This window comes from Dyella caseinilytica (genome assembly GCF_016865235.1).
In the GTDB taxonomy this organism is placed as follows: domain Bacteria; phylum Pseudomonadota; class Gammaproteobacteria; order Xanthomonadales; family Rhodanobacteraceae; genus Dyella_B; species Dyella_B caseinilytica.
On record NZ_CP064030.1, the window covers coordinates 4,066,358 to 4,181,700 of the forward strand.

Annotated in this window: 96 protein-coding genes, 1 pseudogene and 1 riboswitch (2 of these 98 running past the window's edge); of the genes and pseudogenes, 55 read left to right on the forward strand and 42 right to left on the reverse strand. The window is 59.2% G+C overall.

Going from position 1 to position 115,343, the window contains the following annotated elements:
• The 10 genes from ISN74_RS17915 to gspE all read right to left on the reverse strand — a co-directional run.
• A protein-coding gene (locus ISN74_RS17915; RefSeq protein ID WP_188800512.1) for a general secretion pathway protein GspN crosses the window boundary here: on the reverse strand, positions 1-558 show its 5' portion. Its footprint begins 159 nt before the window's first position; only the first 558 of its 717 coding nucleotides appear in the window; its start codon is at positions 556-558; its stop codon lies beyond the left edge, outside the window.
• On the reverse strand, positions 555-1,220 hold the full coding sequence (gene gspM, locus ISN74_RS17920) for a type II secretion system protein GspM (RefSeq protein WP_188800513.1): 666 nt from the start codon (positions 1,218-1,220) through the stop codon (positions 555-557). Before gspM ends, ISN74_RS17915 begins: the two co-directional genes overlap by 4 nt.
• Positions 1,217-2,377 carry a PilN domain-containing protein gene (locus ISN74_RS17925; RefSeq protein ID WP_188800514.1) on the reverse strand — a complete coding sequence of 387 codons (1,161 nt, stop codon included), beginning with the start codon at positions 2,375-2,377 and terminating at the stop codon, positions 1,217-1,219. Before ISN74_RS17925 ends, gspM begins: the two co-directional genes overlap by 4 nt.
• A complete protein-coding gene (locus ISN74_RS17930) occupies positions 2,374-3,405 on the reverse strand; it encodes a type II secretion system minor pseudopilin (protein WP_308420778.1) in 1,032 nt (343 codons plus the stop codon). The genes ISN74_RS17925 and ISN74_RS17930 overlap by 4 nt, the downstream gene beginning before the upstream one ends.
• Positions 3,402-4,070: a prepilin-type N-terminal cleavage/methylation domain-containing protein gene (locus ISN74_RS17935; protein WP_188800515.1), complete on the reverse strand. Its 669-nt coding sequence runs from the start codon at positions 4,068-4,070 to the stop codon at positions 3,402-3,404. The genes ISN74_RS17930 and ISN74_RS17935 overlap by 4 nt, the downstream gene beginning before the upstream one ends.
• Positions 4,067-4,489 carry a type IV pilus modification PilV family protein gene (locus tag ISN74_RS17940; protein ID WP_188800516.1) on the reverse strand — a complete coding sequence of 141 codons (423 nt, stop codon included), beginning with the start codon at positions 4,487-4,489 and terminating at the stop codon, positions 4,067-4,069. Before ISN74_RS17940 ends, ISN74_RS17935 begins: the two co-directional genes overlap by 4 nt.
• Positions 4,486-5,031, reverse strand: coding sequence for a GspH/FimT family pseudopilin (locus tag ISN74_RS17945; protein ID WP_308420779.1), 546 nt, complete (start codon positions 5,029-5,031; stop codon positions 4,486-4,488). Before ISN74_RS17945 ends, ISN74_RS17940 begins: the two co-directional genes overlap by 4 nt.
• 6 nt (positions 5,032-5,037) lie before the next feature.
• Positions 5,038-5,478 carry a type II secretion system major pseudopilin GspG gene (gspG, locus tag ISN74_RS17950; protein WP_188800517.1) on the reverse strand — a complete coding sequence of 147 codons (441 nt, stop codon included), beginning with the start codon at positions 5,476-5,478 and terminating at the stop codon, positions 5,038-5,040.
• Positions 5,479-5,541: 63 nt separating this feature from the next.
• The gene (gene gspF / locus ISN74_RS17955; RefSeq protein WP_188800518.1) at positions 5,542-6,759 is read right to left on the reverse strand and encodes a type II secretion system inner membrane protein GspF; all 1,218 of its coding nucleotides are present in this window, start codon (positions 6,757-6,759) and stop codon (positions 5,542-5,544) included.
• Positions 6,760-6,825: 66 nt separating this feature from the next.
• On the reverse strand, positions 6,826-8,559 hold the full coding sequence (gene gspE, locus ISN74_RS17960; RefSeq protein WP_188800519.1) for a type II secretion system ATPase GspE: 1,734 nt from the start codon (positions 8,557-8,559) through the stop codon (positions 6,826-6,828).
• Between the two features lie 213 nt (positions 8,560-8,772).
• On the opposite strand from gspE, the gene ISN74_RS17965 reads away from it, so the two are divergent.
• Positions 8,773-9,561 (forward strand): TatD family hydrolase, encoded by a 789-nt coding sequence (locus tag ISN74_RS17965; protein WP_188800520.1) that lies wholly within the window; start codon positions 8,773-8,775, stop codon positions 9,559-9,561.
• A 124-nt stretch (positions 9,562-9,685) separates the two neighbouring features.
• On the opposite strand, the gene ISN74_RS17970 is transcribed toward ISN74_RS17965, so the two are convergent.
• The 3 genes from ISN74_RS17970 to ISN74_RS17980 form a co-directional block, all read right to left on the reverse strand.
• Positions 9,686-10,222 carry a pseudouridine synthase gene (locus ISN74_RS17970; protein WP_188800521.1) on the reverse strand — a complete coding sequence of 179 codons (537 nt, stop codon included), beginning with the start codon at positions 10,220-10,222 and terminating at the stop codon, positions 9,686-9,688.
• A gap of 13 nt (positions 10,223-10,235) precedes the next feature.
• Complete coding sequence (locus ISN74_RS17975; protein ID WP_188800522.1) at positions 10,236-11,132, reverse strand: class I SAM-dependent methyltransferase; 897 nt, start codon at positions 11,130-11,132, stop codon at positions 10,236-10,238.
• 223 nt (positions 11,133-11,355) lie between these two features.
• A complete protein-coding gene (locus tag ISN74_RS17980) occupies positions 11,356-12,018 on the reverse strand; it encodes an NYN domain-containing protein (protein WP_188800523.1) in 663 nt (220 codons plus the stop codon).
• Between the two features lie 206 nt (positions 12,019-12,224).
• Between ISN74_RS17980 and ISN74_RS17985 the strand changes: the two genes are divergently transcribed.
• The gene (locus ISN74_RS17985; RefSeq protein ID WP_229679356.1) at positions 12,225-13,085 is read left to right on the forward strand and encodes an energy transducer TonB; all 861 of its coding nucleotides are present in this window, start codon (positions 12,225-12,227) and stop codon (positions 13,083-13,085) included.
• A gap of 25 nt (positions 13,086-13,110) precedes the next feature.
• Here the strand turns inward: ISN74_RS17985 and ISN74_RS17990 are convergent, their stop codons facing one another.
• The 6 genes and pseudogenes from ISN74_RS17990 to ISN74_RS18010 form a co-directional block, all read right to left on the reverse strand.
• Positions 13,111-13,449, reverse strand: a complete 339-nt coding sequence (locus ISN74_RS17990) for a cupin domain-containing protein (protein ID WP_188800524.1) — start codon at positions 13,447-13,449, stop codon at positions 13,111-13,113.
• Positions 13,450-13,493: 44 nt separating this feature from the next.
• Entirely contained in the window at positions 13,494-13,955 is a 462-nt protein-coding gene (locus ISN74_RS17995; protein ID WP_188800525.1) for a hypothetical protein, read from the reverse strand.
• Positions 13,930-20,712, reverse strand: coding sequence for a hypothetical protein (locus ISN74_RS18000; protein WP_229679358.1), 6,783 nt, complete (start codon positions 20,710-20,712; stop codon positions 13,930-13,932). The genes ISN74_RS17995 and ISN74_RS18000 overlap by 26 nt, the downstream gene beginning before the upstream one ends.
• 69 nt (positions 20,713-20,781) lie before the next feature.
• Positions 20,782-20,985, reverse strand: a pseudogene (locus tag ISN74_RS21360) (ESPR domain-containing protein); the annotation flags it as partial.
• 284 nt (positions 20,986-21,269) lie between these two features.
• On the reverse strand, positions 21,270-22,178 hold the full coding sequence (locus ISN74_RS18005; protein ID WP_229679360.1) for a helix-turn-helix domain-containing protein: 909 nt from the start codon (positions 22,176-22,178) through the stop codon (positions 21,270-21,272).
• Between the two features lie 473 nt (positions 22,179-22,651).
• Positions 22,652-23,575, reverse strand: a complete 924-nt coding sequence (locus ISN74_RS18010; protein ID WP_188800529.1) for a LysR substrate-binding domain-containing protein — start codon at positions 23,573-23,575, stop codon at positions 22,652-22,654.
• 99 nt (positions 23,576-23,674) lie between these two features.
• Between ISN74_RS18010 and ISN74_RS18015 the strand changes: the two genes are divergently transcribed.
• Positions 23,675-23,857, forward strand: coding sequence for a hypothetical protein (locus tag ISN74_RS18015; protein ID WP_188800531.1), 183 nt, complete (start codon positions 23,675-23,677; stop codon positions 23,855-23,857).
• 82 nt (positions 23,858-23,939) lie between these two features.
• Positions 23,940-24,890, forward strand: coding sequence for an aldo/keto reductase (locus ISN74_RS18020; RefSeq protein ID WP_188800534.1), 951 nt, complete (start codon positions 23,940-23,942; stop codon positions 24,888-24,890).
• Between the two features lie 99 nt (positions 24,891-24,989).
• On the opposite strand, the gene ISN74_RS18025 is transcribed toward ISN74_RS18020, so the two are convergent.
• Positions 24,990-26,057: a TraB/GumN family protein gene (locus tag ISN74_RS18025; protein ID WP_229679362.1), complete on the reverse strand. Its 1,068-nt coding sequence runs from the start codon at positions 26,055-26,057 to the stop codon at positions 24,990-24,992.
• Positions 26,058-26,235: 178 nt separating this feature from the next.
• The gene (locus tag ISN74_RS18030; RefSeq protein ID WP_188800764.1) at positions 26,236-28,461 is read right to left on the reverse strand and encodes an NADP-dependent isocitrate dehydrogenase; all 2,226 of its coding nucleotides are present in this window, start codon (positions 28,459-28,461) and stop codon (positions 26,236-26,238) included.
• A 352-nt stretch (positions 28,462-28,813) separates the two neighbouring features.
• On the opposite strand from ISN74_RS18030, the gene ISN74_RS18035 reads away from it, so the two are divergent.
• The 8 genes from ISN74_RS18035 to ISN74_RS18070 all read left to right on the forward strand — a co-directional run bounded on the left by ISN74_RS18035 (position 28,814) and on the right by ISN74_RS18070 (position 46,214).
• Positions 28,814-29,224: a hypothetical protein gene (locus ISN74_RS18035; protein WP_188800536.1), complete on the forward strand. Its 411-nt coding sequence runs from the start codon at positions 28,814-28,816 to the stop codon at positions 29,222-29,224.
• A gap of 92 nt (positions 29,225-29,316) precedes the next feature.
• Positions 29,317-29,682 (forward strand): hypothetical protein, encoded by a 366-nt coding sequence (locus ISN74_RS18040; protein WP_188800538.1) that lies wholly within the window; start codon positions 29,317-29,319, stop codon positions 29,680-29,682.
• Positions 29,683-30,411: 729 nt separating this feature from the next.
• Positions 30,412-33,585 carry a TonB-dependent receptor plug domain-containing protein gene (locus ISN74_RS18045; RefSeq protein WP_188800540.1) on the forward strand — a complete coding sequence of 1,058 codons (3,174 nt, stop codon included), beginning with the start codon at positions 30,412-30,414 and terminating at the stop codon, positions 33,583-33,585.
• Positions 33,586-33,951: 366 nt separating this feature from the next.
• Positions 33,952-37,125 (forward strand): TonB-dependent receptor plug domain-containing protein, encoded by a 3,174-nt coding sequence (locus tag ISN74_RS18050; RefSeq protein ID WP_188800542.1) that lies wholly within the window; start codon positions 33,952-33,954, stop codon positions 37,123-37,125.
• A gap of 345 nt (positions 37,126-37,470) precedes the next feature.
• Positions 37,471-40,605 carry a TonB-dependent receptor plug domain-containing protein gene (locus tag ISN74_RS18055; RefSeq protein ID WP_188800544.1) on the forward strand — a complete coding sequence of 1,045 codons (3,135 nt, stop codon included), beginning with the start codon at positions 37,471-37,473 and terminating at the stop codon, positions 40,603-40,605.
• Between the two features lie 361 nt (positions 40,606-40,966).
• Positions 40,967-44,155 carry a TonB-dependent receptor plug domain-containing protein gene (locus tag ISN74_RS18060; protein ID WP_188800546.1) on the forward strand — a complete coding sequence of 1,063 codons (3,189 nt, stop codon included), beginning with the start codon at positions 40,967-40,969 and terminating at the stop codon, positions 44,153-44,155.
• Positions 44,156-44,755: 600 nt separating this feature from the next.
• Positions 44,756-44,935 (forward strand): hypothetical protein, encoded by a 180-nt coding sequence (locus ISN74_RS18065; protein ID WP_188800548.1) that lies wholly within the window; start codon positions 44,756-44,758, stop codon positions 44,933-44,935.
• Between the two features lie 289 nt (positions 44,936-45,224).
• A complete protein-coding gene (locus ISN74_RS18070; protein ID WP_188800550.1) occupies positions 45,225-46,214 on the forward strand; it encodes an ATP-grasp domain-containing protein in 990 nt (329 codons plus the stop codon).
• Between the two features lie 51 nt (positions 46,215-46,265).
• On the opposite strand, the gene ISN74_RS18075 is transcribed toward ISN74_RS18070, so the two are convergent.
• The 3 genes from ISN74_RS18075 to ISN74_RS18085 all read right to left on the reverse strand — a co-directional run bounded on the left by ISN74_RS18075 (position 46,266) and on the right by ISN74_RS18085 (position 54,398).
• Complete coding sequence (locus tag ISN74_RS18075) at positions 46,266-49,409, reverse strand: efflux RND transporter permease subunit (protein ID WP_188800554.1); 3,144 nt, start codon at positions 49,407-49,409, stop codon at positions 46,266-46,268.
• 250 nt (positions 49,410-49,659) lie between these two features.
• Entirely contained in the window at positions 49,660-52,899 is a 3,240-nt protein-coding gene (locus ISN74_RS18080) for an efflux RND transporter permease subunit (protein WP_188800555.1), read from the reverse strand.
• 194 nt (positions 52,900-53,093) lie between these two features.
• Complete coding sequence (locus ISN74_RS18085; RefSeq protein ID WP_188800556.1) at positions 53,094-54,398, reverse strand: efflux RND transporter periplasmic adaptor subunit; 1,305 nt, start codon at positions 54,396-54,398, stop codon at positions 53,094-53,096.
• A 494-nt stretch (positions 54,399-54,892) separates the two neighbouring features.
• On the opposite strand from ISN74_RS18085, the gene ISN74_RS18090 reads away from it, so the two are divergent.
• From ISN74_RS18090 to zapE, 3 genes are all read left to right on the forward strand, one after another.
• The gene (locus ISN74_RS18090; protein ID WP_188800557.1) at positions 54,893-55,414 is read left to right on the forward strand and encodes a c-type cytochrome; all 522 of its coding nucleotides are present in this window, start codon (positions 54,893-54,895) and stop codon (positions 55,412-55,414) included.
• Between the two features lie 162 nt (positions 55,415-55,576).
• Positions 55,577-56,251, forward strand: coding sequence for an alpha/beta hydrolase (locus ISN74_RS18095; protein ID WP_188800558.1), 675 nt, complete (start codon positions 55,577-55,579; stop codon positions 56,249-56,251).
• A 66-nt stretch (positions 56,252-56,317) separates the two neighbouring features.
• A complete protein-coding gene (gene zapE / locus ISN74_RS18100; protein WP_188800559.1) occupies positions 56,318-57,433 on the forward strand; it encodes a cell division protein ZapE in 1,116 nt (371 codons plus the stop codon).
• A 213-nt stretch (positions 57,434-57,646) separates the two neighbouring features.
• On the opposite strand, the gene ISN74_RS18105 is transcribed toward zapE, so the two are convergent.
• Positions 57,647-58,960: a hemolysin family protein gene (locus ISN74_RS18105; RefSeq protein ID WP_203546644.1), complete on the reverse strand. Its 1,314-nt coding sequence runs from the start codon at positions 58,958-58,960 to the stop codon at positions 57,647-57,649.
• A 167-nt stretch (positions 58,961-59,127) separates the two neighbouring features.
• Here ISN74_RS18105 and ISN74_RS18110 point away from each other — a divergent pair, with 167 nt between their 5' ends.
• The 4 genes from ISN74_RS18110 to ISN74_RS18125 all read left to right on the forward strand — a co-directional run bounded on the left by ISN74_RS18110 (position 59,128) and on the right by ISN74_RS18125 (position 64,479).
• A complete protein-coding gene (locus tag ISN74_RS18110) occupies positions 59,128-59,514 on the forward strand; it encodes a peptidase C13 (protein WP_188800561.1) in 387 nt (128 codons plus the stop codon).
• A gap of 276 nt (positions 59,515-59,790) precedes the next feature.
• Positions 59,791-61,080: an MFS transporter gene (tcuC, locus tag ISN74_RS18115; protein WP_188800563.1), complete on the forward strand. Its 1,290-nt coding sequence runs from the start codon at positions 59,791-59,793 to the stop codon at positions 61,078-61,080.
• A gap of 67 nt (positions 61,081-61,147) precedes the next feature.
• On the forward strand, positions 61,148-61,444 hold the full coding sequence (locus ISN74_RS18120; protein WP_188800565.1) for a hypothetical protein: 297 nt from the start codon (positions 61,148-61,150) through the stop codon (positions 61,442-61,444).
• 114 nt (positions 61,445-61,558) lie between these two features.
• Positions 61,559-61,769, forward strand: a riboswitch (cobalamin riboswitch).
• A 307-nt stretch (positions 61,770-62,076) separates the two neighbouring features.
• Complete coding sequence (locus ISN74_RS18125) at positions 62,077-64,479, forward strand: ribonucleoside-diphosphate reductase subunit alpha (protein ID WP_188800766.1); 2,403 nt, start codon at positions 62,077-62,079, stop codon at positions 64,477-64,479.
• A gap of 102 nt (positions 64,480-64,581) precedes the next feature.
• Here the strand turns inward: ISN74_RS18125 and ISN74_RS18130 are convergent, their stop codons facing one another.
• Positions 64,582-64,875, reverse strand: coding sequence for a GIY-YIG nuclease family protein (locus ISN74_RS18130; RefSeq protein WP_188800567.1), 294 nt, complete (start codon positions 64,873-64,875; stop codon positions 64,582-64,584).
• Between the two features lie 139 nt (positions 64,876-65,014).
• Between ISN74_RS18130 and ISN74_RS18135 the strand changes: the two genes are divergently transcribed.
• Genes ISN74_RS18135 through ISN74_RS18145 form a run of 3 tightly spaced genes read left to right on the forward strand, consistent with a single transcriptional unit; the run spans position 65,015 to position 66,941 of the window.
• Positions 65,015-66,037 carry a ribonucleotide-diphosphate reductase subunit beta gene (locus ISN74_RS18135; RefSeq protein WP_188800569.1) on the forward strand — a complete coding sequence of 341 codons (1,023 nt, stop codon included), beginning with the start codon at positions 65,015-65,017 and terminating at the stop codon, positions 66,035-66,037.
• A gap of 14 nt (positions 66,038-66,051) precedes the next feature.
• Complete coding sequence (locus tag ISN74_RS18140) at positions 66,052-66,507, forward strand: GNAT family N-acetyltransferase (RefSeq protein ID WP_188800572.1); 456 nt, start codon at positions 66,052-66,054, stop codon at positions 66,505-66,507.
• A 2-nt stretch (positions 66,508-66,509) separates the two neighbouring features.
• Positions 66,510-66,941, forward strand: a complete 432-nt coding sequence (locus tag ISN74_RS18145; protein ID WP_188800574.1) for a GNAT family N-acetyltransferase — start codon at positions 66,510-66,512, stop codon at positions 66,939-66,941.
• 20 nt (positions 66,942-66,961) lie between these two features.
• Here ISN74_RS18145 and ISN74_RS18150 read toward each other — a convergent pair whose 3' ends face one another.
• Both ISN74_RS18150 and ISN74_RS18155 read right to left on the reverse strand, forming a co-directional pair.
• A complete protein-coding gene (locus tag ISN74_RS18150; RefSeq protein ID WP_188800576.1) occupies positions 66,962-67,405 on the reverse strand; it encodes a hypothetical protein in 444 nt (147 codons plus the stop codon).
• A gap of 222 nt (positions 67,406-67,627) precedes the next feature.
• Complete coding sequence (locus tag ISN74_RS18155) at positions 67,628-68,257, reverse strand: DUF2076 domain-containing protein (protein WP_188800578.1); 630 nt, start codon at positions 68,255-68,257, stop codon at positions 67,628-67,630.
• A 222-nt stretch (positions 68,258-68,479) separates the two neighbouring features.
• Here ISN74_RS18155 and ISN74_RS18160 point away from each other — a divergent pair, with 222 nt between their 5' ends.
• From ISN74_RS18160 to ISN74_RS18175, 4 genes are all read left to right on the forward strand, one after another.
• Positions 68,480-68,866 carry a BlaI/MecI/CopY family transcriptional regulator gene (locus ISN74_RS18160; RefSeq protein ID WP_188800580.1) on the forward strand — a complete coding sequence of 129 codons (387 nt, stop codon included), beginning with the start codon at positions 68,480-68,482 and terminating at the stop codon, positions 68,864-68,866.
• A 1-nt stretch (position 68,867) separates the two neighbouring features.
• Complete coding sequence (locus ISN74_RS18165; RefSeq protein ID WP_188800582.1) at positions 68,868-70,706, forward strand: M56 family metallopeptidase; 1,839 nt, start codon at positions 68,868-68,870, stop codon at positions 70,704-70,706.
• 133 nt (positions 70,707-70,839) lie between these two features.
• Complete coding sequence (locus ISN74_RS18170) at positions 70,840-72,141, forward strand: ABC transporter permease (protein ID WP_188800584.1); 1,302 nt, start codon at positions 70,840-70,842, stop codon at positions 72,139-72,141.
• Positions 72,142-72,149: 8 nt separating this feature from the next.
• Complete coding sequence (locus tag ISN74_RS18175; RefSeq protein WP_188800586.1) at positions 72,150-73,367, forward strand: ABC transporter permease; 1,218 nt, start codon at positions 72,150-72,152, stop codon at positions 73,365-73,367.
• A 107-nt stretch (positions 73,368-73,474) separates the two neighbouring features.
• On the opposite strand, the gene ISN74_RS18180 is transcribed toward ISN74_RS18175, so the two are convergent.
• Positions 73,475-74,461 carry a DUF2268 domain-containing putative Zn-dependent protease gene (locus ISN74_RS18180; protein ID WP_188800588.1) on the reverse strand — a complete coding sequence of 329 codons (987 nt, stop codon included), beginning with the start codon at positions 74,459-74,461 and terminating at the stop codon, positions 73,475-73,477.
• A gap of 3 nt (positions 74,462-74,464) precedes the next feature.
• Positions 74,465-76,798 carry a S9 family peptidase gene (locus tag ISN74_RS18185; protein WP_188800589.1) on the reverse strand — a complete coding sequence of 778 codons (2,334 nt, stop codon included), beginning with the start codon at positions 76,796-76,798 and terminating at the stop codon, positions 74,465-74,467.
• Between the two features lie 191 nt (positions 76,799-76,989).
• Between ISN74_RS18185 and ISN74_RS18190 the strand changes: the two genes are divergently transcribed.
• The gene (locus ISN74_RS18190) at positions 76,990-77,382 is read left to right on the forward strand and encodes an acyl-CoA thioesterase (protein ID WP_188800768.1); all 393 of its coding nucleotides are present in this window, start codon (positions 76,990-76,992) and stop codon (positions 77,380-77,382) included.
• Positions 77,383-77,398: 16 nt separating this feature from the next.
• A complete protein-coding gene (locus ISN74_RS21255; RefSeq protein WP_268235714.1) occupies positions 77,399-77,527 on the forward strand; it encodes a hypothetical protein in 129 nt (42 codons plus the stop codon).
• Between the two features lie 114 nt (positions 77,528-77,641).
• Here the strand turns inward: ISN74_RS21255 and ISN74_RS18195 are convergent, their stop codons facing one another.
• Positions 77,642-78,541, reverse strand: a complete 900-nt coding sequence (locus ISN74_RS18195) for a LysR family transcriptional regulator (RefSeq protein WP_188800591.1) — start codon at positions 78,539-78,541, stop codon at positions 77,642-77,644.
• Between the two features lie 105 nt (positions 78,542-78,646).
• Between ISN74_RS18195 and ISN74_RS18200 the strand changes: the two genes are divergently transcribed.
• The 8 genes from ISN74_RS18200 (at position 78,647) to ISN74_RS18235 (ending at position 86,269) form a co-directional block, all read left to right on the forward strand.
• Positions 78,647-79,639 (forward strand): aldo/keto reductase, encoded by a 993-nt coding sequence (locus ISN74_RS18200; protein ID WP_188800593.1) that lies wholly within the window; start codon positions 78,647-78,649, stop codon positions 79,637-79,639.
• Positions 79,640-79,719: 80 nt separating this feature from the next.
• Positions 79,720-80,544, forward strand: coding sequence for an NADPH-dependent 7-cyano-7-deazaguanine reductase QueF (queF, locus tag ISN74_RS18205; RefSeq protein ID WP_188800595.1), 825 nt, complete (start codon positions 79,720-79,722; stop codon positions 80,542-80,544).
• A gap of 150 nt (positions 80,545-80,694) precedes the next feature.
• Entirely contained in the window at positions 80,695-81,312 is a 618-nt protein-coding gene (locus tag ISN74_RS18210) for a hypothetical protein (RefSeq protein ID WP_188800596.1), read from the forward strand.
• Positions 81,313-81,560: 248 nt separating this feature from the next.
• A complete protein-coding gene (mprF, locus tag ISN74_RS18215; protein ID WP_229679364.1) occupies positions 81,561-84,119 on the forward strand; it encodes a bifunctional lysylphosphatidylglycerol flippase/synthetase MprF in 2,559 nt (852 codons plus the stop codon).
• Positions 84,116-84,931 carry an AcvB/VirJ family lysyl-phosphatidylglycerol hydrolase gene (locus ISN74_RS18220; protein ID WP_188800600.1) on the forward strand — a complete coding sequence of 272 codons (816 nt, stop codon included), beginning with the start codon at positions 84,116-84,118 and terminating at the stop codon, positions 84,929-84,931. Before mprF ends, ISN74_RS18220 begins: the two co-directional genes overlap by 4 nt.
• Before the next feature lie 219 nt (positions 84,932-85,150).
• A complete protein-coding gene (locus ISN74_RS18225; protein ID WP_188800601.1) occupies positions 85,151-85,372 on the forward strand; it encodes a CsbD family protein in 222 nt (73 codons plus the stop codon).
• Between the two features lie 417 nt (positions 85,373-85,789).
• A complete protein-coding gene (locus ISN74_RS18230) occupies positions 85,790-86,023 on the forward strand; it encodes a CsbD family protein (protein ID WP_188800603.1) in 234 nt (77 codons plus the stop codon).
• Positions 86,024-86,095: 72 nt separating this feature from the next.
• Complete coding sequence (locus ISN74_RS18235) at positions 86,096-86,269, forward strand: DUF1328 domain-containing protein (RefSeq protein WP_188800770.1); 174 nt, start codon at positions 86,096-86,098, stop codon at positions 86,267-86,269.
• 130 nt (positions 86,270-86,399) lie between these two features.
• On the opposite strand, the gene ISN74_RS18240 is transcribed toward ISN74_RS18235, so the two are convergent.
• On the reverse strand, positions 86,400-87,380 hold the full coding sequence (locus ISN74_RS18240) for a methyltransferase domain-containing protein (protein WP_188800605.1): 981 nt from the start codon (positions 87,378-87,380) through the stop codon (positions 86,400-86,402).
• Between ISN74_RS18240 and ISN74_RS18245 the strand changes: the two genes are divergently transcribed.
• A complete protein-coding gene (locus ISN74_RS18245) occupies positions 87,379-87,840 on the forward strand; it encodes a GNAT family N-acetyltransferase (protein WP_188800607.1) in 462 nt (153 codons plus the stop codon). The two genes, ISN74_RS18240 and ISN74_RS18245, sit on opposite strands and share 2 nt — an antisense overlap.
• Before the next feature lie 14 nt (positions 87,841-87,854).
• Here the strand turns inward: ISN74_RS18245 and ISN74_RS18250 are convergent, their stop codons facing one another.
• Complete coding sequence (locus ISN74_RS18250) at positions 87,855-88,727, reverse strand: alpha/beta hydrolase (RefSeq protein ID WP_425488854.1); 873 nt, start codon at positions 88,725-88,727, stop codon at positions 87,855-87,857.
• 723 nt (positions 88,728-89,450) lie between these two features.
• Between ISN74_RS18250 and ISN74_RS18255 the strand changes: the two genes are divergently transcribed.
• On the forward strand, positions 89,451-90,581 hold the full coding sequence (locus ISN74_RS18255; RefSeq protein WP_203546646.1) for an OmpA family protein: 1,131 nt from the start codon (positions 89,451-89,453) through the stop codon (positions 90,579-90,581).
• A gap of 80 nt (positions 90,582-90,661) precedes the next feature.
• Here ISN74_RS18255 and arsH read toward each other — a convergent pair whose 3' ends face one another.
• Positions 90,662-91,474, reverse strand: coding sequence for an arsenical resistance protein ArsH (gene arsH / locus ISN74_RS18260; RefSeq protein ID WP_188795132.1), 813 nt, complete (start codon positions 91,472-91,474; stop codon positions 90,662-90,664).
• Positions 91,475-91,570: 96 nt separating this feature from the next.
• On the opposite strand from arsH, the gene ISN74_RS18265 reads away from it, so the two are divergent.
• The 4 genes from ISN74_RS18265 (at position 91,571) to ISN74_RS18280 (ending at position 95,422) form a co-directional block, all read left to right on the forward strand.
• On the forward strand, positions 91,571-92,086 hold the full coding sequence (locus ISN74_RS18265; RefSeq protein ID WP_188799367.1) for an arsenate reductase ArsC: 516 nt from the start codon (positions 91,571-91,573) through the stop codon (positions 92,084-92,086).
• 214 nt (positions 92,087-92,300) lie between these two features.
• Positions 92,301-92,669, forward strand: a complete 369-nt coding sequence (locus ISN74_RS18270; RefSeq protein ID WP_188799368.1) for an ArsR/SmtB family transcription factor — start codon at positions 92,301-92,303, stop codon at positions 92,667-92,669.
• 191 nt (positions 92,670-92,860) lie between these two features.
• Entirely contained in the window at positions 92,861-93,445 is a 585-nt protein-coding gene (locus tag ISN74_RS18275; protein ID WP_188795134.1) for a TetR/AcrR family transcriptional regulator, read from the forward strand.
• A 69-nt stretch (positions 93,446-93,514) separates the two neighbouring features.
• Positions 93,515-95,422 carry a M61 family metallopeptidase gene (locus ISN74_RS18280; protein WP_203546647.1) on the forward strand — a complete coding sequence of 636 codons (1,908 nt, stop codon included), beginning with the start codon at positions 93,515-93,517 and terminating at the stop codon, positions 95,420-95,422.
• Between the two features lie 76 nt (positions 95,423-95,498).
• On the opposite strand, the gene ISN74_RS18285 is transcribed toward ISN74_RS18280, so the two are convergent.
• Positions 95,499-96,083 (reverse strand): TetR/AcrR family transcriptional regulator, encoded by a 585-nt coding sequence (locus ISN74_RS18285; RefSeq protein WP_188795137.1) that lies wholly within the window; start codon positions 96,081-96,083, stop codon positions 95,499-95,501.
• Between the two features lie 174 nt (positions 96,084-96,257).
• Between ISN74_RS18285 and ISN74_RS18290 the strand changes: the two genes are divergently transcribed.
• Positions 96,258-97,025, forward strand: coding sequence for an alpha/beta hydrolase (locus ISN74_RS18290; RefSeq protein ID WP_188795139.1), 768 nt, complete (start codon positions 96,258-96,260; stop codon positions 97,023-97,025).
• Between the two features lie 309 nt (positions 97,026-97,334).
• Here the strand turns inward: ISN74_RS18290 and ISN74_RS18295 are convergent, their stop codons facing one another.
• Positions 97,335-98,246 carry a LysR family transcriptional regulator gene (locus tag ISN74_RS18295; RefSeq protein WP_229678836.1) on the reverse strand — a complete coding sequence of 304 codons (912 nt, stop codon included), beginning with the start codon at positions 98,244-98,246 and terminating at the stop codon, positions 97,335-97,337.
• A gap of 59 nt (positions 98,247-98,305) precedes the next feature.
• On the opposite strand from ISN74_RS18295, the gene ISN74_RS18300 reads away from it, so the two are divergent.
• The 12 genes from ISN74_RS18300 to ISN74_RS18355 all read left to right on the forward strand — a co-directional run bounded on the left by ISN74_RS18300 (position 98,306) and on the right by ISN74_RS18355 (position 109,793).
• The gene (locus ISN74_RS18300; RefSeq protein ID WP_188795141.1) at positions 98,306-99,088 is read left to right on the forward strand and encodes an alpha/beta hydrolase; all 783 of its coding nucleotides are present in this window, start codon (positions 98,306-98,308) and stop codon (positions 99,086-99,088) included.
• Positions 99,089-99,206: 118 nt separating this feature from the next.
• The gene (mdcA, locus tag ISN74_RS18305; RefSeq protein ID WP_188795143.1) at positions 99,207-100,853 is read left to right on the forward strand and encodes a malonate decarboxylase subunit alpha; all 1,647 of its coding nucleotides are present in this window, start codon (positions 99,207-99,209) and stop codon (positions 100,851-100,853) included.
• A 12-nt stretch (positions 100,854-100,865) separates the two neighbouring features.
• Positions 100,866-101,183 (forward strand): malonate decarboxylase acyl carrier protein, encoded by a 318-nt coding sequence (gene mdcC, locus ISN74_RS18310; protein WP_188795145.1) that lies wholly within the window; start codon positions 100,866-100,868, stop codon positions 101,181-101,183.
• Positions 101,180-102,124 (forward strand): biotin-independent malonate decarboxylase subunit beta, encoded by a 945-nt coding sequence (locus ISN74_RS18315; RefSeq protein ID WP_188795147.1) that lies wholly within the window; start codon positions 101,180-101,182, stop codon positions 102,122-102,124. The genes mdcC and ISN74_RS18315 overlap by 4 nt, the downstream gene beginning before the upstream one ends.
• Positions 102,111-102,836 (forward strand): biotin-independent malonate decarboxylase subunit gamma, encoded by a 726-nt coding sequence (gene mdcE, locus ISN74_RS18320; protein ID WP_188795149.1) that lies wholly within the window; start codon positions 102,111-102,113, stop codon positions 102,834-102,836. Before ISN74_RS18315 ends, mdcE begins: the two co-directional genes overlap by 14 nt.
• Positions 102,811-103,485 carry a malonate decarboxylase holo-[acyl-carrier-protein] synthase gene (gene mdcG / locus ISN74_RS18325; protein ID WP_188795151.1) on the forward strand — a complete coding sequence of 225 codons (675 nt, stop codon included), beginning with the start codon at positions 102,811-102,813 and terminating at the stop codon, positions 103,483-103,485. The genes mdcE and mdcG overlap by 26 nt, the downstream gene beginning before the upstream one ends.
• On the forward strand, positions 103,482-104,366 hold the full coding sequence (mdcB, locus tag ISN74_RS18330) for a triphosphoribosyl-dephospho-CoA synthase MdcB (RefSeq protein ID WP_188795153.1): 885 nt from the start codon (positions 103,482-103,484) through the stop codon (positions 104,364-104,366). The genes mdcG and mdcB overlap by 4 nt, the downstream gene beginning before the upstream one ends.
• Positions 104,363-105,301 carry an AEC family transporter gene (locus ISN74_RS18335; protein WP_203546648.1) on the forward strand — a complete coding sequence of 313 codons (939 nt, stop codon included), beginning with the start codon at positions 104,363-104,365 and terminating at the stop codon, positions 105,299-105,301. The genes mdcB and ISN74_RS18335 overlap by 4 nt, the downstream gene beginning before the upstream one ends.
• A 13-nt stretch (positions 105,302-105,314) precedes the next feature.
• Positions 105,315-106,244, forward strand: coding sequence for a malonate decarboxylase subunit epsilon (mdcH, locus tag ISN74_RS18340; protein ID WP_188795155.1), 930 nt, complete (start codon positions 105,315-105,317; stop codon positions 106,242-106,244).
• 791 nt (positions 106,245-107,035) lie between these two features.
• Positions 107,036-108,349 (forward strand): ABC transporter permease, encoded by a 1,314-nt coding sequence (locus tag ISN74_RS18345; RefSeq protein ID WP_188795157.1) that lies wholly within the window; start codon positions 107,036-107,038, stop codon positions 108,347-108,349.
• A gap of 10 nt (positions 108,350-108,359) precedes the next feature.
• The gene (locus tag ISN74_RS18350) at positions 108,360-109,586 is read left to right on the forward strand and encodes an ABC transporter permease (protein ID WP_188795159.1); all 1,227 of its coding nucleotides are present in this window, start codon (positions 108,360-108,362) and stop codon (positions 109,584-109,586) included.
• Between the two features lie 45 nt (positions 109,587-109,631).
• On the forward strand, positions 109,632-109,793 hold the full coding sequence (locus ISN74_RS18355; RefSeq protein WP_203546649.1) for a hypothetical protein: 162 nt from the start codon (positions 109,632-109,634) through the stop codon (positions 109,791-109,793).
• 81 nt (positions 109,794-109,874) lie between these two features.
• Here the strand turns inward: ISN74_RS18355 and ISN74_RS18360 are convergent, their stop codons facing one another.
• The 6 genes from ISN74_RS18360 to ISN74_RS18385 all read right to left on the reverse strand — a co-directional run.
• A complete protein-coding gene (locus ISN74_RS18360) occupies positions 109,875-110,501 on the reverse strand; it encodes a DUF4142 domain-containing protein (protein ID WP_188795161.1) in 627 nt (208 codons plus the stop codon).
• 96 nt (positions 110,502-110,597) lie between these two features.
• Positions 110,598-111,665: a hypothetical protein gene (locus tag ISN74_RS18365; protein ID WP_203546650.1), complete on the reverse strand. Its 1,068-nt coding sequence runs from the start codon at positions 111,663-111,665 to the stop codon at positions 110,598-110,600.
• A complete protein-coding gene (locus ISN74_RS18370) occupies positions 111,662-112,324 on the reverse strand; it encodes a cupredoxin domain-containing protein (RefSeq protein WP_188795165.1) in 663 nt (220 codons plus the stop codon). Before ISN74_RS18370 ends, ISN74_RS18365 begins: the two co-directional genes overlap by 4 nt.
• A gap of 233 nt (positions 112,325-112,557) precedes the next feature.
• Positions 112,558-112,989: a hypothetical protein gene (locus ISN74_RS18375; protein ID WP_188795167.1), complete on the reverse strand. Its 432-nt coding sequence runs from the start codon at positions 112,987-112,989 to the stop codon at positions 112,558-112,560.
• A 96-nt stretch (positions 112,990-113,085) separates the two neighbouring features.
• Positions 113,086-114,096 (reverse strand): RNA 3'-terminal phosphate cyclase, encoded by a 1,011-nt coding sequence (gene rtcA / locus ISN74_RS18380; protein WP_188795169.1) that lies wholly within the window; start codon positions 114,094-114,096, stop codon positions 113,086-113,088.
• Positions 114,097-114,157: 61 nt separating this feature from the next.
• A protein-coding gene (locus ISN74_RS18385) for an RtcB family protein (RefSeq protein ID WP_188795171.1) crosses the window boundary here: on the reverse strand, positions 114,158-115,343 show its 3' portion. Its footprint extends 71 nt past the window's final position; the window shows 1,186 of its 1,257 coding nt (coding positions 72-1,257); its start codon lies off the right edge, out of view; it ends in the stop codon at positions 114,158-114,160.

The following is a 115,343-nucleotide window of genomic DNA, read 5'->3' on the forward strand; positions in this document are numbered from 1 at the left end:
GCCGTTCATCGGTATGGCGCCTGGCGGAGCAGCGTTCGATGCGGGCTGATCTATAGGTGCGCCCGCGGGCAGCTTTAGTTCCGTGCGTCCGCTGGCCGAGGCGAAAATCGCCGAGCGCGGCAGCACCTTGATCAGCTTCCAGCTGCCATCCGGCAGGCTGGCGCCTTCGCGCACGCGCACTTCCTGGCCATCATCGGCGCCCTTGCTGTTGTCCTGGTGCGCAGGCCCCAGCAAGGCCATGTGCAGGCTCGGTGTAAGAATGATGCCGGTGAGCTGCAGATCACCCAGATTCACGCCGCCAGCATCGCCGCCGCTGCTGACGATCGGTTTGCGATCGGCACTGAACAAGGGGTGCTCCCAGCTTTGCGCATAACTTTGCAGGCTTGGTGGCGCGGGCAGTGCCACGTTGTGCACCGCAGGCGGCGCAGGCGTTTCGCGCGGTGGATCCCATGCCACACCCTTGCCAGCGCCTAGCAGCAGCGCAAGCAGCACTACACCGAACACGGCAACCGTTGCGCCAAAGACCGGAGTAAGACGACGTTGGGCGGCAGCGTTCATTGCGCATCGTCTCCCGGCGCCGTGTTGTCGCCATTCGCACTCGCATTGCCGGAACTCGCCGGCGTAGCCGCGGCATGCACATAACCGGCCAACGTAAACTGCACTTCCAGCGGTGCGGCACCCGTCTTCTGCATCGCGAGCATCGGATTGCGATACACGCTGAAATCCTGCACGAACAGATAAGGCTTGCTCTTTTCCAACGTGTACAGCAGACCGATCAGCGGCTGCATATCGCAATGCAAGCTGATGCTGACGACCACTTTGCGATAAGGCTCGTCGGGTGTGGTGGTCGGATTGGGCACCGGCATCTTCTGGCTGACTTCGCAGCTGCCTTCCTGTGCGTGTGCCGCGGCATCGTCGACCACGCGCTGCATCAGGCCGGCAGCAGCAGCATTCGGATCCGATTCGGGCAGGAAGGTGCTGCTGTCGGTCTGGTCGTGACCGAGTTCCGCCAAACGTTTCTGCAATTGGGGTTTTTCCGCGATGGCAGCAGCGTAGCGGCTCTGTGTATCGCGCAAGTCGTCCATCTGGCTGTCGATGTCACGCAGCGGCGCTACGAACCACCAGTGCAGCAGGATGAAATACGCCAGTATCACCACCAGCAACAGCAGACCAATGGCGGCCATGCGGCTTTCCAGTGGTTTCATCGGCCTGAGATTCATCGCGCCGCTCCCGCGCTACTGCTGCTCGCCGGCTTGGCCTTGCCGGGCTTTTGCAATTGCGCATCCATGAAGAAGCGTTCCTTGTTGGTGGCCGGATCGCGCTGGATGACGCCCTGGAAATTGGCGCCGGTCAGCAGCTTGCTGTTTTGCAGCACATCGATCAGTGACGACGCCTTGGCACTTTGGCCTTGCATGCCTACGTGTCCGCTGCTGTCGACGGTGAAGCGCTCCAGCCAGGTATCTTCGGGAATACGCGTGGTGAGATCCTGCAGCACGTCGACAACCGCGACCGATTCCGTCTTGCGCCGTGCGAGGAATCCCGAGGCGCCGGCACTGTCCTCCAGTTGCTTGCGCAACAGGGAAACCTTTTGCGCATCGCCATGCATGGCGTCGACTTGCGCCTGCATGTCAGTCAATGCGTCTTGGTGGTTGTGCAGCCATTGTCCGAGGCAAAGCAACAGCAGCAGCACGGCCGAGCCGGCCAATATGAGATTGAGGCGGCGGCGCGGATCGCTGTGCACGCGTGCCATCTCGGGCGGCAGCAGGTTCACGCCGAGGCGTTTGTCGGCCTCGCATAGATCCACGGCGTCGATGGCGATGCCGGCATTACGCAGATGTTCGAGTTTGGCGTCCACCGCAGCGCGCGGCACCGCAACCAGTTCAGCGGCGATGCGACCAGCAGGCGCAGGGCCCGGCAACTCGCGCAGGTCGTAGTAAACCTGATCGGGGCGGAACGGGGTTTGCCGGTCCATCTCAAAAGCACCGATCTGGCGCAGGTTGTCGCGTGCCGCTTCCGGCAACAGCAGGCGCCGGCGCAGCACCGCCTCTTGCGGCAGGCAGAGCGCCAGCCGCAGGTCCTGGCGATCCACCCCGGCCACCGCTGTGCTCAACATGGCTTGTTGCGTGGGAGCATCGAGCGCATCACTCCACGGCGCCGTGGTTTGCGGCTGACCACTGCACCTGGCGCGCCACTGACCATCTTCATGGCGTAGCAGGCACCACACGTTGCCGCCACTGAATAGCGTCTGCCAGCGCGTCGGCAGCAGGGCGCGCAATTCACCACCCCACCAGTCCAGGAAACCCGGCAAGGGTGAACCGCGCCATGCGCGGCGTGCGCGTTCCAGCTGCGGTCGCAGTGTCTGCGTAGCGGAATTCACTCCCCATCTCCCTCTTGCCAGCGCAGCACCGCAAAAGCTTGCGAGCCGGGCCGGAATCCTTGCAAACGTATCGTGGCGCGCAACACCGCGCGCGTTCCGTCGGCTAGCACGGCCTCTGAACGGATACTATGCGTGATGCCATTGTTGCCGAACAGCCCCGTCGCCGCATTGGCGGCGGTACTCGCCGGACGCGCAGCGATGATGGCTGCAGCATGTTGCAGATCCATGCCAGGCGGAATAGAGGCTAGCGCAAGCAGGGGGGCGGTATTGGGGTCGGGACTGGCGCGCCCTGACCAGATTGTGACGTAGGGCGCAACCGCGTCGTACATCTGCGGCGTCATGCCCAGCACCATCTCCAGCTCCTCGACACTGGCAAACGGCCCGTTGCGCGGACCGTAATCGCGCCCGGCCGCGGTGTAGACAGCAGCGCGTTGTGCCGCTTGCTGCTGTCCCATGGGAAAGCTGCGCCAATCAACGACCGCTTGCGCGATCGCGGCGGCGTGCGACGCATCGACGCCTGTGTTGCGGAACAAATTGGTCAGCACGTCGGGCGACGACGCGTTGAGGTCGACCTTGCCACTTTCGGAAATAACCGATACACCGACTTTGGCGCCTTCGTAGGCAAACGGATAGACGCGCCCATCCGCCACCCAGCGATCACCGACGTTGGGTGCCTGCAAGGCATAAATAGCGCGCATCAGGCCCGCTTCCGCCGCATAGTGCGCACGCGTCTGCTGAAACTGGTAACTGGCTTGCAAGCCTTCGGTATGCGCCAGCACGGCATAGCCACCAAGCAGGATCGCCAGCAACGTGCATGCCCACATCACGAGCAGCAAGGCGACACCGCGTTGGTGCCGTTTAGCGCCTGCCCATGATCTCTGCGTGGCCTGCGCCGGGAGCTGTTTGCGTGCAGGGCAAGGCGTCGTGAGCGAGGTGTATGTCGATACATGAGCGAGCGAGGCCACAGGCATGCGCGCAAACAGACCGGGCGCGGGCTGCGTGGAGATCATGGGCAGGCGCTCAATCATGGCCCGACTCCCGGACCACGCAGGCCGCGCAGCAAGTTGCCGGCGCCTTGCACCGCCGAAGCATTCACGCGCAGCGGTGCGCTGAGCTGCGGCCACTCGCGCCCGTTCTGCAGCGTCAGCTTGATGGCAACGATGTTGGGCATGAATCCGGGATCGTTCCAGTCGCTCTGCCAATCCGATGCCTGGCCTTGCTGGTTGATGCCGCGATAGCTGAAGCTGCCGTCGACCACACCATCAACCAACACCTGCGGATCACCCAATGGCTTGGGCTTGCTGCCATCCGGTGGAAGCACCGCGAGGCTGGCCACCAATTGCTTGCCTTTATCGCCGGCAGAAACGAGTTTGACCTCGACGATTTGCGGGCCGGACATACCGAGGTAATCAGGCATCGGCGCGACGAAGCGCATTTCGTCGCTGCTGCCAGTGAAATAGATGCTGTTGCCACTATCATCGCGCGCGATCGCTTGCGCCATCGCCTGTTCCAGTTCGCGACGCAGGAACATCTGCGCAGAACGTACTTCGTCGAGCTGCTCGATCTTCAGCGTGCCCGCCTGAACGGTATGCGTGGCCGAACGCACACCCGAATACACACCCAGCAACAACAGCGACAGCAAAGCCAGCGCGGCAAGAACTTCCAGCAAGGTAAAGCCGGCTGTGCGCTTCATAGCGAGGGTGCCGCATTGTTGGGGCTGCCGATTCGCAAGGTGCTGAAATGCGCCTTGTGCTCGAACGGTTCCGATCCCCACATCACATCGAGATTGAGCTGGTACATCTGCATTGCGTTGGCATTGGCCGCAGGCGTTACACCTGGCGCGACCCAAGGCGTCACTTGCAATCGCCAGCGGTAGTGATCGTCGAAGTGCCCTTCCGTCACACCCGCCTGCAAGGGATCCAGGGCGAAGCGGGTATCCAGCAGCGAACGCGCCCACAGCGCAGCTTGCGTGTATTGCGCAGCGCTTTGCGAAAGGCGGATCGACCCGCCCGCCACTTCCATCAACGCACCGAAGGTGATCGCGAGCAGCAGGATCGCTGCAATCACTTCCAGCAAGCTGAAGCCGCGTGCATGGCGCATCGATGTTTTCATGAATGCGCTGCGGTATCGAACAGGGTAATCGCCCCGGTCAGCCACGACACGTTGACATGCCATTCACGCTTGCCGCTGCGAATCGTGATGCGTCCGCCGGTGGAGCTTCCATCGGGGTAAAAATTGATGCGCGCAATGTCCCCGCGCTGATCCTTCTTCGCACTGGTGATTTGCAAGTCCAATCCCTTGGGCAGGCGCACGTCGCGCTGATCGGCGCCGCGATAGGTGCCGTCTTGCATGTTGACCTGGAAGTAACGCGGCTCACCGTGCACGATCGCCTGCGTGCGCGTGGCGCGCAGCGCGGACGCCAGCTCGCCGGCGGCAGCATTGATGCGTGCGCTGGCCAAACCATGCGCCACCGAGACCGACACTGCCGCAGCGGCGACACCGATCAGGATGATCACCGCCAGCATTTCGAGCAAGGTAAAGCCACGTGCCTTATGCGACGCACGAAGGCCAGGGCGCCAGGAACAAGACAACACGGTACGGAGCCTTTGCGCTCCGCCCATGTTGCTCATCGCTGCTTCCTGACCCCTGCTCATGGCTGCTTACTGCCAGTTGCCCACGTCGGCGTCATAGCCTTCGCCACCCGGCTTGCCGTCACGGCCATAGAAGATCAGGTCGTAATTGCCGTGTTCGCCGGGGTACTTGTAGCCGAAGTCATGACCCCACGGATCCTTCAACTGCGAAGGCTTCACGTACGGGCCCTGCCAGTTGTTCGCATTCGCCGGCTTGACGGCGAGATCTTGCAGCTCCGCGGGCGGCGAGCCGTTGTCCAGGGCGTAGCTGTCGATGGCCTGGCTGAGCGTGATGAGCTGCGCCTTGCCGGCGCCGTACTTGCCCTTGTCCACGCTGCTGCCAACCTGGCGTACCACGATGGCGCCGACGATACCGATCAGCACGATCACCGCCAGCATTTCCAGCAGGGTGAAGCCGGCGCTGCGGGAGGGATGACGCAGATGCCGGGTTCGGGGATATCTGTACTGCATGGGCTGGTTTCTCCGTTTCGTTTATGCGTGAACCTGAAGAGGTACGTGATCGGACAACGCCGATCACTGGATGTTGCTGGTAAGACTGAGCAAGGGCAGCAGGATGGCCGCCATGATGATGGCCACGAAAAAGGTCATCACGATGGTGAGCGCTGGAACGAGCGCGGCCAGCAACCGATCGATGGAGCGGCGGCTTTCCAGTTCGAAGGTATCGGCCACCTTGAGCAGCATGGTGTCCAGCTGCCCGGCCTCCTCACCCACCTGCACCATTTGAATGGCAAGGCGCGGAAAGCGTTGTGAATGCGACAACGCCAGACTGAGGCCATTACCGCCCTTGACCATTTCGGTGGCCTGGACCAGCGATTCGTCCAGCGCCTTGTTGGAGGTGACCATGCGGGCGATGCTCAGCGCGGAAAGCAGCGGCACGCCATTCTTGACCAGGGTGCCGAGGGTACGCGCCAGACGCGCGGTTTCCACTTTCAGCACCAGCGGACCGACCAGGCGCATCTTGAGCAGACGCTCGTGCCACGCCAGCCGCAGCACGGGATCGCGCATTCGCGCACGCCATACGAAAACGCCACCAACGATGATGATCGCGATCAGCCACCACCCGGTCTGCAAGGTGGTGCCCAACGCGAGCACGGCGCGAGTGATCCACGGGATCGGCACTTGCATGTCCTGGAAGATCGGCACGAACTGCGGCACGACGTAGGTGAGCAGCAACAACAGCGAGCCGAACACGCCGACCATCAGGAAGGCCGGATAGATCAGTGCATTGATGATGCTGCCGCGCAGTGCCTGCGAACGTTCCAGGTAATCGGCCAAGCGGCGCAGCGTGTCTTCCAGCGATCCACCCACTTCACCGGCGCGCACCAGCGCGATGTAAAGCTTGGGAAACACGCCATGCTCTTCATCCAGCGCCTGCGACAATGGTGTACCGCCGCGTACGCGATCACGCACGCGCTCGATCAACTTCTTGGCGTGCTCGCCTTCAGGCAGATCCATCAGGATGCCGAGCGCACGGTCCAGTGGTTGTCCGGCGCCCAGCAAGGTCGCCAGCTGATGGGTGAACTGGGCCAACTGATCGCCATTGAACGGACCGCGCTTGAGCAAACCGGCAAAGCCGCCGCCGTCGCTGCCGGCATCAGCCAGCTTGGCTTCCAGTGGTGTGTGCCCCTGATCCTGCAAGCGCACGATCACTTCATCGAGGCTGGTCGCCTCCATCTGCCCCTGCACGATTTCGCCGGCGGCACTGACGGCGCGGTAGCGGAATTGGCTCATAGAAAGAACCGCTCTTCGCGTTCGCCCCGCGCGCCCCAAAGGGGTGAGAGGGTGAGAGCAGCTGCGTTAGCCCTCCTGCGTAACACGCAGCACCTCCTCAATGGTGGTGATGCCTGCCACGGCCTTGGCGATGCCATCTTCGTACATCGTGCGCATACCTTCGGCACGCGCCTGCTTCTCAATTTCTCCGGCATCCGCGCGCTGCATCACCAGCCGGCGCAAGGGATCGCTCATCACCAGGAATTCCATGATCGCGCGGCGGCCACGGTAACCGGTGGGATTGGCCACGCTGGTGCCGGGTTTCCACAAGCGGATCGGTCGCTCGTCGGTGTACTTTTCCAGTTCGAATTGCTTGATGACTTCTGGTGGCGCTTCATAGGGGGTCGCCGTTTCCGGATCGAGACGACGCACTAGTCGCTGCGCAAGAATGCCGTTGACGGTAGAACCGAGCAGGTAATCTTCGACACCCATATCGAGCATGCGGGTCACGCCACCGGCCGCGCTGTTGGTATGCAGCGTGGACAGCACCAAGTGACCCGTGAGCGCAGACTGGATCGCGATGCGGCAGGTTTCAAGATCGCGCATTTCGCCGATCATGATCACGTCCGGATCCTGACGCATGATCGAGCGCAGCGCGTTGGCGAAATCCAGACCGATCTGCGGTTTCACCTGGATCTGGTTGATACCTTCGAGCTGGTATTCAACCGGATCTTCCACCGTGATGATCTTCACGCCCGGCGTGTTGATCTTCGACAGCGCGGTGTAGAGCGTGGTGGTCTTGCCCGAACCGGTGGGGCCGGTTACCAGCAGGATGCCGTGCGGGCGCTCCAGCACATCCACGAAACGTTGCTGGAATTGATTGGTAAAGCCCAGCGAAGCGAAATCGAACACCACGGTCTCGCGATCGAGAATACGCATCACCACCGATTCGCCAAAGCTGGTCGGCACGGTGGAAACACGCAGGTCCAGCTCCTTGCCCTGCACGCGCAACTGGATGCGGCCATCCTGCGGCAGGCGGCGTTCGGCAATGTTGAGCTTGGCCATGATCTTGACGCGACTGATCACCGCCGCCGTGGAACTGGACGGCGGCGCTTCCACTTCGTGCAGCACACCGTCGATGCGGTAGCGCACCTTCAAGCGGTTCTCGAACGGTTCGATATGCACGTCCGAAGCACGCTGTTCCACGGCACGCTGCAGGATCAGGTTGACCAGACGGATCACCGGCGCTTCGGAAGCGAGGTCGCGCAGATGCTCAACGTCGTCTTCCTCGGCCGCACTGCCGTCGAGGTTTTCCACAATGGTGCCCATCGCTGAACGGCCTTGGCCGTAATAGCGTTCGATCAGGTCGTCGATCTCCGAGCGCACGCCGATGCACAGCGACACGGCCTTGCCGGTGGCGAGGCGCACGGCTTGCAAGGGGTAAGGATCGGCGGGATCGGCCACGACCAGCGCCACCCCTTCCTCGCCGGAACGGACCGGTACCACGTGCTGCTGCTTGAGGAAGCGCACCGAGATATCGACATCGGCAGGCGGCATCTCCGGCGCATCCTTGGTGGCCAGCAGCGGCACATGCAGACGCTCCGACCAGGCCTCGGCGAGATCGCGCTCAGAGACAAGGCCCAGCCGCGCCAGCAGGGTCGTCAGCGTGCCTTCCGGCGCCTCTTCATGCAGACGCCTGGCCCTCGCCAGATCGTTATCTTTCAGGCGCCCACGCGCGACCAGCAGCGCGCACACTGCCGATTCATGGTCATCCGTGGCCTTTGCCGCCCCAACGGACGCCGGCTTTACGACTGCCGACATGCTCCACCCCGCTTGTGACTACTTTGTCAAAACACGTCCCTGCCCGTCCCACGCGCTTGGCAACGAACAGACGAATCCCATTGTTAACACATCCACAAAGCGGCTGGCGAGCCTTGCTTTGCAGCTGCATCCGCATGTGGGGGTGGCCGTTCATGCTGCGGCTGGGCGGTGCGCTCAATGAATGGGACAATGGAAACTTAAAAAGGGTTCTCCATGCAGCTTATCGATATCGGGGCCAATCTCACCCACGAATCTTTTCGGCACGATTTCGATGCCGTTCTGGACCGTGCCCGAGCGCACGCAGTCACTCACATGGTTGTCACGGGTGCGTCACACGTTGGTAGTGAACACGCCCTGGAACTGGCCCGCGCGCATCCTGGCTTGCTATATGCCACGGCAGGTGTGCATCCGCACCACGCCATCGACTACAGCGATGCGACCGACTCACGCATGCGCGAACTGGCGCGATTGCCAGAAATTCGTGCAGTCGGCGAAACCGGTCTGGACTATCACCGCAACTACTCACCACGCGATGTGCAGTTGCAGGTGTTCGAACGGCAATTGCAGATCGCAGTGGATGTAGGCAAGCCGCTATTCCTGCACCAGCGCGATGCGCATCACGATTTCGTCGCTCTGTTGAAGCGTTATCGCAACAAGATTCCTGCCGCGGTCGTGCACTGCTTTACCGATACGCGCGAAGCGCTGCTCGATTACCTGGCGCTGGATTGCCACATCGGCATCACAGGATGGATCTGTGACGAACGTCGCGGTACGCATCTGCGTGAGTTCGTACGCGAGATTCCCGCCAACCGGTTGATGATCGAGACGGATGCGCCTTACCTGTTGCCACGCACTGTGCGCCCACAGCCCAGCCATCGACGCAATGAGCCGATGTATCTGAAGCATATTTGCGAGGAGATCGCGCGCGACCGGGGCGAACCGGTGGAGGTGACGGCGGCTAACAGTACAGCGACGGCGAAGGCGTTTTTTGGGCTGGAATAAGAACCTTCATATCGCCTCGACATTTCAATCCCGTCGCCCCGGCGAAGGCCGGGGTCCAGTGACTTAAACACCACAAAGACGCTAGGCCCCGGCCTTCGCCGGGGTGACGAGAGTAGAGTGTTGCTCAAGATTTGAGAACACGCGTCTGCCCCGGCAGCAAATCATCCAGCGCATAAGCGCCAATCCGCACACGAATCAGACGTAGCGTAGGAAAGCCAACTGCTGCCGTCATGCGGCGAATCTGCCGGTTACGTCCTTCGCGCAAGCTGATCGACAACCAGCTAGTGGGAATGCTTTTGCGAAAGCGCACTGGCGGATCGCGCGGCCATAGCCATTCCGGTTCGTCGGCATGCTCTGCTACCGCGGGCAAGGTCGGCCCGTCATTCAATACGACGCCACGGCACAGCGCCTGCACGGCCTCGTCGCTGATCGCTCCATCCACTTGCACCAGATACGTCTTCGGCTGCTTGTGCTTGGGATCGGTCAACCGATGTGCCAGCACGCCATCATCCGTGAGCAGCAACAAGCCTTCGCTGTCGTGGTCAAGACGGCCGGCTGGATACACGTCTTTCTGACGCACGTAATCGGCAAGCGTGGGGCGCCCGTCGTCGGTGGTGAACTGGCACAGCACACCGAACGGCTTGTTCAGTGCAATCAGCATGCGGAGCGAAGAATCAATGCGCCGTTGCGTTGGAAGCCGCGGCCGGAGCCTTCGCTACCTTCACGAAACGCAAGGTCATGCGATCGGACTCGCCGATCGCCAGGTACTTGGCGCGATCCTGATCACCCAGAGTCAAGGTGGGCGGCAAGGTCCACACACCCTTCGGATAATCCTTGGTGTCCTTGGGATTGGCGTTGATCTCGCTCTGCGCATCCAGCTTGAAGCCGGCATCGGTGGCCAGCTTGATCACGTAATCCGTGGGCAGATAGCCGCTCTCCTTGACCACATCAAAACTGGCACCCGGCGCAGCGCGGTGATCGACCACGCCCAGCGTGCCACCCGGCTTGAGCACCGTGTAGAACGCCTTGAACATCGCCGGCGCGGTGCCGGCCACGGCCCAGTTGTGCACGTTGCGGAAGGTCAACACCATGTCGGCCGATCCGGCCGGCCCGAGCACGGGCGCCTTGGGATTGAAGGAGACAATGCTGGCCTTGCCATATTCGGCCGAATCGGCCGCAAACTTGGCGTGCAGCCCGGTGGCATCCTGCTTCTGCTCGGCATCATTGCTACCCGCGATCGCAGCGATGTAATGACCGTTGTCGCGCAGCAGCGGTGCCAGGATCTCGCTGTACCAGCCGCTGCCCGGGGTGATTTCGATCACCGTCTGGTCCGGCTGCAGGCCGAAGAACTGCAGCGTGGCCTTGGGATGGCGATAGACATCGCGCGCCTTGTTGGTCGCCGAACGCCAGGAACCGGCGAGCACCGCGTCCAACTGCCCGGCGGTGAAATCGCTGGCACTGGTCGGTGGCACCAGATCGCCTGCCGGCTGATCCTGCCCCGCCTGTTGTGCGTAAGCCGTACCAGCAAGTAGCAGGGCGGTGGACAGTCCGAAGGCAAGCCTGATCTTCATGACAACTCCTCACAACGCACGCCCGCGGCAACATGCCGCCGGCCTCATGCAGCGAATGGGCATTTTACGATTAGTTTACGACCGCTGCGTTAGCTGTGCGCGAACTGATTCGCTTTTTTCTGGCCCGATGCGTTACGCCTCAAGGTCATCGCAAGAGTGTCCCCTCACCTCAATCCTCTCCCCGGAGGGGAGAGGAGGCCAACGCGAACAGCGCTCTCTTTGATTAAAACGGGCGCGGACAGACCGACTGCAGGCCATCGATATGCTCATGCAGATCCGGCGCGATGCCTTGCCACATCGGATCGAGAATGAAATCGATGCCTTCGTAGCGGGCCAGCTTGGCGGCCGGGATGAAGTCAGCATCGCCAGCCACCAGGATGATCTGGTCCACCTGCTTCTTATAAGCGAGGGCGGCGATATCGATACCGATCTTCATGTCCACCTGGGTCTGGCGCATATCCGGCTCGAAATGCTCGTCACCCAGTTCATCCCAGAACAGGGACTCATCGCGCAATTGCTGATAAGCCTGATGCTTGAGCTTCCATTCGCCGCGATCAGCCAGACGTCCCAGTCGAAGCGCCATCTTGCGCTGGCGGCGCAATTGATCATGCAGGTCGCGTCGGAACGCCGCTGCGGTAGTGCGCGAGAAATCCAGGCTCTCGCCACTGATCGGCTTCACCAGCACTTTTTCCAGGGGAGGGCAATCGTAGAAGAAGATGCGATAGAGCGCCTCGCGCGGCCGGTCCAGCACCTTCAAATGCTCCAGCGCCATGCCAAACACAGTCTTGGCGACGGTACGCGCATCGTTGGCGTCACGATCACCCCAAACCTTGCGATAGCGTGCAAGAAAAAAAGCGCCGTCGACGAGGATGGCGGTACTCGACATAGGAAATCCTTATTAAGTGCTAAGCATGGATTGAACTGACATGTCATGCCGGTAAATAGGAATAGTGGCCGGCACTCCGCATTTTATGCCACACCCTGTGATCCGTCACGACAGTGTCATCACGGGTGCTTCTTCATTGCCGAAAGTGCAACACACCGCAACTTCACGCAACGCTATACTCGGCCGCAGCCTACAAGGGGGTAAGCATGATAAGCATCAAACGATGGATTGTTGCCGTGTTGTGCGTGACGTTGGCGCATGCGGCATTTGCCGCCGGTCCGAACCAGGTTCGACAGCGGGCAGAAGGCAGCATGCTGGTGACTGGCTGGATCGATGTATCGCCCGATGGCAGTGTGCACGGTTATTCGCTCGATCAGTCCGACAAGATTCCTGCTGCCGTAACGGATCTGATCCAGAAAAATGTGCCCGACTGGAAATTCAAGCTCGACGGCAATCCGAACGTGATCGAACGCGCCAGGATGAGCGTACGTCTGGTGGCACGACGTGTGGATGACACCCACGATTCCATCGCCATCGTTGGCGCCACCTTTGGTGACTCCAATACCGCTTCCGGCCAGTCCGTGACGCACAAATCCATGCAGCCACCCAAGTACCCGCTCAGCGCGGTGCAAGCACACGTGGATGGTACCGTCTATCTGTATCTGCGGGTCGGCCGGCAAGGCCAGGTCGAAGATGCCGTAGCCGAGCGAGTCAACCTGGGCGTGTATGGCAGCGATATTCAGATGCGCCGTTATCGGGACATCCTCGCTGATGCTGCATTGGAAGCGGCCAAACAGTGGACGTTCAATATCCCGACCAACGGCAAGCACATCGACGATCCCTACTGGGACGTGCGCGTGCCAGTGAACTTCAACCTCAAGGTGGCCGGCTCACCGCGCGTAGACACCTATGGCAAATGGCAGGTCTACATTCCCGGCCCACAGCAATCGATTCCGTGGCTGAAGAGCGGCTTGCAGACAGTGCCGACGTCCGACGCCATTCCGGAAGGCAGCATCTCGCAAGTAAGCCAGGATCTGCACTTGCTGACGCCGCTTGAAGGCGCGTGAACATACCGCATGATCATCCAGGGCGTTACTCGCCGCCTTCCGCCCCCCAGAAAATCACCCAGGTCAGGAAATCCTCACTGAAATGCTCGAAGCGGTGAGGAATTCCCGCTTCGACGAATAAAACATCATTGGCTTGGAAGCGGCAGCGCTCGTCGTTCTTGATGAAATCCCCGCTGCCACGAATGACAACGTAGAGCTCATCCTGTTTGTGCGGGCCTTGCGTGTCGATCTGTTGCGGCGCGTAGAGACCCGCCTTCATCGTGCCGTGGCGCAAGCCGTAGAAGAACCTGAAACCTTCGGCATTATCGGGAAGGCTTGCTTTTGCGTGGGCAAGTGTAAGCAGCCAATCCTTGTCTTGTTGCATGGATATCTCCCGCTCGATCGATGGCTGCAAACATCGCACAGAAACTATTTCACCGTTTTGTTTTCGTATCGCGCCGGCATTTGCTCACTCTGCACCATCTTCAAGGCGATCTCCATGCCGATATCATGAGCGGCGGCCTTGGCCCTCTGTGCATTATCGTATTGCGTGTCCAGCCTGCCACTTAGCAGTAGCTGCCAGTCACCCGACTCGGGCAATTCGTAAATGCTCCAGGTGCCGATCCAATGCACGCCGCCTTCTTCGATCCGCTCCACGAATCCGGCGGCCACCAGGAACCTGCCCACCGCATCGAAGGTGTTTACGGAACGCACACCCTGACATGCACCGCCGTCCACAGATAATTTCGGACAGACGACCGTCGACATGGGGCGGCCATTCAAGGCGATTTCGCGGCGACTGTATTTCTTGCGCACGGCGGTCTCTGCTTGATAGTCAAAGGGTCGATTCGGTGCCGACGTAACGTCACCAGACCATTGCTGCACCAACACTCACACTGCCGTCGCCACGGGTATCTTCGGTGGCGTTGAGTTTGTAGATGAAACGGCCGCTTTCACTGATGGTGGATAGCCCTACCGCAATGCCGGCTTCGCCATGGAAACTGCCGAATGCCACCGACGCCGCATTTTGATTGGGCCGGTAAGCCTGAGGCAGACCCGCAGCGGCGATCGCAGCCGCAACACCGGCGTTTGCGCGGTTATTGACGGTCTGAATCTGTCGATCGCTGTAGTTCTCGGCCCAGTTCTCCGCGCTCTGGATACCGGCATTCAATTGACTCACATTCACCGCGTCGGTGGGTGCAATGCCGGCCGCCACGTTGTGGATCGTTGCCGGTGCACCGCCGTTATCAAGGGTCACACTTTGATAGTCCACGCTGCCATTGGATGCCGTGTCGTATTGCACAGTGCTTGCCTGGGCCGCCTGCAACTGGCTGACGTTCACCGCATCGGTGCTTTGCGTACCTGCGGCGACATTCACCACTTGCCGTGTATCGCCGGCCGCACCCACGGACACCGTATTGGCTTGATTTGCCACCGAACCTTCGCCCAATGCCACGGAATTGTCGGCTGTGGCAGAGGAGCTGTCGCCTATGGCAGTACTGTCGTTGCCTGTCGCGCTGGCACCGCCACCGCCCGCCGCAGATTTGCTACCCGTTGCAACGGCGGCACCTGCCTCGTCGGACTTGAAGGCACTGCTGCCACCACTGCCACTACTGGAGATGTTGGCAATCGCTTGATTGGTGTAGTTGTCTGCCGTAGTCACCGCGCTATTTACGCCAGCCTGCAACTGACTGACATTGACCGCATCCGTCGAGGCTGATCCGGGCGCAACATTCGTGATTTGACGTGTATTGCCGGCGGAGCCTACCGATACTTCCCCTACTGAATTACTGGTGGTGGTCATGTAAGCACCGGTGTATCCGGCCTGCGCACCCACCGAGGTTGCCGAGCCCGCACCCAGTGCGATCGAGTTGGCATTGGATGCCGCCGCACCGTTGCCGATCGCGATGCCGTCTGCACCGCTCGACGTCGCCGATGGACCAACAGCCACGCTATTCGTGCCTGTCGCCGAGGAGTCAGGACTCGTCGAGTTGGCATGGAAATATTTGATACCTGCCGCTGTGCTGCCACCCGTAATGGCATTGAAGAGGCTTTGCACATTGCTATACGTATTACCGGCATAACTGAAACCGCCGGTAACCATTCCAGTCGTTGAATCGTAGGCCGCCGTGCCGCCGAACAGGTTCGCAATCGAGCCACCTAAATTCGAGCCTGCGCCTTCCAATTGACTTACGTTCACCGCATCGGTTGCGGCGCTGCCGGCGGCGACATTGGTGATCTTGCGTTGCGCGGTCGATGTTCCTACCGACACCTCACCTGCCGAAGTCTGCGTCGGCGTAAGACCAAAGGCCGTGTAGGCGCTCTGTGCACCCGTTGCTGCAATCGAACCTTGTCCCAGCGCTACGTTGGAACCACTCACGCCTGCGGTCACGCTCGCACCCTGACCTAACACCGTGGAATCAGCCACGCCGTTATCGGTAGCTTGATTACCGACGACGGTCGAAGCCGCCCCGGTCGCCGATGCACCGAAGCCACCTGCTGAAGCGTTCGCGCCCGACGATACCGGCTTTGTCGTCGTCACCGAGTTGTCGGAGACAAACGGGCCGCCCGTGCCGCTGGTGATGCTACTTAGCGCATTGTTGATGCCTGTCATCGCGCCACCCACGTTGTTATATGTGGTGCCGTCAATCGTATAGGCCGGTGCACTGACCGCACCGGTTGTGCTGTTGTATGTCGCGCCACCGCCGAGATTGGTGGCCATGCTGGTGCCTAGATTGGTCACCTGACCACCCACGCTGGTAATCGCCGTGTCAGCAGCAAACAACTGACTACCGTTGACGGCATCCGTGCTGCTCGCCGTCACCTGGCCTGCGGCTACGTTGGTAATCTGCCGTTCGCTACCCACGGCGCCGACGCTGACCACGCTGGTCGGTGTAGCCCCCGCGTAGTTATACGTCGTGCCGTTGACGGTGCCCGACGCTGTCGGGTTAGGCGCTGCCGTCACCGAATTCGAACCCAGCGCCACATCATTGGCGTTGGTCGCGGTTGCACCTGAGCCTAAAGCAACACCATTGGCCGCCACCGCATTCGCCGTATTACCCATGGCAAGCGATCCCGCGCCTGACGCACTGGATGCGTTACCCAGTGCAACCGAGCCCTCGCCCGTCGCCGTGTTGGTATTACCAAGCGCTACCGCACCTTGGTCATTGGCGGTGTTACTGGCACCCATCGCCACCGCGCCCGTGCCCGTTGCTGCATTTGGATCACCGATCGCCACGGCACCATTGCCACTCGCGTTGTTGCCGACGCCGATCGATACCGCCTGACCACCCGTAGCTGTGGCCGTCTGTCCGATGGCTATCGCACCAGCAGCGTTCGCATTGGCGCTGTTGCCGAGTGCAATCGAAGAACCGCCCGTGGCCTGCGCACCATTACCGATGGCCACATCGTTGACCACCGACGACGATGATCCCGATAACCCCGCTACAGCACTCATGCCTTGTGCTATCGAGCCATTGCCATAAGCATCCGCCTCCGGTCCGATAGCCATGCTATTTGTGCCCACTGCACTGCTATCGGCCAACGTGGAGTTGACGTGGAAATACATCACACCGCCGCCCGTCAATGCGCTATTGATACTGCTCAATGCACTACCGACGTTGTTATACGTATTGCCCTGCACCGTATACGTCGGCGCAGTCACCGCACCCGTCGTGCTGTTATACGTTGCGCCGCCACCAAGATTGGTGGCCATGCTGCTGCCTAGATTCGTCACCTGACCGCCTACGCTGGTAATGGCGGTGTTGGTGGCAAAGAGTTGGCTGCCGTTGACGGCATTGGTGCTGGTTGCCGTGACCTGACCTGCCGCCACGTTGGTGATCTGACGTTCGCTGCCTGCAACACCCACGCTCACCACACCAGCCGGTGTCGCACCAGCGTAGGTGTAGTTTGTGCCGTTGATCATGCCACCAGCCGTCGGCACCGCAGCCGCTGTGACGATTGAGCCTTGACCCAACGCAACATTAGATCCGCTCAATCCGCTGCCGATGCTTGCACCTTGGCCCAGCACCGTAGAACCGGCCACGCCGTTGTCGGTCGCTTGATTACCTACCACCGTCGAAGCAGCACCCGTTGCCGATGCGCCGAAGCCACCGGCGGATGCGTTTGCGCCCGAGGAAACCGGTTGCGTTGCCGTTACCGAATTGTTCGAAACGAACGGGCCACTGGTGCCGTTTGTGATACTGCCCAACGCGTTATTGATACCCGTCATCGCACCACCTACGTTGTTATAGGCGGTGCCTTGAATCGTGTACGACGGCGCGCTGATCGCACCGGTCGTGTTGTTGTAGGTGGCACCGCCGCCGAAATTGGTGGCTACGCTGCCACCCAGAGCTGTCACCTGTCCACCGAGCGCTGTGATTGCACTATCGGCCGCAAACAACTGGCTACCGTTGACGGCATTGGTGCTGGTTGCCGTGACCTGGCCCGCTGCAACATTGGCGATCTGACGTTCACTACCCGCCACACCAACACTCACCACACCAGCCGGTATTGCCCCAGCGTAGGTATAACTTGTGCCGTTGATCGTACCACTGGCCGTGGGTACGGCTGCGGCCGTGACGGTCGAGCCTTGACCAAGTGCGACATTCGAACCGGTCAATCCGCTAGCGATGCTCGCAGCCTGACCCAACACGGTGGAATTGGCGACACCGTTGTCCGTCGCTTGATTACCAACCACTGTTGAAGCCGCGCCGGTAGCCGATGCACCAAAGCCTCCGGCAGATGCGTTGGCGCCTGAGGAAACCGGTTGCGTTGCTGTCACCGAATTGTTGGAGACAAACGGACCGGCCGTGCCGCTGGTGAGGCTGGTCAGCGTCGTGTTAACGCCGGCCATCGCACTTCCTACATTGTTATAGGGAGTGCCTTCAATGGTGTACGTCGGTGCACTGATCGCGCCCGTCGTGCTGTTGTAAGTGGCGCCACCACCAAGATTGGTGGCCATGCTGCCGCCCAAAGTCGTCACCTGTCCACCAAGCATGGTGATTGCGCTATCGGCTGCAAACAACTGGCTACCGTTGACGGCATTGGTGCTGATTGCCGTGACCTGACCTGCCGCAACATTGGTGATCTGTCGTTCACTACCGGCCACACCCACGCTCACCACACCGGCCGGTGTTGCACCTGCGTAGGTATAACTTGTGCCGTTGATCGTGCCACTGGCCGTGGGTACGGCTGCGGCACTAACGATTGAGCCCTGGCCTAGCGCGACATTTGAACCCGTCAATCCGCTGGCGATGCTCGCAGCCCGACCCAACACGGTGGAGTTGGCCACGCCGTTGTCGGTCGCTTGATTACCGACCACCGTCGACGCCGCACCCGTAGCCGATGCGCCGAAGCCACCGGCCGCAGCGTTCGCACCCGACGACACCGGCGTTGTTGCGGTTACCGAATTGTTGGAAACAAACGGGCCGGCCGTGCCACTGGTGATGCTGCTCAGTGCGTTATTGATGCCCGTCATCGCACCACCTACGTTGTTATAGGCCGTACCTTGAATCGTGTATGACGGCGCGCTGATCGCGCCAGTCGTGCTGTTGTAGGTAGCGCCGCCTCCAAAATTGGTCGCCACACTGCTACCCAAGCTGGTGACCTGGCCTCCGACCGTGGTGATGGCACTATCCGCGGCAAACAATTGACTGCCATTGATAGCGTCGGTGCTGGTAGCCGTTACTCGACCAGCAGCCACATTGGTGATCTGCCGTTCGCTGCCCACTGCGCCGACACTGACGACGCTGGTGGGCGTGGTACCGGCGTAGCTGTACGTCGTGCCATTGATCGTGCCCGATGCTGTCGGGTTAGCTGCCGCCGTCACCGAGTTCGAACCCAGTGCCACGTCATTGGGATTGTTCGCGGTCGCGCCGGAGCCCAAGGCAACACCATCGGCCGCCACAGCATTGGCCGTGTCACCCATGGCAAGCGACCCTACTCCCGACGCACTCGATGTATTACCCAACGCTACCGAACCTTGGCCCGTCGCCGTGTTGGTATTGCCAAGCGCCACCGCGCCTTGACCATTGGCCGTGTTGTTGGCGCCCATCGCCACGGCACCCGTGCCGGTTGCCGTGTTGGGATCACCAATAGCCACTGCGCCATTACCAGTCACCGTCTCCTGACTGCCGATAGCCACCGCGCCCGTACCGCTGACTACACTCGACTTGTAACCAATGGCCGTGGCACCCGTGCCTGCTGCGGCAGCGACCGAATCTGTATTGCCAATGGCTACCGTCGAAGCCGCATTGGCTATCGAGCCATTGCCACCGGCGAAGGAACTACCGCCAATCGCCTGAGCGCCGTTGCCAATCGCCGTATCACTCGTCACGGTGCCCGCCGAAACACCTGCCACCGCACTCAGACCGATCGCAACATCGCCAGTGTTATAAGACGCCGCACCACCTGTCGAAGCGAAGCCTCCAGTACCTCCGCCGATTGCCACGGAACCGTTGCCCGCTGCCGTGGCGCCTTGACCCATAGCGATCGCCCCGGCACCACTTGATGTGGTCTGCCGGCCCACGGCTATCGACGTTAGATTCGACGCCGTTGCGGAATTGCCCACCGCGAAGGAGCCATCGCCCGAAGCTGTTGCGGGAAAATCTGAGCGATCACTTATGGCGGTGGCGTTGGCCGCTGTGACAGTAGCTCCGGCACCCAACGCCGTTCCCGTGCTCGTGGACGTGGCATCGTAGCCGACAGCGGTACCCCCTCCCGAGTTTGTAAGGCTGCCGATAGCAGTACCACCTGGCGCCGTCGCACCATTGCCGATAGCGAGTGCACTGCTGCCGGACGCCGTCGAGCCATTGCCGATAGCGACAGCGCTGGTGCCGGTCGCACTCGCCGCGGTTGCCGCGGCGCTGTTGCCGCCAATGGCAACGGAATCGGTACCACTCGCGGTAGCGTAACTGCCACCTGCAAACGAATAGCTACCGTTCGCCACCGTGTTATTGCCAATCGCCGTGTCGTTCACGCCGGTTCCGCCCGAGACGCCGGCCACGGCACCCGCGCCAAGCGCGGTGTCATTCGTGTTGTAGGCAAAGGTGTTGTAGCCACCGGCTAGCGATTGAGTACCTATGGCGCTCGTGGAGAACCCCACGGCAGTGCTGCTCGTACCGCTGGCCGTCGAGGTGGGGCCAATGGCAACGGCATTTGAACTGCCGGTAGCGAGAGCAGCATTGCCGATGGCAACGCTGCCGGTACCGCTCGCGGTGGTCACCGTGGAAGTCGCGGTGGTGGCGCCGCCAATCGCGATCGATTGTGCACCCGATGCGTTCGCATTGAATCCTCCGGCAAAGCTGCCCTGACCTGTTGCCTTGTCTTGAAGACCTAATGCGGTTGCCCATTGCGCCGCTGTCGTGCCCAGACCGAATGCGGTACCGCCGGCACCCGTCACCGTGGTGTAGAAACCGTAGAGTGTCGCGCCTACATTGCCTCCGGCACTCGCCGAGCATCCGGCTACCAACGAGTAATAGCCATTCCCATCCACTTGGGCCCTATTGACGTAGCTCGTCACGCCGTCCGGGCCTGTCCCACCATTCGTTCCATTGCCGCCGCATGCGGATCCGCCGTTGGTTGAAATCGTGCTCGCACGACTGGTGGTCGATGACAGTGACAACACCAACATCGCAAGCAACGTCATGCTCGAATACATCCTATTGCGAGCGGCATGTACCTTGACTTGGTCACGCTCAGCGTTGCGGCGGCGTATTGTCGAGGAACTGGATCGACGACGCGACGACGCGAGCTCGGAGACCAAGACAAGCGCGTTGCGAGTTCGATTCCAAACGAGACGATAGATGCGATTCATAGGATTACCCTCTCCATGAAACATGCACGTAGGTGACACACGTGCAGCGGGATCGGGTCGCACCAAGTGTGCAGTTCCCGGGGAGGGTTCCATTGAAGCGAGCATGATCTTGCCCGGATAAACCAATCCGGCAATGCTCAAAGCCGATTCGGCAAAGCGATAGGCAAATGCGGAAGACACCTACACATATGCGGCAACAATGCATGAGCGTCGGTGCGATGCATTGAGATCATCGTCCGCAGGAAGGTTATGGCGAGTCGTTCGTCCCGAGATTTTCCAGCCTAAAATTCGCGATTAGTGAAAGGCACCACGACCCGTGACAAGCGGCCGATTCTCTTCGAGGAAGTTGACTACAAAGGCACTACACACTCGTAGCTATCGGTAAAGCATCACGCTTCGCCAGCATCCGAAATACGTAATGGTGTACGCATGAGCGTGTCATGCGGCAATTCGCCAAACATATGGTGATAGTTGTCAGCGAAACGCGAGAGATCCCATAGACCGCAACTTAACGCCACCGACTTCACCGAGCGCCGCCCCACATCGGCCCGCGACAAACCACGGCACGCCGTGCACAGACGTAGCATGGAAAGATAGCGATAGGGCGAGACACCAAGAAGGTCATTGAAGGCATAGCGCAATGCGCGCTCGCTTGCGCCCGCGACCATGCACAATTCACTGAGGTAAATATCGTGCCGGATATTGGCGCGCATGAAATGCTCGACGCGCTGAAGTATCCGATAGTGCGTATGGCGGCCGCGCGAATAGCTAGGCCGGTCTTCGGATTGCGCCGCCAGGCAAACTTCCAAGTGTTCGCCAAGCAGCAACCGGGCCTCATCCCCGTTCAATGGGGACGACTGCGAATGGCCATAAAACAGTCGGCGATAGGTTTGCTCGTAATGCTCACGCAATGCATTGCCGCCCTGGCCGGACAAACGGAATAGCGAGAGCATGCGAGATGGAAGCTCTACACTGTAGGGCTCTTGCTCGCTGAATTTCTCCTTCAGGTCGTTCAGCCGCACCAGAATTACACTGAGCCGCGTCTGCGCAGCCAACTTGAACTCACTGATACCTTCGGGCAACACCGTAAATGCCATGCCCGCTTCAAGTGCTGTGCCATGGCACCAGCTTCCCTTCTGCGTGTCGTGGATATATCCGAGCAGGCACCATTCAGCCGGCAACGCGAAACGGCCACGAAATGAAAAGCCCGTCGTGCCACTGCAGAACATGGCCTGTTGTGTTGCGTGGGATTCGAAATACGCACACGGCTTACCGGGATCGAGCGGCATGATCTCCATGTCACAAACTCTGAGCACGCTGCACAGAGTCATGAGATCACATGCCTTCAATCCCTCATTGCACGCATCGTTGACGGCCGTCATCTGCACAAACCACCCCCGTGGCATGTAAGCAAAAAGCGGAGTTACCGTCGACCAGCCCGAAACAAAGCATCGGTATGTATTGGAACACTGCGCCTGGCATGGTATGCACATATTCGGCAAATAGCACTCGGCGGGGACACATTCACGATCGCCCGTCTGTTTGCAGCGGGCACCCAGCCGTATTTTGTGTGACGGAAGTGTTCAGGATCCGTGAATCACGCCGCTCACTATCGTGGCTCAAACACAGTGACATCTGGTTTTGGCCTTCTAGAAGCCTAAGCCACCAGCACCGCCCACTGCGCCAGGACAAACCTCACCCTACAGAGGTCGACTGAACGCTGCCACAGGGTCAGTTCGACGTCGTCATTTCCGCTGCATGCCGGATCTCGCTAAGCCGCTGCTTCACCACGCTTTAGCTGCGGTATTTGCTGGCAATACGCATCAGCCTCTTCAAGCAGCCATTCGCGAAACGTGCTCATGCCACGATGATCTTCCGAGCGCGGCGGGTAAACGAGGTAATACGCCTCCGGCTCGGCGACGGGCAAGTAACGGTCGCCCAGTACCACCAATCTGCCTGCGTCGATCAGCGACTTGGACGTCACCAGACGGCCCATCGCCACGCCAAGCCCTTCAAGCGCGGCATGACGCAAGGCGTCCACCGTGTCCACATGCGCTACATAGCGACGAGGCAACTTGCCGCCGTAGTGGGCAAACCAATCGTTCCAGCGATTGTTCGGGTTGGGGTCGCCGAGCAATGGCCAACTCGCGAGGTCGAGCGGGTCGGCACCAGCCATGCGTTCGACCAGCTCCGGTGCCGCCACCGGAGCGATCCATTCTCCAAACAGGCGTTCACTGCGCAGCCCCTGCCATGCGCCTTTTCCGTAGCGAACGGCGGCGTCCACCGCTTCCCGTTCGAAATTCACCAGTGCGGAACTCGACTGCAGATTGAGCTCCAACTCCGGATGTCCGGCAAGCAGGCGGGGTAAGCGCGGCATAAGCCAGCTGGAGATGATGCCGGGACTGGCACTGAGGGTAAGCGCGTCATGACGCCGCTCGCGGTAACGCGACAATGCGTGTTCGATGCCGTCGAAATGTTCGCCGACGGCTTCGAGCAGGCCGCAACCTTCAACGGTCAAGGTCACGCCGCGAGGACCACGTTCGAAGAGGCGTCGCTCAAGCCGGTCTTCCAGCTGGCGCATCTGATGACTCAGCGCGCTGACGGTAAGGTTGGCCTGCGCGGCAGCGCGCGACAGATTACCCAGTCGCGCCACTTGTACGAATTGCTGCAAAAGACTGAGTGGAACCCTGCTCATCTTGAATATCCCTCAAACCTGCCTTGTAAATATATCGCTTTTGCCTGCCAGGGACCCCCATTACCTTGAGCACACCCCAACACCGATCAGGAACCCGCCATGCGTTCGCCATGGGTCGATTTGCTGTTCCTTCATGGCCATGCCACCCCTACCAAGCTGGCATGGCGCCCGGATGCGCCGGCCTGTCGCTGCAAGACTGGGCAGGTGGAAGTGGACGTCGCCCAATTGCCGTTGCCCACTTGCACGGAACACCAGCCGGACTGCACCCCCAGCCCGGCTTGATTACGGCTGACAGGGACCTACCTCGGAGAGATCATGTGCTGAAACCCCGGCACATCCATCCCCGCCATTCGAGGATCTCTCCATGCAGCACCGTCAACTGGGCCGCTCCAGCCTTTCCGTCGCTCCCCTCGCCTTCGGCGGCAACGTGTTCGGCTGGAGCGTGGACGAACAACGTTCCTTTGAACTGCTCGATGCCTTCGTCGACGCCGGCTTCAATCTGATCGATACCGCAGATGTCTATTCCGCATGGGCTCCCGGCAATCGCGGCGGCGAATCGGAAACCATCATCGGCAAGTGGCTCAAGCGCAGCGGCAAGCGCGACAAGGTGGTCATCGCCACCAAAGTCGGCAAATGGGTGGAGCACACCGGCCTCTCGCCCATGAACATTCACGAAGCGGTTGAAGGTTCGCTCCAGCGCCTGCAGACCGATCGTATCGATCTGTATCAATCGCATGCGGACGATGCCACGGTGCCTTTGAGCGAAACGCTCGGCGCTTTCGCGCGCCTGATCGAGCAAGGCAAGGTACGCGTCATCGGCGCCTCCAACTACAACGCCGACCGATTCGCCGAGGCGCTGAAAGTATCGAAGGAACACAACCTGCCGCGCTACGAAAGCCTGCAACCGGAATACAACCTGGTCAGCCGCAGCAGCTATGAGAAAGAACTGGAGCCGTTGATCCGCGAGGAAGGCATTGGCGTGATCAACTACTACGCGCTCGCCAGCGGCTTCCTGAGCGGCAAGTATCGCAGCGACGCGGATCTGGCCAAGAGCCATGCACGTGGCGGTTCAGTGAAAAAGTACCTCAATCCCAAGGGATTGAAGGTGCTCGCCGCACTGGACGAGATTGCCGCAGCACACAAGGCGACACCTGCACAAGTCGCACTGGCATGGTTGATGACCCGCCCTGGCATTACCGCGCCCATTGCCAGCGCGACCAGCGTTGAACAACTGCAGGAGCTTTTCGGCGCGGCAAAATTGTCGCTGACACCGAATGAAGTTGCCGCGCTCGATGACGCCAGCATAGGTTTCTGACATTTGCGTGGCCAAGCGCTACGCACCACGACCATGGTGCGTAGCGCGCTCACGGCTCACAGTTGTTGCCTCTAATGCCGCCGGCGGTGAAAAGGCGCATTACTTACCGGGTTCGCTCTGATCAGCTTCATTCTGCTCAAGCTCATCCGGCGACTGCACCGTATACCCCTGGGCCTTCAGATGCGCCAAATAACCATCCGGCGCCAGGACATCGTTCATCTGCAGCACCGCAAACGTCTGCGCATTGCGGGCCAGTGCGTCCTGCGCCGCCTTAAGCCACATGTCTTCAATATGTTGCGGCAAATCGTGCAATCCGAGTTCCTGAGCGAAACCGGCATTGAGCACCGCATCCACACAGGACTCGTAGCGGTCATTCAACGCAAAACGTTGCAAGGCGTGGATATCCCCCGTCGACCAGGCGTTCGCCCGCTGGGTCAACGCCCCCATCTCGTTCTGCACCACGTTCAAGGTCTGGTTGAAGCAGCTGACATCATGCAGGTTGGTTTGCTTGATGGATTGCAGCGCATCGCGCGGGTGTTCGATCACCAACTGATATTTCAGCGGCACGCGCTTCACGCCGTGAGCGTCGGCCATACTCTGCACCGTTTTGCTGACATCGTTGGCGTTGGTGAGTCCGGCCTTGTCGAGCGCCTTCTTGTACAACTTCAGCGCAGCAAAGATCGGACGCCAGTATTCGATGCTGCTGTCATTGCCGAAATACTGTTGCTTCAGCACTTCCCATCGCGCGTACATGTCCGGCGGCAGAATCTGCTGCAAGTTGGCGCCATCCGGATTCTTACGCGCGCTGTACGCCGACGGCAGCAGCATGAGCTTGCCGAAAAATCCCACGTTCGCCTTCACATCGGCCTGCGGCAATTCCAACAGCTCCTGGGAATGCGCAAGTACTTGCTCCACGTCCGCCGAATGCCACTCCATGCCCCGGGGCAGCGGCGTCAGCACACCAAGCACCCACATGACGTGATCGCCCTTGCTCACCTTCCACAGCCCCGGCCCCGGCTGCACGCCACTCACCGTCACCGCTGGCAGCAGTGGCGCGTTGGCACTTGACGATGATGGGGCGCTGCTTGACGCCGCCGGCTCTGATTGAGCCCATGCGGGCGAGATCGCAGAAAAAAACAGCAGGCCTAGAACCATGGGGATACGCACGCGTGATTGCTCCTGGATCGCCGATAAACGAAACGACAGCCACTTCATGGTTCTAAGGACCGCATGAACAGGACCACGTTCCCATACCTGCCACAAGTCTTGCACAAGAACGTTTCACGCCATCCTCCACGAGAAAGGGGCCCGAAAGGCCCCTTTCCGATCTAGCAACCTGCTTTACTTACAACGCAGCAAGAGCCTTGTTGAACGTCTCACTCGGCCGCATCGCCTCGGTTACCAGCCCGGTATCCGGATGGTAGTAGCCATGGATATCGATGGCCTTGCCCTGCGCACCGTTCAATTCGCCGACAATCTTGGCTTCATTCTCGGTCAACGCCTTGGCAAGCGGGACAAACTTGGCCTTCAACGCGGCATCGTCGTTCTGCTCGGCCAGGGCCTGTGCCCAATACATGGCCAGATAGAAGTGGCTGCCGCGGTTGTCGAGTTCACCGACCTTGCGCGCAGGTGACTTGTTGTTATCGAGGAACTTGCCGTTAGCCTGGTCCAGCGTCTTGGCGAGCACGCGTGCCGGGGCGTTGTCGTAGCGGTTGGCAAGGTGTTCCAACGAGGCGGCGAGCGCCAGGAATTCACCAAGCGAATCCCAGCGCAGGCAGTTCTCTTCCAGGAACTGCTGCACGTGCTTGGGCGCGGAACCGCCAGCACCAGTTTCGAACAAGCCACCACCGGCCATCAGCGGCACGATGGAGAGCATCTTGGCGCTGGTGCCCAGCTCCATGATCGGGAACAGGTCGGTGAGGTAATCACGCAGCACGTTGCCGGTGACCGAGATGGTGTCCTGGCCCTTGCGGATACGTTCCAGCGAGAACGTGGTGGCGTCGACTGGCGACAGCGTGCGGATATCCAGACCGCTGGTGTCGTGATCCTTCAGGTAGCGCTCGACCTTGGCGATGATCTGCGCATCGTGGGCGCGATGCTTGTCCAGCCAGAACACCGCTGGCGTGTTGCTCAAGCGCGCGCGAGTCACAGCCAGCTTCACCCAGTCCTGTACTGGCGCATCCTTGGTCTGGCACATGCGCCAGATGTCGCCGGTTTCCACGTTCTGCTCGAGCAGCACCTTGCCATTGGCGTCGGTGACGCGCACCACGCCTTCGCCTGCGATCTGGAAGGTCTTGTCGTGCGAACCGTATTCTTCGGCCGCCTGCGCCATCAAACCGACGTTAGGCACGCTGCCCATGGTGGCGGGGTCGTAGGAGCCATGCGCTTTGCAGTCCTCGATCACTGCCTGATAAACACCCGCATAGCTGCGATCCGGAATCACGGCCTTGGTGTCCTGCAGCTTGCCCTCGGCATTCCACATCTTGCCGGAGTCGCGGATCATCGCCGGCATGGAAGCGTCAATGATGACGTCGCTGGGCACATGCAGATTGGTGATGCCCTTGTCGGAATTCACCATGGCCAGCGCCGGGCGCTTGGCATATTCGGCATCGACATCGGCCTTGATTTCGGCCTGCTTGTCCGCCGGCAGCGAACCGATGCGGGCGTACAGATCACCGATGCCGTTGTTCGGGTTGAAGCCGATGCTCTTGAGCGTGTCGGCGTGTTTGGCCAGCACGTCTTTGTAGAACTCGTTGACGACGTCGCCGAACATGATGGGGTCGGAGACCTTCATCATGGTGGCCTTCAAGTGCAGCGAGAACAGCACGCCTTGCTTCTTCGCATCGTCGATCTGCTTGTCGACAAAGCTGGCCAGCGCCTTCTTGCTCATCACGGCGGCGTCGATGATTTCGCCTGCAGTGAGGTTGGTCTTCTCTTTCAGGACCTTGCTGCTGCCATCCTTGCCAAGCCATTCGATCTTGGCGACGGTGGGCTGTTCGACGACGGTGGATTTTTCGCTACCGTAAAAATCGCCGCTTTCCATGTGCGCAACGTGGGTTTTGGAATCGGCACTCCAGGCGCCCATTTTGTGCGGATGCTTGCGAGCGTAGTTCTTCACCGACGGCGGCGCGCGGCGATCGGAATTGCCTTCGCGCAACACTGGATTGACCGCGCTGCCCTTCACCTTGTCGTAGCGCGCACGCACGTTCCAGTCGCTGACGTCCTTGGGCTCTTCGGGGTAATCCGGCAAGGCATAACCCTGCGATTGCAACTCCTTGATCGCGGCCTTCAGCTGCGGCATGGAGGCGCTAATGTTGGGCAGCTTGATGATATTGGCGTCCGGCGTGGTGGCCAGCTCACCCAGTTCGGTCAGGTCGTCAGCAATCTTCTGGTTGTCTTTCAGGATGTCCGGAAACTGCGCCAGGATGCGGCCGGCGAGGGAAATGTCGCGCGTTTCCACCTTGATGCCCGCGGTGCTGGTGTAAGCATCGACGATCGGCAGCAAGGAATGCGTGGCGAGATACGGGGCCTCGTCGGTCAGCGTATAGATGATCTTTGGCGTTTGGGACATGGTCTGCATGGGCCTCTGTGGCTACGGCATATTCAATTAGGGCGCGGCCGCCGGACGCTGCCTGGGGAGGCGAAGCATCCGCGAAAGCCCCCCATTGTCGCGTTTTCATCCCTGAGGTGAAAGCGACACGGTTCTGTCATAAGGAGCTTTCAGGATAGCCATCGCGCTCTGCATGACGGGGCAACGTGGCGTAAGAATCTTGGGACGAGTTCCTGGAATCCAAGCCCTTGCCCGGCTCCAGACTCAAACGTACGCTTGCGTACAAAGCCACGCTCCGCAGGGACTTGCAGCCGCTTTCGCTGCAAGCTAGACATTGCGGTCAGCACCAGCTTCACTTTGCCAGGGGATCACCATGTCCACGCGTGTCGCCTCCATCATTGCCGTGATCGGTCTGCTGGGGCTTGTCGGTTGTGCCGACCAGTCCATGGACTTGCGCCATTTTACCTCGGCACAAGTGAGCGTCGCGCCCACAGAGGCTGACACCGTTGGACGACCGCTGACGGCGGCGCAACTCACGGCGCTGTCGAACTGGATCAATGTGCGCAACGACTGGTCCGGCCTCACCCTTGATGAGCCGGAGCATCCCAGCATGCAGATACATCTGCAGAATGCGGAAGGCCAGGATTCGAATTTGCTGATCTATCAGCGTGAAGACGGCGCCGCGACCGCTTATCTCCACTACGGGCATCGCTTGGCGCCGCTGATGCGCCGCTTGACCGACGCCGATCTGGCGACGCTGAAATCGATCACCAACGGCCAATAATGGGCCGACCTCCCTGTTTCGTCGCGGCGAAGCATGTTTATGGCAGCAAGTCCGGTTAGTATTCCGGCGCTGCGCATGCCACGGGGAGCCGCATGAACGGATTGAGTCAACGCATCGTCGACTACGTCGCCGAGCTGATGCCGCTGTATACGTTTCAGTTTGCTGATGGATGCGACTGCGCACTGTCGCTGATGGATGGCACCTTGCTGATGCCCGTTGATGAATCTTCCGCCGAACGCGAAGAAGGCTGGGTGGCGGTGTTATGGCAAGGCGACGCACAGCGCCGCTCCGAAGTGCCCGGTCCCTTGCTCGCCTATCAGGCGGCGCTGCGCTGCGCCGAATTCCATGGCATCGGGCGACTACCTGCGGAAGTGGCTGCACATCGACACATTCTGCTTACGCGATTGCGCGATATTTGCGGGGATCTGCTGCATATCGAAATGGTGACACGACTCTGATCGCCTGCATGCAAATCGCGCACAGCTTTGCACTGGGGAATGGTTACGCTCGTCTTAGTTAAGAGCCGGCTATACGACTGAAGCTTTTTCCGGCATCTGGCATATTTTTGCGCTTCGACATACCTCCGGCGTGTTGAGCTCAGCAACCTTCTGCGCACCCTGCCACGCACGCATGGATTTCATTTCGCGGATGTGGCGGCACGACATCGCCGACCAGCCAGGCCCAACTGGCACCGACAGCTTCAGCCAGTATCCGTACAACCACTGCATGACACGGGTCGCTGGTCTATCTCAAATACACGCAGAAGTTTTTTTAAGCCGGCTTACGGCACGGCAGAATGCTCCAACGCATTCTGCCGAATGCTTACATGAAACCTACGGGCGCGGCACAGCCGCGCCTTTTTTATTGAGCCCACGACCCAATCACGAATAACGGGTGGTTATATATGACTTTAGTCATGGATTTTCGACTTTATGAAGCCTTGAGTGACAAATCGATTTTCATATATAGCTTTCTTATACCTGACAATTAGTCATGCCATTTGAAACTTTTTTGTCAATAAATAATGAAATCGACCTTTTGACACTCGATTTTTAGTTTGTTTTTCGTATATGAATATGACCCGGCTGCGTCTGCCCACACAGCGCAACCTCGTCACGACGTTATTCAAAAGGAATGTAGTTGGTACACGTGTAATCACTATCACGTAAATTCTGGGGAGTACGACCTTGAATATTCAGCAGCAGAGAATCGCGCTTGCGATTCGTACAGCATTGGTTTTGGGAGGCTGTACCTTAGCCACTATCGCCGCAGCGCAGACCTCGTCTTCCGATCAGCAGGCGCCCGCGTCGTCGAACGCTCAAACCGCTTCGCCAAGCGCACAAACACAAAGCGGCACCGCGCCGACAACCAACAAGACCGTGACCCTGCAGGGCATCACCGTCACCGGTTCGTTGATCCGCAGCGTGGACGTGGAAACGGCACAGCCCGTCACCGAACTTTCGCATGAAGCGCTGCAACAGCAAGGCTTCGTCAGCGTCGGCTCGATTCTGCAGAACGTGCCTTCGGTAGGCTCCTCCGGTACCAGCCAGGCGAGTGCGCTGGGCAATATCGTTGGCCAGTACGCCAGCCTTCGTGGCCTCGGCGCGCCGCGCACACTGATCCTCGTCGATGGCGAACGCTACACCACTGACATCTTCGGTCAGACCGACCTCAGCACGCTGCCCAGCTCGCTGATCGACAACGTAGAAATCCTGCAGGACGGCGCGTCGTCGATCTACGGTTCCGACGCCATCGCAGGCGTGATCAACATCCACACCAAGAATGTGGATGGTCTCTACGTCGATACCTACAACAGCACGTATCAGCCGGGTAACTACGGCAAGCAGAGCCAGTTCAGCCTGACCGGCGGCAAGAAGTTCTCGCGTGGCTCGTTCACCTTCAACGTGACCGCGCAGAACATCAACCAGATCATGGCCAGCCAAGGCTGGTTCAGTAAGAATGGGCTCGGAATTCCTGCCACCGTGCCGCAGTATCCGCAAAGCACGGGGCCATCGGATTACGGCCAGCTCATCGGCGCAACCGGTCCCAACGGGCCGATAGCCATCCCGGGACAAGTCTTCTCTCCGGTCAACAACTCCCTGTTGCCCATGGTTGTGAATATGGGCGGCAACGGCAACAACATCGCCGACTTCCATCCCGATGCGGTAGGCGTTCAATATCCATCGCCCTATGCCGGTGGCTCCTTCGCCAACGATTACGGTAATCAGGCCTATCAAAATACGCTGCAGCCCAATAGCCGCCTGCGTTCGTATTTCCTGAAGGGTGATTACAAGATCACCGACAACATCAAGGCGGTGTTCACGGGCACCTACAACACCAACAATTCCAGTACCTATATCGGTGGTTACGGCCTCAATTCGCTGACGCCCGCCAATGGCCCCAACCTGGCCGCAGCGTTGGGCTTGCCGGCCGGCAGCCTCGGTTCCGCCTGGTTTCCGGTAATTTCGCCTAACAGCTACTACAACCCGCTACCCGGCAATACCGTCAGCTTCAACCTGCCGCTGGCACAACCGGATCGCGTCTCGGTCAACAACATTAAGCAGTACGGTTTCCGTCTCGGTCTGGAAGGTGATTTCTCGCTCGGCGAGAACGAGTTCAACTGGGATGCCGGTTACAGCGATTACAAGTACATCCAGGATTCGGGTGGCCCCGGCAACTTGAACCTGGTGCATGTGTACGAGGCCCTGGGTCCGTCCTTCATGGGCTCCAACGGTCAAGTGCAATGCGGTACGCCGGGCAATGTGATCGCCGGTTGCGTACCTCTCAATGTGTTCTCAGGCTCAGGTGGCCTCACTCCGGCTGAGATCAACTATCTCAACATCAATACCTTCACGCACTCCTGGAGCGAGCAGCGCCAGGTGCAGGCCAACTTGAGCGGGGACATGTTCACCTTCCCCAATGCGTTGGGTGCGGGCGATGCGACCTTCGCCATCGGCGGCGATCATCGCGACGTCTCCGGCGGCGTGACGCCTGATTACTACACGCAGGAAGGCCTCAACACCAACCTGCAGGAGAATCCGGGCTCGGGTTCTTACGGCATCAACGAAGCGTACGCCGAAGTCAACCTGCCACTGCTCAAGGACATGGCTGGCGCGCAGTTGCTGGACTTCGACATCTCACATCGCTTGTCGCATTACAGCAACTTCGGCACCACTAATAACAACTCGTACAAGATCGCTTACAAGCCGATCGATGACTTGTTGGTTCGCGCCAGCTACGGAACCGGCTTCCGCGCAGGTTCCGTTTCCAACCTGTATGGCGGTCTGGAGCAGAGCTTCACCACCTACACCGATCCGTGCGACACCAACTTCGGCGCGGCCGCTAGCAGCGCGCTCGTCGAGCAACGCTGCTTGAGCGGTATCGGCAATCTGAAGGGTGTAGCCCCGGGCTTTACGCAGACCACGGTCACCGGCACATCCATCACTAGCAACGCTGGCGCGCAGAGCACCACGCCCTACCTCACTGGCGCCAATGCAAACCTGAAGCCGGAAACGTCCAAGAGCTATACCTTCGGCTTCGTGTACAGCCCGAGCTGGTTCACGGGCTTCAACGTGAATGCGGACTACTACCGCATCCGTGTGAACAACGTCATCACCCTGCCGTCGGCGAACAGCATTCTCAACAACTGCTATGTGTTGGGTGAAACGCAGCAATGCGATCAGTTCCAGCGCAATGCCACGACGGGTCAGGTCATCAACCTGCTGCAGGCGGTGACCAACGAAGGCTTCGTCGATGAGCGCGGCATCGACTTTGGCATGGGCTATCTGTTCCCGGATACGCCGGTGGGCAAATTCAAGATCGATACCACCGCCACCTATATCTCTTCGCTGGATGAGGAAGCCACGTCCGGCCCTGGTGCCCAGGTCGTCTCCTATAACGTGGGCACCTACGATCCGATCCTCGGTCCGATGTGGCGCTTCCGCGACACCGCCAACCTCAACTGGAGTTGGAACAACTTCAGCGCCACCTGGACGTTGCGCTATTACTCCTCGCTGAAAGAGGCCTGCCGTACGGACGAACCGGCCATGGGCATGTACTTCCCCTGCACCGATCCCAATGCGATTGTACAGGGCGGTACCGAGGGCGCCGGCGAGTATCGTCAGGGCGGCCTGGCCTTCAACGATCTGCAGGTCAGCTGGAAGGCACCGTGGAAGGGACAGATCTCGCTGGGTGCGACGGACATCTTCAACCGCCGCGCTCCGCTGTCCTATGTCGGCGCAGGAAACGTCGTCGGTCCGCTGGGGCCGGAAGGTACCGATGGTTACACGCAGTATCCGTACAACGCGGAATACGACATCGGTCGCGTGATCTACCTGAAGTACAGCCAGCAGTTGTTCTGATCCAGCACCACCAGGCAGGGTGTTTTCAGCACCCTGCTTATGGCTGAAAACCCCAGAAAACAGGCCAAGGGCGCAGCGTTCAGCTGCGCCCTTTTTTGTGCTTCTTCACACCTTCAACACGTGTCCCGCGTAACAGATTACTTACTTACGCGAGACTTACGCCAATAAATTATTGATTTTTATTCTGAATTTTCCCGCATTCCAGAAAAAATCTTTGCCACTCGATTTATTGTGTGATTTTCGTGTATGAGTGCGCCACGGATTGCGATCGCCCACACGACGCAAGCCGGTGGGTGGAGAGATGGCCAAAAAGCAAGGGACTAGTGCGCTTGTAATCACCATCACGCAAACCTGGGGAGTACAACCTTGAATATTCAGCAGCAAAGGATCGCGCTTGCGATACGCACAGCATTGGTTTTGGGGAGCTGTGCACTGACCACGGTCGCTGTAGCGCAGACCTCATCATCCAATCAACAGAACGCCGCCCCAACGGCACCCCAAACCAACTCGCAAACGCCGTCAGGCACGGCGCCAAGCAACACCAACAAGACCGTGACCTTGCAAGGTATCACCGTCACCGGTTCGTTGATTCGCAGTGTGGACGTAGAAACAGCACAGCCCGTCACCGAGCTTTCGCACGAAGCACTACAACAGCAAGGCTTCGTCAGCGTCGGTCAAATTCTGCAGAACGTACCTTCGGTAGGCTCTTCCGGTACAAGCCAGGCGAGTGCGCTGGGCGATATCGTCGGCCAGTACGCCAGCCTTCGCGGTCTTGGTGCGCCACGCACCCTGATCCTGGTGGATGGCCAACGCTATACCACCGACATCTTCGGCCAGACCGACCTCAGCACGCTGCCAAGCTCGCTGATCGACAACGTGGAAATCCTGCAGGACGGCGCGTCATCGATTTACGGTTCGGACGCGATCGCCGGTGTGATCAACATTCACACCAAGAATATCGATGGCCTCTACGTCGATACCTACAACAGCAACTATTCGCCCGGCGACTACGGCAGGCAGAGCCAGTTCAGCCTGACCGGCGGCAAGAAGTTCTCGCGCGGTTCGTTCACCTTCAACATCACGGCGCAGAACATCAACCAGATCATGGCCAGCCAAGGCTGGTTCAGTAAGAACGGTCTGAATATTCCTGCCTCTGTACCACAGTATCCGCAAAGTACGATTGCATCGGATTACGGCCAGATCATCGGCGGCACCAATGCGGCCACCGGCGCACCGACGGTCATTCCGGGGCAAGTCATTTCTCCGGTGACGGGGAGTCCACTTCCCATGATTGTGAACATGGGTGGCAACGGCAACAACATCGCCGACTACCATCCCGATGCGGCTGGCATTCAATATCCATCGCCCTACCCCGGCGGCACCTTCGCCAACGATTACGGGAATCAGGCCTATCAAAATACGCTGCAGCCCAATAGTCGCCTGCGTTCGTATTTCCTGAAGGGTGATTACAAGATCACCGACAACATCACCGCGGTCTTCACTGGCACTTACAACACCAACAATTCCACTATCGAAACTGGCGGTTATGGCATCAGTTCGAGCACACCTGCCAATGGCGCAAATCTGGCCGCTGCCCTTGGCCTGCCTGCTGGCAGCCTCGGCTCCGCATGGTTCCCGACGGTGTCGCCCAATAGCTATTACAACCCGCTACCCGGCAACAGTCTGGATTTCGTGCTGCCGTTGGCAGACCCCGACCGTGTCACGGTCAACAACATCAAGCAGTACGGTTACCGTGCCGGTTTGCAGGGCGACTTCTCGCTCGGCGAGAACGAGTTCAATTGGGATGCCGGTTATAGCGATTACAAGTACATCCAGGACTTCGGCGGCCCTGGCAACCTGAACCTGGTGCATTTGTACGAAGCATTGGGACCGTCCTTCATGGGTTCCAACGGCCAGGTGCAATGCGGCACGCCCGGCAATGTGATCGTCGGTTGCGTACCCATCAATGTGTTCTCCGGCTCAGGTGGCCTCAGCCCGGCTGAGATCAACTATCTCAACTACGACTTCTTTACGCATTCGTGGAGCGAGCAGCGTCAGGTGCAGGCGAACTTGAGTGGGGACATGTTCACCTTCCCCAATGCGCTGGGTTCGGGCGACGCGACCTTCGCTGTGGGTGCCGATCATCGCGACGTCTCCGGCGGTGTGACGCCTGATATCTATACGCAAGAAGGCCTCAACACCAACCTGCAGCAGAATCCAGGTTCGGGTTCTTACGGCATCAACGAAGCGTACGCCGAAGTCAACTTGCCGCTGCTGAAGGACATGGCCGGCGCGCAGTTGTTTGACATCGACATCTCGCACCGCTTGTCGCACTACACCAACTTCGGCACCACCAATAACAACTCGTACAAGATCGCGTATAAGCCGATCGACGACTTGTTGGTTCGCGCCAGCTACGGCACCGGCTTCCGCGCAGGTTCGATTTCCAACCTGTACGGCGGCACGATGCAAAGCTTCACCACCTACACCGATCCGTGCGACACCAACTTCGGCGCTGCTGCCACCAACGCACTCGTCGAGCAACGCTGCCTGAGTGGCATCGGTAATCTGAAGGGTGTAGGCCCGGGCTTTACGCAGACCACCGTGACCGGTTCGCCCATCACAAGCTCTGCGGGCGCGCAAAGCACCACGCCGTATTACACCGGCGCCAATGCGGATCTGAAGCCGGAAACGTCCAAGAGCTATACCTTCGGTTTTGTGTACAGCCCGAGCTGGTTCACCGGCTTCAACATCAACGCGGACTACTACCGCATCCGTGTGAACAACGTCATCACCCTACCGTCGGCAAACAGCATTCTCACCAACTGCTACGTGCTGGGTGAAACGCAGCAATGCGATCAGTTCCAGCGCAATGCTACGACGGGTCAGGTTATCAACCTGTTGCAAGCGGTGACCAACGAAGGCTTCGTGGATGAGCGCGGCATCGACTTGGGAATGAGCTATCTCTTCCCGGATACCCCGGTGGGCAAGTTCAAGATCGATACCACCGGCACCTACATCACGTCGTTGTATGAAGAAGCCACGTCCGGCCCTGGTGCCCAGGTCGTCTCCTATAACGTGGGCACCTACGATCCGATTCTCGGTCCGGTCTGGCGCTTCCGCGACACGACCAACATCAATTGGAGCTGGAGGAGCTTCAGCGCTACCTGGACGGTCCGTTACTACTCATCGCTGCGCGAGGCCTGCCGTTCGGACGAACCGGCCATGGAGATGTACTTCCCCTGCAGCGACCCCAACGGAGTTGTGCAAGGAGGTACCGAGGGTCCCGGCCTGGAGCGTCAGGGCGGCTTGGCCTTCAACGATCTGCAGGTCAGCTGGAAGGCACCGTGGAAGGGACAGATCTCGGTGGGCGCGACGGACGTCTTCAACCGCCACGCTCCGCTGTCTTACGTGGGTGCGGGAGACTCAGTAGGTCCGCTGGGCCCGACCGGCACCGATGGCTTCACTCAGTATGCGTACAACCCGACGTATGACATCGGCCGCGTGATCTACCTGAAGTACACGCAGCAGTTGTTCTGATGCTGCTCGAATCCAACATCGCGTAGCGGAGACACTTTTCAAAAGAGTCGGTTATCTCAAAGGGCGCGGCCAAACCGCGCCCTTTTTTGTGCCAGGAGCTCCTACCCATCACACACGCAAGATTTTTTTCATACAGCAAGTATTTACAAATAACTCATTTATAAGGGTGTTTTTCCTGAATTCTGGCGCAAGTCCTTACCACTCGATTTTTTGTGTAATCGGTGTATGAATTCTGTTACGGATGCGCCCCTCATCCACATCAGCGCAACCTCGGAGATATGAACAAAAGGCATGGAGTCAGTCCGCCGAATGTTCCTACACATATCACTTCTGAGGAGTAGTACCGTGAACATCGAGCATCAGAAGATCACCCTCGCCATACGCACGGCGTTGGTGCTGGGCAGCTATGGGCTGGCAACACTCGCAGCAGCACAAACGGCAGCACCAAGCCAGCAGACATCCACCACGACACCACAAACGACGGCGGCACCAACAACGGCAGCGCAAACGACTGCACCATCGCCATCGACCCCAGCGCAGAACGGAACGCCGCAGCAACCACCCTCCAGCAACAAGACGGTTACCTTGCAAGGCGTTACCGTCACCGGCTCGCTGATTCGCAGTGTGGACGTGGAAACGGCACAGCCCGTTACCGAACTTTCGCATGAAGCACTCCAGCAGCAGGGCTTCGTCAGCGTCGGCTCGATTCTGCAGAACGTGCCATCGGTCGGATCATCTGGTACGAGCACGCAGAGTTCACTCGGCGATATCGTTGGCCAGTACGCCAGTCTGCGCGGCCTCGGCGCGACGCGTACGTTGATTCTCGTTGACGGCGAACGCTACACCACGGATATCTTCGGCCAAACCGACTTGAGCACCATTCCCAGTTCGCTGATCGACAGCGTGGAAATTCTGCAGGACGGTGCATCGTCCATTTACGGTTCCGATGCGATCGCCGGCGTGATCAACATCCACACCAAGACGGTCGATGGCCTGTATCTGGATACCTACAACAGCACGTATTCACCGGGTAACTATGGCAAGCAGGCGCAATTCAGCCTGACCGGCGGCAAGAAGTTCAAGCGCGGTTCGATCACCTTCAACATCACGGCGCAGAACATCAACCAGATCATGTCGAACCAGGTCTGGTACAGCCACCACGGCTATTTCAGCTTTCCGCAATATCCGCAGAGCGTGAGCGCGTCCGATTACGGCACCATCACTGCGGCGACGGGCCCGGCGTCCAGTCTTTCGTTCCCGCTCACGCTCAACGCGGGCCAGAACGGGTTGAACATCGCCAACTACCATCCCGGTACGTTCGGTATTCAATATCCGAGTCCATATTTCAGCAACGACTACACCAATTCCGCACCCTATGAAACGCTGCAACCAAGCAATCGACTGCGTTCGTACTTCCTGAAGGGTGATTACGAACTGACCGATCACATCAAGGCGTTCTTCACCGGTACGTACAACACCAACAACGCCGCCGAGGCCCTGGGCGGCAACGGCATAAGCCCGTCGACGACAGGCGATGGCATCAATATGGCCACGGCGCTGGGCTTGCCCGCCGGCAGTCTCGGCCGAGTCTGGAACCCCACTCTGTCGCCGGACAGCTATTACAACCCGCTGCCGGGCAACACTCTCAGTTACAGCGTGCCGTTTAACTACCCCAATCGTGTTCAGAGCATCAACGTCAAGCAGTACGGTTTCCGTGCCGGTTTGCAAGGCGACTTCTCGCTCGGTGAGAACGAGTACGACTGGAACGTGAGCTACGCTGACTATCGCTACATCGAGGACATTGCCAGTTCGGGCTTCGTCAACCTGGTCAATCTCTACAACGCTGAAGGACCGTCCTTCATGGACTCGGCCGGACAGGTCGTGTGCGGCACTCCGGGCCACGTGATCGGCGGTTGCGTACCGCTCAATCCGTTCTTGAGCACAGGAGGTCTAACACCGGCCGAAGCCAATTACCTCAACGCTGACACGTTCACACATTCGTGGAGTCAGGAACGCCAGCTCGAAGCGAACATCAGCGGTGACGTGTTCACGCTGCCGCAGTCCTTGGGCGAAGGCGATGTCACCTTCGCGCTTGGCGCCGACCACCGTGATATGTCCGGCGGCGTCACACCCGATATCAACACGCAGCTGGGCCTCAACACCAATCTGCAGCAAGGTTCTGGCGAAGGTTCGTACGGCATCAACGAAGCGTATGCCGAGTTGAACGTGCCGCTGCTGAAGGACATGGCCGGTGCACAGCTGCTGGACTTCGACGTATCGCACCGACTGTCGCACTACACCAACTTCGGCACCACCAACAACAACTCGTACAAATTATCGTGGAAACCGATCGATGATCTGTTGGTCCGCGCGAGCTACGGCACCGGCTTCCGTGCCGGGTCGATTTCCAACCTGTACGGCGGCACGATCCAAAGCTTCACCAACTACACCGATCCTTGCGACGTCGTGTACGGCTACACCGGCAACCCGGTGGTCGCGCAGCGCTGCTTGAACGGTATCGCCAACATCGCGGGCGTCGGCGCGGGCTTCCGACAGCTCAACGCAACGGGTGTACCGGTCACCGCTTCCAACTCCATAAGCGCCACGCCTTACTTGACCGGCGCCAATCCCAACCTGAAACCTGAGACTTCCAAGAGCTACACCGCCGGTATCGTCTATAGCCCGAGCTGGTTGAGCGGCCTCAACGTCACGCTCGACTATTACCGCATCCGTGTCGACGACGTGATCACGCTGCCTTCTGCCGATAGCATCCTCAACAACTGCTATATCCTCGGTGAAACTCAGCAGTGCGATCAGTTCGAGCGCTCGTCCAATGGACAGGTCATCAACTTGTTGCAGGCCGTGGTCAACGAAGGTTTTATCGATGAACGCGGCACCGACCTGACCCTGAGCTATCTGTTCCCGGATACACCGGTCGGCAAATTCAAAGTCGATACCAGCGCCACCTACATCGATTCGCTGTATGAGCAGACGCAGGCGAACGGCCCCGTGGTGTCCTACAACGTGGGCACGTACGATCCGATTCTCGGCCCGGTATGGCGCTTCCGCGATACCACCAACATCAATTGGTCATATCGCGACTTCTCGGCGACATGGACTGTCCGTTACTTCTCCTCGCTGCAGGAATCCTGCGAACCGGATAACACGAACCTCGCCGAGTATTTCCCATGTACCGACCCCAACGGCAACGTGCAGGGTCAGCAAGCAGGTCTCTATCGTCAGGGCGGGCTGGCCTTCAACGATCTGCAGGTCAGTTGGCAGGCACCGTGGAAAGGACGCATCTCATTGGGCGCCACCGATGTCTTCAATCGTCGTGCGCCGCTCAGCTACACCGGTGCGGAAGCCGTGGTCGGCCCCTTGGGGCCCACTGGTACGGACGGTTTTACGCAGTTCCCATACAACCCCATCTACGACATCGGTCGCGTGATTTATCTGAAGTACGACCAGAAGTTGTTCTGATACGACACACGAAATCAGGCAGGGTGTTTTCAGCACCGGGCCGACACTCGACAACATCAAAGAAGATGTCTTAAGCGCAGCGAACAGCTGCGCTTTTTTTGTGCCATTCACGTCTTCAACACATGCAGCGCATAACATTTAACTTACTTACGTCAGACTTACGATTATAAATTATTGATTTTGATGCTGGATTTCGCCGTGTTCAGGCGCAAATCCTTGCTACTCGATTTATTGTGTGATTTTCGTGTATGACTTGCGTTACGGACTGCGATCTCCCACACGACGCAAGCCCGGGGAGCAATAAAAAAAATCAAGGATCGGCACGTGTAAACCTCACCACGCTACTCTGGGGAGTACGACTTTGAAAATTCAGCAGCACAAGATCGCTCATGCGATACGCATGGCGTTGTTATTGGGAAGCTATGGGTTAGCGACCGTAGCCGCAGCACAGACTGCCAGCCCAAACCAACAAACATCCCCCGCAGCGACTTCGCAATCGACCACGCAGTCGCAATCGGCCACCCCGCAAAACGGCACACAGCCACCCGCGAACAATAAAACCGTAACCTTGCAAGGCGTCACGGTTACCGGTTCGTTGATTCGCAGTGTGGATGTGGAAACGGCACAGCCTGTCACCGAACTCTCGCACGAAGCGCTGCAACAGCAAGGCTTCGTCAGCGTCGGCTCCATTCTGGCGAACGTACCTTCCGTCGGTTCTACCGGCACCAGTAACCAGAGCGCGCTGGGCGATATCGTCGGTCAGTACGCCAGTCTTCGCGGCCTGGGCGCGCCGCGCACACTGATCCTGGTGGATGGTCAACGCTACACTACTGACATCTTCGGTCAGACCGACCTCAGCACGCTGCCCAGCTCGCTGATCGACAGCGTGGAAATTCTGCAGGACGGCGCTTCGTCGATTTACGGTTCCGACGCGATCGCGGGCGTGATCAACATCCACACCAAGAATGTAGATGGTCTCTACGTCGATACGTACAACAGCACGTATTCGCCGGGTAACTACGGCAAGCAAAGCCAGTTCAGTCTGACCGGCGGCAAGAAGTTCTCGCGTGGTTCGTTCACCTTCAACATCACCGCGCAGAACATCAACCAGATCATGTCCAACCAGGTCTGGTACAGCAAGTACGGTTTCGCCAGTCCTTCCTCTGTACCGCAGTATCCGCAAAGCCAGGCGGGATCGGATTACGGCCAGATCATCAGCGGCACCAATGCAGCCACCGGCGCGGCAACGGTCATTCCGGGGCAAGTCATTTCGCCGATCACTGGCGGACCGCTGCCGATGATCGTGAACATGGGCGGCAACGGCAACAACATCGCCGACTTCCATCCCGATGCGGCCGGCATTCAATACCCATCGCCCTATCCGGGTGCCAGCTTCGCCAACGATTACGGCAATCAGGCCAGTGAAGAAACGCTGATGCCGGACAACCGCCTGCGTTCGTATTTCCTGAAGGGTGATTACAAGGTCACCGATAACATCACGGCGGTGTTCACGGGCACCTACAACACCAATAATGCGACCAGCTACATTGGTGGTTACCCGCTCAGCTCGAACACTCCCGCCAATGGCACAAACCTGGCCGCTGCCCTGGGCCTGCCTGCTGGCAGCCTCGGTTCCGCCTGGTTCCCGACGGTGTCGCCCAACAGCTATTACAACCCGCTGCCCGGCAACAGCCTGAATTTTTCACTGCCGCTGGCAGATCCCAACCGCGTTACGGTCAACAACATCAAGCAGTACGGTTTCCGCACCGGCCTGCAGGGCGAGTTCTCGCTCGGCGAAAACGAGTTCGACTGGGATGCCGGCTATAGCGATTACAAGTACATCCAGGACATGGGCGGTGGCGGCAACTTGAACCTGGTGCATCTGTACTACGCCCTGGGGCCGTCCTTCATGGGCTCCAACGGTCAGGTGCAATGCGGCACACCGGGTAATGTGATTGCCGGTTGCGTACCCCTCAATGTGTTCTCAGGCTCGGGTGGCCTCACCCCTGCTGAGAGCAACTATCTCAACTACAACTACTTTACGCATTCCTGGAGCGAAGAGCGCCAGGTGCAGGGCAACTTGAGCGGCGACATGTTCACGCTGCCCAACGCGTTGGGCTCGGGCGATGCGACCTTCGCCGTGGGCGCCGATCATCGCGACGTCTCTGGTGGCGTGACGCCTGATATCTATACGCAGCAAGGTCTGAACACCAACCTGCAGCAGGGTCCGGGCGAAGGCTCGTATGGCATCAACGAAGCCTATGCCGAAATCAACTTGCCGCTGTTGAAGGACCTGCCGGGCGCGCAGTTGTTTGACATCGACATCTCGCACCGCTTGTCGCACTACACCAACTTCGGCACCACCAACAACAACTCGTACAAGATTTCGTGGAAACCGGTCGACGATTTGCTGGTTCGCGCCAGCTACGGCACCGGCTTCCGTGCAGGTTCGATTTCCAACCTGTACGGCGGCACGATGCAGAGCTTCACCACCTACCTCGATCCGTGTGACACGAACTTCGGCGCGGCTGCTACCAATGCACTCGTCGAGCAGCGCTGCCTGAGCGGCATCGGCAATCTGAAAGGTGTGGGCCCGGGCTTCACCCAGCTGACCACCTCCGGCACACCGATCCAATCCAACGGTGGTTCGACAAGCACAACGCCGTTCCTTACCGGTGCCAACCCGGCCCTGAAGCCGGAAACATCCACGAGCTATACCTTCGGCTTCGTGTACAGCCCGAGCTGGTTCACCGGCTTCAATGTGAATGTGGATTACTACCGCATCCGCATCGACAACGTCATCACGCTGCCGTCGGCCGAAAGCATCCTCAACAACTGCTACGTGCTGGGTGAACTCAACCAGTGCGACCAGTTCCAGCGCAATGCCACCAATGGCCAGGTTTTCGACCTGTTGCAGGCGGTGACCAACGAAGGTTTTGTGGATCAGCGCGGCACCGACCTGGGCATGACCTATAACTTCCCGGAAACTCCGGTGGGCAAGTTCAAGATCGATACCAACGCCACGTACATCAATTCGTTGCATGAGGAAGCGACCTCCGGCCCTGGTGCCCAGGTCGTCTCCTACGACGTGGGCACGTACGATCCGACGCTCGGCCCGGTCTGGCGCTTCCGCGACACCACCAACCTCAACTGGAGCTGGAACAACTTCAGCGCCACCTGGACAGTCCGCTACTACTCCTCGCTACGCGAGTCCTGCCGTACCGACGATGCGGCCATGCAGGAGTATTACCCCTGTCCTGACCCCGATGGCATCGTGCAGAACAACAACCTGGGTACCGGCGAGTACCGTCAGGGTGGCCTGGCCTTCAACGACCTGCAGGTCAGCTGGAAGGCACCGTGGAAGGGACAGATCTCGCTGGGTGCGACGGACGTCTTCAACCGCAAGGCTCCGCTCACCTACGTCGGTGCGGAAAACGTGGTCGGTCCGCTGGGCCCGACTGGCACAGACGGCTATTCGTCGTACGCCTACAACCCGGAATACGACATCGGCCGCGTGATCTACCTGAAATACAGTCAGCAGTTGTTCTAAGGTCTGCCCTGACTGAGTCGTTAAGAGAACCCCGGCCATGCCGGGGTTCTTTTTTTGCAAAAGGACATTTAATGAATAACGAAAATACCGACCAACCTTCAATCACTTTGCCAAACATCTGAATAGAAATTGGATATTTTGATTTAATCTTCACGTCATGACATTGTTTTTCGATCCGCTCGTGATGTAAAAAGAAAGCGTGGCGTAAGCATCGAACGAAAAATGCCCTAGTGCAATTTTCCAATGATCGACGGCGCGAAACCGATTTAATCGGCTTATTTCATCTTGATCCGCAAGAAGCCTCGCGACCGGCCAAGAAAGTTCGAATTTCTAAACTACATAATCGCCTTTACTGAAAAACCATTTCATTTCAAAGGCGATGTGAGTGACCTCACAAAAATAAAAGCATAATCGCTTGACATGTATTGCCACGCATCGTTAGATGACGATGCATCCTCGCTGATGCCTCCGATTCGCTCATGATTTACCAATGCGTCTCCTACAGATCCAGATATCCAGCTGAGCTGATATCGGAAGACCTGATGTCTTTTCAAATCAAGAAAAGACTTCCACATATAGTCACTGTGAAGGAGTAAAACCATGAATGAACAAACCTTTCAGCAACCGGAAACAACGCAAGACGCTGTGCGTCCTCTCGCCCGTTTGTGGGGTGAAACCTTCCCGATGGAGGACGATAACGACAGCAAGAAAATCTACATGACTGCGTATTCCGGCTTGACCAGCTATCACCCCGATGGTGATCCGGATGCTCTGGGCTGAGCGTTCTCCATAAGCTCGCAAACCATTCCCTCTCCTCGATGGGAGAGGGAATCAAACTCAAGCATCAGGCTGATTCCTAAATAAAGGCAATCAGCTGCTGAGGGCTTATTCAAATAAAGTAAAAATAAAACGGCCACGCGTGTAAACAGCGGTTACGAACTGGAATGCCATCGTGACGAAAATGACGTCCTCTCCGATTCTGATCCTTGCTCCCTCCACCGACCCGCACGCTGCCGCCGTCCACTGGGCGCTCCAACGCAATCGCGTCGATGCCGACTGGTGGCCGTCCATGCGCCCGGAAGGAAAAGCGGCGCCTTCCATCTGGATCGACGAGCGCGGCATCCAGATGGAACGCCCGCCATCCGGCAATTGGCGATCGGCTTGGCATCGACGCCCGCAGCGGCCCGACCCCAGTCCTTGCCAGGATGCGGACAGGACGTTTCTTGAGCGCGAATGGCGTCTTTACCAGAAGAATCTGTTCGATTTATCGCCCACTGTCACGCAAGCCCTATGGGTCAACGCTCCCCTGGCGGCGTGGCAAGCCGAGAGCAAGCTGCTTCAACTGCAGGAGGCACACAACGTGTCCCTGCGGGTTCCGGAGACCGTGGTGACGAATCATGCCGATGACGTGCGCCGCTTCATCAAAAAGTGCGGCCGCGTGGTGTTCAAGTCTTTTTATCCACACACCTGGCACAACACCGCTAAACGTGAATTGGTTGCCGTCGGCGTTGTCATGCTCGACGACGCTTCGGTGCTGCCCGATGACGCCGTAGCGATGAGCCCTGGCATTTTTCAGCGCTATGTGGACAAAGCCTTCGACGTGCGCGTGACAGTGATCGGAGATCATTATTTCGCCGTCAAGCTCGGCAAAGCTGCCGGTGGCGCCTTTCTGGATTGGCGCGCCTATTCGCTGGAAGAAACGTTACAGGTGGAGCCCTTCGACCTTCCACATGAGCTGAAGCAAAAGCTTAAAGCACTCATGCAACGGCTAGACCTGACCTTTGGATGTATCGACCTGGTCGTGGATCACGACGGTAACGCCTTCTTTCTGGAGGTGAACCAGGCGGGGCAATTCCTTTTCGTGGAGCAGCGACTGACGGACCTTCCCCTGCTGCAGGCCATGACGGCCATGTTAATAGCCGGTCGCCGTGATTACCGGATTGAAGACAGCCTGCCCGTTCGATTCAAGGACTATCTGAGTTCCGACGATTTCAAGCGCAATGAAATCCTCATAAAGGAACAGGTACAGACCGAAAGCCTCTACAGCGTGGAAGCGTAACGCGCCATCAGGGCCATTTTGCGCCGGCTGTCGCTGTCACTGTTGCCGTCATCAGGATTCGCGCGCCAGTACTCGCCGGCGTGCAGCCCTGCGCTCGCTCATGCGGGCACGCCACGCCGCCCAGCGTTCGCTGAGGCAAGAGAAGATCACATACAGCGCCGGCGTGCTGAGCAAGGTGAGGCTTTGCGAAATCAGCAGGCCACCAATCAATGCGATACCGAGCGGACGACGCAGATCGGAACCTTCGCCCAGGCCCACGGCAATGGGCACGGCAGCCAGGATCGCCACCATTGTCGTCATCATGATCGGGCGGAAGCGCACCAGGCTGGCTTCCCTTGCTGCTTCCAGCGGTGTCTTGCCGTGCTCGCGCTGGGCGACCAGAGCGAAGTCGATCATCATGATTGCGTTCTTTTTCACGATACCGATCAACAACACCAGCGCGATCTGCGCAATCACCGACAACTCGGTATTGGTAAACCACAACGCCAGCAGCGCCCCCACGCCAGCCGCCGGCAGCGTCGAAAGAATGGTGACGGGATGAATCAGGCTTTCGTACAGAATGCCGAGCACGATGTAGACCACCACGATCGCACCGAACACCAGCCACAACATGCCGCTTTGCGATTGCTGGAAGCGGCGGAAGTCACCACCGATATCCAGTTTGATATCGCCCGGCATGCGCATATTGTTCGCGGTGGCCTGCACGACCTGCAGCGCCTCGCCCATGCTCACGCCAGGCGCCAGATTGAAGCTGAGATCCATCGTGGTGTACTGATTCATGTGCGACACCTGGGTCGGTGCCAGGCCCGGCACCTGATGCGCAAACGCTGACAGACGCACCATCGTGCCGTTAGTCGCAGGCACCAGTACATCATCGATGGCGCGTGGTGTCGCGGTCTGGCCAGGCAGCGCATTGACGACGACCTTGTACTGATTGAGGTCGGAATAGATCGTACTGACCTGCCGCTGGCCGAAGGCGTCGTAGATCACGGAATCGATATTGCCGATGTTCACCTGCAATCGTGCGGCCTTGTCGCGGTCGATCACGATGTTCTGCTGCAAGCCCGCATCATCAAGGTCACTGCCAACATCACGCAGCTTGGGATTCTTGCGTAACTCATCGACCAGCTTGGGCAACCATTCCTGCAATTCCGCGGTGTCGTTGCCTTGCAGCGAAACCTGGTACTGCGCACCCTGATTCGTACCGCCGCCACCGAAGCTGGGCAGGTCCTGAATCGCACGCAGGCGCACATTGAGATCGGGATATTTCGCAGCCTTGGCACTCAAGCGAGCCAGCGCTGCGAAGGTGTCGTCCTTGCGTCCCTGTTCATGTGTTTTCAGCTGGATATCAAAGGTACCCGCAGCACCCTGGCGCGTGCTGCCCAATCGCGAGCCGACCACGGCAACATCGCGATCACGCAGCAGCATGTTGATCAGCCGCTGCTGTCGATTGGCCGAATCCTGGAACGATACCGTGGCGCCGGAGGTAGCGCGGCCGCGCAACAGGCCAGTGTCCTGGGTGGGGAACAAACTGGTCTTGATCTGTCCAGACACCGCGATCAGCACAGTCAGTCCAATCAGCATCAACGGCGTCAGTGAAAACAGCAGTGCGTGACGCAGCGAGAAATCCAGCGACGCCTCGTACACCTTGAGCATGCCTTCGTGGAAGCGCTCCAGTGCGTGACCCAGTTTTGAAGGTTTCTCCGGCTCTTTGTGGCCATCGAGGAAATGCCCGCACAACGAGGATGTCAGCGTCAACGAAACCAGTGCGGAAACCACGATGGCTCCCACCAGTGTCAAGGTGAATTCCTTGAAGAACATCCCGGTGATGCCACCCATGAACAGCAATGGGATAAACACGGCCACCAGCGATGCGGTAATCGACACGATGGTGAAACCGATCTCGCGCGCACCCGTCAACGCGGCATCCATGCGCGTCATGCCTTGGTCGATATGACGGATGATGTTTTCGATCACCACGATCGCATCGTCCACCACGAAGCCAATGGCAATCACCAGCGCCAGCAGCGTGAGGTTGTTCAGGGTAAAGCCGCACGCGTACATGATCACCGCGGCGCCAGCCAGCGACAGCGGCACGGCGACCGCCGCAATCAGAGTCGGCGCCAACCGGCGCAGGAACAGCGCCATCACCAGCACGACCATCGCGAGGCTGATCAGCAGGGTCGCCTGCACTTCATGCAGCGAGGCGCGAATGGTCGGCGTATCGTCGAAGTATGGTGTCAGCGTCGTACCCGGCTGCAGGAAGCTACGCAACAACGGCACTTCCGCCTTCACACGGTCGACCGTGCCGATGATGTTGGCGTTCGACTGTTTGTAGACATACATCAGGATCGCCGGCTTGCCCTGGAACCAGGCCGCCTGATACGCATCTTGCTGACCGTCGTAGACGTTGGCGATGTCCTTCAGGCGTACCGGCACGCCCTTGCCATTGGTGGAGATCACCAGGTTGGCGAAGTCGGCCGCCGTATGCAGCGCATCGTTGGCCTGCACTGCCATGGTGGTCTTGCCATCGGACAGGAAGCCCTGCGGTTCGAACACGTTCGCGGCAGTGAGCGCATTGCGCAGCTGGTCCGGCGAAATTCCCATCGCATTGAGCGCGCGCAGGTTGACGTCCACACGCACCGCTGGCGTGGCGGCACCGAGAATATCCACCTCCGACACACCCGTAAGCTGGCGCAGCCGTTGCGCCAGCAACGAATCGGCCACGTCATAAAGATCGCGTGCCGACTGCGTATCCGACGTCAGCGCAAACGCGATGATCGGATCATCGTTGGGATTGGCCTTCTCGTAACTGGGCGGACTGTTCAGGCCGCTAGGCAGGTCCGACTGAGCCGCATTGATCGCCGCCTGCACGTCGCGAGCAGCAGCGTCGATGTTGCGCCCGCTATCGAACATCAGAAGGATCTGCGTACTGCCAAGCGAGCTGGACGAACGCATGGTGTCGATGCCAGCCACCTGGCCCAGATGCCGTTCCAGTGGCGCTGCCACGGTGGAGGCCATGTTGTCGGCGCTGGCACCGGCCTGGCTGGCCGTGACGAAGATCACCGGGAATTGCATGTCCGGCAGCGCCGATACACCAAGCAGCGAATAGCAGATCACGCCGATCACGAAGACACCCATCGCCAGCAGGGACGTACCGATAGGGCGGCGGATAAAGGGACCGGAGATGTTCATACTTGAATCAACGTGCGAAGGGCGGATTGGTTGAAGCTTTTACCCATCTTCTCTTGGGCAGAGAGCCATGAAATTCGCCTTGCCTCAGAGCCATCATGCCCGCGAACGCGGGCATCCACCTGGCTTTGGAGCAAAAGGCGAAGATGGATGCCCGCGTTCGCGGGCATGACGGCTTCGAGGCGGGCAGCTTTTACCTTGACGCATGCTATGCAGTCGCATAACAGCTGGCAAACGCACAAAGCACGTCATCTTAAGCCGTGCCACGCTGCGCGTGCCGCAGCGCACGCCTTTCCCTACGCTCTCGCAACCAATCCGAGAACCGTTCCATATACAGGTAAATCACCGGGGTGGTGTACAGCGTCACCAACTGCGAAAGCAGCAGACCGCCCACGATCGACACACCCAGCGGACGTCGCAGCTCCGCACCGATACCGGTGCCCAGCGCCAGCGGCAGCGCGCCGAGCATGGCGGCGGCGGTGGTCATCATGATCGGGCGGAAACGCAGCAGACACGCGCGGCGAATCGCCTCGCGCGGCTTCATGCCGGTACGCTGCGCCTCGATTGCAAAGTCGATCATCATGATCGCGTTCTTCTTCACGATACCGATCAACAACACGATACCCACGATGCCATCCACCGACAGGCTCATGTTGCACAGGATCAGCGCCAGCAAAGCACCCACGCCCGCAGGCGGCAAGGTGGAAATGATCGTGATCGGATGGATGTAGCTTTCATACAGCACGCCCAGCACGATGTAGATCACGATCACCGACGCAAGCAGCAGCAGCGCCTCGTTGCTCAGCGAGGACGAGAATTCCGCCGCCTTGCCGATGAACTGCCCGCGCACCTGTGGTGGGAGGTTGAGCTGTTTCTCCACGTCGTGAATGGCATCGACCGCCTGCGACAACGAATAACCCTGCGCAAGGTTGAACGAGATGGTGATCGCCGGCAGCTGCTGCTGGTGACTGATCACCAGCGGCGCGGTGGTCGTTTCGGCATTCACGAGCGACGCCAGCGGAATCGTGCCACCGGTGCCGAGAATGATGCCGGTATTCGCCACGCCAATGCCCGTCGTCGTCGACGAATTGCTCGATGTCGCCTGGCCGAAGGTGGTGGCGTTGCTGCCGGTCAACGCGCCACTGCCGTTGCTCTTGACCGTGATCTGGTTGAGCAGCGACGTGCTGGAACGGAATTGCGGCTCCACCTCCAGCACCACGCGATACTGGTTGAGCTGGGTAAAGATGGTGGAGATCTGGCGCTGGCCGAACGAGTCGTACAAGGTGTCATCGATGGTCTGCACCGGCACACCGAGCGTGCTGGCCTTGTCGCGATCGATGGTGAGTTTGAGCGCGTTGCCCTGGTCGGCAAGGTTGTTGTCCACGTCCGCCAGTTCCGGCCGCTCGCGCAACGCCTGCGTCATCTGCGCGGCGTACTTGGACAGCTCATCGGAATTCACATCGGACATCGAGTACTGGTACTCGGTGGCGGCCACGCGCGTATCCAGCGTCACGTCCTGTACCGGCTTGAGGTACAGCGCCACGCCGGGAATGTTCGCCGCCGCATTCTGCAGGCTCGCCACCACTTCTTCCAGGCTGCCGCGCTTGCTGCGGTCCTTCAGCACGATACTGAGCTGCCCCTGGTTGAGCGTAGGGTTGATCGAGCCGGCGCCGATAAAGGCTGCAATGCCGGCGACGTTGGGATCCTTCTGCAGCGCATCGGCAACGGCCTTGGTACGCTGCTCCATCTGCGGGAAAGCAACGTTCTGGTCGGCCTGCACCACGCCGGTGATCAAGCCGGTGTCCTGCTCGGGCAACAAGCCCTTGGGAATCACGATGTACAGGAAGAAGGTAACGACCACCGCAGTGAGCGCGACAAAGATCATCAACCGCTGATGATTGAGCACCCAGTCCAGCGAGCTTTCATAAACACTCACCGTTCGCGCCCACACGGTGCGCTTGCCTGCCGCGGCGTGGCGCTCATGCGCATCATCGCCTTCCGGCAAGGCATCGGGTCGCAGCAAGTACGCGCACATCATCGGCGTGAGCGTCAACGACACCAGCATCGAGATGACAACCGCGGTGGCCAGCACCCAGGCGAATTCATGGAACAGGCGGCCGGTGACGCCCGGCATCAATAGCAGCGGCAGGAATACCGCAATCAGCGACACCGTCAACGACAGCACCGTGAAGCCGATTTCCTTCGCGCCGATTTCCGCCGCTTCTTTGCCGTCCATGCCTTGTTCGATGTAACGCACGATGTTTTCGATCATCACGATCGCATCGTCCACCACAAAGCCGGTGGCGACGGTGAGCGCCATCAGTGAGAGATTGTCCAGCGACATGCCAGCGAACGACATCACACCGAAGGTACCGAGCAGCGACAGCGGCACGGCAACCGATGGAATGATCGTGGCCCATAGGCGGCGCAGGAACACGAAGATCACTGCGACCACCAACGCGATGGTCAGCAACAGTGTGAATTGCACATCCTCGACCGAAGCGCGGATGGTGACGGTGCGGTCAGCGAAGACATCCAGGTGCACGTCAGCCGGCAGCACACTGCGCAGCTGCGGCAGGATCTGGCGGATCTGCGCCACGGTCTGCACGATGTTAGCGCCGGGCTGGCGTCGGATATCCAGCAGCACCGCCGGCTTGCCGTTGGCCCACGCCGCAAGCTGATCGTTCTCGACGCCATCGACCACCTTCGCCACGTCGGACAGACGCACCGGCGCATTGGTAGTGCTGTTGTAGGAAATGATGGTGTCTTTGTATTCGGCCGCCGTCGCGAGCTGGTCGTTGGTGGAGATGGTGTACGACTGCGTCGCGCCGTTGAGCGTGCCCTTGGGCGCGTTGACGTTGGCCTCGGTCAACGCGTTGCGCACGTCTTCCATAGTCAGGCCGAGATTGGCCAGCTGCGCGGGGTTCGCCTGGATACGCACCGCCGGACGCACATTGCCGGCGATCGACACCAGACCCACGCCCTGCACCTGCGAGAGTTTCTGCGCGAGGATCGAGTCGGCCAGATCGTTCACGTCACGCAGCTGGCGGCTGTCGGAGGTGAGCATCAAGGTCATGATCGGCGCGTCGGCCGGATTCACGCGGTTGTATACCGGCGGATACGGCAGCGTGGTCGGCAGCGTGCCACGCGCCTGATTGATCGCCGCCTGCACGTCCTGCGCCGCGATATCGATATCGCGGTCCATGTTGAACTGCAGCACGATGGTGGACAGGCCCGCGGACGAATCCGAGGTCATCATGTCGAGGCCGGAAATCTGGCCCAGGTTGCGCTCCAGCGGCGTGGTCACCAGCGACGCCATGGTCGAGGCGCTGGCACCAGGATATTGCGTGGTCACCACCAGGCTGGGCGCTTCGATTTCCGGTAGCGCCGACACGGGCAGTTCGCGATAGCCGAGCACGCCGAGCAGCATCACGGCCACCATCAACAACGCGGTGGCGATGGGGCGGCGGATGAAGAGTGAGGAGAATCCCATGAGGAATACCGTCTAAATGTCAGCTCCCTCTCCCCTCCGGGGAGAGGGTTGGGGTGAGGGGTTGGGCTTGCCTTGAGTCACACGACTTCCCACAAAGCACTGCCCTTTGCTTTTGACTAAAAGATGCATCACGCGAGGTTGTCCCCTCACCCCAGCCCTCTCCCCGGAGGGGAGAGGGAGAGATATCGGCATCATCAGCCACCACCGCCGCCGCCATTACCACGGCGGCCACCGCCCTGCTTCTTCCATTTCTTCTTGTCGGCATCCGACGCTGCGGGCGCAGCCGGCACTTGGCCCGGCTTGAGCGCCTGCACCTTGCTGCCCGGCTTCAGGCGGAACTGGCCTTCGGTGACCACCTGGTCGCCATCATCCAGACCCTTGCTGATCATTACGTGGCTGTCGCCCACTTCGCCAGCCACCGTAACCGGCTGCATGGCGACCGTCTGATCAGACTGCAGCTTGTAGACGTAATCGCCATCCGGCCCGCGTTGCACAGCCTGCGACGGAATCACCAGGCCGCCAGCAACCGTCTGCACGCGCAGTTGCACGTTGACGAACTGGCCCTGCCACAGCTTGCTGTCGGGATTGTTGAACTGGGCGCGCAGCTTGAAGGTGCCCGTGGTGGTGTCGATCTGGTTGTCGACCACCTGCAGGAACCCGCTGGTATCTAGTGGGTGCGAATCGGTGCGATCGAGCGCGATCACCTCCAGCTTGTTCGCGCCATTCTGGAACGCATCGCGTACCGTCTCCAGATTCTGCTCAGGCAGGCTGAAGATCACGTAGATCGGCTGGATCTGGGTCAGGGTGACGATCGAGGTCGTGGTGGTGACCACGTTGCCCGGGTCCACGTTGCGAATACCGGCCACACCATCGATCGGCGAGATGATCCGCGTGAAATCCAGGCTCACCTTGGCCGAGCGCGCAGCGGCCTCATCCGCAATCACCGTCGCTTTGAGCTGCGCCACGTTGTTGCGATAGGTATCCATGTCCAGCGCAGCCACATAGCCCTTGCCCACCAGTTGCTGGTTGCGATCCAAGGTGCTGATCGCGGTGGCCAGCGAGGCTTCGTCCTGCTTTTGCTTGGCTACGGCCTGGTCGTACGCGGCCTGATACGTGCGCGGATCGATCTGGGCGATCACATCACCCTTCTTCACCGCCTGCCCTTCCTTGAAGTTGATGGTCCACAGCTGACCGCCAATCTCCGGATTGACCGTGACATTGTTAAGCGCCGTCACCGTGCCAAGTGCAGTCAGATAGACCGGCACATTCTGTTTGACAGTGGATTCGACCGTGACGGGCACAGGCGCATTGTCCTGTCCGTTGCCACCCGATTGCCCCTGCCCAGAACCACCCTGGCTCGCCTGCTGACCCTGACCACCCTCACGATGATGGCCATAGCCACCGTTGGCTGCTTCAGGTTTGTGCAGCAAGCGGAAGGCGACTCCCCCCACCACCAGCACGGCGATCACGATCAACGCGATCTTCCAAAAACGCGACATGTGAAACTCCTGGAATAAAACGGGGGACCACCCGACCCCACCGGCGCGAACAAGGCACTAGCCCTACGTCTTGCCTGCAAGCATAGGGTTGGATCAACGAGATTGGACAATGCCGGTTGACACAGGTGCCTTATGACCGATGGCAGGGTCCCATGAGACTGTCCGGATCACCCGGCGCGCACCCCATGAACGCTGCGGCAGCCACGGAGGCCAAGCGTAGCAGCCCGGCATGACTGCTTGCCTGCACGGATATTCATATGTGTTCTCTTTATCAATTCCATGCTTAAAGCGCTATCAGCGCACTGCCTGCATTCGGGCCGGGCAAGGTTTCTAACTTACCGCGAGCTTCGTCTATACTCGGAACCTCATTGTCCGCGGGGGCTCAATGGTCCGCGGCGCATGGTCGCCCAGGGGGGCGACAAGGCACGCCACGGGGGACGTGGTGGCTTTCCAGATTAATCGTTTGATGACTGGAGTATTGCGTGAGCGGTTCCATGAGCAAATCCGACCAGAGTTTCTTGCGTCAGTTCTCGCTACTTATCGCCGGGCTCGGCGTACTAACCCTGGTCCTGATCTTCACCGCGTGGACGATCTACGAACGCGAGCCGAAGGAAGTCAATCCGAACGCTGCCCAGCAACTCTCCGCCAGTCTGGCTCCGAATGGCGCCGTCTACGCCGGCAACACCGGCCGCGCCGCGATGGAGGCAGCGCAGGAAGCGGCAGCCAAGGCCGCCGCCGCGCAAGTCGCGTTTGGTGGCACCACCGATGGCAAAACGATTTTTGACGGCGTCTGCACCAGCTGCCACACCGCCGGCGTGCTTGGCGCGCCCAAGCTCGGCAACAAAGAAGCGTGGGCGCCGCGCATCGCCGAAGGCATCGACACCCTGGTTCAGCACGCGGTCAACGGCTACCACGGCCCGGACGGCAACACCATGCCGCCGAAAGGCAATTATCCGAGCCTGAATGATGCACAGGTGAAGGCGGCGGTGAGCTGGATGGTGGAGCAGTCCAAGTAATCCTGGCGAACCGCTTGTCTATGCAACGCCGCCTTTGAGCGGCGTTGTTGTTCCAGGCGCGCGCTCGTTTTATTCATAGGTATATCCAACATTGCCGTACTGTTATCCCGGCGAGGGCTGCGATGACGAGCGAGAAACGCGGCACCGGCTATTATTAGCCCCATGACATCCCCTGATCCCTCGCATTTCCCCGACCAGCTCACCGAGTTCACCTTGGAGGGCCCGGCTGGTTCGCTCGAAGCCGTCAGCGACGTCGCTGAGCGCCCTGGCGCGCGGCGCGGCACCGCCGTGATCTGCCATCCCAACTCCAAGGACGGCGGCACCATGCATAACAAGGTGGTGACCATGCTGGATCGCAGCCTGCGCGAATCCGGCCTGGACACGCTGCGTTTCAACTTCCGCAGCGCCGGCGAATCAGCGGGCGAGTACGACAACGGCGTTGGCGAGAGCGAAGATCTCGCCGCTGTTGTCGCGTGGGTGCGCAAGACGCGCCCCGACGATCTGTTGTGGCTGGCCGGTTTCTCCTTCGGCAGCTACGTCACACTGCGCAACACGGTGCGTTTCAAGGCCGACGCGCTGATCAGCATCGCACCACCGATCGGCCGCTGGGAGCACGAAACGCTCGCGCTGCCCACCTGCCCCTGGCTGGTGGTGATGGGTGAAGACGACGAGATTGTCGAACCCCAAGCTGTGTTCGACTGGATCGACAGCCTGGAGCCGCCGCCCGAATTGATCCGTATGCCGGAAACTGGCCACTTCTTTCATCGGCGGCTGATGGATCTGCGTGGCGCAGTGAAGCACTGGGCGCTGGATTATCTGCCGCCCGCTCGCGATTGATGCACTTCGTATTCTGTCGCCCCAGAGCAAGCTCTGCACCGGGACGGCGTATCTGGCATTTCTGATATGACCCAACTCTCCCCCAGCGCGCGCTATCAAGAAGGCGTTGCCGCCCATCGCTGGACTTCCGATCCGGCGCAGCTTGCCGTGCTGCCTGAATTCGATCGCATGCAGGCGGCGCTCTGCGCCAGCGCCGGCAATGGAAACAGCAACGGCCTGTTTGGCCGTCTGAAATCGCTGCTCGGTACCGATGAGCACCAGGCGGTGCCGGGACTGTACCTATGGGGCAGCGTCGGTCGCGGCAAGACCTTCCTGATGGATCTGTTCGCGGCCAGCCTGCCGCATGGCGTGGCGCTACGCCGTCATTTCCACCGATTCATGGGCGAAGTGCACGAGCGCCTGCGCGAACTGGGCGAGCGACAAAACCCGCTGGTGGATGTCGCCGAGGGCATTGCGGCACGTTGTCGCGTGCTGTGCCTGGACGAATTCCTGGTCAACGACATCGGCGACGCGATGATCCTGGCCAATCTGTTCGACGCTCTGTTCGCACGTGGCGTCACGCTCATCACCACCTCGAACACCGCACCGGCCAATCTGTACAAGGATGGCCTGCAGCGCGCGCGTTTCCTGCCCGCCATCGCGTCGATCGAAGCACATTGCCATGTGGTCGAGATGATCTCATCCCATGACTGGCGCCTGCGCGCGCTCACTCATGCGCCCGTGTATCACACACCGCCGGGCGCCGAGGCAGAGCGCGAACTGGCCCGCATCTTTGCAAGCCAGGCACAGGGCGACGTGATCGACGGCGGCGCGCTGATCATCAACGATCGTCCGATCCCGGTGCGCAAGCGCGCGGACAATATCCTGTGGTTCGATTTTGCGGCGCTGTGCGATGGCCCACGCGCAGTGGCGGACTACATTGCGCTGGCCAAGGCTGGCCCGGCCGTCATCATTTCCAACGTGCCGCAGTTCACCATCTACAGCGAAGATCCGGCCAAGCGCTTCGTCCAATTGGTGGACGAGTTCTACGACCGCCATGTGAAGCTGATCCTCTCCGCCGCTGCACCGATCACCGAGCTTTACGATGGCGAACGCCTGCGCGCTGAATTCGGCCGCACCGAATCGCGGCTGATTGAAATGCAGAGTGAGGAGTATCTGGCGTTGCCGCATCGGGCGGAGTGATGCATCCACGATGCGACGTTTGCGCCCTTTGTCAGGGCTTGAGAACGCAACGCTTGCGTCACCGTCATTTCCCGTCGTCCCGGCGCAGGCCGGGACCCAGCGACGACTCGGCTCTGTCGCGAAATGATCGTTTTCGCGTTTGGCGACACGCCCTAAAGACGCTGGGCCCCGGCCTGCGCCGGGGCGACGGATTCGGGATCTCTGGTATATGTCTCAAGATCCGTCGTTCCCTGCCTCACGCATCGCCAACAACTTATCGATACGCCGCCCATCCGTATCGACCACCTCCAGCCGCCAGCCCTCATACACGAAGTACTCACCGACCTGCGGTATGTGCGCGAGCTTGTCGAGCACGAAACCTGCAGCGGTGTGATACGAGCTTCGCTCCACCGGCTGACGCCATCCCAACCGTTCGAACATCTGGAACACGGGACAAGCGCCGTCGATCAACAAGCTTCCATCCTCGCGCTCGACAATATCGGGTTCGTCGCCTTCGCTTTCCGGCAGATGCCCAACCATTGCTTCGAGCAAATCGGCCTGGGTGACGATGCCTTCCAGACCGCCATATTCATTGCGCACGATCGCAATGCGCAAAGGCGTTTCGCGGAAACGTTCCAGCAGCTTGAAAATCGGCATCGACTCCTGAATCGACAGTGGTGTGCGCAGTGCACTCTGCCAATCCAGCTCACGGCCATCCAGAAGCTGATCGAGCAGATCACGCTTGGTGATCATGCCCAGCAATTCATCGATGTCACCGCGTGCCACCAGGATATGCTCATGGCGGCATTCGCGCAGGGTGCGCACGATCGTATCCCGCTCATTCTCCACATCGATCCACACGATGTCGGTGCGTGGCGTCATGATGTCGCCAATGCGACGATCGCCGATATTGAACACGCGCTCGACCACTTCCTGCTGGGTGCGCAAGAGCAGACCCGCCTCCTGGCTGGCCGATACCAGCAGCTTCAGCTCCTCGGCCGAATGCAGCATGTCTTCGCTGGCACCCGGACGCAGGCCACAAGCGCGAAGCACCAGATTGCCCATGCCGTTCAACACCACGATGGCGGGGCGAAACAGGAACAGGAACAGATTCAGCGGCCGCACCACCCACAAGGCCGTACCCTCGCTGCGCTGCAGGGCCAGACTCTTGGGCGCGAGTTCGCCCAGCACGATGTGCAAGGCGGTGATGATGCTGAATGCCATGGCGATCGCGATGACATCCGCACCGATGCCGGCAAACCTTCCTGCCCAGCCTTCGAGCAGCGGCAGGATCAGATGCGCCAGTGCGGGTTCACCGACCCAGCCCAACGCAAGCGAAGACAGCGTAATGCCAAGCTGGGTCGCGGCCAGGCTTGCATCCAGACGATCCACCGTGCGCAGCAGCACACGAGCATTCGCCCGCCCTTGAGCCACCAGCTCGGCCACACGGCTGCGGCGGATGGCCACCAGCGAAAATTCCGCTGCGACGAAAAAGCCGTTGGCGGCGACCAGCAGAAAGACCGTAAAGACGCCTATCCACGCATTCATCGCTCCGCATCCTTCGCAATACATTCACTGTCCACGCAACCCTTCCTGTCCGCGTCATGCTTCTCCCATGGTACGAGCTAACGACACAAACGTGAGATCCTGCGGCGCCTTCACGGCGTGGCATCTGTGCTGGTACGGTGGATGCCCCGCACCGCCATGAAACTGCCATGCTGACTGTCGTTGCCCTTGCGCTGCTCGCCGGCTCGCCGCCTGCCACCACAGGCGATACCTTCACCCAACGCGTTCAGCAGGCCAAGATGCTGGAGGGCAGCGCCACCGGTCCGGCTTACCAGAAGCAATTCTGGGACAAGATCAAGGAGCCGATGACCGAGGCGTTGCGCGGCTGCATCACCAGCAATGCGCCCGCTGACAAATCACCCTTCACCCTGGTTGCGGATATTTCGCCGGACGGACGCGCGCTCAATGTGGAAGTGCAGGCACCCACGCCCGTCGCCCGCTGCCTGGCCGGTGAGTTTTCGGTCTGGACCTTTCCAGCACCGCCGAAAGTGCCAGGTTCGGTCAACTACCCGGTCGAGATCGACGTAAGCATGTAGACACGCATGCATGACAAGGGTCCCGATGCGGAGCGTGGAGTCAGCTCCTTCTCCCCTCCGGGGAGAAGGCTGGGATGAGGGGCCAATCTTGCGAAGTGGATGCAGTGCGTCTGCGCCGAACAACGGGAATGGCATGATAAACGTGTCGCTCATGGCAAGCCCGGCCCCTCACCCCAGCCCTCTCCCCTAAGGGGAGAGGGAGCAGATCACCGGTAAATGAAAAGTTTCACCGGGCAACAGTGGATGCGCCGGGACGAGTGACCGAGGTAAATACGGATGACGAACACCGCAACACCACGCTCACGACGTGACAGCTTCAAGGCCATCATCCGTGTCGTCAGCGGTAATTTTCTCGAAATGTACGACTTCATGGTCTATGGCTATTACGCCCCGGCCATCGCCAGAGCGTACTTTCCCAGCCATAACGCCTACGCTTCGCTACTGCTTACCTTGCTGGCTTTTGCAGCCGGCTTCGTGATGCGACCTGTCGGCGCCATCGTGCTCGGCGCGTATATCGACCATCATGGACGCCGGCGCGGATTGATCCTCACGCTTTGTCTGATGGCGGTGGGCACGCTGCTGGTTGCCGCGGTCCCCAGTTACGCCACCATCGGCGTGCTCGCTCCGTTGCTTGTGGTAGCCGGACGCCTGCTGCAAGGTTTTTCCGCGGGCGTGGAACTCGGTGGCGTGTCGGTCTATCTGTCCGAAATCGCCACGGCTGGGCATCGCGGTTTCTATTGCGCGTGGCAATCGGCCAGCCAGCAGGTGGCCGTCGTATTCGCGGCCCTGCTTGGCCTGCTGCTGCAATACTGGCTGCCGCCGCAAGCCATCACCGACTGGGGCTGGCGCGTGCCGTTCCTGATTGGGTGCCTGATCGTGCCCTTCCTGTTCGTGATCCGCCGATCGCTGGAGGAAACGGAATCCTTTCTCGCACGACGTAAGCCCGACATCGGTGAAATCTATCGATCCATGCTCGCCAATGGACCGGTCGTGCTGGTCGGTGTTGCGATGGTGCTGATGACGACGGTGTCGTTCTACCTGATCACGGCCTACACGCCGACCTTTGGCGTCGAAGTGCTGAAGCTGTCGCAGTTCGATGTGTTCGTGGTGACGCTGTGTGTCGGCATTTCCAACTTTGTATGGTTGCCGTTGATGGGCTCGCTTTCGGATCGCATTGGCCGCCGTCCGCTACTGCTCGCCTGCACCGTGCTGGCCTTGCTAAGCGCCTATCCGGTGTTGCGTTGGCTGGTCGCCTCACCGGATTTCGGCACGCTGCTGAGCGCGGAACTGTGGCTGTCTTTCATCTATGCCAGCTACAACGGCGCGATGGTGGTGACGCTGACCGAAATCATGCCGGCGGATGTACGCACGACCGGCTTTTCGCTGGCTTACAGCCTGGCCACCACGGTCGGTGGTTCCAGCCTGGCGATATCGCAGTGGCTGATTCATGTCACGGGCAACAAAGCGGCGCCAGGCTTGTGGATGTCGTTTGCGGCGCTGTGCGGGCTCGTCGCTACGCTGATCGCTTTCCGGGATCCGCGCAGCCGGATGCAGCACCTTTCCTGATCTGGGCCCAACGCTGCGCCAACCGTGCGCTACCCTAGGGCTCGCCTTCTCCCGCTCGGAGCCAGCGATGCGCGCACCCACCGGATCGGTCGTCGGGCTTTGCTCCGCCTCCGCCACCATGTCGGCCATGGGCATGGCCTTTCTCGGCTACTGGGGCGTCCACGAACCGGTGCCATGGCGCTGGGCCGACATCCTGGTGGTATGCCTGGCCTTCCTCAGCTTCGGCGCCCTGGGTTCGACGATCTGGCTGATCACCACCCCGATACCTGAAGACGGTCACGAACGGATCGTGCCGGCCCGCCGGACCTTCGCCGCGGGCATGGTGCTGATGTGGCTGGCGATCGTGATTGCGGTCGTTCCGTAACCCGACCCATACCTGAAAATCACGAATTTCCCGCAGGCCGCATCCCGCTTGGTCCTTCGTGGCTTATCCACTGCTTATCCACAAATTATTGGGTTGACCGATCCGGTCGACCCCGATATGTTGTGTCCCGTCGGTCGCCTCTCTCGGATTATTTCGAGGTTGGCTAAAGGGAATCCGGTGTGAATCCGGGACTGCCCCGCAGCGGTAAGTGGAAACGAAAGCCCATCGTGCACTGGCCCAGGGGGTGCCGGGAAGCAGGGCAAGTAGGCGGGCCGCAAGGCCCATGTCCGCGAGTCCGAAGACCTGCCGACACGGCGTGACCGGAGTGTCATGCCGAACGTGACGGCCTCCGCGGGGAGGCGGGTCGCATGACGCGGATGTCCTTAACCGTGTAATGCGATCTACCGCGGCAACCGCCACATCAGCCCTGCGCGCGGGAGCAGGCGGTTGAAATCTGGAGCCTGTCCTGATCGAACCGGACCCGAGAAGTCTGGTCACGGCAGGTTCCGCAGCCCGGAGCGCCCGACATGCAACCTATCGATACCGAATCGCGCGAGCGTACTGACGCCCGCGCAGAGTCGTCCGCCTTTTCCGCCGATGTCGACACGTCGGCCACTGCCAACACTGTCACGATGTCCGCTACTGCTGAAGCTCCCTTTGCCCTGACTCCTCCCCACAACCCCGGCCAGATGCGCGTTACCAAGCGCAACGGCGGCCAGGAAATCGTGGACGTTAACAAGATCGTGCGCGCGGTCACGCGCAGCGCCGAAGGCCTGCATGCGGTCGATCCGCTGCGCGTGGCGCTGAAAACCATCGGTGGCCTGTATGACGGCGCCAGCACGCAGGAGCTGGATCAGCTCTCCATCCGCACGTCCGCGGCGCTCACCGCGGAGGAGCCGGAATACGGCCAGCTCGCCGCGCGCCTGCTCGGCGCCTTCATCGAGAAGGAAGTGAGCGGGCAGGAAATCCAGAGCTTCTCGCAATCCATCGCACGCGGCGCCGAGCTGGGCATCGTCAACACGCGCCTTCGCGATTTCGTCTCTGCCAACTCGCGCAAACTCAACGATGCTATCGATGGACTCGCCACGCGCCGCTTCGAATATTTCGGCCTGCGCACCGTGTACGACCGCTACCTGCTGCGCCATCCGCAGCTGCGCAAAGTGATCGAAACACCGCAGTACTTCTTCATGCGCATCGCCTGCGCACTGGGCGGCAATGAGATTGCCGAAACGCTGGAGCTGTATCGCCTGCTTTCCTCGCTGGAATACATCGCCAGCTCGCCGACGCTGTTCAATGCAGGCACTGCACACGAGCAGTTGAGTTCGTGCTTCCTGCTGGACTCGCCGCAAGATTCGCTGGAATCGATCTACGAGAAATACGGCGACGTCGCCAAACTCAGCAAGTTCGCCGGCGGTATCGGCCTGGCCTATACGCGCGTGCGTTCGCGCGGCTCGCTGATCAAGGGCACCAACGGCCACTCCAACGGCCTGGTCCCGTGGCTGAAGACACTCGACGCCTCCGTCGCCGCGGTGAACCAGGGTGGCAAGCGTAAAGGCGCGGCCTGCGTGTACTTGGAACCGTGGCACGCGGACATCGAGGAATTCCTCGAACTGCGCGACAACACCGGCGACGAAGCACGCCGCACGCACAACCTGAACCTGGCCAACTGGATTCCCGACGAATTCATGCGCCGCGTCGAACACGACGGCAACTGGTCGCTGTTCGATCCCAAGGTCGTGCCGCACTTCGTCGACAGCTGGGGCGAAACGTTCGAGCGCGCCTACCATAAAGCCGAGGCCGAGGGTCTGGCCGTGAAAACGGTGAAGGCGCGCGAACTGTATGCACGCATGCTGCGCACGCTGGCGCAGACCGGCAACGGCTGGATCACCTTCAAGGATCGCAGCAACGCCACCAGCAACCAGACCGCCAAGGCCGAGAACGTCATCCACCTCTCGAACCTGTGCACTGAGATCCTGGAAGTCACCAACGCCGGTGAAACGGCCGTGTGCAACCTGGGTTCGATCAACCTGGCACGCCACGTGGTGGACGGTGCGTTCGACTTCGCCAAGCTCGCTTCGACGGTGCGTACTGCCGTGCGCCAGCTCGACCGCGTGATCGATCTCAACTTCTATCCGATCGACACCGCAGCCACCGCCAACCGCAAATGGCGTCCGGTCGGCCTAGGCGTGATGGGCATGCAGGACGTGTTCTTCAAGCTGCGCCTGCCATTCGACTCAGCCGAAGCGCTGGAATTGTCCACGCGCATCGCCGAAGAGATCTACTTCAACGCACTGTCGCAGTCGAATGCGCTGGCCGAACAGCACGGCGCACATCCTGGTTTTGCCGAAAGCCGCGCTGCAAATGGCGAACTGCAATTTGACTACTGGTCGAATGCCAAAACCAACGACACCGCACGCTGGGACGCATTGCGCGAAGCCATCAAGACCAAGGGCCTGCGCAACTCGCTGCTGATCGCCATCGCACCGACCGCCACCATCGCTTCGATTGCCGGCTGCTACGAATGCATCGAGCCGCAAGTCAGCAATCTGTTCAAGCGCGAAACCCTCTCAGGCGACTTCCTGGTGGTGAACCGCTACCTGGTGGACGAACTGAAGACGCTGGGTCTGTGGACGTCGGAAATCCGTGACGCGATCAAGCTGGCGGAAGGCTCGATCCAGGGCATCACCGCCATTCCGGAACGTTTGCGCGCGATCTATCGCACCGTGTGGGAGCTGCCGCAGAAAGCGCTGATCGATCTGGCTGCCGCACGCGGCGCATACATCGACCAGAGCCAGTCACTGAACCTGTTCATGGAAAATCCGAACATCGGTCAGTTGAGCTCGATGTACATGTATGCGTGGAAGTCCGGCGTGAAGACCACGTATTACCTGCGCTCGCGTCCGGCGACGAAGATTGCCAAGACGACGGTGACCGCGGCGGCTGTAGCCGCGCCCGTTGCCGATGCGCAGGAAGCGGCCACTGCTGCCGTGTTCTGCTCATTGGAGAATCCGGAATATTGCGAGGCCTGCCAGTGACCACAACCCGTCGCCCCGGCGCAGGCCGGGGCCCAGCGACTTTGAAGTACAAGATAGTCAAAGACACTGGGTCCCGGCCTTCGCCGGGACGACGGATGGTAGTTAGAGGAGAGTTGGAAAGAGATCACGCCAGTAAGGATTAGCGTTTTCTATCAAACGCAACTTCCAGCCCCGATGCCATCGCTTCAACAATTTTTCTCGTCTGATTGCCGACTCCATCGTGTCATGCAGCTCATACCAGACAAGGCAATGCGCGCCATGACATCTGGTAAATCCGTGAATTAAACCATTCCGATGTTGCCAGACCCGTTGAACAAGATCGGACGTAACCCCTACATACAATGTTCCATTTCGCTTGCTTGCAAGCATATATACGCAGGGTTGTCGTGAACGCATGCTACTGATCAGGGAAAATACCAAGCCCGATCATCGCCGCCTGAAGCGAGACAGCAAATCGCTCCGCGCCCTCCATACCCGTCGTCCCGGCGAAGGCCGGGACCCAGCGACTCCCTACACGCTATAAATCGAGGACCTCATGTCCGACACATCAAAAGCTCACCACATCCTCGAGCCCGGCTTCGAACTCACCTTGCGCCCGATGCGCTATCCCGAGTTCTACGAGATGTACCGCAACGCCATCAAGAACACCTGGACGGTGGAAGAGGTCGATTTCTCGCTGGACGTCACCGACCTGAAGTCGAAGATGACCGATGCGGATCGCCACTTGATTCACCGCCTGGTCGCATTCTTCGCCACCGGTGACACCATCGTGGCGAACAACCTGGTGCTGAATCTGTATCAGCACATCAACGCGCCCGAAGCGCGCATGTATCTGTCGCGCCAGCTGTACGAGGAAGCGCTGCATGTGCAGTTCTATCTCACGCTGCTGGACACCTACATTCCCGATCCGAACGAGCGCAACAAAGCCTTCGCCGCAATTGAGAGCATTCCCTCGATCAAGCAGAAGGGTGCGTTCTGCTTCAAGTGGATCGACTCCATCCAGGATGTGCAGCGACTGGAAACGCGCGAACAGCGCCGGCAGTTCCTGCTCAACCTGATCTGCTTTGCGGCTTGCATCGAAGGCTTGTTCTTCTTTGCTGCGTTCGCCTACGTGTACTTCCTTCGTTCTCGCGGCCTGCTGCATGGCTTGGCATCCGGCACTAACTGGGTGTTCCGCGATGAGTCGGGTCACATGGCGTTTGCGTTCGAAGTGGTACGCAAGGTGCGCGCGCAAGAGCCGGATCTGTTCGACGAAGACATGCGCATACAGGTTGAAGCCATGCTGGAAGAAGCCATCGCCTGCGAAACGCAGTTTGCCGAAGACGTGCTTTCCGGCGGTGTTGCTGGCCTGTCGGTGAAGGACATGCGCCAGTATCTGGAATACTGCGCGGACCAGCGCCTGACCCAGCTTGATCTGCCGAAGAAGTACGGCGCGAAGAACCCCTTCGACTTCATGGATCTGCAGGACGTGCAGGAAGTGACCAACTTCTTCGAAAGACGTGTCTCGGCGTACCAGGTCGGCGTACAGGGCGAGGTTGCGTTCGACATGACGTTCTGACGATCATTGCTCGCATGGATTCGCCGCATATTGTTCTTACCGACACACCGGAAACCAGCGAACTGGCGGCGATCCGCCGCGGGCTTGACGCGTTCAACCTCGCGGCGAGCGGCATCGACGATCAGCGTCCGATCGCCTTGCTGGTCAAGGATCCCGCCACGCAAGAAGTGCTTGGCGGACTGAACGGGCGTACATCGCGCGGCGTGCTGTTTGTCGATGTATTTTTCCTGCCCGAGTCCATGCGTGGCCACGGTCTGGGTAGCAAGCTGTTGCAGATGGCGGAAGAAGAAGGCCGCCGTCGCGGTTGCCGCATCGGCCTGCTGCACACCAACGATTTCCAGGCGCCGGCGTTTTACACGAAACACGGCTGGCGCGAGTACGGCAACTTTCCCAGCGATCCACCGGGAAGCCGTCGTATCTTCTTCACCAAAGATCTCACTGCTTCATCAAGCGAATCGTCATCAGCATGAGCATGCCCCACATCGTTGTCACGGATGCGCCGGAAGTTACCGACATCGCTGTGATCTCCGACGGCCTCGATCAATTCAACGTCGACATCAGCGGCATCGCAGATCGGCGTCCGCTGGCCGTGCTGGTAAAAGATCCTGAAACGCGCAAGACATTGGGTGGCGTCACCGGCCGCACCTCTTTGGGCCTGCTGTTTCTCGACGTTTTCTTCCTTCCTGAAGCCATGCGCGGATCGGGCATCGGCAGCCAGGTCTTGCAGATGGCGGAAGCGGAGGGACGCCGGCGCGGTTGCCGTGCAGCGGTGCTTTACACCATCAGTTTCCAGGCGCCGGAGTTCTACAAGAAACACGGCTGGCGCGAATTCGGCGCCATTCCCTGTGATCCACCAGGCACCAGCCGAATTTTTCTTACCAAGGATCTGCTGCCGTCAGCGTAGGCGTCCCGCACCGTGGCACGTCAACGTGCGGGTTCCACCCGAATCTGATAGTTCCACTGGCCAAACATCGTTGGCGGGGAAACGACCTTCACCAGCACACTGTCATCGCCCGTATAGCCCTTTTCAGGCGTGTAGAACAGAGCCAGCGACTTGCTCTTCTGTTTGTTGCAGGGGGACCGCAGATTTGTGCTTGAGTAGTTGGAATAATCCTCAATCACTTTGAATTGAGCCACGCCATGCGCCGGTGGCTTCAGAATCGTTCCTTCAGGAATGTTGTTGATGCTGCAATCGACATTGAGGTTGTACCAATGTCCAGCATAGATCTGCTGTCCCGCATAGGAGACGCGATACATGACCTGCGGCTTCGAGGCAACTTCAGAAGCGGTCTTGACGGATTCGGGCGTCTGACAAGCCGCAAGGAAACACACGCCAAGCAACACCAGGAAACGGACGGCTCTACGCATTTCACTCCCCTGTGACCTATGCGGCGCTCGATGGCGATCCTAATAAAGACAACAGGGCCTTTGCCAAGGCCACTGGATTTGCACATTAAATTTTGAGGCATCACCTCGTCAAGCTAACCAACTGGCTTGCTGGCTCCACTTGCCAAGACAGCGGTATGCCCGACGAAAACGCCCGGAACCAAGCGGTCCCGGGCGTTTCATTTGACACCGTCAGGCAGCGACTTACGTCCAGCTGTTGTCGTCGTCGAAACCACCGCCGTCGAAGTTGGCATCGTCAAAACCGGTAGACGAAAAATCTCCGCCGCCGTTATTGGAAAGATTGCCGTCGTCGAAGAAGTTGTTCTCCGTAACGTTCTCGATCACTTCCGGCTGACCGCCGCCGAAGAAGCCACCACCGCGGTGGCCGCCGAGCAGATCTTCCAGTCCATTGAACAAGAACATGCCGCCCGCGACGCCCGCCGCCGTAGTAGCGGCGCTGGACAGGAAACTGGAACCCCCGCCCTGTGGCGCTGCCGGTGCACCACCAAACAGGCGCTCACGCCAACTTGGAGCCTGCGCCTGTTGCTGCGGCATGGGAGGAGGTGTGCCCCATGAGGACTGCTGGCCGCCAAGGAAGCTGCCGCCACCCTGCTGCCCGGCCAACTGCGCTTGCAGTTGCGAGATCTGGGCTTTGGCGGCATCCAGTGCGTGTTGCTGTAGCAGGCTGCGCTGAACCAGTAGATAAAGCGCATCGGGCTGGCCAGCCAGGCGCTGGCGGATCAACGCATCGGCCTGGGCGTCCTTGGCCACGCCGCCAACGGCGGCCAGGCGCTGAAGAAAATCGTCGAGAAGCAGTTGTTCCTGGGGATTCATGGGGTCTCCAATACGCGCTAAACAAACACCGGCGCGATGCCGGTTGTGTTGGAAATATGCACGACATATGTGACCTCAAGGGGCGCATCCAGTGCCGTGTGTGTTTCCGTGACGCTGATGTTCAGTTCATCTGAGTCGGTGCGAACGGGCCGAACGGCCTATTGACTACACGTGTAGTCATGGCGTAGCGTGACTACACGTGTAGTCACGAGCCTTATGACCATGTCCAAGCCAAGCATCGGGGATCAGGAGCTGGCGCTCCTGCAGTATCTGGCCGAACACGAAAACGCATCGGTTGGGGAGGTGGCCGCCGGTTTCGGCGAGTCACGCGGCCTGGCCCGTTCCACTGTGCTGACCATGATGGAGCGCCTGCGCGCGAAGTCCTACCTGAAGCGCCGCCAGATCGACGGCGTTTACCGCTACAGCGCGGCTTCCGGCCCTGGCGAGGTGATGCGCAACGCAGTGGGCCAGTTTGTCGAGAAGACGCTTTCCGGCTCCCTCTCCCCCTTCGTGGCATGGATGTCCGAGAAAGCCGAAGTCAGCGATAACGAACTGGCCGAACTTGAAGCTTTGGTGGTGAAACTGCAATCGCAGCGCAAGGAGCCCTGAGATGAACGCGCTATTTGATTTCACCGACACCCTGTTCGCGCGCCTCCTCTGGGCTGCTGCGCAGGCCACCGTTTTGATTGGTGCGCTCTGGCTGCTTGGCCGCTGCATGCCGCGCCTGTCGCCGGCGATCCGTTGCATGTTGTGGTGGCTGGTGGCCGCACAATTGGTGCTCGGCATGACGATCAGCACGCCGGTCCAATTGCACTGGCTTGCGCCGACCAACCCCGTTGCCGCTGCGATCACGCAAAACATCGCGCCAAGGACCGCAAGCGACATGGCCACGACGGCTGCAGCGATCGCATCCACGGCTTACGACAACACTGACGTGTCAGCGTCTTTGCCAACGTGGTCCTGGCCGCAAGCCATAGTTGCGCTGTGGCTGCTCGGCGTGTTGTTGCACGGACTGTTTGCGCTGCGGGAGTGGCGCGAAAACCGTGCAATGGTGCGTTATTCGCTACCGCTGCGCGAAGCTGAGCTTCAATTGCTCTGCGCCGAACAAGCGCATGCGCTGGGATTGCGCCATGTTCCGCATCTGCGCATGTCCGATGCCATCGTGTCGCCGCAGGTCACGGGCTGGTGGCGTCCGCTGGTGTTGCTGCCAGCACGGCAAACCCTGTCATCCGAAGAGCTGGCAATGGCGCTTGCGCACGAACTGGCCCATTTGCGCCGCGGTGACTTGTGGCTGGGCTGGGTGCCGGCTATCGCGCAGCGCCTGTTCTTCTTCCATCCGCTGGTGACCTGGGCGATGCGCGAATACGCTGTCTATCGCGAAGCCGCCTGCGATGCACAGGTAGTGCAGCGGCAGCACGCAGCACCGCAGAGCTATGGTCATCTGTTGCTGCGCCTCGGCGTTGCACATCCACCCCATGCGGGTTTGGCCGGCGCGTCGTCGACGTTCCAGAATCTGAAACGGCGGCTATTGCTGTTACAGCAAAGCGTGAACGATGCAACGCCGCGCACGTATGGCTGGATGCTGGTTGCACTTATCGCAGTGGTTGGCATCCTCCCTTATCGCGTCACCGCGACAAACGCTGCACAAACCGTTATTGCAGACATTCCCGCGCCACCTGCTCCACCATCGGCTCCGGCTGCGCCGGCGGCGGCGCAAATAGCATCCATTCCTGTGCCGGCTGCAAAACCTTTACCACCCGTACCTCCGGCACCTCCTGCACCGCCATCCGGATACGCTTTCAATTTCTCGCGCCATGTCGACATCGAAACCCATTCAGGAGCATCGCAGGGTGTTGCGCTGTTTGATGGCGACACCGTCATGATCAATGGCAGCGATATCGATATGGCCGAAGCGCGACGCCTGCGCACCGGAGACAGCCCGCTGCTGTGGTTCCGTCGTGGCAACAAAGCCTATGTCGTACACGATGTGGATCTGGTGCAGGAAGCCAAAGACGCTTACGAGCCCATCAGCGAGCTCGGGCAAACGCGAGGTGAACTCGCAGGCAGGCAAGGTGAACTGGCCGGCGAGCAAAGCGGCATCGCCGCGCGCCAAGGTGCGCTAGCCAGTCGTGAAGCGAAGATAGCCGAACATCGCGCCAGCATTGAGGCACAACGCGCGGGTATGCAAGCCACACAAGACGCCACGGAAGAAGCGGGTCTGAGCGGACAGCTTGCTGGCATCGCCGCGGAAGAAGCCGAAATCCAGCGCGAAAACAAGGAACTCGATCGCGACGCAGCGGAGCTCTCCAGGCAGGCGGCGGCGTTGTCGAAACAACAAGCCGCCATGTCGGCACACCAAGCTGCTGAGGCACAGCGAGCCGAACAACGGCTGGACAAAGTGCTGGACAAGGCGTTGGCGAAAGGTCTGGCCGAACCCGTCACCCGCTGAAGATGTAGATCGGGCAAATTTGCCCGATCTACGCAGCACCGCATCACCTCACAGAGACGCTAACGCAAGCGTCTGCGCAAGCAGGCGGCAGGAGCTTTTGCGTCCGTTCTTTGACCATAGGGAGTTTCGCACCATGCTGGTTTACTACTTTTCGCTTGCGATGATCAGTCTCAAGCGAAACAGAGTCATCACGGCGTTGATGATTCTCGCCATCGGACTTGGGATTGGCGCCAGCATGACCATGGCGACCGTGTTGCATGTGATGTCTGGCGATCCGCTACCTGGTCGAAGCGGGTATCTGTACGTTCCCGTGATCGACGCAAGCCCCGTGCGAGAAAGCCAGCCCAAACGTGCGACGCCGGACGACGACCTGACCTGGCCCGACGCCCTGAATCTGCTGCACGCTGCGCGCGCCGAGAAGCAGGCTGCGATGTCCGGCGGAAGACTGCCCATTCGTCCGGACAACCCTTCACAGAAGCCATTCTTTGAACATGGGCATTACGTGACGGCAGATTTCTTCCCGATGTTCGGCACACCTTTCCTCGCCGGGCGCGGCTGGACCCGCGAGGACGATGAATCGCATGCGCGCGTGGTCGTTCTCAATGCCTCGCTCAACCGCAAGCTGTTCGGCGATGCGCCAGGTATTGGCCGCACGGTACGGCTAAAGAACATCGACTTCCGCGTCATCGGCGTGCTCGATGACTGGCAGCCGCAGCCCACCTTCTATGCGTCGGTCAACGAGCGATCGTTCGGCCAAACGGACCAACTGTTTCTGCCGTTGCAAACCGCCATGGAACTGAATTTCGATATGCAGGGCCGACTTTGGTGCTGGGGAAGCAGTGGCGATACACGCACCAGCGATCACTGCACCTGGCTTCAGTTCTGGGTGCAATTGAGCAATCCGGCCAGTGTGCTCGGCTATCGCGACTTCCTGGCCAACTACTGGCGCGAACAGCAGGCGCATGGCCGCTTCACTCGGCCGGTGAACGTGCATCTGTACGGATTGATGGACTGGCTCGCCTACCAGCATGTCATTCCCGACGATCTACGCCTGCAGCTTTGGCTGGCGCTTGGCTTTCTCGGCGTTTGCATGATCAACATCGTTGGCCTGCTGTTGGCGAAGTTCCTGCGTCGCAGCGGCGAACTCAGCGTAAGGCGCGCGCTCGGTGCACGGCGCCGCGATCTATTCCTGCAACTGGGCATGGAAGCAGCCGTCATCGGGATGGCCGGCGGCATGCTGGGATTGGGGCTCGCCGAACTAGGCCTGTGGAGCGTACGCCAGCGGCCGGATGGTTACGCGCACCTCGCGCAGATGGATATCAGCATGCTTGCGGGAACCCTTTTACTGGCCGTGCTGAGTAGCGTGCTCGCTGGACTGCTGCCAGCGTGGCGAGCATGCAACATTCCGCCGGCGCTTCAACTCAAAACGCAATGAGGCCCACCATGTCATCGCTGCCACCGATACTCGCCAGCCTGAAGCGCCACAAGCTCCCTGCGCTTTTGTTGATGCTGCAGGTCAGCCTCACCTGTGCCATCGTGTGCAATGTCGCATTCATGATCACTCACAGCATCACGCAACTTCATCAGGTCAGCGGTGTGGCTGAAGACGAACTGGTGATGATCGACAGCTCGGACCTGGACGACAACGCGCAACCGCTGGTCCGCCACACTACCGATCTGGCGGCATTGCGTGCGATTCCCGGCGTGAAATCCGCCGCAGCTATCGATGCGCTGCCCTTCAATCGCAATGACTGGACCAACGGCATCGCGTTGTCTCCGGATGCCCCGGCACGCGCGAGCGCCACCGCATTCAACGGCACACCAAGGGAACTGGAAACGCTCGGCCTGCATCTGGTCGAAGGTCGCGATTTCCTGCCCGATGAATACATTCCCGTCGGCAGCGCGCACGATTGGGCCGGCATCGATCACGTTGCCGTCACCATCATCACTCGCGCGTTGGCCGAGAAACTTTTCCCCGGGCAGGATCCATTGGGCAAAGCGATTTATCCCGGCGACAAGCCGGTGCGGATAGTGGGCGTGGTCGATCACTTGGCGCGGCCGCATGCGCACGAAGGTGGCGACGACGAATACGCCACCCTGTTTCCGCTGCTGCCGGATATGAACGACGTGACTTATGTGTTGCGCACGTCGGCAGGCGAGCGGGATCACATCCTGCAACGGGCTTCGGACGTACTGAACAGACTGGACGACAACCGTATTCTGCAGGACACGCAGACATTTTCGCAGCTGCGCTCCGATTACTTTCACCGCAACCGAACGATGATCAGCCTGTTGATCGCCGCGGCGCTCGGCCTCTTTTCCGTCACAGCGATCGGCATTGCCGGCCTGGCTAATTTCTGGGTACAGCAACGGCGACGTTCCATCGGCATCCGCCGCGCATTGGGCGCGACACACAGCGATATCCTGCACTACTTCCAGGGGGAAAATCTGCTGATCGTCGGCGCAGGCGTGGTGCTTGGCTCGCTCTTGGCTTACACGCTCAACATCGTATTGATGGAGTACTACGAACAAGCACGCTTGCCGCCGAACTATTTAATGATCGGCGCACTCTCGTTATGGCTGCTCGGGCAGTTGGCCGTGCTTGGGCCGGCCTTGCGCGCGGCGGCGGTGCCGCCTGTGATGGCGATCCGGTCAGCGTGACGAGTCCGCAGCGTGTGGCTCGCTCGTCATCCCAGCGAAAGCTGGGATGACGGTGTGGTGCCATCAAAGATCATCATCAGCTTGGATGCCCCCCGATTTTGCGGAAATCAACGCGGAGACGACACCTCAGCGGTAGCGCTGAGTTGGTGCAGCGCTAACATCACCTCAGAGTCTGCCTGCTGGGGTGTCCAGGACGCGATGCTCGCAAGGCTATAGCTCTTGCGCAAATAACGGATCAACTGCAAGCCGACCCAGTAGCCGGTGCGATTGGGCAGATCTCTTTGATACGCGGTGGCCGACGCATTGAACCAACGCTTGAATGCGCCTGGATGCTGGCTGTCGATGGCTTTGAAGCGCGCGTCGACAAGAAAACGCCGCGCGATCTCGGGCAAGCGGCTGGCAGGAATATCCCCCAGATCCGACTGCAGCAGCAGGTCGCCATCACCGTGCCCACTCGATAACTGACTGCTCACATAGGTCGCCAGACCTTCTTCGAACAAAGGGATGGTGAGCGGAACATCCGACATCACGCCATCGTTGCTGAAACCCGCATGCTGGGCGTGATAGAGATGAAAGAGTTCATGCGGAACGACAATATCGAGACTGGCCTTTTCCAGCAGCAGGCTGTCCACGGCAAATGCCAGCACGGGCGTACCGTCTGCAAGCACGCCACTTTTGGCGTCGAAATTCGGCGCGAGTACCTCATACACCAGCGGCCGTGCGCTTGCATCCGAAAACAAGCGACCAAAGCGGGGAATCGTTTGCTCCAGCGCCTGTTGCAGCGAGGCGGCCTCGCTGGGAATACCGGCAGCAAGCGACGGATAGTCGGCAAATCGTGCCTGCAGATAACGTTGCTTGCGCAATGCCCAGTCGGAATGGTGCTGCGTGTCCCACACCACGGACGCATAAACATCGCGGCGTGGCGCCTCGATGTACCTATCCCATTGCTGTAATTGTTCTGTGAGGGGCCGTCCCTGTGCAACAGACCAGAACGCTGCAAACGATGATGCCATCGATGGCGTCTGGTTGGCGCCCCATGCAGGCAGCGCCGCCGCGAGCAATAACAATGCTGTTACTACTCGCGGCGTCGACATGGCTTATCGCCAGGGCCAGGGCTTTAGCGCGTATTCCGTCGGCGGCGTATCGCCCGCGAGGTTATGCACGAAGTAATCCCAGCGGCGACGCGTCACGTACGGCGTATCCGACGCGTAACCATGATGCTGATTGGGCAGGAACAACATGTCGAAGTCTTTGTTCGCCTTGATCAGCGCATCTACCACCAGCAGCGTGTTGTACGGCGGCACATTGTCGTCCAGCGATCCGTGCACCAGCATCAGTTTGCCCTTGAGATTCTTGGCAATGAGCTGGTTGGCCTGGTTGTCATAGTTGGTGCTGCCGTCCTTGTTGACCGTCAGCAGGCCTTGCCATTTCTCTGCCCAATCGTCTTCGTAGACGCGATTGTCATGGTTGCCGCTTTCGGACCAGCCAACCTTGAAGAAGTCTGGATAGCTGAACATGGCATCGGCCGTCGCGTCGCCACCACCGGAATGCCCCCAGATGCCAACGCGGTCCAGATCGATCCATGGATAACGCTGACCCAACTGTTTGATCGCCGTCACCTGATCGGGCAAGGTGTTGTCGCCCATCTTGCCGTACCAGGCATCGTGGAAGGACTTCGAACGCCATGGCGTGCCCATGCCATCGATCGCCACCACCACAAAGCCCAATTCCGCCAGCGACTGGTTGTCATAGTGCGACGGCAAGAAACCGAAGCTCATCACCGAACCAGTCTGCGGACCGGGATAGATGTAGTCGACGATCGGGTACTTTTTCTGCGGGTCGAAATGCGTGGGCTTGAACATCAGGCCGTACAAATCGGTCTTGCCATCGCGCGCTTTTACCGTGAACGGTTCGGGCGGCTGCCAGCCGGCTGCCAGCAGGCGCGTGATGTCGGCCTTGGCGACGGTCGTAACAGTGTGTCCGTCATTGGCATCGCGCAACACGGTGACTGGCGGCGTGGTCGTGGTCGAATAGCTGTCCACGAAATACTTGCCGTCGTCTGACAGGGTGATCTCGTGATCGGCTGGCTCCGGTGTCAGCAACACCGGTTGCCCACCATCCAGGCTCACCTTCCAGAACTGCTGGTAATACGGATTCACGCCCGAGGTACGGCCGACGCCGCGGAACCAGACAGTGCGCGTCTTGTCATCGACCTTCAGCACCTGGGTCACGTTGCCGTCGCCCGTGGTGATTGCGTGCTTGAGTTGGCCATTGGCGAGATCGTAGAGGTAGAGGTTGCCCCAGTTATTGCGTTCGCTGAACCAGATGGCTTCGTTGGCGGCCGGCAGATAACGCCAGTTCACCATGTCGTTGCCGCTTTCGTAATAGGTGGGCACATCTTCATGGAAGACGGTGCGCACCTCACCGGTTTTCACATCGGCAATGCGGAACGTCTCGTGCTTGTGGTCACGCGACGTGGACACGAAGGCCAGCGTCTTGCTGTCCGGCGCCCATTTCACGTCGTCCCAGCCACCGTCTTCACCGCAACTCACGTCATCGCACAGGCTGGAACGGTGTTGGTCGGCCGGCATCTTCAAGCGCACGACTTTGTGCGCGGGCACGTCAATGATCACGCGCTCGATCATCGTGACGTCTTTGTCGCCGGCAAACGGATATTTCCACGCCTGCAATGCCGGGTGCCCGTCTTTGGTTTCCACCAGATACATGTCGCCGGTCTTGCGCTGATCCTGCTGGAACGTTGCGATCTGCTTCGAATCGGGCGACCACTCCAGAATGGCGTTATCGGTGTGCTTCCAGCCTGCGTTGTCAGTGGCGTAGCCGAAATTCTCCACACCATTGGTGGTCAGCTGGGTTTCCTTGCCGGTGGCGACATCGCGCACCCACATGTTCCAGTTGCGAATGAAGGCTTCCTGCTTGCGATCGGGCGACAACACGCCCGGCTCCTTGCCGGCTTTCACCAGCGTGCATTCGCCAGCATCCTTGAGATTGCAGAGGTAGTGCTTGCCGTGCACCTCGATGTCGTCGCGCCCATCGGCAGCCACGCGGTAATCGGTAATGCCGAGCTTGTCCGCCTTGATCGCGCTATCGCCAGCCTTGCTCAATGCAGCGGCCAGCTTGGCCTGATCGAGCAGCGGGGAAGCGGCGCCGTTCGTCGCATCCATCTGCATGTAGTGATCACCGCCAGCATCGTGGTCGACGTACCAGAAATGCGCGCCATCCAGCCAATGCACCGTGCCCACGGCGTGATCCACCAGCGGCGCCGTGTTGTACATCATGAAACGCTCGGCCTGCGCGTAATCTTGCGCAGTCAAGGTTCGGCCTTCGGCCATTGCGCTGCCGGCACTCGATGCCGCCAGCAGCCCACACACCAGTGCGCCGTAAAGGCGCGACATGCCGATTGTCGAACGCATGCTTGCTCCCAATGAACTTATCGAAAAACCGAAACGCGCCGCCACGGCGGCTGTCCCCAACCTGTCATCGTAACCCTGGGGCCTCGGCCCCTACCCCTGCCAAAGGTACTTGAGGCCTCGCCAATGCGCATGCTTTCGGTGGCGCCTGCACATGTCCGCCTATATTGTTTACGCCCCTCCCCTCGCCTCGTATCTCAATGAGCACCCCTCTGCCTGAAGCCCGCTTGCTGGAAATGGTCTTTCCGGATCACACCAACCACCTGGGCACCCTGTTCGGCGGCCAAGCCTTGGCCTGGATGGACAAAGCCGCCTTCATCGTCGCCTCGCGCCACGCGCGCCGGATTGTGGTGACCGCCCGCTCGGAAGAAGTCAATTTCCGGGTGCCCGTGCGCGAAGGGCAGCTCGTGGAACTGGTGGCGCGCATCGTTAGCACGGGGCGCAGCTCCATGCAGGTGGAAGTGGAAATGACGGCGGAAGATCCGCTCACCGGCGACCGCCGCGTCTGTACCACCGGCCGCTTCGTCATGATTGCGCTCGACTCCAACGGCTCACCGACGCCGGTGCCGCCGCTGCCTGAAGCGTGAAACCGGGGGCAAGCTCATGTCGCAGCCACGGACCATCATCGGCAACTACCTCTCGCGCTATGTGCGCAAAGTGCTGGTGTGCCTAGAGGGTGGCCCCTTTGCTTGGCGGCGCGCATCTCGCACTGCCATGCATTTGGTGATTTGAAGCATTGCCTGCGGAGCTTTCGAGCGCCGTAGGCAATGCTTCAATTTACGACACGCAGCCGCTTTGCGATGTCGGGCTAGGCTGCGCCAACCCAACCTACAAATCGCAACAGCACTAAAACTGCTTGGCCATAATCTCCACCAACCAATCCACAAACGCCCTCAACCTCGCCGGCATCTGCCGATGCGGTGGATACAGCACCGTCACCGGCAACGACGGCGGTGGCGTCGCTGGCAAAATCTGCCGCAAGGTACCGTTCGCCAGACCCTCCGCCGCGCGATAACGCGGAAACTGCGCAACACCTAGTCCCGCCTCACAACACGCGAGATAAGCCTCCACACTGCTTACGGTGACGTGGCCGGGCATGCTTACTTCACGGCGTTTGCGTCCCACCATGAATTCCAGCGGCTCGCTGCGATGCGTGGTGGGTGATGACCAGTTCACCGCGTAATGCCCCTTCTCCAAATCTGCCAGGGTCTGCGGCAATCCTTGTTTGCGCACATAGGTTGCGCTGGCCACGGTTAATTGCTCGATCGTACCGACACGGCGTCCGACCAATCCGGAGTCTGGCAGTTTGCCGACACGCAATACGCAATCCACACCTTCGCGCAACAAGTCGACGAAACGGTCGCTGGTGCCGATGTCCAGTTCCAACGATGGATAGCGTGCAAAGAACGCTGGCAAGGCGGGGATCAGCCACAAACGCGCCATCTGTACCGGCACATCAATGCGCAGTCGACCTCGCGGCTGCACGGTGGCTTCACGGAAGTCCGCTTCGACGGCATCCATTTCGGCCAACAGTCGTATGCAGTGGCTGTAATACGCCTCGCCATCCTGTGTGGCATGGACGCGGCGGGTGGTTCGGCGCAGCAACTGCGTGCCCAACCTCGTCTCCAGCCGCTTGATGGTATGGGTGACGGTGGCGCGAGGCAGATTCCGGTCATCGGCCGCGGCGGTGAAGCTGCCGAGTTCGACGATGCGGGTGAATAGGCGCATGGCATCAAGGCGATCCATGGATTGTTGATCCAAATGGAATAGTGATACTCATTATTCAGTATTTATCGCATCACCGCATCGGCCGATGATGCGCCATCCCCCAACCCCACCATGAGACGAATCATGCAGACACGCACACTTGGCAAGAACGGCCCCGTCGTCTCCGCCCTCGGCCTCGGCTGCATGGGCATGAGCGATTTCTACGGCAAGCGCGACGATGCCGAATCTATCGCCACCATCCACCATGCGCTCGACCGCGGCGTCACCCTGCTCGATACAGCCGACATGTACGGCCCTTTCATCAACGAGGAACTGGTTGGCAAGGCCATCAAGGGACGCCGCGACCAGGTTTTCCTGGCGACCAAGTTCGGCATCGTGCGCGATGCCGCCGACCCAGCCAAGCGCGGGATCAGCGGTCGCCCGGAGTATGTGCGCGCCAGCTGCGACAACAGCCTGAAACGGCTGGGGGTGGATCACATCGATCTGTATTACCAGCATCGCGTGGATGTGAGTGTGCCGATTGAGGAAACCATCGGCGCGATGGCCGAGCTGGTGGCGGCGGGCAAGGTGCGTTACATCGGTATGTCCGAAGCCTCCGCGCAGAACATTGAGCGCGCCAGCAAGGTGCACACGATTACCGCTTTGCAAAGCGAGCTTTCGCTATGGACGCGCGATCCGGAGGAAAACGGCACGCTGGCCATGTGCCGCAAGCTGGGCATTGCGCTGGTGGCGTATTCGCCGCTTGGCCGTGGCTTTCTCACGGGCGCGATCACCAAGCTGGAGGATTTCGAGCCCGACGATTTCCGCCGCACCAATCCGCGTTTCGCGGGCGAGAACTTCGCGCGCAACCTGCAACTGGTGAAACAGGTCGAGGTGATGGCGCAGGAAAAAGGCTGCACGCCAGCGCAACTGGCGCTCGCCTGGGTCCTCGCGCAAGGACAGGATATCGTGCCGATTCCCGGCACCAAGCAGCGTTCGCGCCTGGATGAAAACCTGGGTGCGCTGGATGTGCGGTTGAGCCAGGAAGACCTGGACTCGATCGAGCGCATTTTCCCGGTGGAAGCCGTGGCCGGTGCGCGCTACACCGAAGCCGGCATGGCGCACATCAATAAATAAGCCGCAACACCCGTCGTCCCGGCGCAGGCCGGGACGACGATTTCAAAGCATCGACGAAGCCAGCGCAGTAAAATGCGCGAATGACCACTCCCGAACACTCCCCGCTCGGCAAGCACACTGCCTACGCCGATCGCTACGATCCCAGCCAGCTTTTCCCGATCCCACGCCAGGCCAAGCGCGATGAGATCGGCGTGCACGAGCCGCTGCCTTTCCATGGCGTGGATATCTGGAACGCCTACGAACTGTCCTGGCTGGATATGCGTGGCAAGCCGGTGGCGGCGGTGGCGGAGTTCCATGTGCCGGCGACGTCGCCGAACATCATCGAGTCGAAGTCGTTCAAGCTTTACCTCAACGGTTTCGCGCAGGAGCCGGTGGCCAACACGGCGGCGCTGAGTGCCTTGTTGCAGCAGGATCTGTCCCGCGCCGCCGGTGCTCCAGTGATGGTATTCATCCGTGAGCCAAGCGCGTCGAAACATCCCTTTGGCGATCTGGAAGGCGAGTCGATCGACGCACTGCCGGTGACCATCGACGACTACGGTCCGCCCAAGGCCGATTACCTGCGCGCTGACGCAAACGGTGCTGTCGTCGAGGAAACCCTGGTCTCGGACTTGCTGCGTTCCAACTGCCCTGTCACGGGTCAGCCGGATTGGGGCAGCGTGCAGATCACCTATCGTGGCCCGGCACTCGACCGCGAGGGATTGCTGCGTTACCTGGTGTCGTTTCGCACACACAACGAGTTTCACGAGCAGTGCGTGGAGCGCATCTTCACCGACGTAATGAGCCGCTGCCAGCCGGAACGGCTCAACGTATACGCGCGCTACACACGCCGTGGCGGACTGGACATCAACCCCTATCGCAGCACCGAACGGGGCCTGCCGAACAACCTGCGCGGTGCCAGACAGTAAGGCTACGCATCACTCGCCGCAGGTCAGGTCTCGGGTACACTCTGCCGCCTTGGTCATCGGCACTTCAGATCGAACGCGCTAGCCTTGGCAGCTGGTCCGAAGTCGTCCGTCTCCGGTTCTCTCGCACCTTATTATTTCGGAAGCCCGCCCATGAAACTCTCCGCACGTTCCGCCGCCCTCTACAGCGTCACGTTTGCCGGCCTGCTGGCGCTCAGCGCCTGCGGCAAGAACGAGCAGCAGCCTGCCAACCAGCCCGCTTCTCCGAGCACGGCCCCGGCACCGGCTGCACCGAGCACCGCTTCCAAGCCGGCGGCGGCCAGCACCGCACCGGCGCCAGCCAGCACAGCCGCTGCGCCAGCTGCCGCTCCGGCAGCAGCCAGCACCGCTGCACCGGCGGCGGCCGCAGCGCCCGCCGCTGCCGACAACAGCTTCCAGGTGAGCACCATCACCGTTGGCGATACCGTCACCCCGGATCACAAGGTGAAGAAGGAAGTGACCAGCTTCTCGCCGAGCCAGAAGACCATCTATGTCAGCGTCGATACCAGCGGCAGCACCGCCGGCGCCACACTGAATGCGAAGTGGAGCTATCTGGAAGGCAGCGGCCAACTGGTGACCAGCACCAGCCAGTCGATCATCGCCGATGGCCCCGCCACCACCACGTTCCGTGTGCAGAACCCGAACCTGTGGCCGGAAGGCAAGTACAAGGTGGACATCTCGCTCGATGGCAAGCAGGTCGCCAGCAAGACCTTCGAAGTCAAGAAGAGCTGAGCCTCGCCGACATGATGGTTACCGGGGCGCCCCGACAGGCGCCCCTTTTCATGTTGGGCATGTCACTGTCACGCAAGCCGTGGCCGACGTGTCCACGATCGATCGGCGCACATGACATATCGCCGCGCAAGGCGTCGCAAATTATTGCCTGCCATGTCTGATGTGGCACCATCGTAGTGCTGGGGACCAAAGAGAGTAGTAGCGTGGAGCAACAAGGCGGGGCCGAAGTCCTTAGCCAGGAAGATGCCTTGAGCCGGCAGGGCCCGGTCTGGTTGCGTCGATTCGGCGGTCCAGCGTTGTCAGTGCTGATGCTGTGCCTGGCGTTGTGGGCGCTGTATCGTTTGGCGGGTGAAGTGAGCTATCACCAGGTCGGCGAGTACATGCACCGCCTGCGCCGTGGCCGCATCGGCCAGGCCATCGTGCTTACCGCGCTCGGCTATGCGGTGATGCCGCTCTACGATCTGTTCGCGCTCAGCGCCATCGGCCGCAAGCTGCCGCGCCCGCGTGTGGCGCTGATCTCATTCATCAGCTACGCCTTCAGCAACACGCTGGGCATGGCGATGCTGGTGTCCGGTTCGATCCGTTACCGCTTCTACATCCAGGCCGGCCTGTCGACGATGGATGTCGCCAAGGTGGTGCTGTTCTGCACGATCAGCTTCTGGCTGGGGCTGTTTGCGATCACCGGCGTCACACTGTTGCTGGTGCCGCTGCCGCCCGGTTTGCCGCTGGCCTCCGCGCGCCTGCTGCTTGGTGCGTCGTTGACTGCGATTCCCTTGCTGTGGCTGCTCGGCGGCGCCTTGCTGCGCAAACCGGTACGCGTGTGGCGCTGGGATCTGCGCTTGCCGCCGATCTCGATCGGTCTGCGCCAGATCTTCGTCGGCGCACTGGACTGGGGCTTGGCCGCTGTCGTGCTGTATGCGCTGATGCCCGACGCGATGGATCTGCACTTCGGTTCGTTCCTGGCGATTTTTGCACTGGCGCAGATCGCTGGCTTGATCAGCCACGTGCCGGGCGGACTGGGTGTGTTCGAAGCTGTGATGCTGGCTGGCTTCGGCGCTACCGGCAATCAGGCGCATTCGGCGCCGATTCTTGGCGCCCTGGCAGCGTATCGCGGCGTGTATTACCTGCTGCCACTGTGTGCAGCCACCGTTGCCGTGGTGATTCGCGAGGCGCGAGGCTTGCGCCAGACAGCGCTACTTACGCCCTGGTTCAACGGCATCCTGCCGCCATTCTTTGCCGGGCTTACCCTCGTGTCTGGCGCCATCCTGTTGTTCTCCGGCGCCACCGCAGTACTGCCGGGACGCCTGGAATTGCTCAGCGATCTGCTGCCGCTGTCGGTGATGGAAGCCTCGCACTTCCTCAGCAGCGTGATCGGCATGTCGTTGCTGATTCTTGCGCGCGGCCTGCAACGCCGACTCGACGCGGCGTACTGGCTCACACTGGTGCTGTTGATTGCCGGTGCCGTGGCTTCGCTGCTCAAAGGCATCGACTACGAAGAAGCTGGCCTGCTGGTTCTGCTCGCCGTCGCACTGGCGCCGGCACATCGCCTGTTCTATCGACGTGCGTCGCTATTCGAAGTGACGTTCTCATTCGGCTGGCTGCTGGCATGCGCGACGGTGCTCGGCTGCACGGTGTGGCTGGTGTTCTTCAGCTACCAGCATGTGGAATACAGCAGCGACCTGTGGTGGCAGTTCAGTTTCTATCACGGCAACGCGCCACGTGCGCTGCGTGCCCTGGTCGGCGCCACCGGCGTCGCCTTGCTGTTCGCGCTGATCACGCTGATTCGCTCTGCACGTCCACGCCCCACTTTGCCGGATGACTCGGAACTGGCGCGTGCACTGCCACTGATCAAGCAGTTCCATTCCGCCCAGGCGCATCTTGCGTTGATGGGCGACAAGAGCCTGCTGTTCGATCCGAATGACAAGGCCTTCATCATGTACGGCATCGAAGGCCGCAGCTGGGTGGCGATGGGCGACCCGATCGGCAGCGATGACCGTGCACGGCAGGAACTGGTATGGACATTCCGTGAGCACTGCGAGCGCGGTGGCGGCTGGCCTGTGTTCTACCAAGTCGCGCCCGCGGATCTCGACCTGTATCTCGAAGTCGGCATGAGCCTGCTGAAGATCGGCGAGGAAGCACGCGTCAAGCTGGACCAGTTCAATCTGGACGGCAAATCGAAGAAAACCCTGCGCGGCACGATCAACAAACTCAGCCGCGAAGGTTTGCGCCTGGAGATCGTTCCTGCCGAAGAAGTACCCGCACTGTTACCGAAACTGAAGCCGGTATCCGACGCATGGCTGCGCGACAAGCGCGTACGCGAGAAAGGTTTCTCGCTAGGCGCATTCGATGACATCTATCTGTCGCGCACTCCGATGGCGGTGGTGTGGCAGGACGAAAAACCGATCGCCTTCGCCAACATGTTCCTCTGCGACAGCATGGAAGAAGCCTCGGTGGACCTGATGCGCCAGTTGCCGGATGGCCCGACAGGCCTGATGGACTACCTGTTCGTGGAACTCATGCAATGGGCCAAGATCGAGGGCTATCACTGGTTCAATCTGGGGATGGCCCCGCTGTCAGGCTTGCAGAGCCGGCGCCAGGCGCCGCTATGGAACCGGTTCGGCGCACTCATCTTTGGTCGCGGCGAGCGCTTCTATAATTTCCAAGGTCTGCACCGCTACAAGGACAAGTTCGACCCCGAATGGGAGCCGCGCTACATGGCGGTGCCAGGCGGCATCGCATTGCCTGTGGTGCTCACCAATGTCGCCAGCCTGATTTCGGGCGGCCTTACCGGAGTCGTGCGTCGATGAAGTTCCGCACCATCGCGATAGTCGTATGTCTGGCAGTCATTGCCGCCTTGATCATCTGGAAGCCCTTTCCGCGCCCCAGCATGGATGATGCGACGGTCAAACTGGCGCCCACCGTGCCGCCGCCTGCCGGGCATGACGATGTGCTGGTCGTGTTCTTCTCCGGCGACGGTGGCTGGCGCGACCTCGACCAGCAACTGGGCAAGCGGCTGGTCGCACGTGGCCTACCGGTGCTCGGCGTAAGCTGCCTGGACTATTACTGGCGCAATCGTTCGCCGGAACAATCCGCGCAGGAACTGGATGCGCTGATCACCCGATACACCACGCAATGGCACAAGCAAAAAGTGTGGCTGATCGGCTTCTCGTTCGGCGCTGACGTGCTACCGACCATCGTGGAGAAGCTCAGCCCTGCCAACCGTGCACGCCTTGTGCAGATGGTGCTGCTCTCGCCCAGCCAGGACGTGAACTTTGAAGTGGAAATGGAAGGCTACATCGCGATGCGTGAGAACTGGCTCAAGACGCATATCAAGGAAGTGATGCAGTCGATCAACCCGGTGCCGCACTATCCGGCGCTTCCACCCATTACTGCACTGCAAAACCAGCCCCCGATCATCTGTTACTACGGTCACGACGACAGTGACGACACGGTCTGCGACGATCCAAAGCTACCGACGTGGGTGAAAGTCTACGAAATGCCCGGCGATCATCACTTCGACTACAACTACGATGGTCTGGCCACACGCATGATCGGCGATCTGCCGATCGATACTTCGCCGACTGAAACCGCACCGTCACCACCCGCGACAGCACAGTGACGTTTCGCCGCACGATCTGGTAATAAAAGCCCAATGCTGCCATCACGCTTTGGCCGTTGAGCGCGCCAAGGCGTGCTCGCGCGCGTCTTCATCTAAGTGAACGCTGCGAACCTCCTTACACAAAGTTGGCACGAATGATTTACGCCACGAGTGATTGAATCGATCACCGTACTCAGCGCATTTGCTCAGTGCACCCCTTAGAGTTGAAGAGGTAATGTCATGAACGAAGGCATGATCAGGAACCAGTGGAAGGAACTCACCCCCAACATCAAACAGCATTGGGGGAAACTCACCGATGACGACCTGAAGGTCAACGCAGGCAGCACCGACTACCTGATCGACAAGGTCGAAAAACGTTATGGCATCAGCCACTCCGAGGCTGAAAAACAGGTACGCGAATTCGAAACTCAGATCAGCAAACACGCTAAGACACAACACTAAGCCTTGATTGCGGCCCGCACCAGCAAACGCACCTCGCCGTGGAGCGCGACGCTGGTGCGGGGTCACGCGTTTGGCCAACCTGCCTGGCGCACCCGATCGCGCCGGGCATGCGTGCAGAGCACGTTCTTTCCGCCGCACACCATGCGCATGTGCCGACAGATGGGTGCAACACCCGTCGAATATCGCTCAGCCCGGTGATTTGCTCGAATTCAGTCCCGGTGAATCTTCGCAGGACGATGACCCGTACATTTGAACCTGATCTACACATGACACCAACAAGCAATGCATCGAGCGTTCATGTGGCTTAACCATTCTGTCGCACGCGAACAGATCGTTTACATACTCGCTGTTCGAATCGGACACGTCGGGCATCACACATCCGGCGCTACGTCCATCGACATATGCGAGGTATTTATCATGAATAACGACACGATCAGCGGCCAATGGAAGCAGCTCGGCGGTCAGATCAAAAAGCAATGGGGCAAGCTGACTGACAACGACATGAAAGTGATCGAAGGCAATGCTGAAATGCTGGCAGGCCGTCTGCAGGAACGTTACGGTATCGCACGCGATGAAGCCGAACGGCAAGTCCGCGACTTCGAGCGGGAACTCAGCTTGAGCCGACAGGACACCGATCCCAAGCCTCACTGATGCGTGACGGGCCACCATCGCGTGGCCCACCTCCATCCAGTCACGCTTGCCATCCACGAACAGGAGATCGCCATGCTTTATTGGGCCGCTGTGTTCTTCATCATAGCCATCATCGCTGCCGTATTCGGCTTCGGTGGCATCGCCGCCGGCGCGGCGAGCATCGCCAAGATTCTCTTTATTGTGTTTATCGTGCTGTTCGTATTGTCGCTGGTATTTGGCGGCATACGCCGAGGGCCGCGTCTCTGACGCGAACCTGGATCAGGCATTTCGCCGTGGCCCGCTTGCGGGTCGCGGCATTCTCTTTGTCCATGGGATGCCCGACACATGATCACTGGCAGTTGTCATCGAGCGATCAACATCGATGCACTGCTGCGCATCAAACCTGAGCACTGCGGAACACCGCAATTCGGTCTGCTGATTGCCACGCGCCAACCGGTGTCAGCCACGACTCACCCGCCACGACCTGCGTGCAAGGGCCCAGTGTGCATACTCGAATGATGCGGGTTGCTGCCTCTCGTGCAAGCCGATTCAGCACGTCTCGCAACATCGCACCAGTAAAAGGCGTATAGAGGTAGAACACCGTACCGCGGGAAAGGTCCGCGTCGCGTGCATCCTGCTGAATGAAGCTGGCGTTGGCGAGCTTCAAATCGCTTGCGCACTGTTGCGCACTCGCCACGTAAGCCGCCTCCCACTCGATACCGATGCATTGCGCTTTGGCGCAGATCGCGGCGAGCAGCGGCACATGTCCAAGTCCTGCACCAAGATCGATCAGCACATCGTCATGATCAAGTGACAGGCGCTGGATCAGATCGAAGATGTGGCGGGCCGGGGTTGGCTGGTAGAACACCATGTCTTGCGCCAGCGGCGCAATGTCGTCACCGGGCTCGCGCCATGAGGCGATACCGCTCAGCAAGGCATCCAGGTAATCATAGCGATCTCCGCCGACGTGCCGCCCTGACATGTCATCAAACAGAGGATCAGGTACCCATGTCAGCAATCGCTCCACGCCACGGCCTTGCTGGATGTCCTCGCGTATCTGTCGATAGATCTGACTGTTGACCGCTTCCAGGCCATCCCGCAGCGTTCTGGCACGAAGAAGAAGACTGGCATTCTCGGGCTGGCCCAATACATCGAGTAACGCCTCTTCCAGCTCGTCGATCACCTCGACACGGCGCCCCAGCTGAGCCGGGTCATACAAGGAGCGGTCATTCCCCCATGTTTCAACGATAGCCTGCAAAGTTTGCGTCATTCGTTCCAAACGTCCTGTCTTGCTCCGATAACCAGGCATTATCATCGCGCGGAACGGCGCCGCCGTCGAAACCTCCGGCGTCTTGTGTCCCCAGCGCGAGGTATCCATGCATCACCCGATCCTGGTCAGGCCGGTTGTCAGAGCGGACTTCGCCACATGGCTGCCGCTATGGGAAGGCTACAACGCCTTCTACGGCAGGCACGGTGACACTGCCCTGCCCGATAACATTATCCGCACGACCTGGTCGCGCTTTTTCGATGCCTACGAACCCGTGCATGCGTTGATCGCCGAAAGCGGCGGCACCGCGCTGGGTATCGCGCACTACCTTTTCCATCGCAGCACGATCCAGATCGAACCGGCGTGCTATTTGCAGGATCTGTTTACCAACGAAGCAGCCCGGGGCATAGGCGTGGGACGTGCGCTGATCGAAGCGGTTTACGAGCGCGCGGCAGCAGGCGGCTGCACTCGCGTGTATTGGCATACGCATGAAACCAATGCCGCGGCGATGATGCTGTACGACAACGTGGCCGACAAATCGGGATTCGTGGTTTACCGCAAATCGCTCTGATCCGTGCTGCCATCTCACGCAACAGCAACGCGGCGCAGCCATTCGGCCAGCTGTGCCAGCACCTGGTGGCGCCCTGTTTCGGTTTCGTTGAAAAGCTCGTGGAACAGCGTATCGAAGAATCGACTGGTCAGCTGTTTGGTGGCCCAAGCCCCATCGGCAAAGTCGCGGCTGCCGGAAGGATCGACCAGCCGATCGCTACCGGCAACCAGCAACAAGGTCGGCACCTTCAGACGCCATGCATCGGCGACACTCGATACGCCTGCGCGAAAGATGAAGTCCGCCACGCGCGGCGTGATAGCGCCGCTGCATAGCGGATCGTTGCGGTAATCCTCGATGACCTTGGGGTCGTGAGACAGGCCATCCAGGGGCAAGCCATTGCGCAGCGGTAGATTCGGCAGCACGCGTGCCAGTCCTGCGGCAAGACGACGCAGCCACACGGCTTCAAACGTTCGCAGCGCGGGCGAAGAAAGCACCAGCGCAGGCGGCTCCACCCGGCCGTCCAACACGGTACGCAAGGCCACCAGACCGCCCATGCTGTGGCCCAGCAGTAAGGGCAGCTTGCCGAAGTTGGAAGCGTAATCCCGGTAGACCACCGCCAGATCCCGCAACAGATCGTCGCCATGGCGGATCGCCGCCCGCTGACCAGGGGTACGACCGTGGCCGCGCTGGTCGTAGCTGCGCACCGCATAACCGCGCGCCAGAAACCACTGCGCCAACGGTTCGTAGCGTCCACTGTGCTCACCCAACCCGTGCACGATCAGTACGGCATCGCGCGCCGCAGGATTCGGCCAGTCGCGCAGATAAAGGGACTGTCCATCCGGCATGGCCAGCCACCTTGTGCCCGCCTGCTCCGCGGCATCACCGCGCGGCACGGCATGCGTTCGCACCTGTCGCTCCATAAGCTCCCCCGTAGCTAAGCCTGCTTACCTTACCGCTGCATGCATGCGCCGGGAAGCTGGCTGAACGACGAAGCAGACCGGCTTGGCTGGAAGCGCCGACAGATGCCGGAATAACGTGAGATTGCCCGGCCACCCGCCTTCCGCCGTATCACTTCCATGCAGGCGTTCGATCATCAGCCCGGCAGAGGATATTCAACTCATGACTTTGTGCATTCGGCACAAATGGCGGAGTTCTGGTTAGCCGCTCTATAAACAATTAAGAAAACTTTCCCAAGCCTGACAATAATTTCGATTTTGATAATTTTTACCAATTAAAACAGTCCGGTTTATTTTCAGCCTTCTTGTGCGAATTCCTTAATCATCTGTAAATAAAATGTCTAGGCAGCCATTTTTAGCCTTTTTCAACGCTTCGTGAAGACGAATTTCACATATTGAACACATGCTCCAGACGCTCTACGTTCACAATAAATACCGCGTTAAAAGTCATTATCTCTCGGGCTCTGGGGCTGCACGTTCGGAGAACCCAAAAGGCGCATCTTTGTATTCACGAAAAACAAGTCAAACGACACGAAGTGCGGAGGGATTCGTAGGACCTTGGTAAAGGCTTACCAAGTTGCTGGTGTTTAACAGGCCGCATCGGCTGCATGAAGCTGGCGGCGTTTGATCCCCCCCGGACAAGCGTCGATATCACATATAAAGAGGAGACACCTCATGAAACGTAGGAGTCTGTATTTTTTGATTGCTCTTGCTTTGGGCGGCGCGGGTGTCGTGCATGCGCAAGACAATACGTCGACTGCCCCCCCAGGCAGCTCGAGCAGTGACGTCAGTACCACCAGTTACGACGACCGCTGGTATGTCGGCCCGACGGTCGGCTACTACCACAACGACACCAAGCGGCTCACCAACAAGAATCAGATCTACTATGGTCTGGTAGTCGGCAAGTTCATTTCCCCGAATGTATCGATCGACATCTTCGCCGATCGTACCCGCCGCACCTTCCGCAGCTATCTCGATGCCGGCCGCTGGTCCAGCAACAACCTGGGTGTCGACGCACGCTATTACTTCCTCGATTGGAACGCATGGCGTCCCTACCTGGTTGGCGGCATCATGGCTAGCCAACACATCAACTCCTTCGACCACAAGATCGATCCTGCGGCCGAAGGCGGTGTCGGTCTCTCCAAGACAATTACCCAGAACATCGACATCCGTGGCGAAGTCAAATACCGCTACGACTGGGATGACAAGACCTTCCCGCAGCGCAATGGCTATGGCGATGCCATGGTCGACTTCATGGTGCTATTCCGTCTTGGCCCTCCGCCGGCGCCGGCCGCACCGCCGCCGCCACCGCCGCCGCCGCAGCCTGACTGCTCCAAGCAGTTCCGCAACGGCGTGAACCTGTGCGACAACAAGTGCCCGGATCTGCCGGAAGGCACGATCGTCGGTCCGGATGGTTGCCCGCAGAAGGTGGTGATCGACCTGAAGGGCGTGAACTTCAAGTTCGACCGTCCGAAGAAGGGCGAGACCAACATCGAACCGACCCTGGCAGTGCCGGCATCCGATTCGATGGCGATCCTGGATCAGGCGGTGGATACGCTCAAGCGCTATCCGCAGGTGCATGTCACCGTTGCCGGTTACACCGACAGCGTGGGCACGGCCGCTTACAACCAGGGCCTGTCGGAGCGTCGTGCGAAGATCGTGTACGACTACCTGACGGCGCATGGCATCGACCCGAGTCGTCTGGATGGTCCGATCGGTCACGGCTTGAACGACCCGATCGACACCAACAAGACCGCTGCCGGTCGCGCACGCAACCGTCGCACCGAACTGCAGGTTCAGCAGTAATCGGAAGTCTGCAAGGCGTTATGAAAAAGCCCGGCTTATGCCGGGCTTTTTCTTTTCTGTGAGACAACTCAACGCCGTCACTAACACGCACCCGCAGCGCAACAGTTGCGCGCCTTGGCATGAGAAACCGACACAGCCTCTGCTGGCGGCGCCTCTGTTTCGGTTAACGTCGAAGTTTCGGTGATCGCTGCGGCCTCTGATAACGCACGGGCTTCTGCAGCACCTTTGCGTTCGCTGTAGCGATCGACCAGATAGTCGCTGCGATCACGTACCATCAAAGTGAATTTCAACAACTCCTCCATGACATCCACCACACGGTCATAGAACGGCGAAGGCTTCATCCGGCCGTTCTCATCGAATTCCTGCCAGGCCTTGGCCACCGATGACTGATTCGGGATGGTCACCATGCGCATCCAGCGGCCGAGCACGCGCAGCGCATTGACGACATTGAAGGATTGCGAACCGCCACTGACCTGCATCACGGCCAATGTTCGTCCCTGCGTGGGTCGAACGCTGCCTTCCTCAAGCGGCAGCCAATCGATCTGGTTTTTGAATACGCCAGTGACGGAGCCATGACGCTCAGGGCTTACCCAGACCTGCCCTTCCGACCATAGTGACAGCGCACGCAACTCCTGCACCTTGGGATGGCTGGCCGGCACGCTGTCGAGGATCGGCAATTCGTGTGGATCGAACACACGAGTTTCCGCGCCGAAGTGTTGAAGAATGCGCTCAGCCTCAAGGGCCAGTTTTCGACTGAATGACTGGGGCCGCAAGGATCCGTAAAGGATCAGAATGCGCGGCGGATGAGTGGAGCCCGATGGCAATGACAGCTTTTCCGAGCTGGGGCTATCGAGTAATTCGGTGCTGACGTACGGCAGATCAGGGAGGGACATAGAGCGGCCTGGGTTCAGTTGCATCGCTTCTATGATTCTATCATTATGGAAATGTCGAATAGAAATCTTAATACCCCGTCTTCGGACCCATGGCCCATGCACCCTTGTCGCGTTCTTTTCATTTGTACGGGCAACTCCGCCCGCAGCATCCTCTCGGAAGCCACGCTCAATCATCTCGGCAAAGGGCGGTTTGAGGCTTTTAGCGCAGGCAGCCAGCCTACGGGTCGGGTCAACCCCTACGCCCTGGAGGAACTCGTCAGCGCGGGTATCTCTACAGCAAACCTCTCGAGCAAGTCCTGGGATCGATTCGTCGATGAAGGGGTGCCGCCGCTCGATATCGTGATCACGGTATGCGATAGCGCGGCGAAGGAGCCATGTCCCGTCCTCTTTGGGGATTTCGTGCGCACGCATTGGGGCCTTTCCGATCCGGCAGCAGTACAGGGCAACGCCATCGCGATCAGTCAAGCGTTTCAGCACGCGCATGCGTTGATCACCTACCGCTTGATGGCGCTGCTGAACTTGCCGGTCGAGTCCATGACGCACGACGAACTCCAGCACGCGCTCGATCGCATCGGTGCGATTGGTGACGATGAGCAGGAAGACATCGCATGAGTACGGTAGGCACCGAGGCAACAACAACCGCACATCAAAACCGGCGCAAATCCGCTTTTTTGAGCACAATCTCAGGCGGTTTTCGCTACCGAGTCAGCTGGCCGCGATCGGTGACGCCGCGTTACGCCACGGCAGATTGATCCACCATCAGACCAAGCTATTACACTGCGTTCGCGCTTCCTCACCTTTTCATTCACATAGTGCAATCCGCATCATGCAGAACAAACAAGCCATTACGATTCTTTCAGCGCTCGCTCAAGAGTCGAGGCTGGCGGTGTATCGGTTGCTGATCGAGCACGCACCTGAGGGTCTGGCGGCCAGCGTGATTGCAGAAAAGTTGGGGCTAGCTAATGCGACGCTCTCTTTCCACCTCAAAGAGCTATCCCACGCAGGCCTGGTGATCAGTCGGCAGGATGGTCGCTTTATCTATTACACGCCGGTAATCGAAGCGATGAACGATCTGATTGGCTACCTGACCGATCATTGCTGCAGTCAGAGCCAGACGCATTGTGCGGTTGGCCCGACGTCGTGCAAACCTGCCAAGACTGCCGGCAAGACGCGGCGAAAAGTGTCTGCCTCTTAATCGGTTTGCCCGGGGCCGCGGATATCTGGACAGATCTGCTGGGCGCCCATCGAAGTTTGCCCGGTCAGCGAGGCCCGTAAGGCCAGCCGATCACTCAAAAAGACCGCGCTCGAACCCACATGCCCCACGGATTGCCTGGCGGCCCTTTCCCAGCTTGCGTATTGTACCTACTAGTATGTACAGTAGCGCGCATGGATACCAGAGAACGTTTGATTGAGAGCGCCCAGGAACTGTTATGGGAGCGGGGCTATGTGGGTATGAGTCCCAAAGCCATTCAGGACAGGGCTTCCGCCGGGCAAGGCAGCATGTACCACCACTTTGAAAACAAGGCAGCGCTCGCGTCAGCCGCCATTACGCGAAGCGCCGAGCAACTGTACGAGTCGGCGCAGCAAGAATTTTCACAGCCTAGCTCCGCGCTCGATCGCATCGTTTCCTACCTCAATCGCGAGCGGGACGCACTGCGAGGTTGTCGCATTGGAAGGCTGACTCAGGATCCAGAAATCATTGCAGACCCGCAACTGAGACAACCCGTTCAAGAGATGTTCGCGAAGCTGACACAGGAACTGATCGCTCTCATTGAGGAAGGCCAAAGGACCGGAGAATTTCGCTCGGAGATAAATCCGGAAGACACGGCCTCGACCATTCTCGCGGTTCTCCAGGGTGCTTATGTCCTGGCGCGCGCCGCGAATTCTGCTGAACCGTTCCATCGCGCGATCACGGGAGCGATCTCCCTCTTGAAGCAGCAAGGTGACGTCAAACGCGCTTCGCGAAAGTGAGCCTTCAACGGTGCCTTTGACAGGCCCTCAGAGAATTCTTCGATCTTGACCCATATCGGTGCCTTACGCATGCCGCGCATCACTTCTTACTGCCTCACCGCCATCTTGGCATTTACCATGAGCGCGACTTGCAGTGTTGCCTCAAGCGCGGAGCCTCCGGTTCTTCTCAAGGTCGATCTGCGCGATGCACCGCGCAAACTCCTCCATACAACGGAGATCATTCCAGCCAAGCCTGGTCCGATGACGCTCGCCTATCCGCAATGGCTTCCGAGCGTTCACCTAGCCGGACCTATCGATCAGCAAGCCGGCTTATTTATTACCGCTCACCAGGCTGGTTCCGCAGCCGCCACGCCGATTCGTTGGGAACGCGATCCCGTTGAGCTTTACCTCTACCACATCATGGTTCCGAAGGGCGCCAGTTCCATCGAGGTGAACTTTGACTTCATTACTGCGGCCGATGCCACAACCGGGGGAACGACCGACGCAAATATCGCGGCGCTCAATTGGAATACGGTTCTCCTGTATCCGTATGACGGGCCATCCACGGAAGTCGCCTCGATTGAGGTCACGCCGACTCTCGTCATGCCGACGGGTTGGCATTTCGCTTCAGCTCTCCAAGCCAAAGACGTATCGGCCCCGCCTGAACTTTCAAATACCGTCACCTTTCAGACCGTCTCGCTTGAGCAGCTGGTCGATTCGCCGTTAATTTCCGGACGCTACTTTCGAGAAATTCCCTTAGCCCCAGAGATCACTCCGAAGCACTATCTCGACATGGTGGCCGACACACCGGCATCACTCCAGATCAATCAATCACGCATCGATCAGTTCAGCGAACTCGTTCGTCAGGCCGGGATTCTCTTTCACAGCCGGCACTACGATTCGTTCCATATGCTGGTCACGTTGTCTAATCAGATCTCCGGAGACGCATTCGACCATCATCAGTCTCTCGACAATCGCAGACCGGCCGATTTCCTGACGAACGAAAGGTCTCTCACGTTGTATGGAGATTTCATTGCGCACGACTTCGTGCATAGTTGGAACGGAAAATATCGGCGTTCCATGAGCCTGATGACCGCGAACTATCAGATGCCCATCATCGGCACCGATCTTTGGATCTACGAAGGACTGACTGACTACCTTGCAGGAGTCCTCGCCGCTCGATCCGGAATCTGGACGCAGCAACAATTCCTCGATCAATGGAGTGAGAAGGCTGCCCGCTTCGCCCACCGCCCTGGAAAAACCTGGCGTGATCTTCAAGATACGGCAACGATGGCACCGATCCTCTGGGCATCCGACGGCTCCGCCTACGAAAGCTGGCGGCTCGGCGGCTACGATTTTTATGGTGAGGGCGCGCTAATTTGGCTGGAAGTCGACACCACGATTCGCAGCGGAACCGGAGGCAAGAAATCTCTCGATGACTTCCTGGCTCTTTTTTACGGTAACGGCACTAACACTGGGCCCGACACGCTTCCTTTCACCTTCGAAAACCTCGTCAACGCGCTGAACACTGTTTATCCGCACGACTGGGCATCTTTTTTCAAAGAACGTCTCCACGAACTCACTCCCGAGGCTCCCCTGGGAGGCTTTACGCGCGGTGGATATCGTCTGGTCTACCGAGACACACCGAATGCGTGGACCGCGCTTTCGGGCAAGAAAGATTTCGAATATTCGATCGCCATGAAGGTGCGATCGGACGGCGTCATCACCGATGTGCTCATCGGTGGCATTGCGGACAAGGCGGGCTTTGCGTCGGGCATGAAGCTCCTCTCCGTCAATGGAGCGCCCTTTTCGATCGATCAGCTGCAACGAGCGATTCGCAGTGCCAAAGGAACAACGGCCCCCATCGAGTTCGCCGTTGAAAATAGCGGAGTCGCCACGACACTCACCCTTGCGTATCACGGCGGAGAACAGTATCCGGCTCTGGAACCGGATGTCGGAACAAAGGATCATCTCCTCGACATAGCCGCGCCGCGCTAGCGGCTTTGCGAGCTTTACCGACGCGGATCAACGCGGCCCGTTTGTCCGCTTACCTGAAAGAACCAAATCGAATGACCTATGCCCGGCTAAGCTGCGCAATAGCATTATCGGCAACATCCTTGAAAAATGCGGTATCGCCAAACGCTCGTGCGGCCAGCATCGCGCCGTAGATGAGAGATACCAGCGTCTTAGCCTCCGACTTGACAGTGCTCCTGAGCTTGAGCTGTTTGCTTTTGACGCCTGACTCAAGCACGTCTTCAAGCCACTGGTCGAAATTCACGAAATACGCGCGCACCTCCTGCGCTACGTCGTCCGGTAGTGCGGGAAGCTCCGCACCCAGCATGCCTGCAATGCAAAACGGTGCACTATCGTCCGCGATGCACCGTTCCCAATAACCGACGTAGGCCCGCAACCGGGCCAGAGGATCGGCGCCGCTCGCCTGCAACGCTGCCATATCGGTATCGAACATCTCTCGATGCTGCCTTACCACCGCAATGGCCAGATCCGTCTTGGTGGGAAAGTGGTGATGGATGCTCGCCTTGCGGATGTTGATGGCATCGGAGATGTCGGCATAGCTAAAGCCGCTGTAACCCCGCCGCATGATGAGCTGGCGCGCCGCTTCGAGGATCTTCCCGGCGGTGATCTCTCCGCTGTTAGTCATGCGAATATCTACCATCTAGTTGGTTGAATACCTATAAGTCTATATCCAGTAAGGGAATTTTTCCAGGGGCAGAAAGTGCTTGCGTCATATTCTACCAACTAGTAGGATGTTTACACTGACCAAGCAAGGCCCATCGAACCTTCCAATCCCTTAACTGACTTTTGGAGTACGACCATGAAAACCGCACCCCGTATAAGCCGTATCGCCGCCACACTCGCTCTTTCCTTTGCTGCCCTGGGCGCCCAGGCCGCAACAACTGCGCCGGTCAAGAACATCGTCCTTGTCCACGGTTACTTCGCCGATGGCTCGGGCTGGCAAGCCGTATCCGACATCCTGACCCGCGATGGCTACAAGGTCTCAGTCGTGCAGGAACCGGAAACCTCGTTCGAGGATGACGTCAAAGCAACCACGCGAGTGATCGATGCGCAGGACGGTCCGAGCATCCTGGTCGGACATAGCTACGGTGGCGCAGTGATCTCCCAGGCCGGTAATGACGCCAAGGTCGCCGGTCTGGTCTATGTAGCAGCGTTCCAGCCGGATACCGGTGAAAGCGCCATGGTGCTGAACAACAAGATGCCGTCCGCCACCAAGGCGATCAAGGCAACCGCTGATGGCTATCTGTATCTGGACCCAGCTCAATTCCATCAGGACTTTGCTGCCGATCTTCCTGCACAGCAGGCGAAATTCATGGCGATTTCCCAGGTGATGCCCGCAGCCAAGTCCTTTGGTACGCCGATCACCGCAGCAGCATGGAGGACGAAGCCGAGCTGGGCTGTTGTGGCCACAGCAGACCGTGCGATCAATCCGGATCTCGAACGCTTCATGACAAAGCGTGCCGGCAGCAAGACCATCGAGATCAATGCGAGCCACGTGGTCTATATGTCGCACCCCGCCGAGATTGCCAAGCTGATCGAGCAGGCTGCTGTTGCGTCTGGCAAGTAATGAGTCACCCCAAGCAGCTCGCGATGTTGCTTACCTGGAAGGCTCATGCTGATAACACCCCGATGCGGAACGGAAAATGCAACATTCCGCATGGCCAGACGATGGCGAATGTTCGCCGTCGTCTGGCCCACTTTCTAAGCAGGCGCTGAATGTCGATATCCGATTGATGTCGGGGGCGTGAACGCATCGGCGATTGCGTGAAATTCGACGCAATAGATCAAACTGTGTTTGTTTGGGTGCAAAACACCACACGCCTCTTTTACGTCCGCGTTGGGTTGAAAGCAGACACGAGACATTTTCATCTCGGACTCACGGCAGTCTTGCCGTGTCCGCAATAATGAGTTCGACTGCCGCAGCAGCCTGGGAGATCGACTCTTTGCGGTCGATGACGTATTCCAGAAAGCCAAGATCAGGCAAGTCGCCGGTGAGACGGATAAGCCCCTCGGGAATGACGTCACCCCGAAAGGCGCTAATACCCAATCCTGCGGCGACAGCTGCCTGGATAACCGCAATGCTGCCGCTTACCACCGCGAATCGGTAGGATCGACCCGCAGCCTTTAGCGTCTCCAAAATGCGGGTGCGCGTTACGCTTGGCTCAGGATGTACGGCGAGCGGAAGAATGGATTCACCTCCCGTCAGCGGCGACGTCGGACTGCCGCACCAGTAGAGCGGTTCACGGCTTACCACGTAACCACGCTGACTACCCACCAAGCGCTTTGCAAACACAAGATCGTGCTTATTTTCGTCGAGCTCTCGGAATAAATCGCCACTCAAACCCGTGTTTATCACCAGATCCACGTCCCGATTGCGCTGGGCGAAGCTGGCAAGACTCGGCGCCAATCGACTGAGGGCAAAATCTTCAGGGAGCCCTAGACGCACAGTGCCGTTCAAAGGTGGCCCGGACACGGTGGTCATGGCCTCATCCATCAACTTCAGAATCTGCACGGCATAGCGATGCAACGCCTCGCCATGACGGGATAACCGTACGTTGCGCGTGTCGCGTTCAAACAGTGCGACACCTACTAAATCTTCGAGCCGGCGAATGTGCTGGCTGACCGTGGATTGCGAAAGGCTTATGCGCTCGGACGCGACCGTGAAGTTCGCCGTCTCGGCCACGATGACGAAACTGCGAAGAAGTTCGGTGGGCAGGGGTCGCATTGCAAATACCTCTAAATCGCCGCTAATAACTTCATAAATCGATGGAGAACATGGGGTTAGCATGCTTCCACCGAGCGCTGAGCATAGCGCATCGTCCGACCCTAATCCTGAGGATCCACCCCATGAAGAGTAAAATGAGCAAGCGCATCCTGTTATCCGTCGCCCTATTCGCAGGAGTCGTCGCTGCCCCGGCCTCCGTGATGGCTGCAACACCCGTTCATAACATCGTGCTCGTGCACGGTGCCTGGGTTAATGGCAGCGGGTGGAAGCCGGTTTATGACATTCTCGTCAAAGATGGCTACCACGTTTCCATTGCCGAACATCCACTGACATCCTTTAACGATGACGTGACAGCTGTAAAGCGAATCGTCGACATGCAGGACGGCCCAACCATTCTCGTCGGCCACAGTTATGGCGGCGCGATCATTACGGACGTCGGCAACGATCCGAAGGTGGTTGGACTGGTTTATATCGCCGCGCATGCGCTCGATCAGGGCGAAACCGAAGTGGGTAACACCAAGCGTTTCCCGAACGCAACCAGCATGACCCACGACGTCAAAAAGACCGCAGATGGCTTTCTCTATCTTGAGCCGTCCCGTTATCCGGCAGACTTCGCAGCAGATCTGCCATTAAAGCAGGCCGAGTTCGAAGCGAATGCTCAAGAGCTGACGGCTGCATCGGTATTCAACTCACCGGCCGGTCAACCTGCGTGGAAGACGAAGCCAAGCTGGTACGCCGTGGCGATGGACGATCGCATCATCAATCCGGATCTGGAGCGGATGTACGCCAAGCGTGCGCACAGCACCACGATTGAGGTGCCGGGTGCCAGCCACTCCGTGTACGAATCGCATCCGAAAGAAGTAGCAGCGCTGATCGAAGAAGCTGCCAAAAATGCCATGCACTAAGTAGCGATGTTGCGCCGTTGACGTAACGATGAAACGTACGGCGCTATTGAACGACAGATCCAAAGCGTACTCGCTTCCCGACAGAAGCAAACTGACTCCAATGAACGGAGAGATTCCGATGACCACCTGGAACAACGCGCAATGCCTGCGCGAATCGAGAAAACGTGCAGGAGCAGCCCACGCGCAAGGCAAGCGCGTCGCGAAGAAGGATGCCACGGCGTTGCTGGAGGCCGTCGTTCGGCCCGGCGATCGTGTCTGCCTGGAAGGCGATAACCAGAAACAGGCCGATCTTTTGGCGACGGCGCTGGCTGCGGTAAATAAAGAAAAAATCCATGACTTGCACATGGTGCAATCGGGGGTGGTGCTCCCCGAGCATCTGGATCTCTTCGAGCTGGGTATCGCAAAGCGTCTGGATTATGCCTACTCGGGACCGCAATCCCAGCGCATCGCCAAACTCCTCTTCGGCGGCAAGATCGAGCTTGGTGCAGTACACACGTATCTGGAACTGTTCGCGCGCTATTACATCGATCTCACTCCACAAGTGGCGCTGATCGCCGCCGTCAGCGCCGACCGCGAAGGCAATCTTTACACCGGTCCAAACACCGAAGACACACCCGCCATCGTCGAGGCGACTGCCTTCAAGGACGGCATTGTCATCGCGCAAGTCAATGAGATTGTCGACAAACTTCCGCGTGTCGATATCCCCGGTGACTGGGTGGACTTTGTCATCGAGAGCGGCAAACCGTTTTATGTGGAACCGTTGTTTACGCGCGATCCTGGTGCCATCACTGAAACACAGATTCTCACCGCCATGCTGGCCATCAAAGGCATTTACGCGCCGTATAGCGTGCAGCGCCTGAATCACGGCATTGGTTTCAACACCGCTGCGATCGAGTTGTTGTTGCCGACCTACGGCGAGCGTCTGGGGCTGAAAGGAAAAATTGCGAGCCATTGGGCACTCAATCCACATCCCACATTGATCCCCGCGATCGAATCGGGCTGGGTGAAACAGATCCACAGTTTTGGCTCGGAAGTCGGCATGGACGACTACATACGTGCTCGTCCGGACGTTTTCTTCACCGGCCCCGACGGATCGTTGCGTTCCAATCGTGCGTTCTCGCAAGTCGCCGGTCTGTATGCGTGTGACATGTTTATCGGCTCCACGCTGCAGATCGATTTGCAGGGCAACTCATCGACGGTCACTGCCGATCGCGTGGCAGGCTTTGGCGGCGCACCGAACATGGGCAGCGATGCTCGCGGCCGGCGTCATCCCAGCCAGCCTTGGTTGCAGGCGGGCAAAGAAGCCGATCCCGATAGTCCTGCTGCTTTGCGTCGAGGACGCAAGCTCGTCGTGCAAATCGGTGAAACGTTTGGCGACAAGAACGTCCCGCTATTCGTGGAAAACCTGGACGCACTCAAGCTCGCGACAAAACTCGATCTCGATCTCGCGCCGGTCATGGTCTACGGCGACGATGTGACCCACATCGTGACCGAAGAAGGTATCGCCAATCTGCTGCTATGTCGAAACAACGATGAGCGGGAACACGCCATCCGCGGCGTCGCCGGTTATACCGATGTGGGTCGAGGGCGCGACAAGAAGCTGGTTCAGCAACTGAGAGAACGCGGCGTGATTCGACGCCCGGAAGATCTCGGTATCGATCCGCTGGATGCCGATCGCCGCTTGCTCGCAGCACGTTCTATCAAGGACCTGGTCAGGTGGTCCGGCGATTTGTACGCACCGCCTTCCAAATTCCGCAATTGGTGAGGAGACACGATCATGGAAACATTGAACTATCGAAATAAGGCGTCACAGCGCGCGAAGGGCTCAAAACTCCAGGTCATCGTCGGCGTAGTGGCTTCCGGCAACTTGGAGGTGCTCGCAGAACGCGTACTTCCTGATAGCGAGTGCGAGGTGGACATCCGCACCGCCGCTGAAGGCTTTGGTGAAGTCTGGCAAGCCGTGGTTGCCGACTTTGTGGAACATCGTTCCCCAGGCGGCCTGAAATTTTCCATCAACGACGGTGGTGCACGGCCCGACACGGTCGCGCTGCGATTGGCACAAGCCGTGAGTGCTATCGAAGGAGAGCGGACATGATTGCTGCCGCTTTAGATAACTCGAAAGACCAGAACGACGCCGCGTCAACTTCCAGTTGGTACGAGGCATCGGCAAGGCAGCGTGTTGAGAATCTTCTCGACGCGAACAGCTTCAACGAATTCATCGGTCCGGAATTGCGTGAGACAAGCCCGCATTTACCGCTATTCGACCTACCGGAGCAGTTCGACGACGGGATGATCGTCGGTTACGGTCGGCTCGGTGGAAAGCCTGTTCTCATTGCCGCGCAAGAGGGCCGGTTCATGGGCGGCGCGTTTGGCGAAATACATGGCGCCAAATTGACCGGACTGTTGCGTGCCGCACGTGATATCGCTTCGTTACCGGTGCTTATCTTGTTCGATACCGGCGGCGTGCGTTTGCAGGAAGCGAACGCAGGTGAATTGGCGATTGCTGAAATCATACGCGCTCTGATTGAAACGCGTCTGGCAGGTGTGCCGGTCGTGGGTTTGGTGGGCGGCCGTTCGGGTTGCTACGGCGGCGGCGGTTTGATTGCCGGCTGCTGCTCGGCCTTGGCGGTATCGGAGCAGGGACGCATCGGCGTCTCAGGCCCGGAAGTGATCGAAACCAATCGCGGTGTGGAGGAGTTCGATTCCAAAGATCGTGCATTGGTATGGCGCACCATGGGTGGCAAACATCGACGCCTGATTGGTGGTGCGGAAGTATTCGCCGACGACACCGTTGCGAGTTTTCGTGACGCAGCCAGCTATCTCATCGAGCATGCGCCAAGCATGAATCTGAGCACGCTGGAATCGGAGCAATTCCGCCTCGCTCAGCGTATCGAACGCTTTGGCACTTGTGCGGATGCCCTCGATATTTGGCGCTCACTCGGCGCGGCCGAACCGCAAAGCATTCCCGCGTTGTCCTATCGAGAGTTTGTCGCTCTCGCCAATGATCTTCAGGAGCCTCGTCATGACGCTCGATAACATTCTTGCATCCCTGTTTCCCCGTGGCCATGACGTGATACTTGAGCGTGGCCTGATCTCCGGACGGGGCCCGCTTCCAGATGGCGGCTCCATGGCCGTGATCGGTGTGGATGGTCGGGCTCCCGTCGGCGTCGAAGAGGCGACACTGCTTTCCAGCCATGTACTGGATGTCATCAAGTCAGGCGGCAACGAACCGATCCTGGTCTTGATCGACAGCGACAGCCAGCGCATGAGCAAGCGCGACGAACTGCTTGGTCTCAACGAGTTTCTTGCGCATCTGGCGAAGTGCCTGATCCTCGCGGATAAGCTTGGCCATCGCACCATTGGATTGCTTTACGGTCACACCGCGGCAGGTGCTTTCATTGCCACGGCGCTGGCAACACAGACCTTGCTCGCACTTCCTGGCGCTGAGCCGGCGGTGATGGATCTGCCATCCATGTCGCGTGTGACCAAGTTGTCTATCGAAGTGCTGCAGGAAAAGGCCAAATCTACGCCTGTTTTTGCACCGGGTTTGGATAACCTCGCGCAGACCGGTGCGGTAGCGATCACGCTGAATCCCGACAGTTCACTCGCCGATCAATTGAAGAGCGTATTGTCCCAGCCGGCCGAGCGCGAAGACTCGCGCGACAAACTTGGCAAGGAACGCAAAGGTCGTCCGAAAGCTGCCGACATCGCCGAGCGTGTCTATGAACTCGCACGCGCCTCCGTCTGACCGGCCACTGCAACGGCATCAGTTGGTCCGTGTTCTTCCCGCGGCATGGGATGCATTACTCGCGTCGCGGGATGACCTGGCCAATGAGCCTTTGCTACACGACTGGGCACGTCGCGGTTGGCCGCTCATCGTGCGACGCCCTTCACCGGACGATGGTGCCGGGTTACCGCTGGGCTTACCGCTTCCACCCGCAGCGGGTAAACGCCGCATTGCTATAGAGATGCAAGCCGAGGACATCGTTGCATCCGAACGCTTGCCCGCCTTGGCCGATTGTTTCGATACAGCACCACCCGCGTGGCAACCGAGCCTGCAGCAATTGATAGCACTTGCAAAGAAGGACAGCGTGCAAGCTCGCGTGTTCGGCAGTCTGGCGTGGCAGCGATTGACTGGCTTGGAGTATCTGAGTCCGAGCTCCGATCTCGACATCATTTGGACACTTCCAAGTCTCGATGTGATCCACATGTTTCTCGCTGATCTCGCCGCGATCGAATCGCACGCTCCGATGCGGTTAGACGGTGAATTGGTACGTGCGGACGGCGCAGGCGTGAACTGGCGTGAATTGCATGCCGCTGCTTCGGAGTTGGTACTCAAGACGGCCACTGACGTGATTCTGTGTCCGCGTGAATCCTTTATGGGAACTTCGTCATGAATGTGCTCGCTTCCGTGGTGCCCAACATCTCGATCGCCGAGAACCCGCGTATTCGCTCGTTTCCGCAGCACATCGCGGCGTTGGCCGAACACTGTTTGCGACTGGAAATCGAAACGTGGCCAAAGCCCGGTCTGGTGAGTCATATCAATACAGGAAGTCACACCGACATGGACGCCGATATGTTCCGGCGAAGCGCATTCGTCCTTCGACCTTATTTTGCAGAAATGGTTGAAGCGGGCATGCGTGACGAATCGATGTCGGTACTGCGCAAGATCGGTTTGCGTGCCGAACGCGCCATGCTCCATGCAACTGGCGGCGTGAATACGCATCGTGGCGCGATTTTCGGCGTCGGATTGCTGTGTGCTGCGGCCGGTTTGCGCGAAGGTGGTCATGCCGATCCGCAAACGCCGCTAGGCGTCCACGTAAGCCGTCGATGGGGCAAGGAGGTCCTTGCTGGACCACGACTTCCCGGTAGCCACGGCGAACTGGCCGGATCTCGCTATGGTGCCGGCGGCGCTCGGCAAGAAGCTGCCCAGGGATTTCCCTGTGTCTATCAGATCGGACTGCCTGCGTTGCGCGATGCGGCTCGCCTGGCGCCGGGCAATCCCGAAGCGGCACGGGTTCAGGCATGTTTTGCACTGATCGCTGTTCTCGAAGACACCAACCTTTTGCATCGTGGTGGCTTGGACGGTCTTCGCTTTGCACAGCAGGCCGCGCAGGAGTTCCTCGACCAAGGTGGCGTCGGGCACGAGGAATGGCTTCGTCGTGCCGAAACTGTCCATCACGCGTTTGTCGAACGGCGACTCAGTCCAGGCGGTGCGGCGGATCTTCTTGCCATGAGCCTCTTCGTGATGGAGCTGGAAGAGGAAGCGGTGCTGTGATCAACGTCATTCTGATGGCGCTTGCGCCGATTTTCTTTGTGCTGCTGCTTGGCTATTTCGCCGGCAAATATCATATTGTCGACAACACCCACGTCAGCTCGCTCAATACGGTTGTCATGAGCTATGCAATCCCTGCGTCGTTGTTTGTGGCGACGGCCATAACGCCCCGTCAGGCCATGCTCGCGCAATGGCCGGTACTGGTCATTCTGGGCGGCGCGATGATGTTGCTGTATCCGCTCTGGTATCTACTGCAACGACGTGTGCTACGGACATCCGCCAGTGAGGCGTCATTGCAGGCGCTGACAGTGTCCTTGCCCAATTACGCAGCAGCGGGGCTACCGGTTGCGTTGGCGCTGCTTGGGCCGGGGCACGTGGTACCGGTGGCCGTGGCCATTGCGGCTGGATCGTTGCTTCCATCGCCTGTAACACTTGCGTTGCTTGAGCTATCCGTAGCCAAGCAAAGCGGCGGTGCCGTGATGAGGGCTGCACGCGCTGTAGGGCATGCGCTTATCAAGCCAATCGTGCTTGCTCCCGTTATCGGCGCGCTCTTTTCGTTGCTGAGCTGGTCACTCCCTTCGGTCGCGGTCGCTTCGTTGCGACAGATTGGACAAGCCGCGGGCGGATTGGCATTGTTTGTCACGGGACTCATTCTGTCGGCACAGCGCTTTCGTTTGAGCTGGAATGTCGCACTGGCGACTATCGTCGCCAACATTGTCCAGCCGTTGCTGGCTTTCGTGATTGCCCTTATGTTGGGCGCACCTGCTGCCATCATGAAGATAAGTGTGCTGATGGCAGCGTTACCATCAGGCTTCTTCGGGATTCTGTTCGGATCCAGCTATGGCATGGCGTCGGAAGAGTCGGGCTCCACGGTGATTGCCAGCACGGTGATATCCATGTTCACGCTTGCATTGGCTATCGCGTGGCTCTACGGATAACGGGAGATATGTCGTGGCACTCGCTATTCTTTGTTCCGGACAAGGTGGTCAACACGCCGGGATGTTCGACCTGACGGGTGATGCCCCTCAAGCTGAAGCGCTCTTTGCACATGCCTCTGCGTTGCTCGGCCACGATCCGCGTACCCTGGTAAAGCGTGCAGAGCGTGAGACTCTTCATGTAAATCGGACCGCGCAGTTGCTCTGCACGCTACAAGCGCTGTCTGCCGCTGCGCTGCTCGATAACGTGCTTCCAAATCGACGTTGCGTGGCAGGTTATAGCGTGGGCGAAGTGGCGGCATGGGGTGTCTCCGGTTTGATCGGTGCAGCAGAGACACTCGATCTTGTCGCTGCGCGTGCCGGCGTGATGAATGCGGCGAGTCGCGGCGACGAAGGCATGCTCTTCATTCGAGGATTGGGGAAGGCAAGCATCGAACAACTGTGCTCAGGCCGTGAAGCTGCCATCGCCATCTGCAATCCGGCCGATGCCTGGGTATTGGGCGGCCGACGCGCAGCGTTGAACGCTATCGCGGAAGAGGCATCTCGCCTGGGTGCCGCGCGGATTGTATCCATTCCCGTAAACGTACCTTCGCATACCTACTTGCTTGCCGACGCATCAGTCGCCTTTAGTCATCTTTTGGCTGACATCCGCCTTCAACCTTCGCCAACGATGGGTACTCGCCTATTCAGCGGAATCGATGGCGATTCGGTGCTGGACGCCAAGAACGATGTGAACAAGCTAGCCTTGCAGATATCCCACCCCATCCAATGGGCAAGGTGTCTGGATGGTTGCGTCGAGGCCGGAGCCACTGCCTTTCTGGAACTCGGCCCCGGTCGCGCACTCGCCGAAATGGCTGCTGGTGCGTATCCCCATATCCCCGCACGTAGCGTCGACGACTTTCGTTCCGTGCAGGGGATAGTCGATTGGCTTTCGCGACTCACCTAGGCCCGGAATGTTTGCCTTGGGTCGAAGGTGGATGTCCGTTGGTCAGCACGAACGAAGAGTTCAGCGCTCGCCGGAATTGGCAGAAGCGCAGAAGTTTGCCAGCGTGCGTTCGCGCTCAGGGCGAACAATCTATGGTTAAGCGCGCAACGGCATGTCCGTTTAACCATAATTTGGTCGCGTTGTTAAACCATAAATTGGCCGGAATCACTAGCAATATCCAGCGGCTGCGTGCCTTGCCGAGTCTCTTGGGGAACTTAAGCTACTACCAAGAAAGCTAACACCCAAACGCCTCCAAGATCAGCCATTTCCGTCTGACTGACATCCGAAATTATGGCGCCGCCCATCCATGATTCACTGACCAGCAAGTTCTATTGCCATGCCACCGACCGCAGCTTTGAGCTGGCGACCTCCCAAGCACGCGACACACACCGGAAGAAGTTGCGGCACGAAACAGCGACGTTAAGAGGGTAATCATCCATCGGAACGAAACCCTCCGTCGCCGAGCATTCGTCCGACTGTCCGGGGACAGTGTCCGCGGACAGTTGGCCAGCAGCGCCCCTGATTCGCAACTGTCTGAATTTAAAAGGCAGGCGCTACGCATTTAGTTGGCATGTCGTTTGCTGAGAATTTCTCCAGCTGTACCGGCCGCGGCTGGAGATACGGCCATACCCTTGGGTCATGCCGACGAGTCCGCATCCGGCTTGCATGGCGCTTGAAACTGCAGCTTTTGCCAGGCGCATAACCGTTAACGTTTCGCCATTGCAAATTTCGATCATTGAGAGGGCAAAGGAATGTTCGCTTATTACCTTCGGCTTGGTCTGCACAGTCTTAGGCGCAACCCATTGCTTACCTCACTAATGGTTGTCGCGATCGGCTTTGGCGTAGCGGCGTCCATGACGACATACGCGGTGCTCCGCGCTACGTCGAACAATCCAATTCCGCAGAAGTCATCGCAGCTATTTACGCCCCAAATCGACAACGCGGGTCCCTCAGTAACGGGCGACGACAACGGAGAACCACCGGACCTGATGAGCTACATCGACGCGATGGCGCTGATGCAGGCGCACCGCGCGAAGCGGCAGACCGCCATGTACCCAATCGGCGTGTCGATTATTCCTCCCGATGCATCGCGCCTTCCTTTTCAAGAAACCAGCTATGCAACTTACGCTGACACCTTTTCAATGTTCGATATCCCATTTCTTTATGGTGCTGGATGGTCGGCGCAGGAAGATCAAGCGCGCGCGGCGGTAGCAGTCATAGGCCGTGCGCTCAACGACAAGCTGTTCCAGGGCGCCAACAGTGTGGGACGGGACATCGTGTTGGATAACCACAGCTATCGCATCGTCGGCGTGATGAACAATTGGAACCCGCAACCCATGTTCTACGATGTGCGGACCGCTGGCGGCTTTGGCGATCCGACGCAAGTATTCATTCCATTTACGCATGCCGTGGATTTGGAGATCCCTACCATCGGTGCCAACATGTGCGCCACGAGTTCGAATGGAGGTTGGAATACGTGGCTGCGTTCCGACTGCGTCTGGATCAACTATTGGGTTGAATTGCCCGACAACGCCAGCGTTGCGGCGTACCACGATTACCTATACAGCTATGCCGCGCAGCAACAGCATGCAGGGCGTTTCCAATGGGCGCCTAATATACGGCTGCGCAACGTGATGCAATGGCTCGACTATAAGCAAGTCGTACCGCCGGAGTCTAAAATTTCGCTACTGGTTTCGCTCGGCTTTCTGCTGATCTGCCTGGTCAACACGGTTGGGTTGCTGCTGGCAAAATTCATGCGGCGTGCGCCCGAGATTGGCGTTCGGCGCGCGCTGGGTGCATCACGCAACGCCATCTATGTGCAATTTCTCATCGAGGCGGGCACGGTGGGGCTGGCGGGAGGACTGCTTGGCGTGGTGATGACGGGTGTGGGCATGCTTGGAATCAGCCTGGTATTCGAGCCACAGATTGCTCGGCTCGCCACAGTGGATACATCGCTGGTGGGTTTGACTCTTTGCGTCGCCGTACTGGCCACGGTGATGGCAGCGTTTTATCCCACTTGGCGCGCTGCACAGGTGCAGCCGGCCTGGCAACTGAAGTCCAGCTGAGATGATGCGCATGCTGCAGATCAAGCCCATACTGGCCGCCCTTAAACGGCACAAAGCCGGCACGATCTTGATCGTGCTTCAGATCGCACTGACTCTTGCGATTGTCTGCAACGCGATGTTTATCATCAACCAACGCGTTGCACGCATGTCACGTCCCACGGGCATGGATGAAAGCAACTTGTTGGTCATCCAGAACCACTGGGTAGGGGTGAACACACAGGCTATCCCCACATTGACCCATGCAGACCTTCTGACATTACGTCAGCTACCCGGCGTGGAAGATGCTACGCGGATAAACGCGTATCCCCTGAGCGAGAACGGCTCGTTCGAAGGCATACGCCTCGATCCCAATATGAAGCCTCGCATCAGCCTCGCCGCGGAGTATTTCGTTGATGATCATGCGCTACCGACGATGGGTGTTCAGTTAGTTGCCGGGCGCAATTTCCGCGCAGACGAAATACACGCGATCGACCCCCAGGTGGCGCGACCGCCTTCTGAAGTCATTATCACTAAGGCGTTAGCCGACAAACTGTATTCAAACGGCACTGCGTTGGGTAAACCCATATATATTGGTAATGACAACCCACCACCGAGCACCATCATCGGCATCGTCGGGCAGCTTCAGGCCCCATTCCCGAATACGAACTTCGTAGATTGCGCCGTGTTGTTACCATCATTGCTCGAAGACAACGACGGAAGCTACTTGATCCGCAGCAAACCCGATCAACTCGCCATCATCGCCAAGGAAGCACCTGCCACCTTGCTCAAACTCAACCGCATGCGCGTGTTCTCGTCTGAGCATGGCATTCGAACCTTCGACGTAGTGCGCATTGAAGCGTACAAGAGCGATCGCGGGATCGCTATCGTGCTCGGTTCGATTTGCGTGGTGCTGCTAATAATCACTGGCGCGGGCATCGTCGGCCTCACTAGTTTCTGGGTGGGTCAACGGCGAAAACAAATCGGTGTGCGACGCGCACTCGGTGCCACACGCGGCGACATACTCACCTATTTCCTCACTGAAAACTTTCTGATCAGCCTGCTCGGCCTGCTGATAGGCACCGTGCTAGCCATCTGCCTCAGCGAGTGGCTGGTGATACGCTTCGAAATGCAGCGATTGTCGATCCTGTACTTGCTAACGAGCTCCGTTGTGTTGCTACTGCTAGGGCAGGCAGCCACGCTGAACCCGGCGCTTAGAGCTTCGCGTGTACCTCCAGTGGAAGCCACTCGTTCGGTATAACCGTATCGAGAGTGATCCTGAGCTTCCACTCGTGGTGGCTGGCGTGTGCTTACAGTATTCGAGCGCCATGTCCGCATTGGGTCGAAACAGACATCACGCTTTCTGATCGAGGTCGGCTACACACGAAACCTCACCGCACTGCAGGCTCAAAAGGATCTCGCCGGATCCATCATGTTCGAAGGCAAAGCCGGTTTCATGCCGGGGTGAACATGGGTACCGAGATCGAGTAGTCACAACGGATACTGTATGGGAGGAAGGTGACGACGCGCCTCCTCCCTCCCACCATGGCTAGAACGTTTTATTCGTATAGCCAGCATCCGTGCCATGCAATGCACCGATATGACGCTCAACGATGCGCACTGTTTCCGCGCCGAAGGCTCTCAGGTCAGCATTCTGTCCGGTCCTGGACTCCTGGGCAAAGGCGGCACCGTCCAACGCATGAATCTGGCCCATCTCCTGCAGATAGGCCTGATCAAATGCTGCGCCCGACAATCCGCTTAGTCGATCGACACGCTTTTGGAAATCGGCATTTAGCTGCGTTGGCAAATCGACGCCGTTCGCTGACGCAATCGACCTCAATTTCTGGCCCACCAACTCATGATCATGGACCTCAGTGTTCGCCTGATCCTTCACATCCTGCGCTTGGGCCTTGTCCACCGCGACCTTGCTCGCCGCGACTTCAAACATGCCGCCCTGGGACACCTTCTGAACGAACGCAAGATCAGCGCTTGAAAGGCTGCCCGCTGCGAATGCCATTGTGCCGCAGGACAGGCTACCTGCGATCAGCATCCCCACCCATACCGGGCGGACAGAATGCGACCATGCATGACGACCGGTGTTTTTTGTCGGCTTCAACTTGTTAGGCGTTAAGATTTTCAAGGGACTCTCCTTAAGGGCACAGGGGGAAGTGCTCACCAACCAGACTCCTTGTAGCCCTGACACCGATGGCAAAAAGGAAGCTGACGGATGACTGGTAGATCACGTCAAATCTTTACTTGTAACCATGCAACTTCATCTTGAGTGCAAGAGGCGATTAATTCCGTCGCTTAAATAACGAACAATCGGGCTACCGCCGGTGCGGACCGTCATATGGCTATCGCCGCTCGCTGCTCGATCCACCACATCGGCGACCCGCTGCAATGGGAGCCATGTGCGTTGCCACTGAATCAGCACGCATAGAATCGCAATCACGCCCAGCGCCAACACGCCAAACAACAGCGACGCGATTTCCGCATGGGTGGTCCGATCCTCGCCGTCACCTGCGTGATCAAGCGCCACCAGGGCGATCTGCGCATCCAGTGTATGCAGAGGCACCACCCACCCCGTAATGACATGGGATCCGTCCTGTATTGGCACAACCTGACCGCCGGCGCTGGTTGAAGCAAGAATGGGCGCACTCTTTTTGGCGAGCAAATCGAGCATCCGCAGATCGATACCACTATTGGACAATGGCGAAGAAACGGCCCCAGACGCAGCCACCAGCGCCACGTCACTGCGCGCGATGCGGCCGATCGTGGACGCGAACGCATCGTTTACACGCATTGCCGTGATCAATACGCCTTCCAACGTGTTGCCGCGCAGAAGCGGGCTGCTCACAACCCAGAACAACTGCCCATTATCCAACCACGTGCCTTGGGCGGGTTTGAGTTCGCGAATGGATGTCGTTACGAGCATGTCGTGCGCAACGCTTGCCCGATCTTTCTCCCATAAACCCGAACTACTTACGGGCTTGCCGAGTGGGTCGAGCACCATCGCCACGTCATAACCATTTCGGCGTTCCTTGAGCAATTCGCTGATGGAAAGACTATCCACAGCGCCCGTTTGCGGATTGGGCGTCAGGGATTGTGCTACGTAGTCAACGAAAGCCGGATCGTTGGCGAGCAACTGTGCGCGCAGCTGCAAGGTTTCCAGTTGCCGTGCCTGCAAGTCCGCACCGACCATGCCAGCAACCTTGAAACGCTCCAATGTCCGCTCTTCAGCAGCATGGTGGACACACCAAACGATGCTCGCAGATGCACTGATAGTGAGAACCACAATTAGCACAAGCCCGCTGGTCAGGAATCGGGACGCGGGCTTCATCGCTTATTACTCACATTGAGTTCGGTGGACACGCGCGGCTTCATCACGATCAATTGCTGTTCGACTGACGTGGCAGGCACGGTGACCGACTGTTGCGAGAGCGCGGCTCGTGGATTCCAGAAATACAAAGTACCCGGACCCGACGGGAGACCGTGCAGCGAAAAACTGCCATCCGCTGAAACCTGACTCATGTAAGGCGTGGGCACCACCATCAGATCCAGTTCCATTGAACGATGCACGTTGCAACTGATCAGCACGGGACCCGCGTGAGTAAAGGTGTGTGCGACCGATTGCCCTGAAGCCTGGAATTGAAAATCGAACGTTGAATCAGGTGTCGCGGAATAAAGATTGTGGAGAAGCTGATCAAGATTTGTGAATTTCACCGTGCTGCCCATGGGAACGGCCATCGCAGCGGGTCTGAAATCCATATTGACCGTGTAGATCGTGTAGGTGCCCGGATGGACACGCACCCTGCCGTGTTTTGGCACGAAATAAACCAGCGTATCGGTCACCTCTCCTGGTGCCAGACTCTGACCAGGACCTGACGCCAGACTGACTTTTCCGGAAATGTCGGCGTGATTCGTGGCGGCGCTGACGCAAGCCGGTAATCCTCCGAGCACGACTAACGTGACGAAGACCCTGAGTCGATGGACAAGCATGCAACCCCCAGTATTGATGCCTATGCCAATCGCTCTTCTTGATCGATTGGTCTGCTCAACACTAGGTGGCGGGGGATCGATAGGTCCAATTCATTTACGGTATCAAGTCGATTGACAGTGCCAATCACAGGAAAGCGTTACAGGTTTCAGTCACAAGCGCTTTGTCAAATTAGCTCGACATCAGCGCACTGATGTCGAGCATTACCAATGCTTAGAAGTCGGCAGCGGACAACTTAGTCAACGGCATCGCTGCCTTGATTCTGCTCTCCTCGCTTCAAAGCATTCCATGCGCGAACTTCTTCGACAATGACCTGTAGCCGTGCTTTCTGTTCGGGACTGAGGGGCGCATGCTTCGCTTTGCGAAGAATTGCATCGAACATATATCCAGATCGAAAGAAATAGGGCCTGATTTCAAGAAAGCAGATGGCCGCTTCCATTGTTTCAGGGTCGCCGCCTACCAAACGATCTAATGCACCCTCGTATCCGCCGGGAAATGCCAATTCATCGTATCGGCTATGAAAGATCTGGCATGCCTGCTTCCATTCCTCCTTTTTCCTTGGACTCTCATCCCTCACGGCAAAAGTCTCATGGATGCGCCGATGAAGACGAGTAGCCTCTGCTGAATTCCTCTCGATTAAAAGCTTGATTTGGTCAGATTGGTGCATCAAGCGACCCTCCTTGACGTTCTTGACTTAACACATTTTTCCGAATGTCCGCTGCGAGCTGGAAGTGGCATGTCAAGCTCCTAATGCTCATGCGCTTCAGCCGACTTCGACTTTCCATGTGGCTGGGCGCAATTCAACGAAATCGATGTTGACTGGTAGGAATTTCTCGATAAGCGATGCGTTAGTTCGCGAATGATCAGTTGGCGCAGTGGTTGTGAATGAGCCGCCACCCGCTAATGCGAAGGGCAGAAGAAGCTGATCGGCCATCTGCGCACCGACTGCGACATCCGCTTTGATGTAACGCTGAACCTCTTCGCACACGCGCTCGGCGACCTGCTCGGCGCTTACGCCACGCTCACCGAAAGCCGTGAAGCATTCGGTAATGTGCTCCGACTCGACGCGAATGATTAATGCATTACCGGGACCTATCGGCGGCTTGATTTGTTGCAGCCGCATCGCGCTATCCGACAACGATAATCGGCGCGCGACGATTTTCAGCTCGCGCTCGGCGACGCTTGAGCTAATACTCGAAACTAAAGCTTTGGCCGAAACAGCGCGCAACTGCCCGCGCTCGATGAGTTGAAGCGGCTTGAGCACCTGCGCCGGCTGAATGTTTACATCGATCACGCCGCCGCCAGCTGGATAAAAGCCGTGGCGATCGAGGCGAATGTCTGTTTGCACGCCCATTTTCGCAAGCACTGGCGCGAATGCATCGATAAGAAAATCCGCGGGTGGCGCGAGCGGGTTGTGCGTGCCGCCTTCAAGACGGATCGATGATCCTTTATGTGCGCGAATCAGCGCAGGCAATACGGTCTGCAACACCAGCGTCGTTGAGCCCGCGGTGCCGATAGGAAAATGATAGTCGCCCGCACGTATCGCTTGCGGAATGAAGGTCAACATTTGCGAGCCGGGCTCTGCGCCAAGTACTGCGGCATCGCTGACTTGGCGTGCAGCATCGATCGCCGTCAAATGCTGACGCATAAGACCCGGGCGACTCCGCTTGGCACGGATGCCCGTCATGGTGAATGGCGTTGCCGTGACCATGCTCAAGCTCAGCGCTGTGCGCAATAGCTGGCCACCACCGGCTGATCCGTCGATCTCGATCATTTCCCTATTTCCCTGAATCCTGCTTCTTTATAAACAGGTGTGCGGGGTTACCCCGCACACCTTATCCCTTGACGCAAACCACCTGGCGAAGCGTATGCACGATTTCTACCAGATCCTTTTGCGCCTCCATCACGGCCTCAATGGACTTGTATGCCGCCGGTGATTCGTCGATCACTTCGCTGTCTTTACGGCACTCGACGTGTGCGGTCGCGTGCTTGTGTTCGTCCAGCGTGATGCGCTTACGCGCTTCGGTTCGACTCATCACGCGGCCGGCGCCGTGGCTGCAGCTGTGGAAGCTCTCATCGTTGCCTAGACCCCGCACGATAAAGCTCTTCGCACCCATGCTGCCGGGGATAATCCCCAGCTCGCCCGCCTTGGCACTTACCGCACCTTTACGCGTTACCAATACGTTCTTGCCGTAGTGATATTCGCGGTTGACGTAGTTGTGATGACAATTTACCGCCTCCGCCCAGGCATCGAACGGCTTGGGAATGATCTTGGCGACCGCGTCGATGACGTGACTCATCATGATGGCGCGGTTGGTACGCGCAAAACGCTGTGCCCATTCCACGGCAAACACGTAGTCATCGAAGTGCTCGCTGCCTTCCGGCAGATACGCAAGATCCTGATCCGGCAGATTGATCATCCAGCGGCGCATGTCTTCCTTGGCAAGCTCGACGTAGCGCGTACCAATGGCATTACCCACGCCACGCGAACCGGAGTGCAGCATGAACCACACGCGATCCTCTTCATCGAGGCAAACCTCGACGAAGTGATTGCCCGTACCCAAGGTCCCCAGGTGATTGAGGTTATTGGTCCGCGCCAGCTTCGGCTGCTTGTCGATAATGCGACGGAAATCCTGCTCAAGCTGCGACCAGCCATCGATAGCGGCTCCCGGCGGCGTTTCCCACGCCCCCTTGTCGCGCTTTCCTACCGTGCGACCGTGTGGAACAGCACGCTCGATAGCGGAGCGCAAACCCGCCAGATTGTCCGGCAGATCGGTCGCCGTCAGCGTCGTACGCGTGGCGATCATGCCGCAGCCGATATCCACGCCTACCGCCGCCGGTACGATTGCACCGACAGTCGGCACGACCGAACCCACCGTTGCGCCCTTACCCAGATGCACGTCCGGCATCACCGCAACCCAGCGATGGATAAAGGGCAGCCTGGCGATATTGATCAGCTGCTGGCGTGCCGCATCTTCGATCGGCACGCCGTGCGTCCACGCCTTGATCGGCACCGCGCCT

What these genes read in the sequence shown, in the direction of transcription:
- ISN74_RS18175 (WP_188800586.1), top strand. Translation starts at nt 72,150, where the DNA reads ATGTCATCGCTGCCACCGATACTCGCCAGCCTGAAGCGCCACAAGCTC.
- ISN74_RS17990 (WP_188800524.1), bottom strand. Translation starts at nt 13,449, where the DNA reads ATGCAACAAGACAAGGATTGGCTGCTTACACTTGCCCACGCAAAAGCA.
- ISN74_RS17930 (WP_308420778.1), bottom strand. Translation starts at nt 3,405, where the DNA reads ATGATTGAGCGCCTGCCCATGATCTCCACGCAGCCCGCGCCCGGTCTG.
- ISN74_RS17940 (WP_188800516.1), bottom strand. Translation starts at nt 4,489, where the DNA reads ATGAAAACATCGATGCGCCATGCACGCGGCTTCAGCTTGCTGGAAGTG.
- ISN74_RS18180 (WP_188800588.1), bottom strand. Translation starts at nt 74,461, where the DNA reads ATGTCGACGCCGCGAGTAGTAACAGCATTGTTATTGCTCGCGGCGGCG.
- ISN74_RS18095 (WP_188800558.1), top strand. Translation starts at nt 55,577, where the DNA reads ATGACATCCCCTGATCCCTCGCATTTCCCCGACCAGCTCACCGAGTTC.
- ISN74_RS18365 (WP_203546650.1), bottom strand. Translation starts at nt 111,665, where the DNA reads ATGAAGCCCGCGTCCCGATTCCTGACCAGCGGGCTTGTGCTAATTGTG.
- ISN74_RS18195 (WP_188800591.1), bottom strand. Translation starts at nt 78,541, where the DNA reads ATGGATCGCCTTGATGCCATGCGCCTATTCACCCGCATCGTCGAACTC.
- ISN74_RS18230 (WP_188800603.1), top strand. Translation starts at nt 85,790, where the DNA reads ATGAATAACGACACGATCAGCGGCCAATGGAAGCAGCTCGGCGGTCAG.
- mdcG (WP_188795151.1), top strand. Translation starts at nt 102,811, where the DNA reads ATGAACTCGCACGCGCCTCCGTCTGACCGGCCACTGCAACGGCATCAG.
- queF (WP_188800595.1), top strand. Translation starts at nt 79,720, where the DNA reads ATGACCACTCCCGAACACTCCCCGCTCGGCAAGCACACTGCCTACGCC.
- rtcA (WP_188795169.1), bottom strand. Translation starts at nt 114,096, where the DNA reads ATGATCGAGATCGACGGATCAGCCGGTGGTGGCCAGCTATTGCGCACA.
- mdcC (WP_188795145.1), top strand. Translation starts at nt 100,866, where the DNA reads ATGGAAACATTGAACTATCGAAATAAGGCGTCACAGCGCGCGAAGGGC.
- ISN74_RS18160 (WP_188800580.1), top strand. Translation starts at nt 68,480, where the DNA reads ATGTCCAAGCCAAGCATCGGGGATCAGGAGCTGGCGCTCCTGCAGTAT.
- ISN74_RS21255 (WP_268235714.1), top strand. Translation starts at nt 77,399, where the DNA reads ATGTCGCAGCCACGGACCATCATCGGCAACTACCTCTCGCGCTATGTG.
- ISN74_RS18000 (WP_229679358.1), bottom strand. Translation starts at nt 20,712, where the DNA reads ATGACGTTGCTTGCGATGTTGGTGTTGTCACTGTCATCGACCACCAGT.
- ISN74_RS18065 (WP_188800548.1), top strand. Translation starts at nt 44,756, where the DNA reads ATGAATGAACAAACCTTTCAGCAACCGGAAACAACGCAAGACGCTGTG.
- ISN74_RS18125 (WP_188800766.1), top strand. Translation starts at nt 62,077, where the DNA reads ATGTCCGCTACTGCTGAAGCTCCCTTTGCCCTGACTCCTCCCCACAAC.
- ISN74_RS18300 (WP_188795141.1), top strand. Translation starts at nt 98,306, where the DNA reads ATGAAGAGTAAAATGAGCAAGCGCATCCTGTTATCCGTCGCCCTATTC.
- ISN74_RS18010 (WP_188800529.1), bottom strand. Translation starts at nt 23,575, where the DNA reads ATGAGCAGGGTTCCACTCAGTCTTTTGCAGCAATTCGTACAAGTGGCG.
- ISN74_RS18035 (WP_188800536.1), top strand. Translation starts at nt 28,814, where the DNA reads ATGTCCACGCGTGTCGCCTCCATCATTGCCGTGATCGGTCTGCTGGGG.
- ISN74_RS18225 (WP_188800601.1), top strand. Translation starts at nt 85,151, where the DNA reads ATGAACGAAGGCATGATCAGGAACCAGTGGAAGGAACTCACCCCCAAC.
- ISN74_RS18210 (WP_188800596.1), top strand. Translation starts at nt 80,695, where the DNA reads ATGAAACTCTCCGCACGTTCCGCCGCCCTCTACAGCGTCACGTTTGCC.
- arsH (WP_188795132.1), bottom strand. Translation starts at nt 91,474, where the DNA reads ATGTCCCTCCCTGATCTGCCGTACGTCAGCACCGAATTACTCGATAGC.
- ISN74_RS18120 (WP_188800565.1), top strand. Translation starts at nt 61,148, where the DNA reads ATGCGCGCACCCACCGGATCGGTCGTCGGGCTTTGCTCCGCCTCCGCC.
- ISN74_RS18165 (WP_188800582.1), top strand. Translation starts at nt 68,868, where the DNA reads ATGAACGCGCTATTTGATTTCACCGACACCCTGTTCGCGCGCCTCCTC.
- gspF (WP_188800518.1), bottom strand. Translation starts at nt 6,759, where the DNA reads ATGAGCCAATTCCGCTACCGCGCCGTCAGTGCCGCCGGCGAAATCGTG.
- ISN74_RS18105 (WP_203546644.1), bottom strand. Translation starts at nt 58,960, where the DNA reads ATGAATGCGTGGATAGGCGTCTTTACGGTCTTTCTGCTGGTCGCCGCC.
- ISN74_RS18285 (WP_188795137.1), bottom strand. Translation starts at nt 96,083, where the DNA reads ATGACTAACAGCGGAGAGATCACCGCCGGGAAGATCCTCGAAGCGGCG.
- ISN74_RS18290 (WP_188795139.1), top strand. Translation starts at nt 96,258, where the DNA reads ATGAAAACCGCACCCCGTATAAGCCGTATCGCCGCCACACTCGCTCTT.
- ISN74_RS18135 (WP_188800569.1), top strand. Translation starts at nt 65,015, where the DNA reads ATGTCCGACACATCAAAAGCTCACCACATCCTCGAGCCCGGCTTCGAA.
- ISN74_RS18130 (WP_188800567.1), bottom strand. Translation starts at nt 64,875, where the DNA reads ATGCGTTCACGACAACCCTGCGTATATATGCTTGCAAGCAAGCGAAAT.
- ISN74_RS17980 (WP_188800523.1), bottom strand. Translation starts at nt 12,018, where the DNA reads ATGTCGAGTACCGCCATCCTCGTCGACGGCGCTTTTTTTCTTGCACGC.
- ISN74_RS18255 (WP_203546646.1), top strand. Translation starts at nt 89,451, where the DNA reads ATGAAACGTAGGAGTCTGTATTTTTTGATTGCTCTTGCTTTGGGCGGC.
- ISN74_RS18200 (WP_188800593.1), top strand. Translation starts at nt 78,647, where the DNA reads ATGCAGACACGCACACTTGGCAAGAACGGCCCCGTCGTCTCCGCCCTC.
- ISN74_RS18090 (WP_188800557.1), top strand. Translation starts at nt 54,893, where the DNA reads ATGAGCAAATCCGACCAGAGTTTCTTGCGTCAGTTCTCGCTACTTATC.
- ISN74_RS18085 (WP_188800556.1), bottom strand. Translation starts at nt 54,398, where the DNA reads ATGTCGCGTTTTTGGAAGATCGCGTTGATCGTGATCGCCGTGCTGGTG.
- ISN74_RS17970 (WP_188800521.1), bottom strand. Translation starts at nt 10,222, where the DNA reads ATGCTGATTGCACTGAACAAGCCGTTCGGTGTGCTGTGCCAGTTCACC.
- ISN74_RS18185 (WP_188800589.1), bottom strand. Translation starts at nt 76,798, where the DNA reads ATGCGTTCGACAATCGGCATGTCGCGCCTTTACGGCGCACTGGTGTGT.
- ISN74_RS18295 (WP_229678836.1), bottom strand. Translation starts at nt 98,246, where the DNA reads ATGCTAACCCCATGTTCTCCATCGATTTATGAAGTTATTAGCGGCGAT.
- zapE (WP_188800559.1), top strand. Translation starts at nt 56,318, where the DNA reads ATGACCCAACTCTCCCCCAGCGCGCGCTATCAAGAAGGCGTTGCCGCC.
- ISN74_RS18145 (WP_188800574.1), top strand. Translation starts at nt 66,510, where the DNA reads ATGCCCCACATCGTTGTCACGGATGCGCCGGAAGTTACCGACATCGCT.
- ISN74_RS18015 (WP_188800531.1), top strand. Translation starts at nt 23,675, where the DNA reads ATGCGTTCGCCATGGGTCGATTTGCTGTTCCTTCATGGCCATGCCACC.
- ISN74_RS18315 (WP_188795147.1), top strand. Translation starts at nt 101,180, where the DNA reads ATGATTGCTGCCGCTTTAGATAACTCGAAAGACCAGAACGACGCCGCG.
- ISN74_RS18270 (WP_188799368.1), top strand. Translation starts at nt 92,301, where the DNA reads ATGCAGAACAAACAAGCCATTACGATTCTTTCAGCGCTCGCTCAAGAG.
- mdcE (WP_188795149.1), top strand. Translation starts at nt 102,111, where the DNA reads ATGACGCTCGATAACATTCTTGCATCCCTGTTTCCCCGTGGCCATGAC.
- ISN74_RS18075 (WP_188800554.1), bottom strand. Translation starts at nt 49,409, where the DNA reads ATGAACATCTCCGGTCCCTTTATCCGCCGCCCTATCGGTACGTCCCTG.
- ISN74_RS18005 (WP_229679360.1), bottom strand. Translation starts at nt 22,178, where the DNA reads ATGGAGATCATGCCGCTCGATCCCGGTAAGCCGTGTGCGTATTTCGAA.
- ISN74_RS18275 (WP_188795134.1), top strand. Translation starts at nt 92,861, where the DNA reads ATGGATACCAGAGAACGTTTGATTGAGAGCGCCCAGGAACTGTTATGG.
- ISN74_RS18375 (WP_188795167.1), bottom strand. Translation starts at nt 112,989, where the DNA reads ATGCACCAATCTGACCAAATCAAGCTTTTAATCGAGAGGAATTCAGCA.
- mdcB (WP_188795153.1), top strand. Translation starts at nt 103,482, where the DNA reads ATGAATGTGCTCGCTTCCGTGGTGCCCAACATCTCGATCGCCGAGAAC.
- ISN74_RS18070 (WP_188800550.1), top strand. Translation starts at nt 45,225, where the DNA reads ATGCGCCCGGAAGGAAAAGCGGCGCCTTCCATCTGGATCGACGAGCGC.
- ISN74_RS18235 (WP_188800770.1), top strand. Translation starts at nt 86,096, where the DNA reads ATGCTTTATTGGGCCGCTGTGTTCTTCATCATAGCCATCATCGCTGCC.
- ISN74_RS18020 (WP_188800534.1), top strand. Translation starts at nt 23,940, where the DNA reads ATGCAGCACCGTCAACTGGGCCGCTCCAGCCTTTCCGTCGCTCCCCTC.
- ISN74_RS18220 (WP_188800600.1), top strand. Translation starts at nt 84,116, where the DNA reads ATGAAGTTCCGCACCATCGCGATAGTCGTATGTCTGGCAGTCATTGCC.
- ISN74_RS18345 (WP_188795157.1), top strand. Translation starts at nt 107,036, where the DNA reads ATGTTCGCTTATTACCTTCGGCTTGGTCTGCACAGTCTTAGGCGCAAC.
- ISN74_RS18370 (WP_188795165.1), bottom strand. Translation starts at nt 112,324, where the DNA reads ATGCTTGTCCATCGACTCAGGGTCTTCGTCACGTTAGTCGTGCTCGGA.
- tcuC (WP_188800563.1), top strand. Translation starts at nt 59,791, where the DNA reads ATGACGAACACCGCAACACCACGCTCACGACGTGACAGCTTCAAGGCC.
- gspE (WP_188800519.1), bottom strand. Translation starts at nt 8,559, where the DNA reads ATGTCGGCAGTCGTAAAGCCGGCGTCCGTTGGGGCGGCAAAGGCCACG.
- mdcA (WP_188795143.1), top strand. Translation starts at nt 99,207, where the DNA reads ATGACCACCTGGAACAACGCGCAATGCCTGCGCGAATCGAGAAAACGT.
- ISN74_RS18030 (WP_188800764.1), bottom strand. Translation starts at nt 28,461, where the DNA reads ATGTCCCAAACGCCAAAGATCATCTATACGCTGACCGACGAGGCCCCG.
- ISN74_RS18155 (WP_188800578.1), bottom strand. Translation starts at nt 68,257, where the DNA reads ATGAATCCCCAGGAACAACTGCTTCTCGACGATTTTCTTCAGCGCCTG.
- ISN74_RS18170 (WP_188800584.1), top strand. Translation starts at nt 70,840, where the DNA reads ATGCTGGTTTACTACTTTTCGCTTGCGATGATCAGTCTCAAGCGAAAC.
- ISN74_RS18240 (WP_188800605.1), bottom strand. Translation starts at nt 87,380, where the DNA reads ATGGATACCTCGCGCTGGGGACACAAGACGCCGGAGGTTTCGACGGCG.
- ISN74_RS17975 (WP_188800522.1), bottom strand. Translation starts at nt 11,132, where the DNA reads ATGAAGATCAGGCTTGCCTTCGGACTGTCCACCGCCCTGCTACTTGCT.
- ISN74_RS18140 (WP_188800572.1), top strand. Translation starts at nt 66,052, where the DNA reads ATGGATTCGCCGCATATTGTTCTTACCGACACACCGGAAACCAGCGAA.
- ISN74_RS18110 (WP_188800561.1), top strand. Translation starts at nt 59,128, where the DNA reads ATGCTGACTGTCGTTGCCCTTGCGCTGCTCGCCGGCTCGCCGCCTGCC.
- ISN74_RS18280 (WP_203546647.1), top strand. Translation starts at nt 93,515, where the DNA reads ATGCCGCGCATCACTTCTTACTGCCTCACCGCCATCTTGGCATTTACC.
- ISN74_RS18245 (WP_188800607.1), top strand. Translation starts at nt 87,379, where the DNA reads ATGCATCACCCGATCCTGGTCAGGCCGGTTGTCAGAGCGGACTTCGCC.
- gspG (WP_188800517.1), bottom strand. Translation starts at nt 5,478, where the DNA reads ATGCAGTACAGATATCCCCGAACCCGGCATCTGCGTCATCCCTCCCGC.
- ISN74_RS17935 (WP_188800515.1), bottom strand. Translation starts at nt 4,070, where the DNA reads ATGAAGCGCACAGCCGGCTTTACCTTGCTGGAAGTTCTTGCCGCGCTG.
- ISN74_RS17965 (WP_188800520.1), top strand. Translation starts at nt 8,773, where the DNA reads ATGCAGCTTATCGATATCGGGGCCAATCTCACCCACGAATCTTTTCGG.
- ISN74_RS18150 (WP_188800576.1), bottom strand. Translation starts at nt 67,405, where the DNA reads ATGCGTAGAGCCGTCCGTTTCCTGGTGTTGCTTGGCGTGTGTTTCCTT.
- ISN74_RS18350 (WP_188795159.1), top strand. Translation starts at nt 108,360, where the DNA reads ATGCTGCAGATCAAGCCCATACTGGCCGCCCTTAAACGGCACAAAGCC.
- ISN74_RS18040 (WP_188800538.1), top strand. Translation starts at nt 29,317, where the DNA reads ATGAACGGATTGAGTCAACGCATCGTCGACTACGTCGCCGAGCTGATG.
- gspM (WP_188800513.1), bottom strand. Translation starts at nt 1,220, where the DNA reads ATGAATCTCAGGCCGATGAAACCACTGGAAAGCCGCATGGCCGCCATT.
- ISN74_RS17945 (WP_308420779.1), bottom strand. Translation starts at nt 5,031, where the DNA reads ATGAGCAGGGGTCAGGAAGCAGCGATGAGCAACATGGGCGGAGCGCAA.
- ISN74_RS18080 (WP_188800555.1), bottom strand. Translation starts at nt 52,899, where the DNA reads ATGGGATTCTCCTCACTCTTCATCCGCCGCCCCATCGCCACCGCGTTG.
- ISN74_RS17985 (WP_229679356.1), top strand. Translation starts at nt 12,225, where the DNA reads ATGATAAGCATCAAACGATGGATTGTTGCCGTGTTGTGCGTGACGTTG.
- ISN74_RS18265 (WP_188799367.1), top strand. Translation starts at nt 91,571, where the DNA reads ATGCACCCTTGTCGCGTTCTTTTCATTTGTACGGGCAACTCCGCCCGC.